Raw genomic sequence first — 115343 nt, forward strand, 5'->3', positions numbered from 1 at the left:
TCTGCACAAAATTCTTGCAAAAGTGACTGAGGTCGTAAAACTTTACATGCAAAAACAGATAGAAGCAGGCATAGATGTTGTACAGATTTTTGACTCATGGGCTGCTGCGATTGAGCCAAACAAATATGATGAGTTTTCCTGGAAATATATGGTAGAAATTGCCGAATATCTAAAAGAAAAATATCCCCATATTCCTGTAATTATGTTTCCCAAAGGCATTCCGGCATTTTTAGATAAAATATACGGCAATTTCGATGTTTTCGGTGTTGACTGGTCCACACCTATGGAACTGGCCAAAGAAAAACTCGGTGACAAATATGTTCTTCAGGGCAATATGGAACCATGCCGTCTGTACTCAAAAGAGGCAACGACTGAGGCGGTAGAAGAGATTCAAAAAACTATGCAGGGAAAACGCCATATATTCAACCTGGGTCACGGAATCCTTCCGGATGTTCCTGTTGAAAATGCAAAGCACTTCATACAAGAGTGCCACCGTGTCAGCAAAAAATAATATTATCTTCGGACCTGTCAACTCACGCCGTTTCGGTATGAGTTTGGGTGTGGATCTTTCACCATCAGCAAAACAGTGCAATTTTGACTGTCTTTACTGCGAACTGGCACCAAGCGCGACAGTGAAAGAACAGACACTTATCGTTTCAGTTGATGAAATTATTACTGAACTACGTAAACACCTTCATGATAAAATAGATGTCATAACACTGACTGCCAATGGAGAACCTACACTCTACCCTCACCTTGACAGACTTATTGATGCTATAAATGAGATAAAAGAAGATACTCAAACATTGATACTGACAAACAGTGCTACGCTTGTTAATGAAAAAGTTTTCAACTCCCTTTTAAAACTTGACCAGGTAAAACTTTCTCTTGATGCTGTAAGCCATGAAATATTTAAAAAGATAGACAGACCCCATCCTTCTATCAAGATAGAAAATGTTGTCCAAAAAGTTATAGATTTTTCTCAAGAATATCGAGGAAAACTTTTTATAGAGATTCTCTTTGTACATGGCTTGAATGATACAAAAGAGGAGATACAAAAACTAAATGAAGTTTTGCATAAAATAAAATGTCAGAGAGTAGATATCGGTACGATAGACAGACCTCCGGCCTACCCTGTGACAGGAATAAGCTACAAAGAGCTGCATACCATAGCCCTTATGTTTGATGCCGATTTACCCATCCATATAGCTTCACGGCTCCATGCAGAGCCAAACAACTCCTATTATACAAAAGAAGATGTACTCAATACTTTAGACAAGCGTCCTTTGACTCCGGAGGATATTGCTCTGCTTTTTGATGAAAAAAGCAGAGAGAACCTGAACAATTTGCTTACATGTAATGCTGTCATGGTTAAAAAGGTCGGAAATTTAGAATTTTATGTTCCCGCCGACAATCTGAAAAGAAAGCGTCAACCTGGCAACGGACACTAGATGGAGCATTATAAGATTTGGATTGAAGCCTTTTCCGGTTTGGGACTTTTCCTCTTCGGAATGCTTTACCTTGAAGAACAAATCAAATCTTCCGCAGGGTATGCTTTTAAGCGATTTGTCCAAAATGCAACAAAAACACATTTTAAAAGCCTGCTTACAGGAATCTTTTCCACAGCTGTATTTCAAAGCTCTTCCGTAGTGACACTTATGGCTCTTTCTCTTGTCGGAGCCCAGCTGATGAGTTTGCAAAGCAGTATAGCCATTATACTCGGAAGCAATATAGGAACAACTGTCACCGCATGGATTGTTGCTGTTATCGGCTTTAACATGGATATAAAACTGCTCTCCTATGCTGTTATAGGAATAGGAGGCATGGGACAGGTCTTAAGTTCTGACACATCCAAATGGAAAAACTATTTTGGTGTTTTGGTTGGTTTTGGTCTTATATTTTTAGGGCTTGAGGGGATGAAAGAGAGTTTTAGTGACAGTGCCCAAAACTTTGATATGACCGCATATCAGTTTTCGACACCCTACTGGTATGCTTTAATAGGACTCGCTTTAACCGCTGTCATACAATCAAGTTCAGCTTCCATAGCCATTGCACAAAGTGCGCTTTACACACATGTAATCGGTTTTGAAGCTGCAGCTGCTTTTGTAATTGGAACAAATATAGGAACAACCGTAACAGCTTTACTTGGCAGTATTGGCGGTATTGCGGATAAAAAAAGAGTGGCACTGGCCCATTTGCTTTTCAATGTCTCAACCGGAGTTATCAGTTTACTCTTTTTATATCAATTGATTAGTTTGGTAAATTTTGCATTTCCGCATACAGACGGCGTTATAAAAATTGCAATTTTTCATACCTTGTTTAACATACTGGGCGTTCTTATCTGGTATCCTTTTATATCATTTTTAACGGCATTTACACAAAAATACTTTCACCAGGCACAGGACAAAGTTACAAAATTTATATGTAATGTATCTACAGAAGTTCCACAAATTGCTATAGAAGCACTCAAAAAAGAGATAGAGCATCTTTTGAAAAAAGTTCAGGAGTTTGCCCTGCTTGCCATCAATGTGCCTCCGTCAAAAGTTCTTGACGAGCATATGGCGATAGATAAAATTTTAGATAAATACACCCACAGTTTTAATGTAGAATTTGAAAAAGTATATGAAAAAATACGTCTTTTGGAAGGTGAAATATACCGTTATGCCTCTGAACTTTCTGCTGTCAATAATGATGAAGAGTACAATGATAAGCTAAACAGACTCATAAAAGAAGTCAATTATCTTGCCACTGCCGCTAAAGTCATAAAAGATATGCTGTATGATTTGGATTATTTTTATAATGCACATACAAAGGAAGAACAGCAGTTTTACAAAAACATACGCTATCAAATACTCAAAAATATTCAGGCTTTTAACAAAGCCATCCAGGGAGATGAAGATTCCATGAAAGAGATGGATGAAATTTACAAAAGAATTGCGGATGCTTACAGAAAAAGCACTCTCATAATAAAAGATATTGCAAGAAACCATAGTATCAAATCTGATGTGACGACTATGGCAATCAATGACATGCACTCAGTAAAGAGTTTTTCAAAGTCTATGTACAATATACTGAAATTAAACGAATTCTAAAATTTAAAAAACCAATCTAATTTTATTTCTTCAAATAAAAGCATACTTATAGATTCCTTTTTTTATATATACTGCGTGCAGGGGCATACTGACTGACTTTAGATCCTCTTTTTATATGAATGATTATCATAATTATTTAAATTCTTATAATATAATAAAATCTGATATATAATTATTTATAATCTCCGGTTTATTTTACTGTAGTTAAATAATTAAATATTATTTAAGAAAAGATTTTCAGTCTTATTTGATAAGATTTTATACAAGCCATTTGAATCAGAAAGAATAACTTTTTATGATTATTATGTGCTCTTGACAATTAAGGAGAAGAGATGCCTAAATCAGCATTATCAATAGCTACAATTCAGTTGCCGAATTCAAGGTATGGAGAGATAAGTGTTGCTCATATTGAACAACCGTATGGTGACTTCAGCAGTCCCGTCGTTAGTATAGGAATTTCACTTGAAGGGGATGACGACCATGACTGGAAAGTACATTTGCCTTATGAAAAACTCGATGAAGTTATCAAAGCACTTGAAGAAGCCCGTGATATGAGTGATACTATGCCCCGAAATGACAAACATTATCTTGACCTGCATGCCGAAATTGGTGGTGGAGCGTAAGTACGCTTCACGGTTCAATACTCGCATATCCTGTTTCCGGTCTGATAGTTATAGTAACATTTTCATCACTGCCGTTTGCAAGTGTAAGATTACAATCAACGGTTAAAAGTGCACCATTATTACCCGTTGCAGTATATGCAGCCGTTGTTGCGGCAAGACTTCCGACAAGCGGTCTGCCTAAATGATCGAAACTGATTATAGACTGATTGGCACAGCCGCCAGAAGTTGTAACTGAAGTTACCCCTTTTAAAACTACACTACTTATATCAGTGTCAGTTTGCGGATCTTTTGCAAATCTTGTGTTATTATCACTCACTATGGAAAACCTGTTGCCATTCAAAACAATTTGCCACCGGTCTTTGTACCAAGTATTACTTTGGGTAAACTTGTCATCTATGATTGCCAAATGCTGTGTATATCTGATTTGTGAAAGTAAATGAACAGCTGCTTCGGCAACCGGGTTTGTCTTTACTCTGGGGAGAATAACAGCAGCCAATATCCCAATCACAACTATTACAAATACCAGTTCCAGTAATGTAAATGCTTTTTTCATTAATACTCTCTCTCTTTTAGTCTGCCTGTAGATTCTATTTTTTTTATTATATCAAAATAGTTGTGTTTAAGCACAACCACATCCACTGCCGCAGCTGCCGCCATTGGACTTCTGTGTTGATTCAAGAGACCAGTCATCGGTAGATTCACAGCCAACATCACAACTCACACCTGTGCTGCAACCAGAAACCGCGGTAGCATTCAAAGCCACTCTTATTACAAACATATCGCCTTCGGCCAGCTGTGCATCAAAAGTGTGTTTCCCGCAGAACTCTTCATTCATAAGTTCAGCTACTATATTTGCATACTTATATGCTTCTTGCTGTGTTTGAAATGTAACATTGTTTTCGTATTCACTTTTTTTAAAACACTCACACTCTTCTTCCATTTGTACCGTATACATAAAATATTCCTTTGAACTATTAATTATCTCAGTATAGTATTTATTAGCAAAATAAGCATACTTTATAAAAAGTAATTTTTCTTTATAAAAGTTTTTTTATTTTTTCGGATAATCAATAAATAGCAACTTGGCATTGTCACTATCTATATCTTTCCATTGTTTACATGTAAAAGCAATACTGACAATGCCGCAGGTTGGCAAATTTTCTGTATAACCGGCATAATGCTCTGCTAATTCATTCAGCCCCGGATTATGTCCTACCAAAAACACGGTATTGTATTTGTCGTCAATATCCATAAGTATATCTTCCAACGTACTCACGTCAGCTTCATAAATATTTTGGTCATAAACAATTTTCTTTTTATTATAGTGAACCTTCTTTGCAATACTCTCTGCCGTCATCTTCGCTCGTTTTGCAGGACTCGACAAAATAAGATCAGGCATACTCTTTTTTTTGCGAAGTCTTTCGCCCATCATTGGAGCATCATGCCTGCCTCTTTTGTTTAAAGGCCTGTAAAAATCATCCAAATCCATATTTTTCCAACTCGATTTAGCATGTCTTATTATATAAAGTGTTTTCATAATTATGATCCTTTGTTCTGTGTTATGCTAGCAGAAATTGATAAAAAACAGGCAAATACCGATGAGTCTTGAAAAAAATACTGTGAGTAAATAAATTTGTTGGAAACTTTGTATATAAGGGGTTATAATTGATGTGGCTCCGGATACTGGATTCGAACCAGTGACCAAGTGATTAACAGTCACCTACTCTACCGCTGAGCTAATCCGGAATGTGTAAAATTATCTTAAAAATGGTGTCAGAGGGGGGACTTGAACCCCGACCCCCGGCTTATGAGACCAGTGCTCTAACCAGCTGAGCTACCCTGACATCGTTTAAGAGGGTGGAATTATACATATATTAAACTTTATTTTTACTAAAACAGGCTTTTAATTGAGTAATTTGGACACATACAGCAACTTTTCAAAAAACTTTATATGTAAGAATAAGATAAGCTTAGTCAATATGACTAAAGGTATTGACATTTTTACTTTTTTCTTGTAATATTCTTCTCATAAATTAATCATATTTGTAAGGAGATATAATGAATTTTACACCTTTAGGAAAAAGAGTATTGGTTAAACGTGTTGAAGAGGCTAATACTACGAGTTCAGGTATTATTATTCCTGATAATGCAAAAGAGAAGCCTTCTCGCGGGGAAATTGTAGCAGTAAGTTCAGAGGTGAGTGAGCTAAAAAAAGGTGATGAAGTTATTTTTGGTAAATACTCCGGAAATGAGGTTACACTTGATGGTGATTTATATATAGTAATAGATGTTGATGATATTTTCGGAATCATTGGTTAAGTAAAAAAAATTAAAAAATATAAGGAGTTTAACAAATGGCAAAAGAGATAATATTTTCAGATAACGCAAGAAACAAACTGGCACGCGGAGTTGAAAAACTCACAGATGCGGTAAAAGTGACAATGGGACCTCGCGGTCGTAATGTTTTGATACAAAAAAGCTATGGTGCGCCTAGTATCACAAAAGACGGTGTATCTGTTGCCCGTGAAATTGAGCTACAGGACAACCTGGAAAACATGGGAGCACAACTTGTAAAAGAAGTTGCTTCAAACACTGCGGATGAAGCCGGAGACGGAACAACAACGGCAACAGTGCTTGCAAATGCGATTTTCAGCGAAGGGCTTAGAAACATCACTGCAGGTGCAAACCCTGTTGAAGTAAAACGCGGAATGGACAAAGCATGTGATTCAATTTTGGAGCACCTAAAAGCCGCATCGAAATCTATTAAAGACAAAAATGAAATTGCACAGGTTGCAACTATTTCTGCAAACTCCGATGCAAAAATAGGAAACATGATAGCAGAAGCTATGGAAAAAGTCGGTCAGGACGGTGTAATTACTGTTGAAGAGGCAAAAGGTATCGTAGATGAGCTTGATGTTGTTGAAGGTATGCAGTTTGACCGTGGATATTTAAGCCCGTATTTCATTACAAATACTGAAAAAATGACAGCAGAAATCGAGAATCCTTATATCTTACTGGTTGACAGTAAAATTGCATCACTCAAAGATCTGCTGCCGGTTTTAGAACAGGTACAAAAGACAAACCGTCCTTTACTTATTATCGCTGAAGATGTAGAGGGTGAAGCACTTTCAACTCTTGTTGTGAACAAACTTCGCGGTGTACTCAACATTTCCGCTGTAAAAGCACCAGGCTTTGGAGACAGAAGAAAAGCAATGCTGCAAGATATTGCAACATTGACAGGCGGTACTGTAATTTCTGAAGAAACCGGTTATACTTTGGAGGGTGCAGAAATTTCTATGCTTGGCCAGGCATCACGTGTTGTCATAGACAAAGACAATACAGTCATCGTTGACGGTGCAGGAAGTGAAGAAGCTGTCAAAGCCCGTATATCTGAAATAAAAACACAGATTGAAGCAACTTCCAGCGAGTATGATAAAGAAAAACTGCAAGAACGTCTTGCAAAACTCAGCGGTGGTGTAGCCGTCATCAAAGTCGGTGCTGCAACTGAGACTGAAATGAAAGAGAAAAAAGACCGTGTTGATGATGCGCTTTCGGCTACAAAAGCAGCTGTTGAAGAAGGTATAGTCATCGGTGGTGGAGCGGCACTGGTTCATGCTGCTGCAAAAGTAAATATTGATAACCTTGAAGGCGATCAAAAAATCGGTGCTGAGATTATATTACGTGCCGTGAAAGCTCCTATAAAACAGATTGCACAAAATGCAGGATTTGACACAGGTGTTGTTGTCAATGCAATTCAAAATGCAGAAAATGAAAATATTGGTTTCAATGCGGCAACAGGTGAATATGTAGATATGTTTGAAGCGGGTATTATCGATCCGTTTAAAGTTGAACGTGTTGCGCTTACAAATGCGACTTCCGTTTCAAGCCTGCTCCTCACTACAGAAGCGGCAATTTTTGAAATTCCAAAAGAAGAAGCTCCTGCAGCAGATATGGGAGGAGGAATGCCTCCGCAAATGGGAATGCCGGGAATGATGTAAGAAGCAGTGAGTAAAAAAACTGTCTCCTTGGTTCTTGGAAGCGGTGGTGCCCGTGGTCTAGCCCACATTGGCATCATCAGATACCTCGAAGAAAACGATTACGAAATAAAATCTGTTTCAGGATGTTCTATCGGTGCACTCGTCGGTGGATTTTATGCAGCCGGAGTGCTGCATATTTATGAAGAGTGGCTCAAGCAGATAGATACTCTTGAAATGCTAAAACTGCTTGACTTTAAAGGTTCAGGCGGTCTTGTATCAGGACAGAAACTGATGCAAAAGCTTGAAAACCTTGTCGGCGACTGCCTCATCGAATCTTTAGATATAAAATTTACAGCTGTCTGTACAGATATAGAAGCTGAGAAAGAAGTATGGATTAACAGTGGTTCTTTATTAAGTGCCATTAGAGCATCCATCTCTCTGCCTCTTTTTTTCACTCCTTTTATCACATCATCAGGAAAAAAACTTGTTGACGGCGGGGTACTCAATCCGGTACCTATTGCGCCGACATTTCATGATGATACAGACCTTACTATTTCGGTAAACCTGGGTGCTGAAGCTGCTCCTGATATGCCAATAAAAAAACGTAAAAAAACTGACACTCCAATACGGCAAAAACTGCAACACTATCTGAAGACTCTCTCATTACCCGATACATTTGTCAAAGAAGACAATATGTACAGCATTGCAAACAAATCTTTTGAAACACTCCAGGGAGCACTCGCCCGTATGAAACTTGCAGCTTATCCTTCTGATATAGAAATAGATATACCCAGAAACCTGTGCAACACTTTTGACTTCGACAAAGCAGAAGAATTGATTGCCTATGGTTACAATTTATGCAAAAAAAGAGCTGATTTATAATTTATTGTCTTATAATGACTACACTTATACATAACGAAAGGAAAACAGATGAGTAATAAAATTTTCATAATAACAGTCTTTATAGGAAATATTGCATTTGGTGGTGTTTTACCAAAAATAGATCTGCAGGGAACCATTCACACAAAAAGCACAAACAGTTTTAGAGCAAAAGTCAGCAAAAAACTTTTTGAACATGGTCTTGACAAAAAAATCGCAAAAGCCAACGTTGACAATGTACTTCTTCATGATGATGCTCTTAATGAGTTGATGACACAAAACATTCTCAAAAACATCCCTTTGCTCAAAGATGAAAATATATTAAACTTTATCACACACTCTGCCTTACGAAAAAAAACAGTCGATTTGAGTTCCTATGCCACACTGGTTTCTTTGGTGCAAAAACACGCAGCCGCTTTCATAGATAAAGACTTAATCTCACAAATAGAACAGACAAGCATTGAAAATGAAAAATTAAAATCGATGAAGGTTTTTGTTTAGATGAAGATTGAAAACCCGTTTGAGTCTGGGCATATAAAAAACTATATTTTACTTTATGCAAGTGTTGTCATAATAATGATTTTATTTTTCTTCGCTTCAACACTCTTTCAAGAAGATGCAAAAAAAATAGAAAAAAAGAGTTTTAATACAAAAGCACCTGAATTAAAAAAGCCACAGGCTGCAAACAAAAAAACATCTGTAAAAGAAAAAAAGTTTAAACTGCTGCAGACAAATTACTAAAGGGCACCTCTGAATGTAAAACTACTCTTTCGTAACTATATACAACTGTTCGTGTCCCAGTTTCTTTAAAATATCCATCACATTTACAAAGTCCTGAAACTTGGACTCTTTGTCACTTCGAAGCACTACCGTCTGGTCTTTGGAAACAGCAGAAAGTTTTTGTTGTAACTCTTTAAGGTTTACTTTCTCTTTGTCAAAAAATATCTCACTTTTTGCATTCACATAAACCGTCACCTCTTTTTTCGTATCTTCTTTTTCTGTTGCTTTTGCTTCTGGCAAATTCACGGGAATAACGCCCTGCTTTATAAAAGTAGCTGTTGTCAGCACCATGACAAGCAGAACAAGCATAATATCTATAAAAGGAATGACATTGATCTGGTCAAACTTTTTAAACTGTTTTTTACACTTCATGGGCCACATCAAACTTTGTTAAAATTCTTTCAACTTTACGAAGAAGAATTGTATAGGCTACAATAGCCGGCATAGCCACAACAAGTCCCATCGCCGTAGCTTTGAGTGCAAGAGCGAGTCCTATCATGATTTTTTTTGCATCTACTGCACCCAAATCACCCAAAGTATAAAAAGTGATCATAATACCGATGACTGTTCCAAGCAGACCCACATAGGGTGCATTTGTTCCTATTGCACTGATGACATTGATATTGTCCGTTAAGTCAAGTTCTAAATTGTCTCTGTGTTTATAATCTTCTATACGTACACTCTTGTAAAACATCATTCTCTCAATAAAAAGCCACAAAGTGACAATACTCATAAGAATCAAGGTTCCCATAACACCATAATCAAGGGCCTGTTCTGCATATGTCATTATATCATTTGTTATTTGCATTCATATTCCTGTTTAAATTTTAATTCTACTGTTGTTCCAATATTTTTTGATGACTGCAACAGTAATTCTATATTGTTTCTTTCGCAAAATCTTTTGACAAGATTTAATCCTATGCCAAAACCCTGCATATTTTTATTTGACTGGTAATAGTTGTCAAAAATACGAACAAGTTCAACCTCATCCATCCCTATTCCGTAATCTTTTATTTTTATACTGTTGTTTTTTACCTCAATATCTATATTTCTTGAAGTGCCTGAGTATTTTACCCCATTATCAATAATATTGTCAATTACTTTTCCCAAACCTTTTTGATCGCTCAATACAGGCATTTTTTCCAACACAAGATTAAATTTCATTTGAGGATATATTTTTTTTACAAAGCCAACTCTCTGTTTGACTAACTCATCAACAAAAAACTCCTCTTTTATCTTTTGATTTGTCTGCATCTTAATCAGATAATCCAATTCATTATAACGCTCTTTAAGCATCATACAGGCTGTATTTATACGTCCAATGCGTTTGAGTATTTTCTCATCATGGCAATTTTTACCTAAAAGCTGTGTCGTTGTTGTAATGGTGCTGATAGGCAGATTAAGCTCATGGAGGGTCTCTTTTGAAAGGTTTTGCAACTCTTGAACATACTCAGCCAAGGGATCAACTGCAAGTTTGGATATAAATACTCCTGAAAGTATAACAATACAAAGAACAATAAAAGCAAACATATAAAGATTCTCTACATGTAATACGTTAAGAAAGTAGTATCCGAGCAGTAAAAAACCTGCTACAGTAAAAAAGTAATAAATAAAGATAATTATTCGAAGATTACGAAACAAGTTTGTATCCGATGCCGCGAATATTTTCTATGCACATAGTAGGCAGTAATTGTTTGAGTCTGTTTATATAGACGCGTATAGCGCCATCACTTCCTCCTCCGTCAGCCGTTGTCCACAACTCTTCATATATCAGCTCTTTTGGTACAGGAGAGTTGACATGATTCATCAGCAATGCTAAAAGTTCATACTCTTTTTTTGAAAGTTCCAAAACCGTTTTATTATAATAAATACATTTATGCAGCTTGTCATGACACAGTTCACCTATACATTCCGCTTCTTTTATCTTGGTTCTTTTTATAAGCGCCTGTATGCGAAATAAAAGTTCTGCATTGTCAAAAGGTTTTGTTAAAAAGTCATCACAACCGCTTACAAAACCACGATGAAGCATCTCTTTTTCTTTATGCGAAGTTAGAAAAATGGCAGGTGTTTCATCCTGGGCAGAGCGTAAATCACCGAGCAGAGAAATACCGTCTATAAGAGGCACATTGATATCCAAAAGATAAATATCAAACTTTGTATCATAGGTGGCATCAAGAGCATCCTGCCCGTTTGGATAATGAAGCACTTCATACCCCTCTTCCTCGAGTAAGTCCACCAGGGTCTCCCCAAAAAGAAGGTCATCTTCAAGCAGCAGTATTTTAATCGACACTCTCTATAGCCCATCCTATCGTTTCACCCGCATACATAGGCACAACTCCTGCATAGTTCTGGGGAACTACAAAGGGTCTTTTTTCAAGCGTCACTTCTTTAAACTCAGGACAGATTCCGTAAATATTTTGTGCATTGTCACTGACAAATGCCTGTAAATTATCCAACTTGTCAAACTGATCAAATATTTCTGTCAGAAGCTGTAGTGAAATCGGTGCGGTAAAAATACCCGCCGCACAGCCACAGGACTCTTTTTTATGCTGAGGATGCGGCGCAGAATCTGATCCGAACATTACTTTTGGATGCGCTTCAAGCGCTACACTTAAAAGTGCATCCAAATCTTCCGGTCTTTTGGCAATCGGTTTGCAAAAAAGGTGCGGCCGCATCAATCCGCCGATGACATCATCCAGCGTTAACAGCAGGTGATGTACAGTAATCGTCGCATACAAATTCGGATATTTGTCCAGCATGGCAACTGCTTCTTTGGTTGTAATATGCTCCATTATAATTTTCAAATCAGGAAAATTCTGTGCCAAAAGCTCATAAATACTCATAAACTCCGCTTCTCTGTCCATCACAAAACCATCCGTCTCACCGTGCACGCATAAAGGAATACCCAAACTGCTCATCGTCTCCAAAGTAGTACGCATCTCTTCTATATCAAAAGAGCTGACACCGCCCTCTGAATTTGTAGTAATTCCCGCAGGATAGAGTTTAATCGCTGTTATTTCATCTACTATGCTTTCTAAAAAAGCTTTATCATAATTTTTATAAAACAGTGTCATGTAGGGTTCAAAATAATCATTTGGCACAGCCGCCATAATCCGCTCTCTGTACGCCAAAAGATCTTCTCTTGTCTCAACAGGAGGCACAAGATTGGGCATCACTATGGCCCCGCTGTAACTGTATGCCGTCAAGGGCGCTACATTTTCAAGCATTACACCGTCACGAAGGTGCAGGTGCATATCCAGAGGCATCAAAAGTGTATGAGTTTTCATAAAAATTTCCTTAAGTTTATCAATGAAAACATTATAACAAATTCGTTGTTAAATGCCCCATAAATATATATCGGCAAACCAAAGAAGCATGCCTATAGGTGCCAAAAACCTATATAAATGACTGAGCTTTACAAAAGGTTTTCCTTCTATAAAAACACCTACCTGGACAGCAGAAACCATGAGTGAAGCGAGAATAAGAAAAAGATAAGCAGCAAGTAAAACTGTGTACCATGTTTTATGGGTAAAACCATACACAAGCAAAGCCACGATAGCAATAAAAACAAGAGTGTTTTGAATATTCATATTGAGATTGGATTTTTCTTCTTTTTTGTAAACGCGGGCAATTTTAAAGTAAAGAAAAGCAAGAAAAAGCATTGTATAGTAAAGCATTGGCAAAACTCCGTATTTTTTACAGGAATTCTACCTAATTAAGATTAACTAATCTTTATTATACATATAAATTATAAACTTTCTTTTGCCTGGGCTATTAAATCATTGATTGCATTTTCATAGCGTTTGGCTTCCTCTTTGTCTGTTGATTCAAATCGCGTCACTAAAACCGGTGTTGTGTTACTCGCCCGTACAAGCCCCCAGCCTTTTTCAAAGTTGATGCGTACACCGTCCACGTCTATCATATCTTTTATAACAGGAAAATCGGCAGGCGGATTTTTAAGCAGTTCTTTTACTTTTTCTATGATTTTAAATTTCTGTGCTTCTGTTGTTTCTACTTTAATTTCTTCGGTAGAATAGACTTGCGGGAGTTTGGCAAGTTCTGCATCTAAATCTATCCCCTCATGTACCAGTTCCAACATTCTGAGTGTTGCATAAATCGCATCATCATAGCCGAAATAACGGTTTTTAAAAAAAACATGCCCGCTCACCTCACATGCCAAATCAGCATTGATTTCTTTCATTTTTACTTTGAGATTTGAATGTCCTGTTTTATACATCACAGCCTTGGCACCACGACGCTCCAACTCATCATACATCACCTGTGAGCATTTCACTTCTCCTACAACGGTCGGCTTGTCCATCTTCATGGCATATAAAAGTGCCATCATATCGCCTTTGATGTTGTTCTTATGCGTAAGCACCGCTATACGGTCTGCATCCCCGTCATACGCAAAAGCAATATCCCCCTCTTTTTCAAGCAGGGCTTTGACATCTTTGAGATTTTCCTCTACCGAAGGATCAGGATGATGGTTTGGAAAAGTTCCGTCAGGCTCTACATATATTCCCTTTACATGTAATGCGAGTTTTTCAAAGATTTCAGGCAGCACAACACCTGCTACACCATTGCCGCAATCATAAACAATCTTTGTTTGCAACCCTTTAAGGTGTTGAAATTCATTGACCATAAAATCTATATAACGCTCTTTCGCCTTGATTTTACTCACATCTCTTGGTACTTTTGGCGGCATTTGCATCGTCTCGCACTCACGCCCAAGCGCATAAATATCTTCCCCAAAAAAAGGCGCTTTGTCTACCGTAATCTTAAAACCGTTGTATTCACTCGGATTATGCGAACCTGTTATCATAACAGAAGCCGAAGGCACAATGCCATCCCACTCCTGATAATTTGTAAAGTAGTTTACCGGTGTCGGCACAAGCCCCATGTCAAGCACTTTTTTCCCGCCTGCATTGAGCCCTGCCACCAGATACTCAAAAAGAATCGGCGAGTGGTTTCTGGCATCATAACCCACTGCCACATATTCGCCCTCTATTTTAGATGCAAGCCCATAGCCTATTTTTGTGACACTCTCTTTATTTAGCTCTTTTTTGTATATTCCTCGTATGTCGTACTCTCTGTAGATGCTCATATATAAACCTTGTAAAATAATTAGGTTAATTTTACACAAATCTTAATTAAATATTGCTTTTTTTTGTTTAAATCTTTAGATCAAGTTGTTTGTAACCCGTTTTTTCAAACATCTCCTTCAGCATTTTTTCACCACCCTCTTTTGACAACGCAGCTATTGATTTTTTACCGTCATAGCCCACACTTTGCAAAAAGCTTTGAAAATCCTGAAAATTGGAAATCAGTTTATTTATTGTCTCATCTGTACCGTTGGTCTGCTTGTTTGCTTCGTTTACATGTAAAGCAATTTGTTTCATATTTTGCGCTATCTCTTTTTTAATTGCTTTGACATCATCAGCAGAGAGTTTTTTTGTGTATAAATTTTTAATTGCACTGTTTGAAGATATGTCCATAAATATTGCCTTCTCAATGATTTTTTTCGGAATCGGTACTTTAGTGCCGACTGGTTGTTATAGAACTTTATGTATTACTATCGGTTTTATGCACAAAATCTTAACTTCTACAAAGAATTTATTTAAATTTACATATTTTCTTGGTTATTTAAAAAAAAACTGATATACTGTTGCCAAGTGAAAGATGAGGCGTGAATTCATCTTTAGTGTGTTTTTTGATCTATGTGTTAAAACCTCCTAAAGACTCTCCCAATTTTTTGACAAAATAAATATACAAGGCTAGACAATGGCAGAATTACAAGACGGTAAAGTTAAATGGTTTAACGACGAAAAAGGTTATGGTTTCATAGAGCAAGACAATGGTGGAAAAGATGTATTCGTACATTTCCGTCAAGTGAACAACAACGGTGGTGGACGTGTTTCACTTGAAGAAGGTCAAAGAGTAACTTTCGAAGTTGGTGAAGGTCAAAAAGGCCCACAGGCTGAGAACGTAACTCCTCTTTAGTAGTTAACCTCACACCCCTTTTATGCAGGCTTTTATGCCTGTATGATTTTTCTATCTTTTTAAAACTTCCAAACACTCGTTTACTATTTGCAACTCTTCATCTGTTTTTATCACTAATGATTTTATATTTTTAAGTATTTTATTATTCATAACCGCTTCTCGAACATATGCAGAATTTTCGCCTATACCGCCGCTGAATATTATGGCATCCACATCCTCAAGCAACACCATATACGCACCTATATACTTTTGAATCCGTCGCACCATAATGTCGAGTGCCAGTTTTGCCGCATCATCTTTGCGGTTTTGTATCTTTCGTACATCATTTTCGCCGCACAAACCAAGCAGTCCTGACTTTTTATTGAGCATTTCATCTATTTCATTCGGCTTTACATGTAAAGACTCTTGCAGATATAAAACAATAGCCGGGTCAATGTCACCGCTCCTTGTTCCCATCACAAGCCCTTCAAGCGGAGTAAATCCCATAGAAGTATCGCAGCTTTTCCCGTTTTTAACAGCACAGGCACTTGCTCCGTTTCCAAGATGCAAGCTTATAATGTTTGTATCTTCTGCTTTTTTTCCAAGCAATAATGCCGCTTGTTGCAGTAAATAGGCATGAGACGTCCCGTGAAAACCATAACGGCGGATTTGATGTTTTTCATACAGCTCATGGGGAAGTGCATATAAAAATGCCTCTTTTTTCAGTGTTGCATGAAAAGCCGTATCAAAAACAGCTATTTGAGGGATGTTTGGCGCATAGTGACGAACGACTTTTATACCTTCAAGATTTGCCGGATTATGCAAAGGTGCCAAAGGAATTAAATCACTTATAGCCTGCATAACCTCATCATCTATAAGAACAGAAGCTCTAAACTGCTCACCGCCGTGAACTACTCTGTGCCCTACTGCATCAATCTCTGCAAAGTTTACATGTAAAGACTCTATCGCCTCAAAATGGTTTGCTACAGGCGAATTTGGCTCGCCTATATGTTCTACAAGCTCGCTTTGCAAAATTTTTGCACCCGGCATTGCAAAAAGTTTGAATTTTAAAGAAGAACTTCCGGCATTGATTACTGCAACTCTCATTGGTTTTCCCCCGCTTGAATAGCCGTAATAGCTACGGTATTGACAATATCCTCCACCAGACAGCCTCGGCTCAAATCATTTACCGGCTTGTTGAGTCCCTGCAATACGGGTCCTATAGCAATGGCTCCGCTTGAGCGTTGTACGGCTTTATAGGTATTGTTGCCTGTGTTTAAATCAGGAAATACAAATACCGTCGCCTTCCCTGCCACTTTTGAGTTCGGCAGTTTGATTTTTGCCACCTCTTTGTCAATTGCCGCATCATACTGAATAGGCCCTTCTACAAGTAAATCCGGTCGCTTTTGGCGTACAATTTTTGTGGCAGTTCTTACTTTGTCAACATCCGAGCCGTGCCCGCTCTCTCCCGTCGAGTATGAAAGCATGGCAATTTTTGGCTCAATACCGAACATTTTTGCACTTTGCGCCGATGCAATGGCGATTTCTGCGAGCGTTTGCGCGTCCGGATCCTGATTGATTGCACAGTCACCGTACACAAGCACCTTTGTTTTAAGACACATAAAAAAGACACTTGAAACAACAGAAAATTCCGGTTTTGTTTTTATAATCTGCAAAGCGGGACGAATGGTATCTGCCGTTGCATGAATAGCACCACTGACCATACCGTCGGCATAACCGAGTTGTACCATCATTGTGGCAAAATAGTTCACATGCAACATTGCATCTTTGGCTGCCTCTTTTGTGATACCTTTGTGTTTTCTCAGCTCGTAAAAAACATCCGTAAACTTTTCTATCAATGGGGATGAGAGATGATTGACTACAGTTGCCGCGGATAAATCAAGCCCCAAACGCAGATAACGCCCTTTGAGTTCTTCTTCATCACCTATAAAAATAATCTCTGCGACCCCTCTTCTTAAAATTATTTCTGCTGCCCTTAAAATGCGTTCATCACTTGATTCGGGCAACACGATTCTTTTTTTATTTTGCGACGCCATGTAAAAAAGTTTGTATTCAAACATCTGCGGTGTCATAATATCACTGTAGGCTGTTGCTATCTTTTCTTCTATGCTTTTTATATCCACACTGCTGTTAAAAAGTCCCAAAGCAAGTGCGATTTTTCTCTCAGAATGAGCACGCAGTCTTGAGTGCACTTTCATGACATCTCTTGCTGTTTCAAAAGTATCGGTATCGACACAGAGTATAGGCACTTTGAAGCTGTTTAGCCCTTCTATGAGCTTTTGAATATTTTTATTAAGCTTCATACTGAAAGGAAAAATAATCGCAGCAATATTCGGATAACCTGAAGAGTGCAAAGCCCCAAAAAGCCCTAAAATAATATCAGATCTGTCAGCGGGAACAATGACCAAATCTTCTTCTTCAATATGTTCTAAAAAATTATCGAGTGTCAATGCTGCAACTTTGACATTTCTTATCACTCTGGTATGGTCATAGCTCTCAAGCAGTATCTTTTTTGCGCCAAGCGTCTCTATCACATCCTCAATAGTAGGCAAGTTCAATTCCTCTACCTCTTTTAAAAGATAAATTGTATAAGGCACTTTTTCAAACATTTTTTGCAACTGCTTGTACTTTTCATCATTGACACGGTTCACAAAAGTGGCAAAATGGGTACATCCCTCAGAAGTCAGATACTCATTTTCAATCAAAACATTTTCATATATCTCTTTTGTTGTGGCACTGTCGACTTTAATGACGCTTATCACGGGTGCGGCAAAATTTTGGGCGATTTTGACATTTAAATCATAACTGATGGTCGAGGTTAAAAAAGAACGCCGAATCCCTTCACACAATACAAAATCATACTCACGTTCAAGCTTTTTGAATTTGTCTATAAGACGGGTTATCAGAAGATTGTCCTCTTTTTTAGAAATCATCTCTTCGACTTCTTTAATGTCAAAACCATAACATGCTGCATAGTCTATATCGAGATTATAACGCTGCAAAATAAAGTCTATATCACCGTCACGTATGTTTTTGTCAAAGATTATCGGGCGAAAAAAAGCGACACGATGCAGTTTACGCTTGAGTATTTCCATCATGCCCATAGAGACAAAAAGTGTCCCTGCATTTTTTTCCTGTGCGGCAATATAGAGTGATTTTATTTTCATGTTTTTACCTTTTTGCTTACGAACAAGATTATAAGCTTTCAGTCTGGGTTCCGTTGTGTCTCGGAATCGGTACTTTAGTGCCGACTCTCAAGGCTATAAAAGTCTGAGTTCTGAAATGGTTCAATATACAGTATAATTCTATCTAAAAAACGGAACCTTATGACACCAAAAGAGTTAATGATAAGCAGATATGAGGCATTTGTAAAAAAAGACTGGGAATATTTGGCACACACTTCTGTTTCACAGACAGTTGAAGATTTGCGACATACGCCTGCATTAGAGTGGCTGAGGCTTGATGTGTTACATGTAACGGCAGATACGGTCGAGTTTAAAGCCTATTACAAAGAAAACGATACCTTACATGTACTGCATGAAAAAAGTTTTTTTGTGCAGAAAGATGGCCAATGGAAATATAAAGACGGAACACTTTACAACTCCAAAATAGAGCGAAATATCAGCTGTCCCTGCGGAAGCGGCAAAAAATACAAAAAGTGCTGTGGCTGAATATTTGTTTGTTATGCAGGTTTTACACAGTTAAGACACAAAGTCGGCACTGCAGAAAAAAATTTAGTTTTTTTCACAAGTCATGCTTTAGCATAGAAAGTACCGATTCCGAAATACAAAGGGACCCATCCTTCAGGGTGGGCTGAGAGTGGCAGGAAAGCAACAACAGTTTTTTTTGGAACCCGTACTTCAGTGCGGGCGAGCATGGCAGGAAAGCAACAAACAGTCGGCACTGCAGAAAAAAACCAAATTTTTACACTTGAATAACATTTTTTCCTTGCCATTTGAAGGAGAGTACAAGTTTTTCGCAGGCGGCAGTTTTGGCATAATCCTGCAGATACTCCAGCATCATTTTAGCATAACCTTTTTCACGATATTTTTCATCCGTGACCAAATCAAAAACATAAAGATGTCTTTTATGGCAGAGGCTTGTCTGCACCGCTGCACCTCCGTAGCATACCAGTTCACCGCGTTCCAAAATACCGAACATCTTATATTCCATATGTCGCATATCGTATATAAGGTCTTCAAATTCATCGTAGCTCAGCTCTGTGTAAAGCTGTTTTACCAGGTCATACACGGGATAAAGTTCTTTGAATGTCATTTCTCTTATTTGCATAATGTTATTGTAGCACATAATAAGAAGCTAAAGAAACCCGTACTTTTAATGCTCAAATGTGTATTTAAGAAAGTACAAAAGTTTTCTGTTCTATAATGAAAAGAAAACGGGAAGAATATGAAATTTATACAGCTTTTTTTACTCTTTGGGATATTTTTATACGCTTCGGTAAAAACACCTTCTGATGTCTATTCTCAGTCTATTGTGCTCAAACAGATGGTTGAAGAACTGCGCAAAGAAAACGGCATCACAAAACCACTTAAAGAGGTTGAACAGCAACATAACAAACTGCCGCGGCATGTTATTCAAAAAACACTTGAAGTGTTGACAAAAGTAAACAAATACAGAGAAATACACAACTTTGGTCCTATTGCCATTCCGCCTGTTCCTCCAAGAAAAATTACCCCGCAGGATGTATATAACAATGTCATACGACTAAAAGAAGAGATTCACTACCTGCTCAAAAACCAAAAAAAGTACTTTGCTTACAAACAGTACAAAGACAAAACACCGAGTGATGTTTACCAGGTACTCTGGACAGTTTCTCTTGGTTTTGATGAGTTGCTGGGACAGGGATTTACCCCAAGTGATGTTTATATCCAGTCACAGCAGATTCTTGAGCGTATTGAATTTTTACGCTCTTCACAAAGAGAGTACAGTGATGTAAAAATGCCGCCAAAACGACCAAACCTTCATCCGAATCATGCACTCTATGCCTCAATAGATTTGATAAAAAAGATAAGTGAAGTTGAAAAAAAACTCTGGATGACGCCCGTACCTGTACCAAAAGCCAAGCACAAAGTCATCTCTCCCACAGAAGTATATGACTCTCTGCAAACCGTCAAAGCAGAGCTTAACAGACTCTCTCGCCGTTTGGGAATAGAAAGAAGCTTTCCACCAAAAAAACTCCAAACAAAAAAGACACCTTCGGATGTCGTCCAAAATCTTGAGTATGCAAAAGCACTTCTGCCTGCTTTTGATTTTTCTCATCCGCTCAATCAGTATCCACAAAAATCACTTACCAAAACACCTAATGAAGTTTATGCACTCAGCGAATATATTTTGCATAAAATTATGCGAATCAAAGAGAGAAGAGGCATCCAGCTCAAAGCGAAAAAAGTACCGTATGTCTATGGACTTGAGCCTATTTATGTCTATGTTAAAGGACTTGAAGATTTGGAAAAAACAGCAAAACTAAAATCACTCGAAGGATTTTACCCCTCACAAATCCCTGATGCACCAAATACAAAAATAACACCAAGTGAGGTATATGAACTCATTTTACGACTTGATGATGAAATCAACCTAGTTTACAATACAAAAAAATATAATTATAATTTTATCTCCTACAGAAACTACCTCGAGAAAAAAATATACCAGGACAAGACACCTTCTGATGTTTATAATCTCTTATGGAAAATATCGTATGAACTTGATACAATTTTAAACCAGGAGTATACTCCGAATGAGACCTATATTCTTGCTGTCAAACTCTACAAAAACATCCAGACTGTCAGTTATCATTTGACGCAAAAACAGATACTTGTTCCTTTGCTGAAGTATGAATCAAAAGCTCCCTCTGATGTCTTTATGCAAAGTCTGCAACTCATGCAGACACTTACAAAAATCAAAAAAAGAGGCAATCTCAACTCAGCAACACTTACTATTCCGCGTGACAAAATCATCACACCAAACTCTGTATATAATGCCTTGCGCCTCATCAGCGGGACTGTTTCAGAACTGCGCGTTTACTATAATATACAAGAGCATACAACTGCGCTCTCACAAAAAACACCAAAGAACAAAACACCTTCAGATGTTTTTAGTGTCTTAGAGGCAACAAACAAACTCGCACAACAAATTCTCAAAGACAGTACCTATGCGTATTAGTCTCTCAACAAAGGTTGCCATCGGCACTTTCATCATTGCCACGGTCGGAATACTTGTGATTGTCTTTTTCTCTTTTTCTCTTATGATGCAGTATTCAAAAGAGAATTCCCTTGAACAACTCAACTTTGAGCTCAAACAAAACAAAGAAAGTATTCACAACGACATCCAACAGGTTGTTTATGATGCAAAAATCCTCTCAAAAAATGAAGATGTTACAGCATATTCGCGGGCATTTTACAATCCTTACAGTTATGATAAAAAAACAAACAGAACTTTAAAAGGAATAGAGTCTTCTCTTGAAAAAAACTTTATCGCTCTTTTATCGCACAACGATGCCTATTTCAACATCCGTCTTTTATATAAAACCGGTTGGGAACTCCTTGTCACATATAAAGACAAAGAGGGTGTACATATTCAGAAAAAGAGTCTTTTACAAGACAAATCAGCAAAAAAATACTTTCAAGAAACAATAAAACTCCATCCTGAAGAGGTTTCTGTCTCAGATATAACACTCAATGAAGAGTATGGACAGCTTTCCTATCCGCTTACGCCGACTATTCGCATCTCTTTACCAATATATATTGACAAAAAACTCTTTGGTATGCTCATCATCAATGCAAATATCAATAAACTTTTTCGGGTGATTAAACAATATGATGACAAAAACAGCCCTAAAAACATCTATCTTGCAGACAAAAACAAATACTATATTTACAATAAGGACCAAAGCAAAACATTCGGATATGTGTTTGGGCACAAAGACTACAGGCTTGATTATGATTTTGATCTGAGTAAACAGAGTTATTATAAAGACGATATATTGTTTACCTATACAACACTTCACTATACAAAAGATAAATTCATATATATTGCACTGACATCTACAAGCAGTTTTTTACAAAAAGACTATAAAAAATTTATTCACTCACTCACACTTTATAGTTTGCTAGTCTCCTTGCTTATTGCTTTGATCTCACTTATACTTGTCCGTTGGCTTATCACACCACTCAGTAAAATCACCCAGGCTGCAAAAGCCATTGCCGATGATACGTCAAAAAACAACATTGACTTCAATACTATTCATACGCATGATGAAATCGAAGAGTTGGCAGACTCTCTGCAGATTATGCTTCAAAAGTTAGAAGAGTCAAAAAAAGATGTCGAGAAAAAAGTCAAAGAACGCACAGAAGAACTTAACAAACTCAATGAAACACTCGAACAACTGGTGAAAGAAAAAACAAATGAAAATATCAAACAGCTTGAAACACTTCAACAGCAGAGTAAACTTGCCTCCATGGGAGAGATGATAGGCGCCATTGCCCATCAGTGGAGGCAACCGCTTAACGAGATAAGCATAGCCGTCCAAAATCTCAAATATGATTATGAAGACGGATTAATTACAAAAGAGTACCTTGATGACTTCATAAAATCAACAAAAAAAGTAATTCAGTTTATGTCCGATACCATTGACGATTTTAGAAATTTCTACCGGGTTGACAAAACACAGGAACGCTTTAGTGTAAAAGAAGCGGTACAAAGAGTTCTCTCTATTCAAACAGCGCAACTGCAAAACAACAACATCAAAGTTACACTCCTTGGTGAAGATTTTGAAACAATCGGGTACAAAAATGAACTGCAGCAGGTTATTTTAAACCTTATAAACAATGCAAAAGATGTTTTGCTTGAAAGAAATATCAGTGACGCTAAAATTACAATTATTTTAAAGAATCATACAGTAATAGTACGTGATAATGGTGGGGGAATCACTCCAGAGGTTATAGACAGGATTTTTGAGCCCTACTTTACGACAAAAGAACAGGGCAAAGGAACAGGAATGGGTCTGTATATGTCTAAAATGATGATTGAAGAAAATATGAACGCAAAACTGAGCGTAAAAAACACCGGCGAAGGTGCAGAATTTAGGATAGACTTTGATGAGTAAGAATGATATTGCTATATTGTATGTGGAAGATGAAGTACATGTAAGAGAGATGCTCTCACGCTTTTTGCAGCGTTTTTGCACTAAGCTTTATATTGCAAAAGATGGAGAAGAGGGGCTGTCTTTGTACAAAAAGCACCATCCGGATATTGTTATTTCAGATATCCGTATGCCAAAAATGAGTGGACTCGAGATGGCTGAAGCCATCAAAAAAATCAATCCTTCCCAACTTATTATGCTCATAACAGCCCACAATGACAGTGAATTTTTACACAAAGCCATTAACCTTGGAATAGACGGCTACATTCTCAAACCGGTAGATTTGGATGCTGTGAATGAAAAATTAAAAACTCTTATACAACGCATACAAAACGAAAGAGCGGCACAGCAGCTCAAAGAGAGCGAAGAGAAACTAAAGCTTCTTTCACAGGCTGTGGAACAGATGCATGAAATGGTACAGATTACAGATGTTGACGGAAAAATCATTTATGTAAATCCTGCGGCAACCGAGAATACGCAATATGAAGAGAATGAACTTGTAGGAAAAAGCAACCGTATACTCAAATCAGGAGAACATTCAAAAAAGTTTTATGATAATCTATGGAAAACTGTTTCAGAGGGAAAAACCTATCAAAATACTTTTATCAACAAAAGAAAAGACGGAAGTCTGTACTATGATGAAAAAATCATCTCTCCCATAAAAGACAAAGATGGAAAGGTGCGCTACTTTGTCTCCACAAGCCGTGATATAACACAACGGATTGCTCTGGAAAAAGAACTTCAAAAACTTGCAACCAAAGATGCGCTTACAGGTCTGTATAATCGCTATAAAATGTCAACACTTATAGAAGATGAAATAAAAAGAACAAAACGCTACGGTGAAGTTTTCAGTCTTCTTATGCTTGACATAGACAAATTTAAGAATGTCAATGACACCTATGGACATGATGTGGGCGATTATGTTTTGCAGGAGTTGAGTCGTATTGTTTTGCAAACCATAAGAAAAACGGACAGTTTCGGGCGATGGGGCGGTGAAGAGTTTATGCTGCTGACCCCCCATACAAATACACAACAGGCTATGGAACTTGCCCAAAAAATACGTAAAGGTGTAGAAGAACATCCTTTTAAACATGTAAAAAAAATCACAGTAAGTATTGGCGTTACAGAGTACATAAACGGAGAAAAGGAAACATCACTCTTAAAACGCGCTGATCAGGCTTTATACGAGGCAAAAGCTTCCGGGCGCAACCGGGTAGTCTTTTTTTAACCATATTTTAGATATAATCGCGAAAAATATTAACTAGGCTAAACAATATGGTAACAGTACAAAACTTAACAATGCGCTTTGGAAACAGAGTGCTTTTTCAAGACATAAACTTAAAACTAGACCGTCACAAAAGATACGGTCTTATCGGAGCAAACGGAGCCGGTAAAACAACATTTTTGAAAATTCTTTCAGGTCAAATCAATGAATATGACGGGGAAGTCATCATTCCAAAACAAAACAAAGTCGGCGTTTTGGGACAAAACCAGTATGCTTATGAAGACTTTACAATTATGGATGCTGTTTTATACGGAAACAGACGCTTGTATGATGCTATCAAAGAAAAAGAAGAAATTTATATGTCCGGTGATTTTGAAGACGATGCTGTCAACAACCGTCTTGCTGAACTTGAAACTATCTGTGTGGAAGAAGACCCGACCTATGAATACGATGTAAACATTGCAAAAATTCTGGAAAATGTCGGAATTGCGGCTGAAAAGCACAATGAACTGATGAGCACACTTGACTCTGCTGACAAATTCAAAGTTCTTTTGGCGCAGGTTTTATATCCAAAGCCTGATGTATTGTTTTTGGATGAACCGACCAACAACCTTGATATTGAAACAATCAGTTGGCTTGAAAACGAACTCAAAAGACATGAGGGAACGATGGTTGTCATCTCGCATGACAGACATTTTCTCAATGCAGTAGTCACAAACATTCTTGATGTTGATTACCAGAAAATCCGAGAGTTTACCGGCACCTATGACGACTGGTATATTGCGGCAAATGTCATGGCAAAACAGATGGAACTCGACAATGCAAAAAAACTCAAAGAAAAAGAGCAGCTAGAAGCTTTTGTTCGTCGATTCAGCGCCAATGCATCAAAAGCAAAACAGGCAACTTCAAGACAAAAACAGCTTGAAAAATTAAATATAGAAGAGATTAAACCGTCATCCCGCCGTGATCCTTCTATCGTTTTCAAACCAAAAAGAGTCATGGGAGACGAAGCCTTAAATGTTGAGCATATCTGTCATTCATACGGAGACAATGAAGTCTTAAAAGATGTTACTTTTAAAGTAAATCCGGGTGAAAAAATCGCCATTATCGGTGGCAACGGTGTAGGAAAAACAACACTTGTAAAAATAATTATGGAAGAGCTCAAACCAAGCTGTGGCGGTACTGTAACCTGGGGAGCAACAATTGAATCTTCCTACTTTCCACAGGATACAGCGGATATTATCAAAGGCGACGGCACACTTTATGACTGGCTGCGTGCCTTTGATCCTAAACGGGAAATATCAGAAATCAGAAACTGTCTCGGAAGAATGCTTTTTAACGGAGAGCAGCAGGAGAAAAATGTCGAAGCGATTTCGGGGGGAGAAAAACACCGAATGATGCTTAGTAAGATGATGCTTGAGGGTGGTAACTTCCTTGTGCTTGATGAACCGACCAACCACCTTGATCTTGAAGCGATTGTTGCCCTTGGTGAAGCACTGCATGAGTTTAAGGGCAATGTTATCTGTGTCTCGCATGACCGTGAACTTCTTGACGCTTTTGCCACACGCATCATAGAACTGCATGATGATCATACCTATACCGACTTTCAGGGAAGCTATGAAGAGTTTGCTGCTGCCAAAGAAGCCGGAACACTCTGAAAATGAAAAAATACGAAGAGTATTTGGGTCTTGGAATCGCCGGCAATTTTGCCCTGCACCTTGCCCAGGCCGGAGAGCTTGAAGAGTTCAGAAATATTGTAACAGAGGATGAGGCCGCGCCAAAAGGGCTTTTTCCTTTCTACCTGCCCTGTGAAAAAAAGAAAGAGACTTCTCGTCCGAGTGAGATACTTTTCACCTATCCGCTTTCTTCTGCACTGATACAACTGCCAAAAGAAGATGTCCATGTCCAGGCAGAACCCGAAGTTGGACTTTTGTGTGAACTGACCTATCAAAACGGACAAATCACGGCTATTGAACCAACATATTTCGGTGCATATAACGACTGCTCTATTCGTGTCAGCGGTGCCAAAAAAATCAGTGACAAAAAAAACTGGGGACAAAACTCCAAGGGATTTGCTTCGCAACTCATTTCAATTGACAAATTTGAAGAGGGCGGCGTAATGGATGACTTCAGCATCTGCAGTTTTTTACGTCGCAATGATGCCTTGCATCCCTATGGCGAAAATGCAACACTAACCGGTTACAGCTACTTTTATGAAAAACTCACACAATGGATATGCAAACAGATAAATACCCAAAAAGATTTTGGACCGCTGGAAGATTTAAAAAGTTATACAGTTACATGTAACTACCCCAAAAAAGCGCTTATCAGCATAGGAGCTACACGATATACGCCCTATGGAGAAACTACTTTTTTACAAAAAGGGGATGAAATATTTGTTGTTCTTTATAATCACAAAACTTACTCCCTGCGCGATGTCACAGATACGCTTCATGATAAGAATTACACACAAGAACAGATGAGTATTTTGGCACAGAGCGTTTGCTGATGAAAACAGGTATTTATGAACACTACAAAGGCAAAAGGTATCAAGTGATTGATACCGTAAGGCACTCTGAAACAGAAGAGCTTATGGTTCTTTATCGCGCCCTGTATGGAGACGAAGGACTCTGGGTACGGCCTTACAGTATGTTTTTTGAAACTGTATCTGTCAATGGCTGTATGCAACCACGATTTCGCTATCTTGGAGAAAAAAATGAGTAGAGGGAAAAAACTCGACATCTTTATCGGTGCGAGTATAGATGATGACAGCTGGGCTGAAGTTCATAATCCCGGCCCTCCAAAAACTTCAAACATTACGGAAGAACCCGCGAAACATTTTTTACTTTTTAAAAAAGAAAAACGCAGAGGCAAAACAGTTACACTGGTTGGAGAATTTCACAGACCAAAAAATGAACTGGCACTCCTCTTAAAATTACTGAAAAAAAAGCTTGGTTGCGGAGGCACTCTTAAAGAAAACTGGATGGAATTTCAGGGAGATATAAAAGAAAAGCTTCGCCCGCTTTTAACTGAAGAAAAATTTCGTTTCAAAAACGGACACTAGGCAATTTTTGCCTTTGAGGCATTGGATGTGATTATATACCTGTCTCTTCCGGCCTCTTTTGCTTCATAAAGCATTTCATCAGACCGTGAAATCAACACATCTTCATCCAGCGCTTCATCTGCTACACAACAAACGACTCCAATAGAGAGTGTAAGATACTCATGTACTTTTGAAGCTTCATGTTTTATTTCAAGGCCTCTTACAGCATTGCAGATTTCCCGGGCAATATTTGCACTGTTTGTCTCACTCGTATCACTCATAAGTACTCCAAACTCTTCACCGCCAAGTCTAAAAACATAGTCTCCCGGTCGTTTGAGTGTCTCTTTTAAAACTTTTGCAACACTTTTAAGTGCTTCATCTCCTGCCAGATGTCCATAAGTGTCATTATATTGTTTAAAATAGTCAATATCAAGCATCATAAATGTAATATAGGCTTTATTTCGTTTTGCACGTTTGACTTCTCTTTCATAAATGAAATTAAAATATCTTCTGTTGTGAAGATTTGTCAAAGAATCTGTATAAGAGGCATTTTCAAGCTTTTTATTGGCAAGTTTAAGTTTCTTCGCTGCAATTTCAAGTCTTGTCTGATCTTTTTGAATACTCTCAAATACATAAAAAAGAATTATCAGCAGTCCCACAATAATAAGTCCGAGTGAAGTACCAATTTTTAGCAAAATTGAATCATAGGTATATAAAAACTTCTTTCTCTCATAATTCGCCATATTGACTTCATAATTGATCAGTTTTTCCAAAACATTATGAATTGTCTCAACTTTTTTTTCAAGTGTTGTTATTGATATATGCGCTAAATTTTTGGAAGCTTGCACGGCTTTTAGAACTTTGGAAAAATAATTATTGGCACGATTAATTTCCAAATCAGCATATTCGAGATAATACAATTCCTCTTCTGTCTTAAAATGAGACTTATAACTTTGCCATTTTTTATTGATATATTTTAAAGATGTGTCTATTTTAAAAGCTGCCTCACTGGGGCTGATTTCATCTCTACGCACCTTGTAAACAGTAGCTGCCAGGTCGTAACTGTATGTTTTGACTATCTCATTCAATTCTGTTACAGGTATCAAAGAACCAAAGTACAAAGAATCCATATTTTTTTTCATTGCATTGACATAGTTTGTCCCTATGAAGCCAAGAGCAAACAGGCCGACAGTAATCAAAAGAAAAAGAAAAAAAAGCTTGCTTCTAAGTTTAAGTGCTTCGATAAACTGCATATATATCCTTCTTTGATACAAATAATTAAGCATATTTTGTACCATAATCTTTATAGATATTGCCATCCCGCACTGAAGTACCGACTGTTTTTTTTCTTGTTCTTCCCCCTCTTATATGTTAAAATTCCAAACAAATTTAAAAACTGACATTTTGTCATAAAAAAAGAGCAATCATGAAAGCCCAGGCAATAAAAACAGACCGATATCTCAACAGACAACAGATAAAAGAGCATTTAAAAAATGTAGAGTACATCATTATGGCGGCACCTGCACCGGATCATTTCAAACAGACACCCATACACTTTACACTCTTTTTAAATACAGAAGAAGCACTGCCAAAAGATATTCAGGATGCCGTACTGGAAAAATTTTTGCAGGAACATAAAATAGGCAAACCTGCAGAACTCATGAGTCAGCTTATGCCAGTGGGTTTTGCACTCAGCAAGGCACAAGACACCCCCATGCCTATGTTACTGGTAAAGCCGGAGGATCAAAAAAGTATTCCCTATACAGTAATGCATGTCATGGATTTCTTGGCAGATTCAGATGCCTTTGATGAAGCAAAAAAAGAGAATCTCACCGGCTGGAGTTACTCTTACGAGTAATTTCCTCTATCTCTTTTGCAATATGTGAAGAGAGATTTTCACAGCCGTTTTTCGTAACTAAAATATTGTCTTCAATTCTTATGCCTGTACCTCTGTACTTTTTAGGAATACTTATATCTGCTGCATCAAGGTAAATACCGGGTTCTATGGTCATAACCATACCGGGTTGCAGCGGAATCTCTTTGCCGTTTGGTTTTTTATAGGGACATTCATCATGCACATCGAGCCCCATCCAGTGTCCGATACCGTGCGGATAATATTTTTTGTGTGCTTTTTCTTTTAGCAGTTTTTTGAGTTCTCCCTGCAATATTCCCAAATCTATCATTCCCTGACACAGCAACTCTTCGGATTTTTTCTGCAGTACACTTTTGAACACGCCAGGGAAAATCATCTTTATAATCTCTTTTTGTACATGTAAAACCATTTCATAGAGTTCTTTTTGTGCTTTTGTATAACTTCCGCTGACAGGAATTGTGCGCGTTATATCACTTGCATAATACCGGTATTCACATCCGGCATCTATGAGTATCAGATCACCTTGCATCAATTTTTTATCGTTGTTTACATAATGCAAAGTATTGGCAGAGTTTCCACAGGCTACAATAGAGGTATAAGCATCGCTGTAGGCACCGTTTTTTTTAAAAATGTACTCTAAATTTGCCTGCAGTTCATACTCATAATGCAGTTTCGCACTCAATTTCATCGCTTTATGATGTGCTTTTTTTGTAATATTGATAGCTTTTTTAATAAGCTTAATTTCAGATTTCGACTTTATGAGACGCATTTTTTCAATATATGTCGCCAGATTCTCATAACTTTGTATGCTTTTTTTAAAGCGTTTTAAGATTTTAACCTTTGCATATTCCAGTTTGAAATCATGATAGATATGTTTTTTATTTTCTGTAAACTCTTTAAGTTTTTCTTCAAACTCATCAATTTCAAAAACATCATCCACCATGAAAAGCTCTTTGGCTTTCTCTTTTCCCAGCCTTTTTCCATGCCAGAGTTCCTGCATTTTGTCTTTTTTGGCAACAAACAAAAAAGTGTGAAATTTTTTTGCATCTTTTACAATAACCAAAGCAGAATTGTCTTCTGTGAAACCGCTCATATAGTAAAAATTACTGTTTTGTCGGTATGGATATTGTGTATCATTGGAACGTGTTTTTTGCTCTGCACTCAACAAGACAGCTACACTCAAAGGCTTCAGTTTACGTCCCAAACGTATTCTTCTTTGTTTGTACTCTTTTTCACTTATCAAGACATACTCCCTGCAGCCATAAACCACACTCTTTTAAAATTTCATCCAAGGCATTGCTGAGTGCAACAACCCCGCCTTTTGCATCATCTGACAAAGTTTTTTGTTTAAAATAAAAAGTTTTTGTCGCTACTGTTTTATGACTCGCTTCATCAACCAGGTTACATGTAATGACAACATTGACAAAAGAATTTTTTTCGTTTTCATCAAAATACTGCATAAAATCTTCTATATTTATTTCCAGTCTGTAGTCGTTTTTTGTTTTTGATTCTGCACTTTGCACACTCTTAAAAAGCTTCAGATCCCGCAAATACTCTGTAACAGCATATGTTAGAGCATCATTTGGCGTCTGCGCCCATCTTGACTGGGCATAAGAGTATTGTGCATATTTTCCCTCTACATAATACATTTTCAAGGACATATAGAGTTTGTCACCAAAAGAGCGCTCTACTTTGAGTGTTTTTTTCCGACATTTGCCTGTCTGTACTTTTACTGCTTTTGGCTGTATATTGAGTCGGTACTGATTCTGCGCCGGTGTCGGCGATGTGCATCCGGTAATTGTTATTACCGCGATACATGTAAGGCATATAATTAATAATCTATTTTTCACCAGGTCCCCTTTTGTATCTTTCTTTTTTATATAAAATATCACTCGGACTGCGGTCATAATGTTCTAACAGCTCATCTAAATTTATCAATGTCTGTTGCATTTGTGTCACAGTGCTGTTAATCAACGGTACGGACTGCACTGTAATATCTTCAACATTATTCTGTACATCAGAAAAAGATTTTGCCATATCATTCATAATATGTCCCATTTCCAGATATGTTTGTTTGATACTCGAAAAAGAGTCATTGATTTTCTTTTCCCATGCAATGCTGTGTGCAACCAATTTATTCATATTGGGAATACTTTTATCAATCTGAGCTGTGATATGTTCCATATTTTTCGCACTTGCCTGCAGGTGTGCAATGGTTTTTTCATCAAGTATTGTATCAATTTTTGCCATAACCATAGCACTCTCGTGTAAAAATCTAGAAAACTGTTCCTGGTTTTTTTCACTCAACAGCTCATTGGTTCTGTCAAGCGTCATAAGCAACAGTTCAGAGACCGAATCCAGCGACTGTTCCACATTTGCGAAAAAAGAAGGAGCTGACTTGATTACAGGATACATTTCTCCTTTTTTTGCTGTAAGCGGCGGTGCATTATTGCTTCCCTCTGTCAGATTTATATAACTCAATCCGGTAATGCCCTGTGCAGTAAGCTTTGCCACCGTATCTTCTTTGACAGGTGTCGTCTTTAGCATACTGACTGTCACCTCCACCTGTTCGGTGTTTTTCGGATTTATACGCAAGCGTATTACTTTGCCTACTTTTATACCCTTGTATTTCACAGGTGCATCAAGATTGAGTCCCAACACCGATTCGTTAAAATATATAATATACTTTTGTGTCGCCTCTGCTTTTTCAGGTTTGAGCATCCAGTAAACAAATCCGAGTATGCTGAGCATTCCCAACAAAACGACAAACCCTATCAATGTATAATTTACTTTATTGTTCATATTGTATCTCTAAAAAAAGTCTGTATAAAATCATTCTTCACAGAAGTAACCTCTTCTAAACTGCCCTCATAAGCAATTTTTTTATTATCAATTATAGCCATTCTATCCAAAGTATTATATATAGAATGTAAATCATGTGTGACAATTACCATAGTAAGTCCCAGCATTGAACGCAACTGCAATATAAGTTCATCGAACTCTCTGGCAGAAATCGGATCAAGTCCGCTTGTAGGTTCATCCAAAAAAAGCAGTTTGGGATCCATCGCCAAAGCTCTGGCAATCCCCGCTTTTTTTCGCATACCTCCGCTTATTTGCGAAGGATATAAAAATGCATCACTTGGTTTCAAACCTACCAGATCAAGTTTAAATGCCACTATTTCTTCTATCATTTTTTGGGAGAGTGTTGCATACTCCCGCAGCGCCAACGCAATATTTTCCGCCAGAGTCAAAGAAGAAAAAAGAGCACCAAACTGGAACAATACACCCCATTTTCGCCTGAGTTCCTGTGCCTGGCTTTCACTGATACTCTCTATTTTCTGTCCCAAAATCTCAATACTTCCTGAGTGAAACTCCTGCAGCATGACCATTTCACGCAGCAGTGTTGTTTTTCCGCAGCCGCTTGGTCCCAAAAGCCCGTAAATTTCACCTTCGTTTACATGTAAATTGAGCCCGTCATGCACCACTTTGTCACCAAAAACTGTTTTGACACCGCATACTTTAATCAGTTCCATTATATCCCCAGATTTGTAAAGGCTATAGAAAAAACCGCATCACATACAATTACGGCAAAAAGTGACTCGACAACACTTTTTGTAGTATTGTAGCCTATACTTTGTGTATCATCTTTGACAATCAACCCTCTGTAAATACCGATAGAAGCAATCAAAAATGCAAAAAACGGTCCTTTGACAAGTCCCACATAAAAATGTTTCATTGCCACTACCTCTTGCAGTCTGTCAATGAAAAGTGCCGGCGGCAGGTCCAGACTCAAATCGGCAACGATAATGCCTCCGAGCATAGCCATAATATCTGCTACAAAAATGAGTATCGGCAGCATAACAACAAGAGCAACTATTCTTGGCAAAACCAAAAAAGTATATGGGTCAAAGCCCATAGTCCGCATAGCATCAATCTCCTGTGTGATTTTCATCGCTCCTATCTGTGCCGTATAGGCTGAACCGCTTCTGCCTGCGATGACTATTGCCGTAATCAAGGGGGCAAGTTCTCTGAATATAGAAATACCCATCATATCCACAATAAAAATATTGCCTCCGTATCGCTGAAGCTGATAAGCAGCCTGATAGGCTGTCACCAAACCAATCAGAAAACTTGTCAATGCTACAATGCCAAGAGCACGCAGTGCACTTTCATTGATTTCAAAAGCTATCTCTTTTATACGGATATTTTTAACACTTTTAAAATAGAGCAAAAAAGAGACAAAAACCTTCCCGATAAACTCCATAAAAGAGATAAATGAAAGGTAGGAGCGATAAAAAGTTTTTCCCATACACTCAAATATATTTTCTTTTAAAGGTTTGTATTTTTTATCGAGCTTTTTTTTATGCTCTTTGGTCAATGCAAGTGTATGCAAAAAGTTTGTATTTGTACACTCTGTGTTTACATTGTACTCTTCTTGCAGGTCAGCTAAAAAAAGAGCAAAGGCGGTATCAAGATAGCGGGCATCTCTTAAATCAACAGTAATTTTTTTAAAATTTGAGAGCTCGATTTTTGCAATGAATTCTTGGGCTTGATGAAGATTGTAGAGTGTCAATTCCCCTGAAAATTCAAGGGAAATACTCTCTTTGTCAATAGTAGTGCGCAGTAGGTTTTCAGGCATGAGACAAAAAGGCTAAAAATCTCTTTCTAAAAGTTTGTTCACTTTTAAAATAGTAATAATTTTATCTGCCTGCTTTCCTACACCGTCTATAATAGTGTCATCACCGTTGACAGTATCAGGCGGCGGTCCCACATTCTCTTTTTTAATGCGAATTGCCATTGTGAGTCTGTCAATCACAAATCCTGCCACATCAGAGCCGTTTCGCATAACAATAAAGCGTGTATCTTCGCTCTGTTTTTTAGGAGGCAGTCCAAATTTTGTACGCAGATCTATAAGCGGAATAACAGAACCGCGAAGATTAAACACACCCAAAACATACTTAGGCACCTGCGGAACTCTTGTCCATGGAAAAGGTTTGATAATCTCCTGAATGGAAAGAATAGGTACTGCATACTCTTCATCCCCTATGACAAATCCGACAAGTTGTACCACATCATCGAGCTGATCAACAACACTGTCATTTTGTTCAGCCTGTTTGTTAATAATATCTTTTAATTTATCACTCATTATAAAAACTCCGGTTTAAAGTTAACATTTCTCTGTACAACACTTGCCAAATAGTCGGCAGAATAAGGTTTCGTGATATACTCAACCATACCTGATTCAACCCCGCGCATACGGTCAGATTTACTTGTTCTTGATGTTACGGCTATAAGCGGAAGGTTTTTATATCTGTTGTATTTTTTAATCTCCGAGGCAAGTGTATATCCGTCCATCCTTGGCATTTCGATATCAATGAGCATTGCATCTATATTGTGATCGCCTGATTTCAAGAGGTTAAGTGCTTCTTGTCCGTCACTCGCTTCAACAAGAGTAATCCCCATAGGTTCCAGTGCTTTTCGCATAATCGTTCTGTCTGTTTTGGAATCATCAACGATCATTACAGTATAGTCACTCGCTTTTGTTTTCTCTTTCACCGCAGATTCATCTGACGAGCTTATCTGCGTGGCTTTTGTCTCTTTGGCCATATCCATAAGCGCCACAACATCAACGATAAGTGTCACTCCTCCGTCTCCGCGGATGGTAGCTCCCGCAATCCCTTCAATACCTTTGAGATACTCACCGAGAGATTTGATAACAATCTCTTCCTGCCCTACCAAAATATCTACAATAAGCCCCAGTTTGCTTGTTCCGAGTCCCAAAACAACAACATAGGCATGTTCACTCGCATCCAAAATACGCTCAACTTCAAAAATATCTCCGATGTGCACCAGTGAAAGAACATCATCACGCAATCGCATTACAGAACGTCCCTCTACTGTATATATTTCATCTTTTGAAATTCTGACCGTTTCAAGAACAGAGGCTAAAGGAATGGCATAATGCTCTTCTTGAACACCCACAAGAAGTGCCTGAATAATTGCCAGAGTCAGTGGAATTTTCAGTTTTATAGAAGTACCCTTGTCTATTTCACTGTCAATATCTATGATACCGTTGAGTTTTTCGATGTTTGTTTTGACAACATCCATCCCGACACCGCGTCCGGATACACTTGTCACGGCAGCAGCTGTTGAAAATCCCGGTTTAAAGATAAGTGTATATGCTTCTTTGTCACTCATCTGCTCTGCTTCTTTTTCAGTGATGATGCCTTTTTCAAGCGACTTTTGCTTAAGCATCTCCGGGTCAAGCCCTTTTCCGTCATCATCTATCTGAATCACAATCTGATTGCCCTCATTATAGGCTTTGAGTGTAATCGTACCCTCTTCCGGTTTTCCTTTCGCAAGACGCTCTTCTGGCGTCTCTATACCATGGTCACAGGAGTTACGGATAATATGCACAAGCGGATCCCCGATCTCTTCCACAATTGATTTGTCAAGCTCTGTATCTTCACCGGAGATAACAAGTTCAATCTTCTTGTTGAGTTCGCGGGAAAGGTCCCGGATCATTCTAGGGAATTTGTTAAAAACTTTTCCTATTGGCAACATACGCGTTTTCATAACCGCAATTTGCAAATCAGTCGTTACAAGAGAAACAATAGAGACAACCTGGTTGAGCTCTTCTAAAAATTCTTCTCCCTCATAACGCTCTTCAACATCATCATTGATTTTAATCAATCTGTTTTTTGCCAAAACAAGTTCACCGATCAGATTCATCAGATGGTCAAGTCTTTTGACATCCACACGAATCGTCTGCTCAACCGTGGCAGGTGCACGTTTTGCCGGTGCTGCCGCCTTTGGATCCTCAGCAGAAGCATTTTGCGATGCTTTTTTATTTTGTGAAACAGGAGCAGGAGTCGGTGCCTTTGGAACTTCTTCTTTTTTCTCTTGTTTTTCTTCTTTTTTCGGCTCTTCTTCATTTGGTTCCGGTGGCATCACAGGCACTTCTTCACCCGCGGCTATTTTTGCTTCTCTTTTGGCTCTGTCTTCGGCCTGGCGCTGTGCCAAAAGTCTTTCTATTTCAGCTTCTATCTCATCAGGGTCCATATTGTCATAGTCCGGTTCTTCTTCCTGAGTCTCTTCTTCAGCTGCCGCAGGCTCTTGTTCTTCTTTTTCCTGTGCTGCTGTTGCATCGGCAAGTCCTGAAAGGTCACCGTTGCTTATTTTGTCAAGTCTTGCGACACAGGCGGCCACATCTATGCCTTCATCACTGCTCGTGTCACGGATTTTTTCCAAAAGTGCTTTCATCAGGTCAATAGACTCCAGAATAACATCCATAACATCCGGAGTGATACTCAACTCTCCATGACGGGCTTTATTGAGCACATCTTCCATATGATGTGTCAAATGTGTCAAGGTGTCAAAATTCAAAAACGATGAAGCCCCTTTCACGGTGTGTGCAACACGAAATATCCCGTTTAGCAATTCCAAATCATCCGGACGGGATTCTAATTCGACCAAATCTTCGTCAAGCTTTTCAACAAGTTCAAACGATTCAACTAAAAAATCTTGCAGTATCTCTTGAAATTCATCCATATTTACACTCCCTATTTCTTCATATGTGCACGTACAATACGTGATACTTCATCAAAAAATGCACCTGCCTTAAACTTAACCAAATAAGCTTCTCCGCCGGCTTCCTCACCTCTTGTTTCACTAAAATGATCACTGATTGAGGAGTTAAAGACTATAGGAATATCACTGAACCTTTCATCTTCTTTGACTTTCGCCGCAAAATGAAAACCGTCCATTCTTGGCATTTCAACATCTGAAATAATTATTTTTAAATTATCTGCCAAATTATCTCCATAAGTTTCATAGAGATCTTTCAGTTTATTAAGACCCTCTTCTCCATCCATCGCTTCTACAACATGAAAGCCCATTTTCATCAATGCATCTTTGACAATTTTACGAGCCGTTGCACTGTCATCAAGCACCATTGCCAGACCTGAAAATGTTTCTATTTTCTCCGGTGCGGAATCTGTTTCAGGTTCATACAGTCCCAAATCCTGAACAACACTTTCAAGGTCCAGGATTAAAAGAACATTATCACCCTCTATCTTTGTTACTCCAGTTATTTTATTGCTCTCAAGTCCTGAGGAACTGCTCATAAAAGTTGCCGGTTCTATATCACTCCAGCTGATTCTTCTGATGCGTTTTGCTTCATGAACTATAAAGCCTATCAGCACATTGTTAAACTCTGTAATAATAACGCGGGCATTTTTCTTTGCATCTTCGGGTTCAGTCACACCCATCCATTTTGCCAGATTGACAACAGGAATGACCACTTCACGCAAATCAAATATTCCCTCTATGAACTCCGGTGTACTTGGCAGCTCTGTCAGTTTTGGCAAACGTATAATTTCTCTGACCTTAGAGACATTGATACCGTAAATACCTTCATAAACCTTGTCTTTTTCCTGTTTAAATATGCGAAAATCAACAAGTTCCATCTCATTGGAACCAACTTTTAAAGACTTTTCATCCATCTTTTATATCTCCCTAGAGTATTTTTTTTCTTCCAACAACTCTATGTCTTGAGCTGATTTTACAATAAAGTATCTTTGATTGCAAGCAAAAGCACCCAGATTTATATAGTAAAAACCGTCTGTGTCAAAAGAAATGTTTTGATGATAATGTCCCTCTATAAAGTAGTCGCAGGTATATTTTTCTGCCAAACGCTTTTGTACAAATTCTCTAAAACCCGTAAATTTCTGACAGTCATTTTTTTTACTCAAATAGCTGTCAAGATTTTTCAAAATCGCATGTTTTGAAAATATATCTATATACTTTAAAACAAAAAGAACAAAAGGGCTTCGTATCAAAGATGTGTAGAGTTTATAGAGTCTCTCCCCGTCAAAGTCTCCATGTGCAAGATAGACTTTTTTCTTTTGATACAATGCTTTTACCGGCTGGTTTTTAATCGAAAAAACCCTGGCCTTTGGAAAAACATTTTTTATATTAAAGTCATGGTTCCCCTCCAGATAGACAACTTCCGTATCTTTGGAAATATCATTTATAAGCGCTATAACCTCTTTGTTCTGCTTACATGTAAAGTCTATAGACCCAAACAGAGCGTCAAAGATATCTCCCATCAGAATAAGCTGGGGTACTGCCATATTTTTACTGTGTATTTCTCGTAAAAAATATAAAAGTTCCGGACGCAGGTGTGAATAGTGCGCATCAGAAACAATAAACGCACCCTCTTGGATAATAACCGGTTTAGGGGACATAGGCTATATCTGGTATCGCCGTCGTCTCATCAATGCCCATCATCAGATTGGCGTTGACAACGGCCTGAGAAGATGCTCCTCTCATCAGGTTGTCTATGCTTGAAGATATAAAAAGTATATTGCCTTTTCTTTGGGCATAGATGTCACAGAAATTTGTTCCGGCAACATTTTTCATGTCCACCGGCACAGAACTCACCCTTACATGTACGTCATTTTTATAAAATTCTTCTACAACATCCAGGGCGTCGAAATCATCACTGACCTGTATATAAATCGAACTTATCATACCCCGCGTCACAGGAACCAGATGCGGTACAAAACTGATTTTGTCAAAAGAGATATTCAGTTTGTCTGCAATTTCGGGAGCATGTCTGTGCAACAAAGGATTGTAGGCAAAAAGATTGTCATTGACATTCACAAAATGTGTCACTTCACTGAGCTTTTTGCCTGCTCCGCTCACTCCTGTTTTTGCATCAATTATAATCGGTGTATCCGTAATACGTTTGTCCATAAACGGAAGCAGTCCCAATATCGCGGATGTAGGGAAACATCCCGGATTTGCAACCAGTTTTGCAGACTTTATCGCTTCACGATTGAGTTCAGGGAGTCCGTAGACAACATGTTCCAGATTTTTTGGGTCTGTATGGGGACAGTAAAATGCCTCATAAATATCCTGCGGCAGTCTGTAGTCAGCTGAGAGGTCAACAACTTTGATACCCTTCTCTAACAACGGCTTGACGTAAGCCATTGCTGTTTTATGCGGCAGTGCCAAAAAAACCAGTTTACATGTAAGCGCCATTGCATCAATATCTGCTTTTTGCACCTCATCTTCGCACACACCGTTTAAAGAAGGATGGAGCTTGTTTATGGTCGTTCCGCCTTCAGAGTTTGCGATGTATGCCAAATGAAAAAAAGGATGTTTTATGAGCATTTTGACAAGTTCCAGCCCTGTGTAGCCTGTTGCCCCGACCACGCCTACATTTATTTTACTCTTGTTTTGCATTACTCTTTACACTCAAAAACAATATCCTGGTATTTCACCTCGTCTATTTCAAACTCTTTTTCACCGCCGGGGAGACGGACTTTGACCTCGTCACCCTCTTCTTTGCCAAGAAGCTGTTTTGCCAGAGGAGAGTTAAAAGAGATGAGCCCTATGTCAGGATTGCTCTCACAGCCGCCAACTATCGTGTAGGTTACCTCTTCGTCTGTGTCCATATTTGTCATGACAACCGTTGAGCCAAAGCTCACCTTGGTGTGCTGCAGATCTTTAGGATCAACAATCTGGGCATTTCCTAAAATCTCCTGAAGCTCTGCAAGGCGGTTGTCTATACTTTTTTGCTGCTCTTTTGCCGCATGATACTCTGCATTTTCTTTTAAATCGCCGTGTTCAAGCGCTTCTTCAATCGCTTTGACAACACCCGGTCGTTTTACCTCTTTTAAATCTTTCACTTCGGCCTGTAACTTCTCGTAGCCAAAAAGTGTCATCGGTTCTATGTTGTTTTGCATAATCTATTCTCTTTATTAAATTTTTTTAGTTGTATGATTATATCAAAACTTTACACTTTGTTAAATTTATTTTTTTCTATTTCGCTCAAGGCTTTAAGAGACATCTCTTTAACATCCCTTGCCACCTCATTGACTTCAGCCGCAGTCTGTGCATTAAGCTCTGTCATAGCATTTACCTCATCAACTGCTTTGTTAATAGAATTCGCACTCTCGCTCTGTTCGGAAATATTGGCCTCAACATCGGTAATGGACTGCGTCAGGATACTCACTGTTGTATTGATTTCAGCCAGTGATTTTTGTGTTCCCTCTGCAAGCTTTCTTACCTCATCGGCAACAACGGCAAATCCGCGTCCATGCTCACCCGCACGTGCTGCTTCAATGGCCGCGTTAAGTGCCAGCAGATTTGTCTGATCCGCTATATCACTGATAACCTGCATCACATTTTTAATATCCTGTGACTGGCTGACAACTTCATTTGCTTTTTGGGATGTCTCTTCTATGGTCTGAGCTATAGTATTGACCGCCTGCGTTGTCACACTCAGCTCTTTTGCCTGTGAAGCCGTAGAACTGTTTAATTCCTGCATTTTTGACTCAAGCATATCTGCCCGCTCAAGCAGTGCATTTGCATTGTTATAGGAATCGTTCAAAAGTTTTATGATGGCATCGCCAAGATTGTTGACTCTCTCTACAACCGCTTTTGTCTCTCCTGTAATTTTTGCATCAAGAACAATCTTATCCAGGTAGTTATAGTTTGCATACTTTTCAAGACCTTCGAGTATATCGTCCATCACTTTTTCCTGGGTATCGAGCATTTTATTGATTGTGTTTGCCAAAGTCTGGATTTGCGAGTTTGTTGCCTCGGAGTTGACTCTGCATTTAAAAGAACCCTGCTGTACCTTATTGAGAGTAAGAATTGACTCTCCGACACAGAGCATATCATTCTCTATTCCTTCATTTATTGTATCTGTCTGTTCGTTGACCATTTTTGCAACACGGGCGAGTTCATCACTGCCAGACAAATCAATCTTTTCGATTACATTGTGTTTTCTGTTTAAAAACTCCAAAAACTGTTCCATCCCTTTGCTTATTTTTGAAACGGAGTGTGTGATATTTTTGCTGATTAGCCACGAAAGCACTGCTGTAAACAAAATAATAAAAAGCATTACAAAAAGATACAGATAGAGCGCATTTTTTTCATTCTCATATTTTTCATGTGCCAACCGGGTAAGATTTTGGCTCAGGCGGTCATCCACTTTCTTCAAAAGATTGATTTTTTGCGTGATGGTATCAAACCAGTAAGAAGCATCCACACCAAATCCGCCTATGGTATTGGCCTCAAGCGCAATTTTTCGCATCTTTTCAACCTCCTGCACTGCCTGTATAGCCATCTGCTTTGTATAATATGCCACCAGATAGGAAGGGGCTACAGAGCGAAATACTCTCAAAAAACTTTTTTGTTCTGTTATGAGTTTTACAAATTTCTCTTTCATACCCGGCAGAAATTTATTTCTGGCAAAAGCATTTGAGAGCACTGCCCGCTCTATGCCTGCTCTCTCTTTTGCCATTAAAAAACTGTAATAGGCAATGAGCTTTCTTCCGCTTTTTATATCTGTTGCCAAATGTGTCATATAGGCAATCGTATCAAGCATAGATGTATTTGCGGCAGTATAAGTATTTAGAGCACTTTTTACATCAATATCCAGTGATGTCACACGCTTTCTTACACCCTGTAATTCTTGAATTTTTTGCAAAAACTGATTTACGCGTTTTTGTAATTCATGCGGATAGTTTTGAAAATGAAAACTTTTGATATCACCTTTAAGCCTTGCCAGTTTTTTATCACTTGCGGCTCTCTGTGCCGGAAGTCTGGTAACGAATTTTTTGGCATTTGAGCCTATATACCCTGCTGTAGCACCTCTCTCTTTTTGTGTTTCATGTACAAAGTTTGCGATGTCTATGGCAAGCTGAAAGAGTTCTTTGCTTCTTTTGTCACTGCCGTTCAATCCTTTTTCTATTTTTTCCTGCACTTTTTTGAGTCTGTTTATTTTTTTTGTAATCGTATCAAACCAGTAGGTGGCATCCACACCAAAACCGCCAATTTCTTTGGCACTCAGCAAAATGGTTTCCATCCGTTTGACTTCTTCAATCACCTTACCCTGCAGAATCTCTCTCTTGTATGCAATATCTTTTTTTGAGGCAAGGGTCTCAAAGCTGCTCATAAATGCCTCTTGTTCAGAGATCAGTCCTGCCAGTTTTGTTTTTGCCCCTTTGATAAACTTGTCATTTGCGAAAGTGGCACTTCCGACTGCACGCTCTATGCCGGCTCTCTCTTTGGACTGTAAAAAATCATAATACGCCAGGGTCTCGGCACTGAGCTGTGCATCCGCTGCCTGCAAAGAAGCTTTTGCTATAAAATTTAAAAACTTTGCATTCATTTGTGTATAGTAGGCAATCGCCTCCTTTGCTCCCATACTCTGTGCCGTCACCTGAGAACGAATGGTATTTATCCTTGAGAGATCCTGTAATGCTTTTTCAAGGTATTCTTTGACATCTTTATCCAACAGACTGATGACATTCCCGTTTTGCAGATACTCTTGCAGTTCTTGAATTTTTTTGTCAGTCTCTTCTTTTTGCGAGACAAGTTTTTGTGCAAACTTTTTCCCTTTTGAACCCAAAAATCCGGCAGTTGCACCCCGCTCTTTTTGTGTCTCATGCACAACTTTGGAAATTTTTTGATCCAGATCGACGATGATGCTGTATGTTTCATACTGCTGACTGTTTTGCAAATGACTGTAAATTGCACTTATGGCTATGATGACAATGACCGCAAGAGGCACTGCAACATTGAGCAGCATCTTGTTTCTTACTGAAATCTTTGTTAAAAAATTAACCATTGTGGCGCTCCTTTGCTCTCATCTCTTTATAAATTTTTTCATATTTCTCTTTTTCCATTTCTGAAACTGTTCTTCTGCAGGAGATATAACCCGGTTGCCCGTCACAGGAGGTAAAGGGGTAAACCGTGGCAAAAACCCAATAGTAGTCACCGTTTTTTGCCTTGTTTTTTACAAAGCCCCGCCATCGCTTCCCGCTTTTTATCGTATCCCACAAATCTTTAAAAGCGGCACGCGGCATATCTGGGTGACGGACAATATTATGCGGTTTGCCAACAAGTTCATCAACACTGTATCCGGCATAATGACAAAACTCATCATTGGCAAAACGGATAATCCCTTTCGTATCTGTTTCTGAGACCAAAAAAGCTTTGGTATCCAAATGTATTTCAGCCATTCAAAATCCTTAAGTATATTTTAAAAGTTAGATATAGTACTTTTAGAAAGCTTTGCTTTTAGTTAAAGGTTCTAAAAATTCTCTTTTTTACACTTTCTTTTCACTCTTGTTTTACACTGCCGACATCTTTCATAGGAGGAAAATATGAAAACAACTTTAAAAATAAAGCTTCTTGGACTGGCAGGTCTCGTCTGTGCTTCACAAATTGAGGCGGCCGACTGGCTCAAGCTGCAAGGGTATCAACCGGAGTTTTTTGCACCAAAAGGGGTAATCGTTCCATATCGCAGTCACAAACCGAAAGTCTGGGGATTCATTCAGGCAAATTACAAAAAAGACGAGGGAAAAGTTTTGATTGCTCCTGACGGTAAAAACAAAACACCTTTTTCTCTTTTAAACCCTGACCTGGAATCGCAATCCGGTATGAGTCTTTTTCGGGCACGTTTGGCGATGAGAGGGATGGCTGACAATGACAACCTTGTCAACTACTTTTTTATGACAGAGTTTGGAAACAACGGTGTCAACAATCTTGCCGGACATAGAAATGTCGGTACTTATTTTACAGATGCTTCTGTAACACTCAAACATATAAAAGGGGCGAAAATCAGAGCCGGTATGTTCAAATATCCGGGAAGTGAAGAGGGCTTGCAGGCTGTCTTTGTCTCTCCTTACATCGAGTTTACTTCTATGACATTTCAACAGCTTTTAGAACGACAGGTAACAAAAGTAGGAGCAGCACAGACAGGTGCAGCAGCAGGCGGTGCACAGACAGTTCACTATACCAGCACAGAAATCAACAGACCAATCGGCGCTTTTAGAGATACGGGTGTGCAGATTTTCGACACCTTGCCGCTGGTAGATTCATGGAACATCTCTTATGCTTACATGTACGGAAACGGAAACGGTATCAGTATGAGCAGTTCAAATGCACAGGCAACCCACTACGGATATCTTGCACTGGAGAAAATTTTTGCAAATCCCGGCAAAGGATACTATACAAATTCACTCAAAATGTTTGTCTGGGGACAAAGCGGAAAAAGAAAACTTCTCTCCAACAACGGAACAGCAACAACCCAAATTGATGCAGACCGCAAACGATACGGTTTAGGCTTTACCTACCATAAAGACGGCATCAGAGTCGAAGGAGAATATATGAGAGCTTCTGGGATGATTTATACCGGTGCAAAAGATACAGATCCTGATCCGCAGACTGAAAACTGGCAGTTTCAATTCGCTGCAGGCAGTGAAAACAAAGCGGATGGCGGATATGTGAATCTTCAGTATGAAATCGTTCAGAGAAAGTTTGAAGTATTTGGCAGATATGACTACTTAAACCGTCTGACCAATGACACCAAAGGCGAACGTGACTTTAAAACCCTAACGCTTGGTGCCTCATACAGATTCAAAGGAGCAACAAGAGTCGATCTGAACTACATGATACGGGATGCAAAAGCTCCGGGTAATGCAAATGCACAAAAAGTTTTAGACAATATGGGGAACCGTATTGCTATTCAAATAACAGCAGCTTTTTAAAGGATTGACAATGAAATTATTCAAAAAACTCTCAACAGTGGCATTACTTATGTTGCTCGGAACAGGTCTCTATGCGCAAAACAGTGACGCAGAAGAAGAAAATGATGTAGTCAAAATAGTCTATCAGTGTGATTTTCCCGATATTCAACGTATACACCTGATGCTCAATACTATTAATAACGCAGCCAGCTATTTTGACAAACATCTTATTCCGTATGAGATAAATGTTGTCGCTTTTGGTCCATGTCTTCAATACATGATGAAAGATTTTAAGGGCACAGGTTTTGTTAAAATGCCTTACTGTGAGCACGGAGGCCCGACAGGTGCCGGAACAGTTTCACGTTTTAAATCTTTAAAACAGCTTGGCGGAGACAACATCAACTTTTTTGCCTGTGGCAACACTATGAAGAAAAAACATGTCAAAGATGAGCAACTGCAGGATTATGTGAAAAAAACACCTGCGGGCATCATTAAAATCGTTAATTTGCAAAGACAGGGATGTGCATACGTCAAAATTAAGTAATTTAACGCCAAGATTTGTGTATTATTATAAAAAATAATACACATTCTTTATGTATGAAGTAAAAAGAACATGAAACTCTATCAGAAATATCTCGCTGTAATATTGTTAATGCTGGTAATTTTTATAGGCTACTTCTATACACAAAACAAGCAGGAGTTTACTGACAGAGTGCATACTGTTTTACTCAATATTTTAAACAAACAGATAGAAAATGAAAAGGCACGGGCTTTTAATTTTGCCTTTGCCCTCTCTCAAAACGAAACACTCCAGCGTGCGCTTAAAAACAATGATGCAAAAAAAGCCTATGAAATTCTCCAGACACATATGAAGGCACTTGAAACTTTCAGCGGTTCAAAAATCCGTATTCAGATTCTTTCAAAAGACATTACTATATTTGCACGCAGCTGGGATAACAGTGATGCGGGTGTCAATGTCAAAGCCTACCGTCCTGACTTGGTAGAGATGAAAAAAACACTCAGCCCGCATCTCTCCTATGAAGCGGCAAGACGGCTTGTGCTTATCGCTTCTATTCCTATTGTAGAGAACAAAAAGTGTCTCGGGTTTGTGGAAGTTATTCAACGTTTTGCTTCCCTTGAAAAATATTTTGCCCAGTACGATATAGATATGATTGCACTCCTCGATGACAAATACCAAAACCAGTCCGTACTGCTAAAAAACAATCCTCGGATTGCCAATATGATAGTGGCAAACAACGGAGCAAACATCAATCACATTCAAAATCTCCGCAGACTGGACTTGAATAAACTTGAAAGTCTGGGTTCTGTGCAGACCGAAGAGTATCTCTACATATCAAAAGTCATTCTCAACTCCAAAGCAGAACGTATAGGTTACTTTATACTTATACTTTCACAAGAAAAACTCAAACTTTTCAGCAGTTTTGAGAATGAACTTGAAAGCTTTTTCAGCTACTCAAGAAAAGATCTTTATTCTACTATTGTCAATAAAGACAAAGCTTTTGACCCTTATACCGACTTAACAGCAAAAGAGCTTGTTTCACTGAAAAAATGCACAACACAAAAAGACAGGGCCTGTTTGGAGAAAAATTTACGTAACAAACTCAACAGATACACAAAAGAAGAGTTAATATCCCTCTTGCTGGATGCCAACTCTCAAAAAATTTCAAGAGGAAAGATAAAATGAAAATACTTTTGCTCGAAGATGAGACAATTTTAAAAGAGAGCATTGAAGAATTTCTCAGCTCAAAAGACTATACAGTAGACAGTTTTGAGAACAGCAGTGATGCTTTTGATGCCATTTTTTGCAAAGAGTATGACTTGCTCCTTCTGGATGTCAATGTCCCCGGAGAATTTGACGGATTTTCTTTAAGAAAAGAACTCGGAGATGAGGGAAAGAACATTCCTACAATTTTTGTCACTTCCATGTCAAGTGCCGATGCAATGCTGCAGGGGTATGCAAACGGCTGTTGTGACTATATTAAAAAGCCTTTTGATTTAATCGAATTACAGTTAAGAGTACAACATGCCCTAAAATCCAACTGTTTTAAAACCGACAGTGATATGCTCCAACTTCCCTGTGACTACCGGTATGATGTTAACAACCGAAAACTTATCGGTATATCGGGAGAGATTCAACTGAGCAAAACAGAAAATGATATTCTTACTCTGTTCATCAAACACAGAAACCAGATTGTCACTTTTGAAATGCTGTATGAAGAGATCTGGGAGAACAATGTTGAAGCTGCCAATGCGAGAGTGCAGATAAACAACTTAAGAAGAAAGCTGCCAAAGGATGTCATTGAGAATATTTACGGCATAGGATACCGGCTTGATTGTCAATGAAGAAAAATTTGTAAAAAAATACAGTCTTATTTATACACTGATTGTCTCTTTTATACTCCTGACGCCTTTGTCATTGTATATCAATCATAAAATAAACCTGCAGGAAGTGCAAACAGAAGTGGAACTCAAATCCATCCAGGCGCACATCATAAAAGCCATGGACAACTTTGGAAACCATCCTCAGGAGATCTTTGAGTTTCCCAGGTTTGCCTCTTTTGCCTCAGGTCTTTACAAAAAAGATTTTACTCCGGTCTATACACAAATAGACGAACCCCTCCCCTCCTATATGCCAGGATACCATTCCAAAGGTTCTCATAGATACCTCATCACAGAACTCCCGGATAAAAAATACTTTTTTGCAAACTATTTGGTCACAAAAACAGAAATCTCTTTCGCTCCTGTTTTTTTTGAAGCCAGCCTCATTGCCTTTGGAATCATTACGCTCATCTTGCTGCTCTCTTTTTATTTTTTAAAAAGCTTTTCAAAACCCTTCAGAAGAGTCAATGAAAAGCTCGATGATTTTATCAAAGAGTCTATGCATGAAATCAACACCCCTTTGAGCATCATCAATGTAAATGTTGACCTTTTTGATGCGCTTTACGGCAAAAACAAATATTTCAACCGCATAAAATCAGCAACACGCTCTCTTGCCACCATTTACAATGACATGGATTATCTCATAAAACAAAACAGAGTTGAATACAAAAATGAGCCCATTAACCTTTACGACTTTTTACAGGAGCGTGTCTCTTATTTTGAACTTATCTGCCAGTTAAAAGAGATAAAACTTCTCTTTACATGTAAGGTAGGACAACCTGTACTGTTTTTCAGCACAACTAAACTGCAAAGAGTCGTTGACAACACACTTTCCAATGCCATAAAGTTTTCATTTGCAAAAAGTAAAATAGAGATAAAGCTTTTCCATGACAATGAACTGAATATATGTCTGAGTATCCAAGATTATGGAAAAGGCATCCAAAACCCGCAAAAAATTCTCGAACGCTACTACAGGGAAAATGAATATAAAAACGGGTTTGGCATAGGTATGAGCATCGTCAAATCAATCATAGATGAAGCCGATATACATCTTGATATAAAATCCGAACCGGGAAAAGGAAGCATATTTACCTATACCTTTAAAAAGTCTATGTTCCAATCAGTTCCTGTTTGATTGCTCTGTAGAACTCTTTGTATGTTGCACGGTTGAAAATATACTCTTTGGTTTTAAAAAGTGTATCAAATACTATTTTCCACAAAGCAGAAAAATTTTTATCATCTCGCAGTGCACATAGTTTTTCCTGCATTTTAAGTTCCAATTTTGCCAATTCCCGGGCATGTTTTACATACTCTTTTATCAACTCATAATCAACCCCGACTTCCCTGCAGTTCTCTATCAAATTCACTATACAAGCTTCTTTTTGAGTATAATCATTCTCCCCTATTGGCATTAAAACACCATCAGCAAGCAACCTTTCCAGGAGTTCCTCATCAATATCAAAATGCTCTGTAAACTCTTTTTTGCTGTAGTGCTCGCTGTGAATCTCAATACCGCTTAAAGTATTCATGAGCGGTGCCAGCATTGTGTAAGAACTTGAAAATGAATTGTTTTTTTTCTCTAAAACCAGTTTCACCTGTTCGTTACTGCTACCCATCTCCTCTTTCATATACTTGATATATTTGATGAGCTCTATATGCTCATCATTGTATTTATGAACATTTGCCTTTACTTTTACAGGATTTGGCAAGAGTCCCTCTTTTATATAGTAAAGTATAGTCGATTTTGGAACACCTGTTTTTGCCACAAGTTCAGACATTTTATAATCCATTTTTCATCCTAATTAATAACTGATTAAGAATTATATCATATAATTTAAATTGTAAAGTGTAGCTTTACACTATTTATTTAAAATGGAGTTTATATGCCTAGACAGATACCTTGGTGGGTTGGCGGAATTGCAATGAGTTTACTTTTTTATTTTAGTTTTTCAACTTTTGGAGCGAATCGTCCTATCGGTGCTTCAACCGGAATGGCGTACCTTGCAACTGTTTTATTTGGACTGGATGCAGATAGTTATGCTTATACAGCAGAGATAGAACAATCCGGAGCATGGGAAGGTGTCATGCTGATCGGTCTGTTCTTTGGCGGACTTTTTATGTCAATTTTTGTAACAAAGTCTTTTCATTTGAGTCTTATCCCCACACTCTGGAAAGAGAGAAAAAACAGATCAGTCAAATCTCGTATGCTTTGGAGTTTTATTGCCGGATTTCTGCTTGTATTTGGTGCCAGACTAGCAGGCGGATGCAATGCCGGGCATATTTTGTCCGGTGGCAGTCAATTGGCACTCAGTGGTGTAATCTTTGCCGTTTTTGCGCTGGGAACAGGTGTGATAACAGGAAGATTTTTTTACAAAAAAAAGGTTTGCAAAAATGACAGATAGAATTGTACATATGTTTGATATAGTGGCAAGGCAAGGACATGGTTCTGTTTGGACGGTACTGTTTACAGGCTTTGTTTTTGGTGCCGTTATTTTATACTCAAGATTGGATAAATTTGAAAAAATGGCTGGTTTTATGCTTTTTGAAGATACCCTTGTTCCTCGTATGGCGATGACAACCGTTGCACTTTCAAGCCTGGGATTTTATATTTTGGTACAGACTGGTTATGCTTCTTATTCTGTAAAACCTGTTTTACTTGCAGGACTTATCACGGGGGCAATACTTTTTGGTATCGGCTTGGTTATTTTAGGAAAATGTCCCTCTGCTTTTTTTGTTTCGGTATCTGAGGGCCGAATAGATGCCCTTGTCGGCGTTTTGGGAGGAATGGTCGGTGGAGCGGTTTTTACGCTTTTTTACCCTCAGATAAAAAACTTCATGGGTCCGGATTTGGGAAAAGTGCAAATATTTCATTATTTTGAAGATCACGCTTTACTTGTTGTAGTAATTTTTAGTACTATTTTACTGATTACTGCATATCTGCTGCCGACAATAGAATATAAAGACCCTGCAGATTTCAAAAAAAATTAGATACAAAGGAAAAAATATGGCATATATACAACTACCGGAATTTGAAGAAATGAGCCCTGCAATTCAGGACAAAGCAAGACCTATTTTAGAAAAAACAGGAAAACTCGGAGAGATATTCAAACTCTTGGCTCTTGATGAAAAAGTTTACTTTGCAACAGACACAATGATACAAAAATACCTTTTGGATGAAACAACACTCTCATACGATATAAAAGAGTCTATCGCTTTGCTTATATCTTTGGAAAATGGCTGTAAAATGTGTGTAGATGTCCATAAAAGTATCGCAAAAATGTTAGGTATGAGTGAGGAGAGAATCGAAGAAGTTTTACAGGGTGTCGATGATTTGGATGCTGATGAAGCAGAAAAAGCACTTTTAAACTTCTGTATACGCGCATCCAAAAAAGACAACTACAAAGTTACAAAAGAAGAGATAGACAACTTGAAAAAACTCGGCTGGAGTGATATCCAAATAGTCGAAGCAGTTGCTATTACCGGTTACTTTAACTACATTAACACACTTTCAAATGTTTTTGGCTTAGAGTAAGAATATGAAAAATGTTTTTTTAATTCTCAGCCTTTTTAGTGTACTTGTCAATGCCAGAGAGTATAAAGTTGTCTTTGACTGCAGTTCGGCTGATGCATCTTATATAAAAAGCCGTATGTGGCTTGTCGGAAAAACTATAGATATGATTGAAGAACAGGGAGATACTGCAAAAGTAGCACTGACACTTCACGGCTCCTGCGTTGCAATGGTGGCAAAAGATTACGACATGACAGTACCGGATGAAGATGTCCAAGATATAAAACAATCCCAGCAATACCTCAAGAAACTTGCAAAAAGAAAAAATGTCACCATCACTGCCTGCGCTATGTCTCTGGCACATAATGCTATTGAAAAAGAAGATGTTCTGCCTTTTGTAAAGATTTCAAAAAACAGTTTCTTAGATACCATCAGATACCAAAATGACGGGTATGCGCTCATGAGTTTCAAATAAAAAGGTTTGGCAATGCAAAAAATTTTTATACTGCTTTTTGTTTTGTTCTCCTGTGCACAGGCACAAAACAGCGTTACAGATACAACGCAAGAGTTACAATGGCTTGATACAAAGGATATGCAGAAGTTTAACGGTATATGGAAACTGGCAAACAGTTACTGTAAAGCATTACATGCAGCGCAAAAAGATGACTGGCGACTGCCGACAAAAAAGGAACTGCAACACCTGGGAGAGTCAAAAAAACTCAAAGCAAAATTCAGGCACCTTGATACTGCGCTGTACTGGAGTAAAGATATAGACAAAAGCAGTGACGGATTTAATGCTTATACCGTCTATACAGGAAACGGTTTCATCTCATCAACGGATAAATGCAATACAAACAAACTGGTATGTGTCAGAAAACTACAGTGATGAAAGATCAAACTCTCTGGTTTGATCTGAACACTCTATTGTAATAATACAGGCAGATTTACTGATTTTTTGAACATTTCCCACATTATCCAGGAGTATCATAGACTTTTTTGTCACGGGGTCAAAGGTTTTCAGTTTTTCATCTTGAACATAAAAAATACGTCCGCCTCCGCAGCCGTCACCGACAATCCCCTCACAAACAAGATCAGAACTCAAATCAAAACCATGAATCATCCAGACACTCCTCTTTTGCATCTTTTACAAACTCTTTATACTCCGTACTGTTTTTGTCCAGATTTTTATACTCATCATAGGTATACTCTTTGAAAGTGGCATCATCCAGACATTTGCAAAGCTTCGTAGAGTTTTCGTCACCGCTGCAGTGCGAAAGCATCTCTTTTTTCTGTTCCTCTTCCCAACCGATGTAGGAGTTATAGTACGGATAAAGCGCCCATATTGCAAAAGCTATTGTCAGGACAATATTGATAATATATTCTCTCTTTTTTGTCTCAAAATATTTTTTTACATCATAAGAGATTAAAATTATAAAAACAACCTCAAGCCCTATATTAAACCAGTCGCTCTCTAAAAAATCAAACAAATCCTATTTTTCCTCTCTTAGCTTTTTGATTGCTTCGGCACACATGGTCAGACCGAAAGTTGCCGTGACACCCATAAAGCTGCCTTTTTCTTTTATGACTGCTTCCTCGCTTGAAAAAATCACTTTATATTTTTTGTTAAAACCGCGTTTTTTCAATTCATACCGAATTTTTGCACCGAATTTATCGCCGTAACTTTTCCAGATATCACCCACCTGAACCTTTGTCGGATCAAGCCTTTTGGCACTTCCAAAAGAAGAGATGAGTTTTTTATGGCATTTTTGTGCGATTGCGAGTTTTGCATTTCTGTCATCTATTGCATCAAGTACCAAGTCATACGGTTCAAAATCAAACTCCTGCACCCACGCTTCGTCTATGCGTCTGTTGATTACATGTAACTCCGGATAGTGCTCTTTTAAGGCGTCTACCTTTGTCTCACCTTCATGCAGTTCCGACCACATCTGACGATTTTGGTTTGATTTGTCATAGGTATCAAAATCTACAATCGTGATATCTTTCACACCGCTTCTGTATAAACAGTCCAGGCAGAAGCTGCCGACACCGCCGACACCCAGCAGTAATATTTTAGCATCTTCGAGTTTAGAAAAATCATCCTTTAACACAAGTTTTATGCGGTCATATTTTTGCATCAGTCCAACCATTCTTCTAATGTTTTCATGCTTTTGTACGCACTCAAATCAAGCATAATCGGAGTCACAGATATAAATCCGTCACGTATTGCTTCATAATCGCTCACACCTTTGACACCTTCTCTTGCTCGAAAATTCAGAGGATGCAGCCCAAGCCAGTAGTGTTTCTCGCCTCGTGGATTACTGTGCACATCGGCTTCATTCGAGTAGATCCTGTACCCTGCATAGGTTATCTTCATCTGTGCCTCTTCAACTGCCGGAGGAATGTTGATATTTAAAAATTCTCTCTCAGGCAGAGGGAACTTTTCATTTCGTATTTTTGTCACTATCTTTTTGATTGTTTTTTGAGCGAGCGTAAAATCTCCCTTGGGATTGGTAAAATCCATTACCTGCGAAATCGCAACAGAGGGAATATTGTGCAAAACACCTTCCATAGCACCTGCAGCGGTTCCGCTGTAGGTAATGTCTTCACCCATGTTGGAACCTCTGTTTATCCCGCTGACAACAAGGTCTGGTTTGTCTCCCTGAAAAATTGCATTCAAAGAGAGGTACACGCAGTCAGTGGGTGTTCCGTCTTCGAGTTTAAAAAAGTTCTCTTCAATGCCTACAAAACGCAAAGGTCTTGTCAGGGTCAAAGAGTGTCCGCAGGCAGACTTTTCATTTGCCGGAGCCACAACAGTCACCTCCACATCTGGGAGCTCACGTAAAGCTTCCACCAGACACAGCAGTCCTTTCGCCTCATATCCGTCATCATTTGTTACTAAAATTTTATACTTGTTCTTCATAATGTAATTGTATAGAAAACATCATTTACATTTGATAATTTTTCATTATTACCGATATAGATTAAAAGTAAAAAAGAGAAGAAAAGAAAAATGAACACATCTTATGCAGCAAACAGTTACTACCGCCATGATTTGAACATTACCATGAAAACCTCAAGCGGAGACGTTATAACAATGGACTTTGCAAACGAGAAGTCTGCCTCTGCAAATTATGAGACAGATGGCAGTTCACGCAAAACATCAATGAGCTTTTCCTCAATGTCCTCATTTAAGTTCTCCATAGATACAAACGGCATCGATGCTCAGGACCAAAAAGAGATAGAAGCTTTCATGAAAACGGCTCAGCCTTATATAGACAAATTTATACAGGAGTTAAGCGAAGATGCCCCAAAATCACCGGTAACAAAGCTTGCAAAAAAAATAGCCGCACTGTTTCAACCCAATGAAAACAACAGTGAGGCACGCAACAATACTATCAAAACAAATATTGTAGAAATGTTTGACAGATCACTGCAAAAAGTACAGGAACCTTTCAATATTTTCAAAGAAACACAGAAGCTTCTGGAAAAAACACTCAAAGAGTTTGATACCTTTAACAAAGAACTTTACGCCTAAAAATGCAAAAACTTGACAATAGCGTCAGAGTTATTGTAAAATTCCAGCAACAAGACAGATACACAAGGTATCTTTGAATCTTTCCTACAATTTCAATCCTAATCAATTAAGGCAGTCATACATATGAGTGAACATGAATCTTCCACACAATCGCGTAAAAACACTAAAAACAATCATAAAAACAATTCAAAATCCAGAACACACACTCCTGTAAAAGGCTCAAGTGTCGAAGAACTTCGTACAAAAAGCATTCAAGAGCTTGTTGATATAGCGACACAGCTTGGTGTTGAACAGCCAAATGAACTCAAACGCCAGGATGTAATCTTTGAAATACTCAAAGCGCAGACTGCACAGGGCGGCTATATTCTTTTCAGCGGTATTTTGGAAATCATGCAAGACGGTTACGGTTTTATCCGTTCAATCGATCAGAGTTTTAATGAAAGTATCAATGATGCCTATGTATCAAACACACAAATCAAACGCTTTGCTCTGCGAAACGGAGATGTTGTAACGGGTCAGGTTCGTCCTCCCAAAGATCAGGAACGCTACTACGCGCTTATAAAGATAGAAGCAGTCAACTCCCTTCCTCCGGAAGAGAGTAAGAAAAGACCTCTTTTTGAAAACCTCACACCACTTTATCCGACAGAACAGCTCAAACTCGAATACCGTGAAAAAGGCTTGACAGGCCGTATGATGGATCTTTTTTGCCCTATCGGAAAGGGACAGCGCGGTTTGATAGTTGCGCCTCCAAGAAGCGGGAAAACAGAGCTTTTAAAAGAGATTGCACACGGTATTACGACAAATCATGCTGAAGTTGATTTGATGGTACTTCTTGTGGACGAACGCCCAGAAGAGGTAACAGACATGGAGAGAAGCGTCAAAGGAGAAGTCTACAGTTCTACCTTTGATATGCCTGCAAAAAACCATGTAAAAGTTGCCGAGATGGTCATAGAAAAAGCAAAACGTAGAGTAGAGCTTGGTCGTGATGTCGTTATTCTCCTGGATTCTATCACTCGTCTTGCACGTGCCTACAACACAGTTACCCCTTCAAGCGGAAAAGTGCTCTCGGGTGGTGTGGATGCAAATGCCCTGCATAAGCCAAAACGTTTCTTCGGAGCGGCGAGAAACATTGAAAACGGCGGCAGTTTGACTATTATTGCCACAGCTTTGGTTGATACGGGAAGCCGAATGGATGAAGTTATCTTTGAAGAGTTCAAAGGGACAGGAAATATGGAAGTCGTCCTTGACAGAAAAATTGCAGACAGACGTATCTACCCTGCTATTGACATTCTCAAATCAGGAACACGTAAAGATGAACTCCTTATCGGTCCAGAAGTATTGCAGAAGGTATTTATTCTTCGTCAGATGCTGCATAAACAGGATAACGAAGTCGAAGCACTCAAATTTATCTACAACACTATGGGCAAAAAATCTACGAATGAAGAGTTTCTTGAAAGTATGAACACAAACAGCTAGTGTTCATGTTTTTAGGAACCCGTACTTCAGTGCGGGCTAAGAGTGACAAGAGTATTACAACAGCCGGCACTGAAGTACCGGTTTCGAAATTGAGATTAAGTCCTTAACACTCTTTCAAAATCACATCTATCATATCATCGGCAAGAGTAATCCCTGTTCTGTAAAAAAGCTGTTTCTCTGCCTCTTTAAATATCAAAGTAGTCGGCACTTCTTCAACAAAATACCGCTGTGTCAGATACTCCGACTTTCCGCTGTCAATGCTCAAAACAGAGACATTCGCAAGCCTGTCACACAACTCCTCAAGCTCCATGTCCATAATCTGGCATGCATCACAGTAGTAAGAACCAAACTTTAAAACGACAAATTTTTCTTTTTCAAATTCTCTTGCCAAAACAACATCAAAATTATCTTCATCCACATCTATAAACGCCATTGTCTATCCTTTTAATTGCTTAACTGCTCTTTTAAACTCATCCCCACGCTCTGCAAAGTTTTTATATTCGTTAAAACTCGAAGCAGCAGGAGAGAACAACACGGTTTTTCTTGCTATATTATAGGCTTTTTTGACACTCTCTTGCAAGTTTTTTTGCAAAAACAAATTTTTTTGTTTCACTTTTACATGTAAAGCATCATAAATTTTTTTCCCTGTATCTGAAAAAAGTATGATGTTTGCGACATCACTTGCAAGCAAAAAATCTATCAGCACTTCATAATGCACACCTCTGTCATTCCCCCCGATTATAAGCGTATCAACATTTTTTAAAATTTTCACAGCCTCTATGGTAGCCTGAGGGATTGTTGCTATTGAGTCATTTATATAAGACACACCCTTGACTTCTTTGACAAATTCCAGCCTGTGAGGAAGCGTTTGAAAAGTGTTAAGTGTTTGCATATATGCCTCATCACCGAGTGCCAAAATTTCTTTGAGTTTTTCAAGTATCTGCAAAGTAGATTGATGAATAAACCCGTTTTGCAGACTGAAATCCACACTGTATTTGAGTTCATTTTCATATACATTATATCCGCAGTCCAATTTTTGCGCCAGATTATAGATAAAAACATCCTTTTTGCTCTGATACCTGTATATATTGAACTTGGCTGCATAGTATTCCTGTACATCTTTGTAATAATCCAAATGTTCTTCAAACAGATTGGTCAAAATCGCAATATGAGGGGAGTGCGTTACATGTAAGAGCTGATGAGAGGAGAGTTCCATCACTATTTTTGTCTCAGCACTGATCTCTTCGAGCATATCAAAAGCGGGTATACCGATATTGCCACATAAAATACTCTTTTTTTCTGCATTTTTCAACAAACTGTCTATAAGTGTTACAAGGGTACTTTTGCCTTTTGTTCCCGTTACTCCGATAATCTGATGTTTAAAATGCTTGAGCAACAGTGCAGTTGTAGAAGAAAAATGAAAAGAGTGATAATCAATGTCCAAATTATACAAAGAGATACCGGGTGATTTGATAATCAGTTCTGCTTCATGGAGCCTGTCCAAATAATTCTCATCACAAGAAGGATGATTTTTATCTATAATAACAAGTTCAGTACCCGGTAAATATTTTTGTGCAAAATTATAAAAAGACTTCCCTTCTACACCAAAACCGAAAATCCCGATACTTTTATACTGTTTTAAATCAGAAACTAAGTTTTTCAACATGGCTTTTAAGGTTCTTTTTAAATTTTTGCGGCAGATTGTTTTGCCCGTCATAGTTTACATGTAAAGGATATTCCATATTTTTTGGTTTGTAGGTTTTCAACAGGGACGGCAATTCTTGTTGAGAACACGAATAATATTTTTTGCTTAATGCGTAATTGACCTCATCATAGGTCCCCACACACTCAAAAGGTTTGACGGCATCACTTTGGGAAAGTCCGTCAAAAAGTTCTTGCAGTGCCAAATCGTCAAGCATATCTTTGCCAAATATTTTTTGCAGTGCAGCGTCCTCTATATAATTGCACAGCATGATATAGGTAAATAGGCATTTTGGGCATTTGCCACACCATTCATTGCGCTTGCTGCCAACATTACAGCTGCGAAACGTAAAAAAGTGTTCTTTTGCAAAGCTGGCAAAAAGCTTGGCAATGTGTATCTCGTCCAAAGGACGCAAAAAACTGAAATACTCTACATCCTCCGTTATAAAACTAAAAACATACTCCCGAAAATCATTTTCAAACTCTATAGATTTTGAGTACTGATGGTTGATTTTCTGTCCGTTGTAGATGATGTTTTCTTCATTGGCACTTGATTCGTTTGAAAGGACGATGTACTTCGTTTTATACAGCAGACCAAGCCAAATGGAGATAAAGCCGACAATGGAGGAAAAAGGGATATGTCCGTTTAAGTAGCCACGCGCATTAAAATCCAGAATTTTCTCCAGGTCAAGCTCTCTTTTTAGTTCTATCGCATGTTTTGGATGCTGCTTCAGTATCTCTTGTGAAGCAACAATAGGGTTCATAGAAAACATCAATGCATCAGGAAACTCCTTTTTTAAAAGCTCATAACTTACAAGAGAGTCTTTTCCTCCGCCAATCGGTATGATGATGTTTTGCTGTGTGCATAAAGCTGTTTTGTCAAATGTCTTGCCTTTACATGTAAAGCGAACAAGATCTTCTTGCTTTACCTCGATGCCATTGAGATAAATATACTCCCCCAGCCCATTAAAATAAAGCTTTTCAAACCATTTTTTCTGCATTTCGTTTATTGTTCCGCATTCTATGACAAACTCTTGCGGCAGAGCGATTTTGTAGTAACTGATGGCTTCTGCAAGGCCGATATGAAAAACAATATTTTGCATAGAAAAATCTGTAGATATTTTTTCATTTTTTTTAATGCTGAGACGATGAAGAAAGTCAGTCGTTTTTCCTTCTTCATCAAGTTGATAGTGAAAGTGCAGAGCTATTTTATCTTCATCTTCTTGAATTTCATAGCTTTTGTATATAAATTTATTTGCTTTTTTACGCAACTCTTTAAATTTTTTCATGAGAACCATTTGATATTTTTAAAAGATTATATAATCTTTTAACTCTATATCAACTAAAAGTTCCCATTAGTTAAAATACTCAAACAGTTTGTTTTTATCGATTTTCACCAAATCAAGCGCCACATTCTTTTTCAAAACAGCCTTTGTTTCCTGGCTGAGTTTATCAAGCAGTTCGGCATTGTTCTCCTGTGGAAATGCTAAAAACAGAGATTTTGGCTGTATCTGCTGTACAATCATATCTATATCTTCTGCCACCTCAGTAAGTGTTCTTTTTGCAATCGTCTCTTCAACACTGTGTTCTTCAATTGTTGCGTGTCCTTTTCTGCCATTGGCATCACTTTTGAGTTCATGGAGTTTTTTTCTGCCCTCAATAAAATCCTCAGCATTCACCAATTCCAAAGAGTAGTTAATTTTCAATTCATTGTTATAAATATCTTCATGTTTTACTGTTTTATATGCTTTTAATTCCCCTAAGTCTGCCACGATTATAACTGTATTGTCTAATTTCATAATTCATCCTTGTAAAAAAATTTAAAAACATCATCAAAACAAAAGATGCTTTACATTATGATATGGAAAGAATACTTTATTGCAGATAAATTTCAGACAAAAGGAGCAAATATGAGTACAAACCGTGAACTCATTCAAAGCATGCAAAATTCTGGCGTTTTAAAAACACCACAAATCATAGAAGCTTTTGAAAAAATTGACAGAAAATATTTTGTGCCCGAAGGTTTTGAAGAAGCAATTTACAGAGATGCTCCCCTGCCCATCGGCGAAGGACAGACAATCTCTCAGCCTTCAACAGTTGCTTTTATGCTTGAACTGCTTCAACCACACCAAGGAGACTCTGTTTTGGATATAGGGTCAGGTTCCGCCTGGACTACATCACTCCTGTGCGCCATTGTAGGTGAAACCGGTCATGTTACGGGCATGGAACGTGTTGAGAGGCTTGTCAGTATTGGACAAAAAAACCTTTCGCAGTTTGGTTTTGGGCAGTGCCGTATCGAAAAAGCAGGCAAAGAGTTAGGAAAACCGGGAGAACAGTTTGACAAGATACTGGTCTCTGCCAGTGCACCGGAAATTCCTTTTTCACTTTTTGAACAACTCAAACCCAACGGTGTACTTGTCATACCGGTAGGCAATTCCATCTTTAAGTTTAAAAAACTTCAAGATGGCAGAATACAGCAAGAGGAATATGCAGGTTTTGTATTTGTACCTTTGATTTACCAGGAAAAACAGTTTCATTAAATCATCTTTTAATCCACTCTCTGCTAAAATCTATTTACCTGAATTTGGAGTATGAATTTGAAAGAAGCGCATGAAGTTTTAGCCAGAAAATATCGTCCGTCAAACTTTGATGAACTTATCGGTCAAGAGACGATAGCACAGACTCTCTCACTTGCACTTGATTCAAACAGACTCTCTCATGCCTATCTGTTTTCAGGGCTGCGCGGGAGCGGAAAAACTTCAACTGCCCGTATCTTTGCCAAAGCACTCATTTGCGAAGAAGGAATGAGCCATAAACCTTGTGACAAATGTTCCAACTGTGTGATGGCAAAAGAGAATCGTCATATGGACATCATAGAGATGGACGGGGCAAGCAGCCGTAAAATCGACGATATTCGTGACCTTATAGAACAGACAAAATACAAACCGGCCGTTGCCAGATATAAAATCTTCATTATTGATGAAGTACATATGCTCACAAAAGAGGCTTTTAATGCCCTGCTTAAAACACTTGAAGAACCACCAGAATATGTCAAGTTCGTCCTTGCAACCACTGACCCGCTCAAACTTCCTGCAACAATTTTAAGCAGAACACAGCATTTTCGATTTAAAAGTATTGCCACAAACAAGGTCGTTGATCATCTTGCCCATATTTTGCAACTTGAGGGGATAGAGTATGAAACAGAGGCGCTTGAAATTCTCGCAAGAAGCGGGAGCGGAAGTCTTCGTGATACGCTGACATTGCTTGATCAGGCAATAATCTACTCAAAAAACCATGTTGATGTTCGTACCGTTACAGATATGCTCGGGCTGGTTGACCCAAAGTTTATCAGTAAACTTTTCGATACTGTTTTTGCAAAAGATTATGCACGGCTGGTAGAGTATACAAAAGAACTGGAAGATTACGAAAGTGAAATGGTTGTAGACGAACTCATCGCTTATCTCAAAGATAAAATGTATAATCAGGATGCTCTTTTTTCTACACTGGTACTTGACAGGTTTTTTAGAATACTGAGTGAATCAAAATATCTTTTCAGTATTAATGCCGATGGTTCCTTTGTGCTTTCGATGATATTTTTCAAGATGACAGAAGCGCTTAAAATACGGGAAATCGACCAGATGATAGAATCTTTTGAAAAAGATGTGAAACGTCCTGAAATTATTGTATCACAGGAAGAGAAAAAAGAGGTGCAAAGCTCCTCTCCTGTAAAAATAAAAATGCAGGAAACTACCCCTGAGATGAACGGCAAAGTCGCAAAAGAAACCTCTGCAGAAAATACGCAGGAAATACCGCCCAATGAGCATCTTCTCACTTTTCAAACGCTCATAGAAAGAATCACAGACAGAAACTATGCACTTGGTGAGTGTTTTACAAAAAATATTCGCTTTGTTTCCTATGAAAAAAACATACTTACTTGGGAGAGTTGTGCGGACGAAGAGTGTAAAAAAGTGCTCAAACACGGATATGCGGTCATTAAACAGCTTGTTCGTGAAACCTTTAGTTTTGAGACAAAAATAAAAGGAGTTGCCTGCACGAAGATAGAAACAGAAGAGGAACCACAGACACAGGCATCACAACCCGTCGAACAACAGCCCGAAATGCAAAGCGGCTCTACCGTCGAGGACATTGAAGCAGGCGGTGCTGCAAGCTGTGTGACAAACTGTGACGAGCCTTCTGTGCAAGATGAAACAAACGGCACAGACATCACAAAAGAGCCGATGATCCAAAAGGCGATAGAGATGTTTGAGGCAAAAAAGGTCACCGTTCAGTCAAAAATCTAATCAAAAAACAGCATAGTTTTGATTTTACAACTCCCCTCTAAATGCCTGGTCTAAGATGGAAGCCTTTAATGCTACCAGACTTTGCATTTTTTCTTTTTGAACCTGTTTTAGCTTCTCTACATGTAAAGAGATTTCATCTAAATAGGTTACTGTTTTTTGTTGGATGTTTAATGGTGGTAATGGCAATAAAACTTCTGCTAATCTTCTAATAGCTAATTTAGGTTGAGCAACAGTTTTTGTAGCTAACCCTATTCTATTTTTGAATTGACTTGAATTAGTCATAAAATATATATATTTGTTATCGATATTTTGAGTTATGTACACTAATTTAACTGCATTTTCTGTTAAATTAGCTCCATCAAGTTTTTGAGGAATAATTCCAGTTTTACCAATTGTCCCTGCAATGCTTATATATAAATCCTTAGATGTTATTGTATAGTTTTTGATTGCTTCATATATATCATTTGTAATAAACTGAATCTTTTTTAGATTAATAGTTCCAGTATTTAAAAAATCTGCTACTCTTATATATGGATGTTGAGTAGGTTGTTCTTGAAGTTTTTTACCTTTAGGTAATCTTTTACCACCTTTGATTTTAGCAATATCTTCAATTTTCACAATATTATACTTATCTTCCAACTCTCCAAAAACCTCATTCAAAACACTTCCCATAAAAACATCAACTTCATCCATATTTTTTTGATGCAGGGCTATTGATTTATCTATCATTTCAAAAAGAGTATCTAGTTTTACAACTATTCTTTTTTGTTCTTGGAGTGGAGGCAGAGGAATTTGAAACTTTTTTAAACTTGTTTTACTAACTTCTTTGAATGTTGTAGAATTTGATAATGAAGTAATTTCAGGTGTAAATCTACTTAAAATATATGCTAAATATCGATTATTTAAATTTTCATTGCATATAAAATTTGTAAAGCCTTGATTTGTAGATACTTCAATTGTGTTAATTGCTATTTTCCCAATAGTCGCTCTGCTACTGTAAAGGACAGTTCCGACTGGTAAAAGTTTTGCTGAACTTTTATCTAATCCTTGTTGAGTAATTTTATCTTTGGAATCAGAAATATAAATTATATCTCCTATTTTTCCCAAATCTGTTGGAGATAACCATACAATATTCCCATTATCCCAATATTCATTCATGTTTCTTTTCGGTGTTCCACCACCAATTAATTTAGATATATCATCTAACTGTTTCCACTCCCAGCCCGCAGGAAGCTCATATAACTCACTCATTATTCACCCTCTTTGCAAATGCACACACTTCATCATCAAAATAGCTTAGTATCTCATATATCTCACTCTCTATGTTTACAAACTCATCTTTTATAATATTTTCATGATGAAAAACCCTATTTCTAAACTTTCTGATGTTGTTTAACTTTGCAGATATTTTTTTTCTATCTATTAACTCTCTGTTTTTTGGTGGTAAGTTTGGAAATATCTGTTTAAGATAGGCTGTTCTCATCTTATCGTTATAAGCAGATTGAAAAAGTGCAGTCCAAAAACCAAATGAAAGTTCAGATATTAATTTATCCTGAGTAATTTCTTCACGATTCTTTCTTATTTTATCTTTTGCAGATTCTATTTTTTCTATCTCTTTGTGTTTTAAGAATTGTGCTTCATTTACAATCCATCCAGCACCATAAAACCTTTCAAATAAGCTATTTATGCTATTTCGTAAACTAACCTCTAAAACAGAAAGGGGAATATATGATTGTTTTGCCTTTTTTAGATTACTATCATAAAGTTCTAAAGTATCATAAATGGCAAATCGTTTTGATGTAATATATTTATTTATTAGAATATCATTCATTTGACTTTAGACTCCATTTTTTGTATAATACAAACGAAATTCCCTCGTAAGCCTATATACTTAGAGATATAGCCGAGGGTTCTGAACTTATTCAATATCTTTTCCCATTAAAATCGTTTCTATTGTCTTCATTAAAGTGTTTATCTCTTCATTATTGCTTTTTATATTTTCAACTAACTCTATCGGTGATTTATGCTCGATAACTTCAATGTTGTTAGGATTTTTAGCACTGATGTCAAACTCTTTAATGTCATTTATATTAACTATCCAAGAGTTATCTGTAAGAGTTCTGTCTTCCCACACCTCTAAAAATTCTTTGAAGTGTTCATACTGAATAGGTTTGTTTTTTGTAAGTTTATACGGCGGGTTAACTTCGTAGTAAAATATATCTGAGGTACTTCCGTTTCTGTCAAAGAAGAGTACATTTGTTTTCACACCACTGTAAGGCAAAAATATTCCTGCTGGAAGACTAAGGATAGTATGCACATTAAATCGTTCTAAAAGTTCTTTTTTGACTGCACCAAATGCCTTGTTTGTTTGAAACAGCACACCTTCAGGAATAACCACACCACACTTTCCACCAAGTTTTAAGTAGTTCATCATATGTTGTAAAAACAGCAACTCAGTAGCATTAGACTTTATAGGAAAATTTTGCTGGATGGAATCATTCTCTTTTCCGCCAAAAGGAGGATTTGCCAAAATACAATCAAACCTGTCTTTTTCTTCCAGCCCTCTGATGTCTTTTGTAAGCGTGTTTGTTTTTGCAATGTTTGGAGATTCTATACCGTGCAAAATCATATTCATCACACCCATTACATAAGAGAGTGGAGTTTTTTCATTTCCAAAAAAAGTATCTTCATTTAAAAACTTTAGCTGTTCGGTGGAGAGTTCTCTTTGTTCGTTTTTTGCAACATCGGTGTATCTCATGTGATTATATGCTTCTATGAGAAACCCGCATGAACCGACTGCCGGATCATACACAGTTTGCCCGACTTGTGGGTTAACAACATCAGCAATAACTTTGATAAGCGGACGAGGAGTATAAAACTCCCCACTGTTACCGCCATCACTCCCCATATCTTTAAGCAGTTTTTCATAAATAAGTGAGAGTTGAAACAAATCAGCCTGATTGTGAAAGTCCATAGCATCAATGATGTCTAAAACCTCACGAAGCGTATGCCCATTAGCGATGCGATTATCTAAAAATTCAAAGATAGCACCGATTTTGTATTTTATAGATTTTGGGTCTTGGGTAATAGATTTAAACCCTTTAAGGTAGACAAAAAGTTCCTTATTTACAAACTCTAAAAGGTCTTCCCCGCTTTTGGCATTGATAAGGTCAATCTTGCCATCTTTTTTAGGACAAGCCCAAGAACTCCACTTGTATTTATCATCAAGTATATAAGTATAATCTTGCCCGTTTAAAAGTGCTTCATCAGCCTTAGAATCTTCTAAATCATTTAAAAATTTTAAAAAAAGTATCCACGATATCTGTTCTGTGTACATCATAGCACCGCTGATTCCATCATCCCTACGGAGTATGTCTGTTATTCTGTTTATTTTGTTTTCCAAATTTTACCTTTCTTTTAGCGCAAAGCTATGTTGTGATTTCTTAGTTTTTTCAACATAGTTTTAAAGCTATGTTAACTTTTTTTGATTTTTTTAACATAGGTCTTAAGCTATGTTAATATTTTTCACTTCTTTTAACATAGTGTTATATTCCTTTTTTCAACCTGTTAAACAGCTTATTGTTAATATAAAATTTACTATTTTGAATTTGTATATTTGTTACTATGCCTATCTCTTCTAAACGGATTAAATACTTAGATGCTGTTTGTCTTGTGATACCCAGACCATCTACCAAAAACTCTATTTTCGTGTAAGGATGCATAAATAAAATCTCAACCAAATCTTTAGAGTAGATTTTTGGCAACTCCTCACGGATTTTAATTTTACTCTCATTTATGAGTTTATCTATATCTTCTATGAGAATGATTGTGGCTTGTGAAGTCTTTTCTACTCCGTCCAACATGTAAAGTATCCATTCTTCCATCTTCTCCTCAGTTCTCACCTCTTGCAGTAGTCTATAGTAGTCTGCTTTATTTTGAATGATATAAGAACTCAAATACAAAATAGGCACATCAAGCAAGCCTTTGAGCATAAGATACAAGATATTTATAATCCTGCCAGTACGACCATTGCCATCATAAAAGGGATGGATACTCTCAAACTGATAATGAATAATCGCCATATTTACAAGTGGGTCAATCTCATTTTCTTCATTGATATACTTCTCAAGATTGTCTAAAAGTTTTTGTATAGTCTCATACTCTTGAGGTGGTTCAAACACCACCTCTCCGGTAGATTGGTTTTTCAGTACTGTTCCACTCTGTTTTCTAACCCCTGCATCATTTTGTTCTAAAATTCCTTGAATTCGCACTATATCACGTTTGAGCAGCAAACCACTCTCTTTTACAATCGCATACCCCTTTAAAAGTGCCTCTCTATAGTGTTGCACCTCTTTTGTAGCATGTGTAACCGACTCTACATCAAGCCCGGCACGAAACAACTCATCATGCGTGGTAATGATGTTTTCTATCTCCGAACTATCCTTAGCCTCTTGTAAAACCAAAGCATTTATAAGAATGTTTTGATTTGGAATGATTTTAGCCGTACCGTTTAGCTTTGCCAAAGCACGGTTAGCCGAAATGGCTTTTTTTAGGACTGTTTGGGTTTCTGGGTTGGTTTTTAGGGGTAGGTTAATTGGATTCATTTTCAAATTGTATTTTAACCCACTCAAAAATTTTTTCCCACTTTTCAATAGTATCCTGACTAATATTTTCTTTTTTTATCTTTTCCCCATTAACTTTCTGTAAAAATGTTTTTGCAAAAATAATTTTTCTCGCATTTCCAATTTTTTTCACCTTATCATCTTCTTCATTGCATTGTATCTTTTCATCTATTAGCAATAAATCATCACATGAAAATATATTTTCAATTCCATTAATATCTTCAAGTATATGAACTTTTTTTGCTGTGTCTTCTCCGTTATCATTAAATATATTTTTTTTCAATTCTTTTTTAATCTCTTGTGGATGTGTACCATCATCCATTATTAAAACCCAATCTAATCCATACCCTAAACAAAAAGAAATTAAATGGTAAATTTTTCCATTTTTTATACCAATACCTGGTACAAATTTATAAAGATTTTCTTTATTTAAAATTTTACTCATAGCTTGAAAATAATAAAAGTCAGACAATCCCTCAAGGAGTATGTTTTTTTCTCCCAATACACCTACATCTATATCTAACCCCATTGCCTCCGCAATAGGCTGCAAAGCATCTTTTTTATAACTTGTATTGATTTTAGATGTTGTCAACCCTTCTACCAAAGTACCTTTGCTTTTAGTATTAATAACGAGTCCTATGTTATATAACTTATCTATATCTATTAACGATGGAGAATGAGTAGAATAGATAATTTGATGTTCTTTTTTTTCTGTTAAATATTTAAATAAATTAAGCATATCTTTTTGTGCTTTGACATGTAAATATAAACCTGGTTCATCAAATAAAATAATTAGTTTTCCATCATTTTCTTTTGATTTCAATGACAGCCATGCAGACAAAAACCATATCATTCCTTTACTTCTTTTCCTTGGTTCTAAAGGTACATTATCTTGCGTTTCAATATAAAAAAATACAGTTTTAACTGCTTTACTAGCTACATTATCATTTTCAATACTAAAACTAATTCTTACATCATTATTGCCATATATTTTTTGCTGCCAATCTTGTGTAAATGTAACCGATACAGCATTTATGATTTTTGATGTTGTAGCTTTCTTTTGGGCATTATTTAAATTTGATATTTCTAAAAAAGTTTTATTACCCATAATGCTTTCTAATTTACGAACAGCTCCATAACCTTTAGCATCTTTGTTTGCACTTTCTAAATCTGAAATTAAAATTTTATCAGGCAATAAATCACTAAAGTCACTAAATAATATTATGTTAGGAGTTAAACGCCAAAATTCAACAGCAATTTCATCTTTTTTATTATCTACATCTATAATAAACTCTTTAATTTCTATTTCTTCTCCACTCTCATTTGTATTTGTTACAACAGAAGACAATACAGCACCTTTTAATAACCCAATTATTCCTCCATTCAGTTTAATAGTTAAAGTGTCACTATTATGATCATATTCTTTTGTAATTGTAAATTCTTTAATTTTTTTAATTTTTTCTACATCTAAAAAATCTTCTTCTTTTATTACAAACTTTTCTTTTAATTCACTTATTAAGTCTTTTATAAATTTTTCTGAATCTATAATTTTATAAGTACAAGAAACTGATTGTATATAATTTTCTTCTTGCTCTTCTTCAAAATTCAGCGTATCTCTATCAAATGTTTCTTCCTCGTAGGACTTTAAAGCTTCTAAAACAGAACTTTTCCCTGATTCATTTTGACCTGCTAGAACAAATAAGTCATCTGTAAATACAATATCTCCCGAATCCTTAATGCTTCTATAGTTTTTAATTCTTACTTTGCTAAGTTTCATAAATTTATTATTCCTTTATACATACATGTGATATTTAAATATTTTTGTCTCTTTTTCTTTATTGTAACATTCTTTAATAATTATTTGCATTAAATCTCCAAAACATCCCTCTCCAACTCAGCCTTTAACTCTTCTTCTGTAGGAAAATACATCTGATACTTGGAGACAAAAAGTTGTTCGTTGTCTTTGAGGCTGGAATATTTGACGACAGTATTGTCTTTGTCAGCACAAAGAATTATACCTATGGTTGGATTATCTTCAGGCGCTTTTTCTAATTCGTCGAACATATTAACATACATATCCATTTGTCCTATATCTTGGTGAGTGAGCTTGCCTCGCTTTAGGTCTAAAATGACAAAACACTTCAAGATATAGTTATAAAACACCAAATCTATGTAAAAATCACTAAGCTCTGTCTGAACCCTCTTTTGTCGTGCTACAAAGGCAAATCCACGCCCAAGCTCTAATAGAAACTCTCTTATTTTAGCTATGAGCTCTGCCTCTAGATCGTTTTCCCTAAAAGATGGATTGTCCTCTAGTTCTAAAAGTTCCAACACATACGGATCTTTAATGATGTCTTTGGCTACAAGCTTCATAGACTTTGTCTTCTCTTGTGCCTCTTTTGTTCTACCGGGGCTTTCTCTCTGCTGGAGAGTAGGCATTCGTAGTAGTGTGAGTGTATCTGTCTTTCCATTGCTCTTACACTCCAGTTAGATTTGGTAGACTCTTGCATATACCATTCTCTAGCATCTCTCTTTTCAATTCTTAGAAGAAGTACATAGTGGCTCCATGTCAATTGTGCAGACAGTGTCTGCAAATTTAAAAATGACAAATAGAATTTTTTCATATTATAAATATTTCTTTTACTAAACCCTTTACCAAAATCTTCTGTAAGCTTATGAGATAGCTCTTTTATGAGTGCCTTACCATACTCTGCCCTCTCTTTGCCTCGTTGTTCTTCTTCAACTATCTGTTGCCCTATATGCCAATAGGCTTCAACCATGATAAAGTTTACTGACCTATAGGCATTATCTCTAGCATTTTGAAGTATATTTTTAATACTATTATAAAAGTTATTGTCTGCAATTTCCATTTTATCTATCATCTATAAATCTCCCTCTGCAACTCAAAATATTCATTTCTCATTTCAGCAATTCCGCCAAAGTTATTTGCAACTTCTCTTACACTGCCAAGCCCACTTAAATCAACTAACTTTGCTAGTTTGTCTTCATCAAGCTCTTTCACACCATCTTTTTTGTATCGCTCAAGTATGAACTCTATGAACTCTTTGGCTTTTTCATTGTGATGTTTTTCTATAAACTCTGAGTGTTCTACTGCAAAGACTCTTTCACTTCTTGTCTTAATATTAAGATTAAAAGAGAGGTGGGCGAGTACGTCATATATGTCGCTATTTTCTGCATCAAAGATTATTTTGAGGTCATTTAACTGTGCTTCATCGATGTTCATCTCTTTTAGTTTATTGAGCAGGTCTTTTCTATTTGTTGGGTTACTCCAAATACTACGGAGTCCATCTTCATCATTGTAAAACTTGCCAAGTACTCCTATGAGAAGTTCTAAATAGTCCTCTGTTTTTAAAGGGATTCCGTCCATACCGACATAAGTGGTCTCTATGTTGATAACTTTGAGTTTTTTACCCTGTATATCTATGGTTACTTTTTCATTTTTTGGCGACTCACCTTCAGGTGGTTCTGTTGGTTGGGTGTCATCATTTTCACCGTTTTTCTTATCTTTTTGTGTTCTTGGCGTTCTTTCTTCTTGTACATTTTCTCCATCCCACGCAGGGTCATAAAAAAGATTGGTCGCTCCGACAAAATCCATAATGGTAAAAAAATCTTTGCCCTCATAAACTCTCGTTCCTCGACCTATTATCTGTTTAAATTCTGTCATTGATTTTATAGGAGCAGTTAAAACTACATTTCTCACATTTTTGGCATCCACACCTGTTGTAAGCATTTTTGAACTGGTGAGTAGTGTAGGTATATCTCTGTCGTTGTTTTGAAACATCTCTAAAAAGTTACGACCGATGTCACCCTCATCTGAGGTTACTCTCACGCAGTAGTTATTGTCTTTAACAGTTTTGAACTTGTCTATTGCAATTTTCATATCAAGCGCATGTTTTTGGTTCACACAAAAAATTATAGATTTATCCATAGGGTTCATATTTTGCAGGATGGTTTTTGCGATGAGTTCAGTCCGTTTTGGAATGACTACTTGTTTTTCAAACTGCTCTAGTTCTACTATCTGCTTCTCTAACTCACCTATTATGATGTCATTAGGGTCAAATCTGTACTCGTCTATATTGGTTTGAATTCTCTTTACCTTGTAAGGTGTTAAAAAACCATCGTTTATGCCATCTTTGAGAGAATATTCATAGATAGGTTCTCCAAAGTATTTGTAAGTATCTCCGTTATCATCTCTTTTTGGTGTCGCTGTTAAACCTAAGTGAACAGCACTGCCAAAATGATTGAGTATATCTCTCCAAGAACTTTCATCATTTGCACTGCCACGATGACACTCATCTATGATGATAAGGTCAAAAAAGTTAGCTGGATACTGTTTATAGTAGGCGTACACATCGTCCTCTTGCTCTTCCTCACTCATATCTGCAACTCTGTTTTTATTTTCTGCGATAGATTGATAGATGGCAAAAAATATGTTACCAGCGGTAGGCACTCTACCACCTCTTTTTTTAATAACTTTTCCGTTAATCTCAACACAATCTTTCTCAAGTGGATTGAATGTATTCATAGATTGGTCTTTGAGTACATTTCTATCGCTCAAGAAAAGTATCTTGGGCCTTCTATCGCTTCCGTCTTTATTCCACTTCGATTGAAATAATCTGTATGCTATTTGAAAAGCGATGTAAGTTTTGCCTGTTCCGGTTGCGAGAGTCAACAAAATTCTTCTCTTTTCATTGGCAATAGCTTCTATACTCTTTTGCACAGCAATTTGTTGATAAAAACGAGGTCTCATCGTCCCTTCAATGTAAAAAGGATAAGTGATTACATCTTTTTCTTTAGCAGATTGTTTGCCATATTTTCTAAAAAAAAGTTCATCAGGAGTTGGATAGTTTTGTATAAACTTACCTTTTCCCTCTATAAGAGAGTGTTCATAAATTTTATGTCCGTTTGTTGTATATACAAAGTCTATCTTTAATCGCTGGGCATAATTTATAGATTGTTGCAATCCATCGAGTGGGTCTTTTGATTCGGCTTTTGCTTCGATGATGGCTAGGTTGGTATTTTTATATGTAAGCAGGTAATCAACAAAGTATCTTTTACCGCGTTTGCCGCCTATAAGCTTTCGCCCATCGGTAAAATAATATTCTCTTACTATATTTGATTCTAACCAACCACTCTCCTTTATAGATGGGTCGATTAGTTTTGAACGAGTATCTGATTCTGAGTATGCCATTAAACCCTACTAAAATTATTTAATCTATTTTAGCAAAAATTAACCGCTATGTAGATGAAAGTTTGATGATACTCTCTTTAAAAACTAAAAATCAGATGTTTTTGCGAGAAAAAGAGGAGATATTTGAATCAAAAAAAATTTCACTGCAGCACAAATCTTTTTGATGGCAATACTCTAATATCTCAACAAAAGGAGTAGAGTTCCTTTTTTTGATTGTTGCAAATTTTGATTGGGAAATATTTAGTAAATTTGCCACATCCTTATCATATACTTTCGTATTTGATCCATTCGCAATATGCTCTTTGAAAACTTCTATAATCGTTCGAAAATCTCTCATTCTTACTCCTAAGAGCAACAATATAACCAAGAAAAATCAAGAAAGCTAAAAATATGTCAATTTGTTAACATATTTTATACCCTACTCCGCGAACTGTTTGTATATAGTCTTTTGACTTGTCCGGGTCTATCTTCTCTTTGAGCCTGTTGATGGCAACATTGACAGTCTTGTACTGGTGGTTTTCACTGTCACCCCAAACATTTTCAAGCAGATAATCCCTGTCAAGTACACTGTTTTTATTTAAGATAAATTCACTTAAAAGATCAAATTCAAGCTTTGTCACATCAACAGGTCTTCCGTCTACATGTAATGTTCTGCTGCTTTTGTCAAGCAGTAAATCTCTAAAAAGCAATTTTGAATTATTGTATTTTTTTGAAGTTCTTTTTAACACAGATCGGATGCGAAGGACCAATTCTTTCATATTAAACGGTTTCGTGATGTAATCATCTCCGCCTCGCAAAAAGCCACTCTCAATATCTTCATCTCTGTCTTTTGCACTTAAAAATATAACGGGTATATCAAGCCCCTCATCACGTAGTTTTGCAACAAACTCACTTCCTTCAACACCGGGAAGGTTCCTGTCCATTATAAGTAAATCTATATCTTCTTCATCTAAAATCTGCACAACTGTTTTTGTATTTAAAAAGCCTATTGTTTCAAATCCCTCTTTTTCCAGGGTGTATTCCAACAGTTCGAGCAAATCTTCCTCATCTTCAACTATTACTATATTTGCACTCATAAATATGCCTTAATATTTTTTATAATTATATCAAAGATTCTATGGTATAATAAATCAATTGCGGAAATTTTGAAGAGGAAAAAAAGATGTTTGTTTCATCATACAATACATATATACCAAACAAGCACACATCAAAAATAGATAAAAATACGCAAAATGAAAGAGACAATTTCTCTCAAGAGCAAGAAAAAGTATTCTCAAAAAGCCTTGAAAAAGTTGTTGCTTCTTCTGTAAAAATACCACTCAATTATATTTCAAACTATAAGTCATTACACAACCAGCAGTTACTGCAACAGCAAAATACACCCAAAAAAGAGTATGCCAAAACAAAATTTGAAAAAATAAAAAAAATCAGCAGTGCCCAGAATGCCTACAGTGAAAATTCTCACTATTTTTCTCTTGCGCAAAAACCCAAAACAGCGTTAACACAAGAGGTCAAACAGCCTGAAAACATACAACGCAACACTCTTTTAAAACAGAAATTTATCAATACCTATATTGCAAATGACAACTACTACAGAGTAACTGCCGCCTAATCCAGCCATGCCTCGGTTTTAATCACTCTGCTGTCATCAAAAATTTTCAGTTTATATGCTTCACTGCATTTGCCGTCATTGATTTGCATGACAGCCATCTGCAGAATTTTTTTACACTTTTTTGGAATATCAAAATGCCCTTTTAGACCTGTCAAAAACTGTTTTACAGGAACATCCTTGTCCATGCCTATAATATTGTCACGGCATCCTGTAAGCCCTATATCACTCATATATGCCGTACCGTTTACAATTTGAAAATCATCAGTGCCTACATGAGTATGTGTCCCGATAATTCCGCTTACTTTTCCCTGAAGCATCATCATCAGTGCGCGTTTTTCACTTGTAGCCTCAGCATGAAAATCAACAAAAATATTTTTTATCTCCTGCGTGTGCAGCTCCTCAACCGTATTTTTTGCACAGCGAAAGGCATTGTCGGTATAGGGCATTGCATAGTGCCCCATTATATTAAGGACAGCAAGTTTTTCACCCTTTATATCATAAACACGCAGACCGGTTCCCGGTACTTCCTCAGGATAATTATGGGGCCGCAGCAGTTCATGCGTATCTAAAAGAGGAATAATCTCTTTTTTATCCCAGGTATGATTGCCTCCGCTCATAACATCGATGCCGTAGGAGAAGAGTTCATTTGCATTTTTGAGTGTCAACCCAAAACCGTGAGAAGCATTTTCATAATTTGCAATGACAAAATCTATTTTGTGTTCTTCTTTTATTTTCTTCAGATAATCCCGCAACATAATACGTCCGGGCTGACCTAGTATATCGCCTATAAATGCTATTTTCAATGTATAATTCTTTTCGTTTGTTTTTTAGAATTATAGCCAAATCTTTTCCCTGTTTTTCTTTAAAAAACAGTATAATTACAGTATGAATCATTTTATGCAACCACCTGTACGTATCAACGCTTCAAATGAGCTTCGAAAAGTCGGCTTTGAACTTGAATACAGTGCCATTGAGTTACAAAAAAGTGCAGAATTACTTATTGAAACTTTAGAATCCGGCAGTATGGAAAAAATAAATCCTTATCATTACAAAATCAGAGATACCTGCTGTGGCGACTTTAATCTTATCCTTGATTTTCAGTTTCTTATTTCACAGGGTTTGCAAAAATGGCTGCAGAATATAGGACTTGACCAGTTTATCGAAACAGAAATCGCACTGGCTTTGGAAGAGTTCATAGCCACCCTTTCTCAAACTATCGTGCCTTATGAAATCACAACACCGCCGCTTCCTTTGGATAAAATTGCAATTATAGAGAAGATAAAAGAGACGTTTCGAATAAACGGAGCACTTGGAACTGATGCCAATCCTCTCTATGCCTTTGGCTTTCATATCAATCCTCAGGCCTTCTCTTTTGAAGTAAAAGAAATTATTGATACACTCAGGGCCTTTTTCATTCTTTATGAGACGCTTGTGCTATGGCTGCAACCTGATATTGTACGCAGAATCAGCCCCTATATCAAACCTTTTGAAGAGGAGTATATACAAAAAGTACTCAAAGCCTCTTACAAACCGGATATGAACCGGTTTATCTGTGACTATCTGCAATATAACCCTACCCGTAATCGCGCACTGGACCTCTTGCCTCTGCTTGCCTGGATAGATTCCAATCAGGTTTTCAAGACACTTCCCGAAGAAAAAATTTCACCACGTCCTGCCTATCATTATCGCCTTCCAAACTCCAAGGTTGACAAAAAAGAGTGGCACACTTACGATGCCTGGAACAGCTGGGTCATCATTGAAAAACTCGCTCAAGACAAAGAGATGCTTGCACAACTTGCCGGCGAATACAGCAAATACCTCACTGACCCTTTTTCGTTTTTGAAAAAAGAGAAGTGGTTGCAGCAGGTAAATGTATGGCTGAAAAAACAAATATAATCATAACAGGCTCAAGCAAAGGAAGTCGCAGTGCCTGGATGACAAGTCGTGCTTTGCTCACGCTTTTTGGTGTGAATGCAAGGTTTTTGCATCCTGATAATTGGGACAAGAACACCCAAATGGATGGGCTTGTGCTTACAGGAGGTGTGGATATTGATCCGCATACTTTTCATACATCCAGGCACCCCAGTGTAAAAAAAACCGAACCACTGCGTGATGCAATGGAACTCTTTTTACTTGAGCGCGCACTCACACAAAACATTCCCGTTATGGGAATATGCAGAGGCATGCAGCTTATCAATCTCTTTATGGGCGGATCACTTCACCCGCATATACCGGAAATGGATTTGGATTTTAGACATCCGCATTCTCTGCTGCCTCAAAACACCATCAAAATAGAACCAAAAAGCCATCTGCATAAAATTCTCAAAGCCGAAAAATTAAAAGTCAATGCCCTGCATCATCAAACAGTGAGAACACTTGGAAAAGGGCTGAAAGTTGCAGCAAAAGATACAAACGGCCTCATACAGGCCATTGAAACAGACAATGAAGACTTCATTCTGGGTCTGCAGTGGCACCCGGAGTTTATGCCCTATCACTGGAGTACCTACCGCATTTTTGAAGCTTTTTCCAAAGAGATAAAAATCAGATAAAAAAAAGTGCCAACAGTATATAACGAATACCTTTTGCAAACAGAACAAGCAAAAAAAATCTTTTAAAGTTATAATGCAGAGCACCGGCTACAAAAGTAATAGGGTCACCGATGATCGGAGCCCAGGAGAGCAGCAGCACGATGGCACCGTAACGATCAAACATTGATTCGGCTTTTTTATACGCTCTCATTTTTACATATTTTTTCTGTGCCAGATAATCAACCCCTTTTTTGCCCAAAAAGTAGTTCAAACAGGAACCAAGGGTATTGCCGAGTGTAGCAACACCCAGCAGAGCATAAATATTGTAACCGGCGGTAATATCATAAACCAATACAGCTTCACTCACTACCGGCAATAAAGTCGCGGCACCGAAAGCGCTTAAAAAAAGAGTAATATAGACCAACTAGAGCACTTTTGGTTTGCTGTTTCTTAAATAGTACAGTGTTGCTTTAATAATGTCATCATCATCTTTCGAATCTGATTTTATTGTCTCCTTGGACTCATTTAAATAGGTAAATGTGATATTTTGTCCATAGTTTGAAATCGTTTTGATTTTTTTCTCCAGGGACAAAAGTTTAATAACCATCAATTCAAAAAACTGTTTGGTAGGAATGTCCAATTCGCCAAAACGGTCAATTACCTCTTCTTCTATTTCATAGATCTCCACAGCACTTTCACACTGGGCAAGTCTTCTGTAGATATCTAAACGCAACCTGTCTTCTTGTACAATTTCATCACTGATAAAAGCGGATATGCTCAGTTTTACATCTACCTTTGCCCGCTCTCCCTCGGCTGTATTGCTCAACTCTTTTATAGCATCTTCAAGCATTCGAAGATACAGAGAGTAGCCGATATTTTTAATATGTCCGCTTTGTGCATCTCCTACAAGATTCCCGCCGCCGCGAATTTCCAAATCATGATGTGCCAGCACAGAACCCGAACCTAAAAAGGAGTTCGATTCTAATGCCAAAAGGCGTTTTTTGGCTTCATCTGTCAAATTTTCTTTGTTTTGTACAATAAAATAGGCAAAACCCTCATTGTGTCCACGACCTACACGCCCGCGAAGCTGATGCAAATCTGCTATACCAAATCTGTCTGCACCGTCTACAATGATGGTATTGACACGGGGCATATGAATACCGCTCTCAATAATGGAGGTGGCTATCATGACATCATATTCGCCTGCTTCAAATTTCAGCAGCTCTTTTTCTGTTTCCACTGCCGATATTTTAGAATGCAGCATCAGCATTCTCAAGTCAGGTAACAGGGCCTGCAGTTCTCCCAGTTTTATAGGCATATGGTCAATTGAATTGTGCACATAAAAAACCTGACCGCCACGACGAAGTTCTCTCAAAATAACCTCTTTTATCAGCTTTTCATCATACTCTTTTACAAAAGTCCTTACACCCTGGCGCTCACTCGGCGCTGTCAATAGCTGACTCATTGTTTTTATGGAACTGAGTGCCTGATTGAGTGATCGCGGAATCGGTGTTGCACTCATAGAGAGCAGATGCACATTATGGTAGAGCTCTTTGATTTTCTCTTTTTGCTTCACGCCAAACTTGTGTTCTTCATCTATAATAACGACGCCAAGTTTCTTAAATTCCAGTCCAAAAAGCGTATGCGTCCCGACAACACAATCTATTTCACCGCTTGCCAGCCCTTTAATAACTGCATTTTTCTCTTTTGTGGTGACAAATCTGTCAAGTTTTGCATAACGGATACTCAAATCTTTAAACCGCTCATCCAAAGAACGCCAGTGCTGTGCTGAAAGCAGTGTAGTTGGTACAATAAATGCCGACTGATAGCCTGACTTGTAGGCTGCATAAATAGTGTTGAGTGCGATTTCTGTTTTACCAAAACCGACATCTCCGCTTAAAAGTCGGTCCATTATATGCCCTGAACTCATTTGTGAGAGTATCTCCTCAACAGCCTGAGTCTGGTCATCTGTATATTCAAAGCCTGAAAGTGCCTGAAACTGCTCCAGCTCTTTTTTATCCAAAGAAATCTTTGGTGCTTTTATAAGCGCTCTTGCTGCTGCCGTGTTAACAATCTGTCCTGCAATTTCAAGCAGCCTTTTTTTTACCTTTGCCTTGAGTTTGCCAAAGCTTCCTTTTCCCAGCCTGTCCAGTACAGGTGTCGCACCGCCTCCTGCGATGTAACGGTCAATATAGTCGAGGTTTTCTACAGGCAGCAGTATTTTATCATCACCGACATATTTAATGACGATAAAGTCTTTGACTCCGCCGAGTATTTCGGTTTTTTCAATTTTTTCAAAGATACCGACACCATAATCTTCATGAACTACATAATCACCTGCTTTTAAATCATCCAAAAGAATAGAGGTTTTTCTTCTGCGGCGTTTTTTATCGGCTTTGTTCAGTGATATAACCAGCTCATCAGGTGTAATAATATTTAATATATAAGGAGCCTCTACAATGCTTAAACCTGTTGTATCATAAATACCGGCCTGTTTTATTGTCGCATTATTTGCAGCAATGAGCGTTACTTTCTTGTTTGGATGTACTTTTAAAAGCTGGGCGGCATTGACAACAACCAACTCTTTGACGGCATCGTTTTCTTCTAACAATTCAAGATCAAAAGCATCTCTTGGAAGCTGCGGATTGTTTATACCGTAGGCATCTTTGAGTATATTGTCTAAATTTCTGACAAGTTTGACATTTTTGCCTGCTAAAAAATTCTCTGCCAATTCATCAAGATGCCAAAAGCCCAAAGAGGCTACATCTTTGTTGAGTGCATCAAATTCACTCTTTTGTATTTTTTGATGCAAGGCATTGTAGGATGCTTCATCCAGAGCATAAAAAGCACTTCGTATTTCTACACTTTCCAAATCATCGCCGAGGGTTCTTTGTGTTTCAAGGGCAAAGGATTTTATTTGTTCTATTTCATTGTCAAAGAGGGAAATTCTTATCGGATTTTCGGAAGAAGGCACAAAAATATCTATAATATCCCCACGATGAGAAATTTCACCTGCAACCTGTACCATATCAACAAAAGTGTATCCCCAGTAAAGCATCTGCTCTTTAAACTCTTTGAGATTAATCTCTGAGCCAAATTCAAGCCTCATCTCACCGAGCAGCTCTTTTTTTGGCAAATGAAAGAGAAGTGTTTTTAAAGGAGATATTACAAGTGGTTTTTTCGCGCAAAAATAGTATGTTCTTAAAGCAAAACAGAGTTCGTGCAACTCTTCTTTGTAAGAACGCAAATCATCACCGTAACCTGGTCTGAAATCGGGAAAAACAACAACATCCCGTCCAAAAAACTTTGCTACATTTTCAAGTTCATATGCTTCTTTTGCATCTTCACATACCAAAACTTCAAGGGCATCTTTTTGTGCATTGTTTTTAAAATGATTAAATAAAATTGCCTGTGACATTACTTTCCTGTTTCTTTTACTATTGAGTTTCCCTGAAAAATACCTTTGGCCTCTATGACAAGTTCAAGCGAGGTAATTTCGCCATTTACATGTCCTGCCGCTTTTATCTCGACACGGTCTGCATGTATACTCCCCTCAACCAGGCCTTGAACCACGAGACGCTTTGTTGTAATATCGCCTTTTACATGTCCGTTTTTACCCACATTCACCTCTTTGGACGACTTTATAAACCCCTCTAACTCTCCGTCTATATAAAGATTGCATGTAAGTTCTATTTCGCCTTTGATTTTTGCTCCGGCTGTGACAATTGCTGTGTTTGCATCTGTTTTATCACTTTTATCCGTGATGTTGCCATTATTAAAGATTGCCATGGTATCTTTTTCTCCTTTTTAAAAATTTCATCATAATTTTGCTGTGTCCATTTTATAAAATAATACGGATTTAATGCACGGTGAATAAAGCGTATTTCATAATGCAAATGCGGTCCGTTACTGAGCCCGGAATTGCCTGTATAGGCAATTAAATCACCTTTTTTTACAAATTGTCCTGACTTTACCACAATTTTGTTTAAATGTCCAAAGTACGATTTAAAACCATACACATGTTCGAGTATGACAAGTTTTCCAAAACCGCTGCGCCTGTGCAGCCCTGCCCATTCAACAATACCGTCAGCCGTTGCATACACAGGAGTATTGAATTTCGCTTTCATGTCAGAACCACGATGAAACTCTTTTTTATGCAGTGTCGGGTGTATTCTGTAGCCGAATTTGCTTGTAATTCCATGGTATTTTACAGGGGATCCGCTTGGTATAAGTTCCAGCAGTGTTGCTCTGTGCGATGAACTGAGCATTGTCATATTTACTCTTTCGGCCAAAGATTCAGTCGCAAGAGGTTTGAGCCCTATGAGCGTTTCAATCTGAGACAAAGAATCTGAAAGTTCATCAAGCTCTTTTTCTTTTGCCAAAAGGGAATGTGTTGTACTCTTCATCTCTTTTTGCAAGGCTTGATTTTGACGCAGCATCTCTTTATATGCCTGTGCCACTTCATTTTTTTTACTCTGCAGTTTATCTACACTGGCATTTAAATACAAAATAGTTCCTGCGGCAATCAGTACAATACTCAGTAAAAAAAGTCCGGTATACAAAAAAGCTTTTTTTATAAACTTGTGAACATTAAACTGCTTGACACCGTTGTCATCATGAATAGTAACCGTAAAATGATTATCCACCATGCACCTTCAAAAATGTTTCCACAACACTGAAGGAGCCAAAAACAAGATAATTTTTATTTGCATCTATTCCTTGAAAGCTTGTGTGTTTCATCTGCAAATCCTCTATTGCCTTTTTGAGTTTGCTCAATTCTTCTATTCTTTTATCTTCTACCGCTATAATTTCCACATGTTCAATTATCGGCTGTAAAACAGTAAGTATTTCACTGTAATTTTTATCTTTAAAACTATTATAAACCAATATATATTTATTCTCTTTTAAACTTTCATAAATTGAACGTGCTGCAAGCGTGTTGTGTCCCACATCTATCAGTATGTTTGTCTCTAATTGAGAAAGTCTGCCAAATAATTTTGCATGCTTAAAATCTTCTGCTTCGTACGAAATGCCCAGACTCTTTAATGCCGCGATACTTACCATTAAATTTTCTTTTAAATAGCACGCCAACCTGTGATACCTGGCAATTTTTTCAATCTTCGCTTTGTCTTGTGCATCTAAAAGTTCACTGTAATCTGCGACATGGATATTTTTTTCCTGTGCGATTTTTTTGGCAATCTGCATCACTTCTTTATGTGGCTGTTTGGACACAATTACTTTTTTTTGCATAGCATTGAGTTTTGTCGTGGCTATGGACAAAATATCCGAACCCAAAAAAGCTTCATGATCAAAACCAACCGGTGTCACAAGTGTTAAAATATTTTCAAATACCGCTGTTGCATCATGCTCTCCGCCAAGCCCTGCCTCAAGAACAATATAGTCACACTCCTGATACAAAAAAACTGCCAAAAGTGTTGTATATTCAAAGTAGCTTAATGAATCTGCATCCTGGGGATCCAACAGTGATAAAAGCTTTTGATGCGCTTCGTTTAAGAGTATATCACTGACATTTTCTCCGTTGAACCAAATGCGTTCATTGAAAGTCAGTATATGCGGAGAGGTATAATGCCCCGTAGTAAACCCCAAAGAGTACAAGGCTGACGCCAAAAAACGTCCTGTTGTCCCTTTTCCGTTTGTGCCCACAAGATGAATAATTTTTGGCAATTTTAATGAAGCTTTGATTTTTGCGTATACTCTGGGCATACGGGTGTAGTCTATGGTGTCATAATATAATGGTTTGCTGCTAAGAAATTCCTCTAACACGTTTATTTTTTATACTCCACTCTGTTTCTTCCCTCTTTTTTGGCTTTATACAGATACTCATCGGCAGAATTTATCGTCGCGTCAAGCGAAATATGATCACTTCTTTGCGCAACACCGGCACTCACAGTCACTTTAATACGCTTGCCTTTATATACAAAACGAGTCTTTTCAACATGCTTTCTCACCTTTTGGGCAAAAGTCACACCACCTTCCAAATCCGTCTCACTTAAAAGTGCCAAAAATTCTTCGCCTCCAAAACGCCCGACTATATCCACTGTTCTACTCTCTTTTTTGAGTATTTTGGCAAATGCCGCCAAAACCGCATCCCCGGCTTCATGTCCAAAGGTATCATTTACTTTTTTAAAAAAGTCTATATCAAACATAACAATGACAAAATTATGCCCATAACGTTTGTACTCTGCCTCTTTCATCGTTAAAAACTCATCAATCGCGCGCTTGTTATACAACTTCGTTAAAAAGTCCTCTTTTGATTCCTGTTTTGCTTCTTCAAGCTCTTTTTCAAGTGTACGGACTTTTTTGCTCAAAGCTTTGACTTCCTCACTGTGTCCTTGCAAATCTTTACTTAAAAGATGTGTATTTTTCTCTAAGGCAACAGCAATTGTAAAAAGTTTTTTATGTGCAAGTGCAAAGTTTACAGTTGATTCTTCCGTATAAGATTCCAACTCAAGTTTTATTTTTTGTATTTCGGCATTTGAGTTGTCAGAACTCTCTATCATGTCTATAAGACGCAGTGAAAGTTTATCGAGAACTCCGTCAATAGACTCTACCATCTCTTTGACAGTTTCTTTGTCAAGTGCTATGCGCAAAGATATGGCTGACCTGATTTCATTTTCAACACTTTCATGTTCAAGCAGTTCAGGATTTTTCTGGATTTTTTCACTCAAAGCTGCAATCGTATCATTCACACTCGAAGCAATGGAGGGAACAAAAGAAGCTATCAAAAGTTTTGATATTTTCTGTAAATCCACACTTTGGTTTTCTTGTGCACCAACACATTCCAAATGTAAATTTTCAATAGTTTTTTGTAAATCCCGCGTATCTACATCACCGTACTCTTTCAATTTTTGCAAAAAAGCATCATCATAAGTAGTTAAAAAATTGACCCATCGTTGTCGAAACTGGTCCAACTGTTCAGGCTGGGCGCCATGCTCTATAAGTTCCAGAGTTTTTTGTGCAAGCTCACCCGCTTCTTTGTTGTGCAGTACAGTAATAACCTGCAGTACCCTTTTTGTCAGTAATGTTTGGGATTCAAGCAGGTTTGAACACTGCGTAGGGTTGGTTCTGTTGAGTTTTGAAATCAGCAAACGTACAAACTCATGCATCGTTTTTATATTGTATTTTTTGAGCTCTTTTTGTAAGTCTTTGTTGAGCATGGCATTGAACTTGTCAATATGTTGACAATCTTCAACCTGCATATTTGCTTTTTGCGCCTCTTTGCAAAATGCTTCTGCATAAAAGTCAGGAGTCAGTAATTTTCCTTCGAGTTTTAATCTTTTGACAGCTTTACTTATGATTGTTTGTATAGTCATGTAATCTTCTCCTGATTTATAGTTGTGATCCTTCTGCTGAGACCTGTGCAACAAAAGATGCTATAGCCTTGATGGCACTGAATTTTATCGCATCAAATCGTTCCTGATCTGTTATAACAGCATTTGGTACAACCGAAAAGTCATAGGTACCTCTTGCCGTATACGTTTTTTTAATATTTTTTGATTCTCTTGCAATCTTTAAAACAATTTTTGCCCGATATGCAATAATATACCCTTCTGCATTATACTGAATTGGCGAATAACTCGGTGGTGTCAGAGAAAAATTCAACGTTGTATCGGCATGGGATTTGTCTGTTAGAGAGGCATGAAAAATTTCCACAATGGCGCTGTCTACCGCATCTTTTATTAAAACAGTATTTTGGGGATCCAAAGCTGAAATGACAACATGTGTGTATATTTTTGAACCAATGACACTTCTGGCATACTTTGAACTTGGCTTATATCCGCATGCATTCATTGAAACAAGAAGAATCAAAAGAACAAATACCTTCAATGCATGTGAATATTTTCTCATTCTTAGCCCTTTACAACAATATTGACAAGCTTTTTAGGAACAAAAATCTCTTTGACAATCTCTTTGCCTTCAAGCCACTTGGCAATATTTTCTTTTGCTGCTGCAATAATTGTCTCTTTATCAGCATCAGCGGCAACTTCAATTTCCCCTCTTTTTTTCCCGTTGAGAGAAACACCCAAAGAGATGCTCTCTTCTACAAAAACTTCTTCTACTGTTTCTTGCGGAGCCAGGTTGTTCAGTTTGAAATATTGCTCACTGATTTCATGACAGGTATGAGGAATAACAGGTTCCATAATCGAGCTGAGTATCCAGTATCCTTCCGTCCATACATCTGCATTTTTTTGTGCATTGAGCGCATTCATCGCCTCCATGACACCGGCAATCATTGTATTAAATGTGTATCTTTCATTATAAACATCTTCGGCACGTTTGAGTGCTTCATAGACTTTTTTACGGGCAAATTTCTCTTCTTTACTCAAGTCTGCATGATTGATTTCAGGCTTCTCGTTACATGTAAAGACATTTGCACTTCGCTCAAAAAATCTTTTTATAAACTTATAGGCACCTTCAACAGCACTGTCATTCCATTCAAGTTCCTGTGTCGGCGGTGCGGCAAAAAGTATAAACAGACGTGCCGTATCTGCACCGTATTTCTCAATGATGGCATCAGGGTCAACCGTATTGCCCTTTGATTTGCTCATTTTGGCCCCGTCTTTAAGTACCATTCCCTGGGTTAAAAGTTTCTCAAAAGGTTCATCCAAATCAATATAACCCAAATCACGGAACACTTTTGTAAAAAAACGCGCATATAAAAGGTGTAAAATCGCATGTTCTATCCCACCGATGTAATGATCAACACCTTCATGCCCTTTTTGGTGCATCCAGTATTTTATCTGCTCAGGTGAAAATGCCTCTTTTTCCCAGTTTTGAGGCGATGCACAAAAACGCAGGAAATACCAGGAGGATTCTACAAAAGTATCCATCGTATCTGTTTCACGAACAGCATCTTTGCCACACTCCGGACATTTACAGTGTTTCCATGTCGGGTGTTTTTCCAAAGGATTTCCCTCTCCTGTAATCTCTACATCATCCGGCAGAGCCACAGGAAGATTCTCTTTTTTCTCCATAACAAGACCGCACGCCTCACAATGAATAAAAGGAATAGGTGCACCCCAGTATCTTTGACGACTCACACCCCAGTCTTTGAGTTTATAGTTTGTCGTCTTTTTGCCCAAACCTTTTTGTTCAAACACAGCTATGATTTTTTCCTGTGCCTCTTGAGAGTTCATCCCTGTAAATTCGCCGGAATTTATAAGCTCACCGACTTCTGTAAAAGCAGATTTTGAAAAGTCATGTTCTGTTTTAAAAGGCTTGATAACCGGTTTTACAGGCAGGTCATACTTTTTAGCAAAATCATAATCTCTCTCATCATGTGCAGGTACGGCCATAACCGCTCCGCTTCCATAATCCATCAATACAAAATTTGCCACCCAGACAGGAATTTTTTCTCCTGTGAGCGGATGCGTTACATGTAAACCAAGCGAAACACCCGATTTCTCTTTTTGCCGCTCGATTGAAGAGGTGTTTTTCATAGTCTCAATTTGTGCAATAACCGAATCATCAAGCAATTTGTTCTCTATCATATACGAAACAATTTCATGTTCAGGTGCCAAAGCCGTATAACTCACACCGTAAATTGTGTCAGGTCTTGTTGTAAAAACATCAAAACACTCAAATGTATGCGAAAGTTTTGCTTGACTTGCTTCATCAAAGTGTAAATCAAAAGCAAGTCCGTTTGACTTGCCTATCCAGTTTTCCTGCATCGTCAGAACCTGTTTTGGCCAGCCACCTTCAAGTTTTTTCAAATCATTTAAAAGTTCGTCTGCATAGGCAGTAATTTTAAAATAGTACTGATTCATCTCTTTTTTGACAATCGGTGTGTCACATCGCCAGCAACATCCATCCACTACCTGCTCGTTTGCCAAAACAGTCTGATCATGCGGACACCAGTTAAGCATCCCTTTTTCACGGTACAGCAGACCTTTGTTATACATATCTATAATGAAGCCCTGTTCAAACTTCGTATAAAGCTCATCACTTGTGGCAAATTCACGTTTGCGTGAAAAAGAGAAACCCAGAGAATAAAATTCGTTTTTCATATAGTCAATGTTGTCATAGGTCCAGCTTTTAGGATGTGAACCGTTTTTTATAGCAGCATTTTCCGCAGGCATACCAAAGCTGTCAAAGCCAATCGGGTGTAAAACATTTTTGCCCTGCTGTCTGTGGTAACGCGCAAAAGCATCACTGATAGAGTAGTTTCTTACATGTCCCATATGCAGACGTCCGCTTGGAAAAGGAAACATTGAAAGAATGTATTTTTTCTCTTTGGTAAAATCTTCACTCGGCTCAAAACTTTCGTTTTGATTCCAGTATTCCTGCCATTTTTTTTCTATAGTTTTTGCGTTATATTCCAATTTTATTCTTCCTGTTAATATTCTTCGTGTGTTTTACTGCTCTCAATGTAGACAAGTCCCATTGAAAATACATTGGCAATCAATGCACCGATTGCCAGGGCAATTGCCCAGGAATCATTCTGCACAATAACCAAAAAGACAAATGCCGGAATCAGGTGCAGGTCTGCCACCAAAGAAGATGCCAACAGTTCGGCTGAAAGCAGATTACGCACACCGATTTTTAAAATTGTTGAAATCAGATTCACACTTGCGGCTATAAACAATGAAATAGCCGTATTTTCATATAAAAACCCTGCGATCGATGTAAGACTCATTAATGAAAAAAATACGTATACTACTTTACCCCAATCCATTACATAACTCCTGATTCAAACTGTTCGCGCATTCTGTTTTTTTCTGCTTCTCTTTTTGCTTTTTCTGCCAGTTTTGCATGATAGTTTTTCACATCAAAACCAAACAGTATCAACAACGGTGAAGCAACAAAGATGGACGAATATGTTCCTACGATTATACCTACCAAAAGCGTAAATGCAAAGGCATGAATAATCTCTCCGCCAAACATAAACAGTGTAAAAACCACAAAAAAGGTCGTTAAAGAGGTCAGTGTCGTACGGGCAAGCGTTCTTGTGATAGATTCATTGATAATCTCTGTCAAATTCGCTTTTTTGGATTTTGTAATCCCTTCGCGGATACGGTCAAAGACAATAATTGTATCGTTGAGCGAATATCCCAAAAGTGTCAGTATTGCAGCAAGTACATCAAGATTGACATCAATCTGAAAGAGAGCCACCGCACCCATTGCAATCGAAACATCATGCACTAACGCGGCTATAGAAGCCACGGCAAATCGCCATTCAAATCGAAATGCCACATAAACAAGAATCGCGGCTATAGAGAGAAAAAGTGCCATAAGCCCTTTCTCTTTTAACTCTGAACCTACTTTTGGACCTACAATATCAACACGGCGAATCGTAAAATTGCCTGTACCCTGCAGTGCTGCTCTTGCAACATCACCGATGTCTTTTGCTACACTCGCACTCGATGTTTTCATACGAATGACAACTTCATCCGGAGAACCGAACTCACTGATGGAAGCACCGTCAAAAAGTTTGTCTGCCTGCAGTTTTTCCCGCATCGCTTTGATAGGGGCTTTTGTGTCATACTTTACCTGAACAATCGTTCCTCCGGCAAAGTCGATCCCGTAATTGAGTCCTTTTGTCGCCAAAATCGCATATGAAGCCAAGATAAGAATAATTGAAACTGCCATCGCAATTTTTGATTTACCCATAAAATCAATGGGCTGTTTATACTTAAAAAATTCCATAATTATCCTTTAATCCCAAACCAGAAACGGTAATTTTTGCTTTTGCCCATTTTAGGTTCAAGCATCTGATAAATTCCGTGTGTTCCGAGAATTGCAGTGAGCATAGATGCCAAAATACCGATACTCATAGTAATGGCAAACCCTTTTATAGCACCTGTACCATAGACATACAAGACAACAGAAGCAATCAGCGTCGTGATATTTGCATCCAAAATTGCCGTCATTGCGTTTGCGTAGCCTTCTTCTATGGCCTTGTGCATAGATTTTCCCTCATAAATGAGTTCACGGATTCTTTCGGTAATAATGACATTCGCATCCACCGCCATACCGACCGTCAGGACAATACCTGCCATACCCGGCAGCGTCAACGTCGCACCAAAAAGACTCATAACCGCCAAAAGAATCAACAAGTTTGCAATCAGGGCAATATTTGCAATTACCCCTGCCATACGATAATAAACCATCATAAAAACAATAACAAGAATAAAACCGCCTATCAGCGCTATCATAGATGCTTTGATACTGTCAGCACCCAGACTTGGGCCGACAGAACGTTTTTCCATCATATATATTGGCGCCAATAATGCACCCGAACGCAGCGCAATTGCCAAATCTTTTGCCTCAAGCACTGTATAGTTTCCGGAAATCTGTCCGCTGCCTCCGCCGATGCGTTCATTAATATTCGGTGCAGAGTAGACTTTTCCGTCAAGTACGACTGCCAGACGTTTGCCTACGTTTTTGCCGGTAAAATCACCGAAGATGTCAGCACCCTCTGCATTGAGTTTAAAATTAATCACCGGACGGTTGTTTTGGTCAAAACCGACATTTGCACCGGTAAGCATCCCGCCATCCAGAATAGGAATTTCATGCACAAGATATTTGATTTTAGGATTTTTCACATCTTCTAAAATAACATCACCGTATGCCGCCGCATCCGCATCGCTCATATTGTAAACCCGTGCATTTCTGGCTTCATCAACTGCCATCATTTCAAGTTTTGCCGCACGAGAAATCAACTCGCGTGCACGCTGTTCTTCCTGCGGTGTTTTAATCCCCGCAAGCTCTACAAGTATCTTGTCTTTTCCCTGACGTGCGACAACGGGCTCTGAGAGTCCGAACTGGTCAAGTCTGTTTCTGATCGTTTCAATTGCCTGCGAGACTGCCTGCTGTTTTGTTTTTTCTATCTCTTTAGGCGTCAGACTCAAGGTTATGACAGAACCTTTGTGTGTAACTTTCACACCTTCAAGTTTTGATAAAAAATCATCAAAGTTTTTAATCTCGTCACTATCAAGCACTTCAAAAGTTACACTTTTGCTGTCAAAGCTCAATCCGTCTATTAAAATGTCATTACGTTCTGCAAAGTGTTTGATACTTGCCGCTATTGATTTAATACGTGATTTAGTCGCTTCCTCGGTTTTCACACCGAGCAGCATATGCAGTCCACCCTGTAAATCAAGGCCTAAGGTTATTTTTTTGCCGCTTTGGGTCTGTAAAAGTGATGGAAGAGAAAATACAATTCCAAACACTATTGCCAGAGCAAAGATGACTATGCGATAATTAAGCTTCATCCTCGAACTTCTTTGCAATGGAATCTTTTGTAATTTTTACGAGTGTATCATCATTGAGTTTTACTGTCAAAAAGTTCTCTTCAACTTTATGAACAACAACGATAAAACCGCCGTTAGTGATGACTTTGTCACCTTTTTTAAGAGATTCAATCATCTCTTTTTTGGCCTTGGCCTCTTTTTGCTGTGGGCGAATAATTACGAAATACATAATTGCAATTAAAAATACAAACGGTAGTAGTTGGGAGATAATTTCCATATCTTGTGCTTCCTTCTCTTATAAAATTGCAGCGATTATACAAAAAATATACTAATAAGCTCTTAAATTCAGTACAATTTCAAAATGAATTCCTTAACAAAAAATATTTTACTCGCAATTGGCACGGCTGCACTTTTCAGTGCTTTTATCTATTTGGAATATTTTGGCATTGAAAATAAATTTCTCAATACCCTTTTTGGACTTGGAGCAATAGCACTGCTTCTTAGCATTCCTAAAAAAGCGGTTCTTTTTAGCGGTTTTTTTATAGGACTCTTTTGGTTTTACTGGATCGGTTTCAGTTTTAAATACCAGGGTGTCGGCTACATGGAGCCTTTTGTTACTCTCGGCTTCGGCATTCTCTATCTTCTCTTTTTTGCACCGCTTGCCTTTACAGACAAGCCCTATATACGGGCCCTACTGCTTTTTGGGCTCAGCTTTTTTGAACCGCTTGGCTGGAACTGGATGAAAATTGAGCTCTTGTTTGTCAACAGTTATATAGGTGTTTACAAATATCAGTTGGCGGCCGTTTTGCTCGCCCTCTCCCTGCCTTCACTGATAAAAAACAAAAAATACAGATATTTGCCTCTTTTGCTTCTCGTCTTTGCCTATAACTACGGCTATCCAAAACAGTATGATGCGCCCCTGAAAATAAAGCTGGTACAAACAGAAATCCCCCAAAGTGTCAAGTGGGAGAGAAGCAGCCTCTACCCTACCGTTGCCATGATTTTTGAAAAAATCCGTCAGGCACAGGCAGAAGGCTATGATGTTGTCATATTCCCCGAATCTGTCTTCCCTCTTTTTATGAATGAAATGCCGAAACTGATGCAGGAACTTCGTAAGGCTTCTGAAAAAATCACTGTCATAGCCGGTGCACTGATGCGTGAAAACAATCTCAACTACAATGTCACCTATATGTTTGACAAAGGCAGATACAAGGTTGCCAAAAAACTCATTCTGGTTCCTTTTGGCGAGTACATTCCTCTGCCAAAATTTGCACAAAAATTCATCAACGATACTTTTTTTCAAGGATCAAGTGATTTTGTTACGGCAAAAAAACCGACAGACTTTGTCATAAAAGGTATCAGGTTCAGAAATGCCGTCTGTTATGAGGCTACATGTAAAGAGCTCTACAATGGCAATGTAAAATATATGATTGCCATAAGCAACAATGCATGGTTTACCCCTTCTATTGAGCCGACACTGCAGAAGTTGCTTTTAGAGTACTATGCCCGAAAAAACGGTGTGACAATTTACCACGCAGCCAACATGAGCGGCACAGGTGTAATCAAATAGTAATAATTTCTTTGCTATAATAAAGAAAAAACTTACCAAAGAAAGTGAAAATTTTATGATAAACCTTAAAAATCCCAATCTTTATTTAAACCGTGAGCTTTCATGGTTACAGTTTAACACAAGAGTCCTCAAACAGGCACAGGATGAGTCTTTGCCGCTGCTTGAACGTCTCAAATTTCTTGCCATTTACGGAACAAATCTGGATGAGTTCTATATGATTCGCGTGGCAGGACTTAAAAAGCTTTTTGCCGCGGGTATTATCGTTTCAGGGGCCGACAGGCTGACACCTCTGCAGCAGCTTCGTGAAATCAGAAACTATCTGCATCAGGAACAGCAGGTTGTCGAGCACTGCAGAAGTGAAATATTTAAAAAACTTGAGCCTCATGGTATCAGTGTAAAGACATATGATGAAGTGAACAATCAGGACAAACATAAACTCAACCAGTATTTCAATGAAAACATCTATCCGGTAATTATTCCCATTGCCATAGATGCCACACATCCTTTTCCACATCTTAACAACCTGAGTTTCGGGCTTATCGTAAAACTTCGCGATATGGACAACGAAAATATAGAACGCTTTGGAATTATACGTGTTCCCCGTGTTTTAAACAGATTTGTAGAGCTTGGAAACGGAACCTATGTACCGATAGAAAGTGTTGTGGAAAAGCATGTTGATGAACTTTTTCCGGGCTATGAGCTTATCAAATATGCCCCTTTTCGCGTGACAAGAAATGCTGATATTGCCATAGAAGAAGAGGAAGCTGATGACTTTATGGAGATTCTTGAAGAGGGGCTCAAACTTCGCCGTAAAGGAGAAATGGTCCGGCTTGAGGTCGGTTCAAATGCTGATGATGAAATCATTAACTTTTTTAACCGTCATGCACATATATACAAAGATGACATCTACAGATACCATACCTTTTTAAATCTCTCAAGTCTTTGGCAGATAGTATCGAACAAAAACTTTGCACATCTTTTGGCACCGGCATTTCAACCAAAAAATCTGCCGCCTTTTGAAAACAATGAAGATATTTTCTCTATCCTGGAAAAGCAGGATGTCTTGATGTACCATCCTTATCAGAGTTTTGACCCTGTGGTAAATCTCATTCAACATGCGGCAAAAGACCCTGATGTTGTCTCTATAAAAATGACACTCTACCGTTCAGGGACAAAGTCGCCTATCGTCAAATCTTTGATGGATGCCAGTGAATCGGGAAAACAGGTTACCGTTATGGTTGAGCTAAAAGCACGCTTTGACGAGGAGAACAATCTCATTTGGGCAAAAGCGCTTGAAAAATCAGGAGCCCATGTTATTTACGGAATTCAAGGGTTTAAAGTCCATGCAAAAGCGGCTTTGATCACAAGAAGAAAAAACGGAAAACTCAAGCAGTATGCCCATTTAGGCACAGGAAACTATAACCCTTCCACTGCAAAAATATATACTGACATGAGTTATATGACGAGCAAGGACACCATTACCAATGACTTAACACGCTTTTTTCACTTTTTGACAGGCTTTAGCAAAAAAGGAAAACTCAATGAGTTATATATGTCTCCTTCACAAATCAAGCCTAAAGTCCTTTCTCTCATTCACAATGAAACAAGACAGGGAAAAAACGGACATATCATTGCAAAGGTAAACTCACTTGTTGACGATGATGTCATCAGAGCACTCTACAAAGCCTCTATAGCCGGTGTAAAAGTTGAGCTTATTGTACGTGGTATCTGCTGTTTGAAGCCCGGTATCAAAGATGTCAGCGAAAATATAAGAGTTGTTTCCATTTTGGGAAAATACCTCGAGCATGCCCGTACTTTTTATTTTAAAAATGATGCATCAAAAGTCTATATCTCAAGTGCAGACTGGATGCCCCGAAATCTTGTGCGGCGTATAGAGCTTTTAACTGCCATCAAAGATGAAGATGCCAAAAAGAAAATTATACAGATTCTCAAACTGCAATGCTCCGACAATGCCCTTGCACATGAACTGCAAAGTGACGGATCCTATATAAAAATCAAGCCAAAAGAGGGGCAAAAGGTTATCAACAACCACAAACTTCTTGAAGACTATGTCAATCGCATTGCAAAAGCAACCAAAAAAGAGACCTCTACCTATGTGCAGCAGCTGGTTAACCGTCTCTTCATAGAAAGTTAAAGGAGCACGCCTTATGTTACATGTATACAAAAATATAACCCCGACTGTAGGTAGCAGAAGCTGGATAGCGCCTTCTGCAGATGTTATAGGGGATGTCAGCTGCGGAGAGGACTGCTCTGTCTGGTTTGGCTGTGTCGTTCGCGGTGATGTGCATTATATAAAAATCGGCAATCGTGTCAATATTCAGGATTTGAGTATGATACATGTAACGCACTACAAAAAAGAGGACAAAAGTGACGGAAATCCGACAATCATCGAAGATGATGTGACCATAGGACATCGCGTCATGCTGCACGGATGTACCATAGAAAAAGCCTGTCTTATCGGCATGAGCGCTACTATACTGGACGGTGCGGTTATAGGCAAAGAGAGCATAGTCGGAGCAGGTTCGCTTGTGACAAAAAACAAAGTTTTTCCGCCACGCTCACTCATCATGGGAAGCCCTGCAAAAGTTGTCAGAGAATTGAGCGAGGAGGAGATAAAAGAACTTTACGCCTCTGCCTCACGCTATGTGGCGTTTAAAGAGGATTATGTTCTGTAGTCCGCATTTATTTTGACATATTCATACCCGAGATCGCAGCCAAAAGCTGTGAACTTTCCGTCTCCTATTCCCAAATCGCAATAAATGGTAAATGCTTCTCTTTTCATTATCTCACCGGCTTTTTGCTCCATCACTGCATCGAAATACAGTGTTCCCCTGTCATAGACACAGACATCTTCAAAGGCAATACGCAGTTTTTCTTCATCCGCATCAGCACCGCTTGCACCGATTGTTGAAGCGATTCTTCCCCAGTTTGGGTCTTCTCCGTAGAGTGCCGTTTTGACAAGTAAAGAATTGGTCAGCGCTTTGGCCACAATCTCTGCCTCCGCATCATCTTTTGCCCCACTCACTTCATAGGTAACAAGTTTTGTCGCGCCCTCTCCGTCTCTTACCATTTCACGGGCCAAAAAACGCATAATTTTATAAAGAGCTTCTGTGAATGCTCTCCTGTGGTAAACTTTACTTTTTGCATTGCTGAGCAACATGACTGTGTCATTGGTCGAGGTATCTCCGTCAACACTTGCGGCATTAAAAGTTGTTTTTACATTTTCAGTTAAAATATTTTGCATTTCATCTTTGTCAACTTTCGCATCAGTTGTGATAAAACAGAGCATTGTAGCCATAGCGGGATTAATCATACCCGCACCTTTTGCCATTGCACCAATGTGAAAACTGCTGCCGTCTTCAAGTTCGACTCTGTATGCAATCTGTTTTGAAAAAGTATCGGTTGTCATAATCGCTGCCGCCGCCGAACTGCCGTCTCGTTTTTTCAAATCAAAAAGTCTGGCACCGGCTATAATCTTCTCTTTTGGCAGTCGTACACCGATAACACCTGTTGAGCTCATTACAGGATTGTGCACTTCCTCCGGCAAGGTGGCTAAAATTTCTTCTATATCTTCAATACCTGCTTTTCCGGTCATAGCATTGGCATTTTTAGAATTAATAAGTACAAAATTTGTTTGAAACTCACCTTTTGCTTTAAAGTGGCGTATAGGTGCTGCCGTCATTTTGTTTGTTGTAAATGCTGTTGCTATTTCACACAAGGTATCACTGTAAACAAAAGCCATATCTTTTGCTTTGTTCGGTTTTAATCCTGCACTGATACCATCCGCATAAAAACCTTCTGCCGTACAAACCCCACCATCAACTTTTATCAACTTATACAAACTTCAACTCCTTAGGTTTGACTCTTTTTGAAATCAGATCTTTTGTTATTTTAATCCCTTCCTGTGTGCCTATCACTAGAAGTTTCGATTCACTTGTCACCAAGGTATCTCCCTTTGGCATTCCAATAAGCTTTCCGTCTTTTCTGGTAATTCCCACAACTGATGTGTTTGCAATTTCCCGGATATGTGTCTCTTTCAATTTTTTGAGAACTGCCCAACTGTAACGCGGCACTATGATCTCTTGCATATCCAAAGGATTGTCACTTTTATATAAAAATTCTTCAAGCAGATTTTCCATATCGGGACGTGCCGCCATTGCAGAGACTCTTTGGGCTGTGAGTTTTGTCGGAGAAACGACAGTGTCTGCTCCAAGTTTTTTCAGCTTTTCCACATCACTCATTGTTTCTGCTGAGGATATCACATAATAGGGACGAGGCAAAAAATGTTCTTTCTCAAAAAGCCGCACCGAAGCAATCAGCGCAATATTGTCAGCAATGGAACTCGACAAAGTAATCAAACCTTTTGCAGAAGAAAGATGTGCTTTGAGCATTGAAAGCTCAGCATGAGGCTGTGCCTGCAAAAAATGCGGATATTTATGCTCTATTGCCCATTCGTGGATTTCAGCTCTTGGATCAATCACAATAAAAGGAATATGGTTTTTTCGCAACTGTTTTGTTACTTCTATTGTATAGTCATTATGATAGCACACAACAAAATGCTTTTTAAGTCTTGCTATTTTGTACAGCATTCTTCTCTCCTTCATTATGGCAACAATATGCCCCTTGTTCAGTTCTGAAACCAAAATACCTATAGCACTTGAAAATACTGCAAACCCTGCAATAATTAAATTGATAGTAAAAATTCTTCCTGCGTTTGATATTGGAGCAATTTCACCAAACCCAACAGTAGTAAAAGTAATGGCCGTTTGATAAATTGCATCCATTATTGTAAAATTATCTATAAGAACATATCCGGATGTTCCTATTAACATTACAAATACTGTTAAAATTAAAGGGAGACGAAAAGCTTTAAGGTGGGAATAAACTTCAGGAAGAAGCTTGGGATCAGGTTTGGGAGGGCTCTCCCAATTTAGGAACTTGCGAATCCTTGGTAAAAGATTCAAAACTGATTCCTATAGTCTACGAATTTTTCTTAAGTGTGCGTAATTCTCTTGCAGAAATCTTAATCTTCTTCGTTGTACCGTCTTCTAATGTAATACGAACTGTTCTTAGGTTTAATAAAAAACGACGCTTTGTTCTGTTTTTTGCATGAGAAACATTGTTCCCACTCATCGGGCCTTTGCCGCTGATAGCACATCTTCTTGCCATTTGAGTATCCTTGAATGATATTTTAAAGTTGCGAATTATAGCAAACAAAAGCAAAACTGCAACTTAAGCCTGTTTTGTTTTTTTTGAGAATATACTTTCTATACTTTATTTGAATTTTATCTTAATCTCGTTAGAATATATAATATCCAACATAAAGTAGTAAAATTTGATTACATTACAACAGATAGACGCATTTATAGAAAAAATACCGCCATCACCAAAGATTTTAAAACAGACGCTCGCTTTGCTTGATCAGGGTGATCTGGTTCAAGCAGCAAAAGTGGCACAGAATGACCCTGCACTCAATGCCTATTTGAAAGAGTTGGTGAACAAACCTTTGTACGGGTTTAAAAATGAAGTCACAAATGTTTCTCAGATTTTTGGCATACTTGGTGTCTCAAGATCACAGCAGGCGGCTTACAACTATATGATCTCTTTGCTTTCTCCCGCAAAATGGAAACTCTTCAAACTGAACAAATCTTCTTTTTATGATTTACAGGCCGGACTCTCTGTTGACTGGCACAAAATTACCGCTTATTTGCAGATAGAAGATAAAGACCTTCAGAGTGCTGTTGCTCTGCTCCCCGCTAGTATCATAGTATCCGAAGCACTCTTTTGTGAAAAAATTGAAGATGTAAAGCTTCTTAGAAGTGTAGATGAGATTGATCTCAACACCATATTGCAGAGACTCTGCAATATGGACCTGTTTGATATATGCGAAAGAATTTCCCAAAAATGGGAAATGCCCAAAAATATTGCCGATATCATTCAGGCATCTTCCGGCATTAAACCGTCTCAGGATGAAACAAACAACAAACTTGGAAAATGGATGCATCTGCTACTCTTTTACACCCTGTCAAAACCTGTTTTTATTGAAGCCGGATTGAATGATTTTATTGACTTTCAAATTGATTTTGTCAGCGACATCTATGATGACTTTTCAAAACTGATGGAGATTTCATGAGAGCGGTAATTAGAGAAGGAATCGGCGTATTTCACCCTCAGGGATTCCTTGACGGTTCGTCAGGAAGTTCCTTTCTGAGCATAGAAGATATAGATGCCACACTCAAAAGCAATGCTTCGATGATTCTTGTTTCACTAAAAAAAGTTATTTTCTTCAACAGAAACGGTTTGGACACTTTTGTAAAAATGTTTCAAAAAGTCAGAAGCAAAAACCATATAATCGTCGGTTTTTGTGATTATGACAAAAAGAAATATGATGCTTTTAAAAAATTTTATGATGGCGATTTAAGTTTTTCACTCTTTAAAACTCAGCAAATCGCTTCTCTGTTTGCAGACGGGTTCAAAGAAAAAAATAAAAATATACTGCTTTACAGTGAAGACAAGTCACAAAGAGCCGCTCTGGCAATAGAGTTGCACAACAATGGCCACAACCCGATAGTTGCACAGACAAAAGAAGAGTTTTTGCAAAAAGCAAAAGTAGAAAATGCCTATGATGTCATCATAGAAGACACATATCTCGGGCAAATGGGACAAAAAGTTGCAACAAGAGTCACAGGCAATGCCATCATATACACTGTTTCTTCATTTTTGGATGCGGAAATAGGCAATACTTTTAATATAGCCTATCACAACAACTCCCTGCATGTCGGTTTTAGACTTTTTATCTTTGATGCCTACAAAGTTGTCAGTATGAACATTCATGCTCTTAATTTTTTCTCAAAGCTTGCATCATCTTCTGCCGAATACAATGCCACCATATGTTTTGTAGGCATGTCTTTTGACAAAACACCTCTTTCTTTCAAAGAGACACTTGAAGATGCCGGCATCATGTTTTTTGAACAGATGGATGATATTTTGCAAAACAAAGAACTTTTGGACGAACTTGGTGCCAGCAGTGCAGCTGCGACAAAGAACAAACGTGCACTTAACAAAGTACTGGTGACAGAACTGCCAAGATTTATTGATGCAACTGTAGCCACTATAGAGATGATGACCAATTCAAAAGCCATCAAAGATGCGGCAAAAGTAGACAAAATTGAAATTACTGACAAAGATGGAAAAATAGCGAGCTCTATCGGTTTTTACGGAGACATTGACGGCATGGTTATGCTTGTTTTTCCGCTGGGCATTGCGAAAAAAGCCTGCGAACTGCTTATTGGGGAGAGTACTGACGACAAAGAGATGATACTTGATACTCTGGCTGAACTTGTCAACATTGTCGGAGGAAAAGTAAAAACACTTTTGGCAGACGAACACATCAGTGTGGATATTACCCTTCCTAGAACCTACCATAATGTTGAAGGACTGCTAGAAGTTGCCAAAGGAAAAAAAGGTGTTCAGGTTGATTTATCCTTTGATAATGACAAGTTTTTGTTTTTCTTAACAAGGTAAAAGCTATTATAGTTTATAATTCCACAATAATTTAAAAGGAAGAATATGCAAGTAGCCCCTAGCGTTCTCTCGGCAGACTTTGGAAATTTGGCACGGGATGTACAGGAAATATGTGAAGCGGAATGTGATCTGGTACATGTAGATGTCATGGACGGGCATTTTGTACCCAATCTGACGATAGGGCCGGTTGTGGTTTCGGCTATAGCCAAAGCTGCCACAAAACCCCTGGATATTCATCTTATGGTCGAGAACAACACCTTTTTTGTAGAGCTTTTCGCACCTCTGCAGCCAAAATATATCTCTTTTCATATAGAAGAAGAAAAACACCCGCATAGGCTCATACAAAAAATCCGCTCTCTTGGTATCAAACCCTCTATAGTGCTCAATCCCAACACAATTCCCGAAGAATTGGAATACCTTCTTGGTGATTTGGATATGGTTTTGCTTATGAGTGTGAATCCTGGTTTTGGAGGGCAATCTTTCATAGATTCCGTACTTCCAAAAGCAAAAAAACTTGATGCTATGAGGAAAAGACTCAATCCCGAATGTCTTATCCAGGTAGACGGCGGGGTAAGTGACAAAAATATCCATGCACTCAAAGAAGCCGGCGTTGATGTTGTTGTTGCCGGCAGCTATGTTTTCAAGCACGAAGACAGAGCCAAAGCGATAAAGAGCTTACAAATATAATGCGTACAAAAATCTGCGGTATTACCTCTTATGAGGATGCTATGACGGCAATAGATGCCGGAGCTGATGCACTTGGATTTGTATTTTATGAAAAATCTCCACGCTGCTTAACACCTGCTGAGGCAAAAAAAATTATTCAAAAACTTCCTCCTTTTGTTGAGAAAGTAGCCCTCTTTGTCAACGTCGATGCACAGACAGTCAATGCTACATGTAAAGAGGTTGGTGCGACACTTGCCCAGATTCATTTTGAAGCAGACGAAGCATTTTATGAAGCACTGAAAATCCCTCATATCAAAGTTATAAGAGCACAAAAAAAAGAAGATGTCCTCCAATATGCTGATGAGTACAGACTTGTTGATGCCTACTGTGAAGCATATGGCGGTGCAGGAAAACAACTTAATGCAGAATGGTTTGAGGGCGTTGAGTGTTCCAAAATAATTCTTGCCGGCGGCTTAACTCCCGACAACATTCAGGCTCTGAAAAAGTACAGTTTTTATGCTTTTGATGTCAGCAGCGGTGTAGAAATATCACACGGGAAAAAAGATGCAGCTAAAGTAAGAGAGTTTATACACAATGCTCACTGATAATTTCAATCTTGATGCCAAGAGCATTTCACGACTCTCTTCACGCGGGCTCTCTTTAAAAACACTCAAAGAGCAACTGAGCGAAGAACTTGAACTTTCCATAGAACTCTGGAAAGCACAGGGTTTACATGTAATCAGACACCAGGGATATTACTATTTCGATACAAAATTTATTCCTATCCATCAGGCAGAATTCTGTATCGTTGATATCGAAACAAACGGTTCAAAAATAGAAAAACACCAGATCATTGAAATTGCTGCTGTAAAAGTAAAAAATGGAATAATCATAGACAGATTTGAATCTTTGGTCCATACCAAAGAAATTAATCCTCATATCACGGAGATTACAGGCATAACTGTCGATGATACAACAAATGCGCCTCAACTCAAAGATGTTCTGCAACGATTTAAACTCTTCTTGGGTAATGCCGTGTTTGTTGCCCATGATGTCAAATTTGATTACAGCTTTATATCCAAAAGCCTGCAAAAAATCGGCTTGGAACCCCTGCTAAACAGGAGTCTCTGTTCTCTTGCCTTGGCTGAAAGAACTATTGTCTCTTACAGATATGCACTTTCCTATCTGAATGAAACACTGCGATTAAATCCGGAAGCCAGGCATCACAGAGCCATGAGCGATGTCATTACAACCTATGGACTGTTTTTGTTAAGTCTGGAGAATTTGGATGAAGATATAAAAACGGTAGAAGATTTAATTAAGTTTTCAAAAGAGGCGCCAAGGCTGAAACGCCCAAAATTTGATCCTCTTTTAGAGATAAAAAAAGAGGAAAAAGAGCAGTAGAGTTACTCCTTGAAAGCACCCGGTTTTGTGAGTTTTGCATAGCGTGCATTCATTCTCTCTTCTTCACTCATAGCTTTTAATTCGTCCACTTTTTGTAAAAAATACTCCTTAAGAACCTGTGCTGCTTTTTCTTTTTCTCTGTGTGCTCCGATTAAAGGCTCATCTATAATATCGTCAATCAAATCAAGCTCTTTTAAATCTGCACTGGTGATTTTAAGTGCGTTTGTAGCAGTTTCTACTTTTTTAGGATCATTCCAAAGAATTGCAGCACATCCCTCAGGCGAGATAACACTGAAGATAGAATAACGCATCATTGCAAATTTATCGGCAACGCCGATGGCAAGAGCACCGCCGGAACCGCCCTCTCCTATAACAATAGAAACCGTAGGAATTTTCAGTTCTGCCAGTTCAAGCAGATTTCTCGCAATAGCCTCGCTCTGGTTTCTCTCTTCTGCCCCTATACCAGGATAGGCACCCGGTGTGTCTACAAGCATAAGAAGCGGAATATTGAATTTTTCTGCTAATTTAGCGGCACGGAGTGCTTTTCTGTAGCCTTCAGGATGCGGCATACCAAAATTTCGCTTCAACTTGTTTTTTGTTCCACGCCCTTTTTGCTCGCCGATAACCATAACTTTTTGATTGTCAATATACCCAATATAACAAAGAATAGCGGCATCATCACGGAAATGTCTGTCTCCGTGTATTTCATACTTGTCTCTCATTATAAGATTAATATAATCCAGTGCATAAGGACGATCAAGATGGCGTGCCAGTTGAAGCTTTTGAAAGTCAGAAAGATTTTTATAAATCTTTGTAACTTCCTTATCTAATTTCTTTTTCAACTCTTCAACTGCGCCTTGATCATGGCGAACCTGTGCAGAGATTATATCTTCTTGAATAGCTTTTATTTTATATTCAAAGTCTAAGTATGTAGCCAAATTAAATCCTTGTCAATTAGATTTTTTTGAATATAAGAACGCCGTTTGTTCCGCCAAAACCAAATGAGTTACTCATAACAATGTTTAGATCTGCTTTTCTCGCACCTTCAGTAACATAATCCAAGTCACAGTTTTCATCAGGTGTTTCATAGTTGATTGTCGGAGGAATGATACCGTCCCGCATCGCCATCAAACATGTAACAGCCTCTATACCGCCTGCTGCACCGAGACAGTGACCGATCTGTCCTTTGATAGAGCTCATCGGAGGACAGTTTTCTTTTCCGCCCAAAAGATCTTTCAGCGCTGCTGTTTCATTTTTATCATTTACCGGTGTACTGGTTCCATGTGCGTTGACATAATCAAGTTTCGGTTCACCTGCCATTTTATAGGCAGCTTTCATCGCACGGGCAGGACCGTCCAATGATGGTGTTGTAATATGATTCGCATCACCGCTTTCACCAAAACCGATAATTTCACCGTATATTTTTGCACCACGCGCAACTGCATCTTCGTATGTTTCCAAAACAAGAGCCGCAGCCCCCTCTCCCATAACAAAACCGTCACGATTTGCGTCAAAAGGACGAGAGGCATGCTTGGGATCATCATTTCTTGTAGAGAGTGCTTTCATCGCGGCAAATCCGCCGACTCCCACACCTGTTATAGCAGACTCTGCCGAGACAACCAGCATTTTATCGGCTCCGCCGCATATAATGGTTTTTACCGCTTCACTGATTGCATGTGTTCCTGCGGCACAGGCTGTTACACTTGAAAGGTTTGGTCCTTTTGTTCCGTGTTCTATAGAAACGAATCCTCCCAGCATATTTACAAGAGCACCCGGAATAAAAAACGGAGAAATTCTTCTTGGTCCGCGAGTCTCTAAAATAACAGAACTTTTCTCAATGGAAGGGAGTCCGCCGATTCCTGAACCTGCACTGATTCCGAATCGCTCCATATCTGTATCTTCAGGAAGTGCCGCATCTTCCATCGCTTCTTTGGCAGCTTTGAGTCCAAGGTGGATAAATCTGTCTGCTTTTTTTACTTCTTTGGGAGGCATAACCGTAGCAGGATCAAAGTCTTTGACTTCTCCGGCTATTTTTACACTGAATTTTTCAGGGTCAAATATAGTGATGATGTCTATTCCGCATTCACCGTCACATATAGCTTTAAAAGAACTCTCTTTATCGTGACCTACTGAATTTATCATTCCCAGACCTGTAACTACCACTCTTTTCATTGAATATTCTCCATAAAATAATAAAATACTTTTAAAAATCAATACAAAAATTAACTATTAAAAATATTTGCTTTCAAAGAGATGACTAACCTCTTTGAAAAATTAAAAAACTGACTACTTGTTTTCGATATAGTTTACAACATCTTGAACAGTTTGAATTTTTTCAGCTTCATCATCAGGAATTTCGATGTCGAATTTTTCTTCAAGAGCCATTACCAGTTCTACAACATCAAGACTGTCTGCACCTAAATCTTCTACGAATTTTGAATCCGGTTTTACTTCATCTGGGTTAACGCTTAACTGCTCAACTACTACTTCTTTAATATCATCTAAAAGTGCCATTATAGCTCCTGTTTTTTTAAGTTTAAAATCCTGTAATTATAGCATAAATATCTTAGAGGACATTTATGCCATGTTCATTCCGCCGTTAACTTTTAAAGTTTCTCCCGTAATGTAACTTGCATAGTCCGAAAGTAAAAAAGCTGTTGCGTTTGCCACCTCTTTTGCATCACCGAAACGGTTCATAGGAATCTTGTCTGTAAAACTTTTTTTCACCTCATCACTCAGCACTTCTGTCATTTCAGTTGCAATAAATCCCGGTGTGATAGTGTTGTATCGTATACCGCTTGTCGCAGCTTCAATTGCAAAGCTTTTTGTCATTGCGATAACCCCGCCTTTGCTCGCTGCATAGTTTGTCTGTCCGCCGTTTCCTGTTTCGCCTACAATCGAAGCAATATTGACAACCGAACCGAATTTTTTCTTTCGCATAACTTTCATAGATTCGCGACATCCGATAAAAGCAGAGGTAAGATTAGCGTTAATAACAGCCATAAAATCTTCTGTTTTCATACGCAATGCCAGCTTGTCTTTTGTAATGCCTGCATTGTTTACAAGATAGGAAAGCTCACCGTCCGCATCCACTATTGTCTTTATCCCGTCAATAAAAGCTGCCTCATCGGTTACATCAAACCCGATAACCGCCGCACTGCCTCCCTCTGCTTCGATTGCCTCTTTTACCGCATCCGCTTCTTTTGCGCCGCTTCTGTAGTTTATCCACACCTTTAGACCAAATCCCGCCAAAGTTTTGGCGATTTCTGCACCTATTCCACGGCTTGCGCCTGTTACTAAAACATTTTTTCCGCTAAATTTCATTATACCTTCCTTTAATTTTTTTGTAAAACACCCAGGCCTGCACTGAAGTACGGGTTCCTGAAAAATTATACATTTTCGGAATCGGCACTTTTTATGCTAAAGCATGAGTTGTGAGAAAACTGAATTTTTTTCTGTAGTGTCGGCTATACTTCTACCAAAGCTCCATCCATCTCTTTTGGAATCGGAAGTTCCATCAGCTTTAAAACCGTCGGGGCTATGTTGTTGAGCCCGCCCGGTTTTACTTTTTCAACACCCTGTGCATCCACAAAGCACCATACTTTTCCGACCGTATGGTTTGTCAGCACATTGCCGTTTTCGTCCCGCATCTCTTCACAGTTTCCATGATCGCTTGTCAACACAAATGCATACTCTTTTTCTTTTGCTTTGGCATATATTTTTCCCAACTCTTCGTCAACAGCCTCGACAGCTTTCTTTGCCGCTTCAAAATCACCGGTATGTCCGACCATATCTCCGTTGGCAAAATTTACCACTATAAAGTCATACTCCCCGTCCATTGCCTTACGAACAGCCTCACCAACCTCTTTTGCACTCATTTCCGGTTTCATATCATATGTTTTCACATTTGGCGAGGGAATCAAAACCCGTGTTTCATTTTCATACGGTTCATCAATTCCGCCGTTAAAGAAAAAGGTCACATGTGCGTATTTTTCCGTCTCTGCGGTATGTAACTGACGAAGCCCTGCGCTGGCAATCACTTCAGCCAAAGTATTTTTTGGCACATCTTTTCTAAACATCACAGGATAGGGAAAATTTTTGTCATATTCGGTAATTGTTGCAAGGTTTACATGCTGTACTTTTCTTTCAAATTTTGTAAAATTTTCATCAGCCAGTGCCGTTACCATTTCTCGCATTCTGTCACTTCTGAAATTTACAGTAAGGACACTGTCTCCCTCTTTCATCCCCTCATATCCTGCAAATGCAGTCGGCTCGACAAACTCATCGGTTTCTCCAAGTGAATAAGAGTGCCCTATATAGACTTCAGGCGTCATGTCTGTTTGCGGTTGTGCAGATACAATAGCATCATAGGCACGCTTGATCCGTTCCCAGCGGTTATCTCTGTCCATTGCATAAAAACGCCCGGATATGGAAGCAATTGTTACATTTTCATTCAAATGCTTTTTTACTTCTTCTAAATATTTTTGTGCCGATGTTGGAGAGACATCTCTTCCGTCTGTAATAAGATGCAAAAAGACTTTTTTGCCGTTTTTTGCCGCAATATCAGCTATACCCATAAAATGATCTATATGCGAGTGCACTCCGCCGTCACTCATCAATCCAATTAAATGCAGCCTGTCCGATTTTTGAAAAAGCTCTTGCAAAACTTCATTCTGTTCCAAAGAACCGTCTTTAAGTGCCAATGATATTTTGACCAGATCCTGATACAGAACACGTCCGCTGCCTATACTCATATGCCCAACTTCAGAGTTGCCCATCTGACCCTCGGGAAGTCCGACACTCAAACCAAAGGTTTCTATAAGAGCGTGCGGCACTTCATTAAAAAATTTGTCATACGCAGGTTTATTTGCATTATAAAATGCATTATGCTCTGTTTTTTCACAGTAGCCAATACCGTCTGTTATGACTAAAATTGCTTTTTTACTCAATTTTATTCCTATTAATAATTTTCTTGCGTGATTATACTCATATAATGTCACTTTCAAATAACAAACAAGACTCTAATCAGGACAAATATTTGCTATATTTTATACATCAGTTTCTCGACATAAATATTTTAGGCTATATTACTATTCGTGCCGGAATCGCTTTTTTTATTGCCCTCACTCTTACATTGTACTTAATGCCAAAATTTATACGCTGGGCCCAAAAAACATCCAGTGTGCAGCCTATTAACGAATGGGCACCGCAAAGACATCAGGAAAAAGTCTCGACGCCTACAATGGGAGGCATCGTCTTTATAGGTGCTACCATTATTGCCACACTTCTGACAGTCCGTCTTGACAATGCGTATGCTTTGGCCGGACTGCTTACCCTTGTGCTTTTTTCACTCATAGGCTTTTGGGATGATTTTGCAAAAATCAAAAAAAATGAAAATCTTGCAGGCTTTAAAGCAAGAACAAAACTGCTGCTTCAAATCATTTCAGCCCTTGCTGTTTCGTGTTTTTTATGTTACTTTGCTGATTTTAACACCGATTTGTATGTGCCTTTTTTAAAAACACCTCTTCTTGACATGGGTGCATTTGCCGTTCTTTTATGGGTTTTGGTCATTATTTCCACTTCCAATGCAGTCAACCTGACAGACGGACTCGACGGTCTTGCAACAGTGCCTTCCATCGTTGCCCTTGCCACTTTCAGTATTATCATCTATATTATAGGCAATGTCAAAATCAGTGCTTACCTGCTCATGCCTCATTTTGAGGTCAGTGAAGTAGCCATTATTGCCAGTGCCCTCATAGGTGCGCTTACAGGATTTTTGTGGTACAACTGCCATCCTGCAGAAGTATTTATGGGAGACAGCGGTTCTTTGACCATAGGCGCATTTTTGGGATATCTGGCAATTATCAGTAAAAGCGAAATACTTCTGCTCCTGATTGGTTCCATCTTCGTTATAGAGACGCTTTCTGTTATTCTTCAGGTAGGCAGCTTCAAGCTCCGTAAAAAACGGGTCTTTTTAATGGCGCCGATTCACCATCATTTTGAAATGAAAAAATGGGCGGAAAACAAAATTATCGTCCGTTTTTGGATTATTGCTATTCTTTCGAATATTTTGGCACTCATCACACTCAAAATCAGGTAGAAAACATGAAGAACATAGCTATACTTTCATCGCATAACGGAAGCGGTCTCGATGCCATCTTTGAAGCTGTCAATGCAGGAATTTTATCGCTCAACATTGCCTTGGTTATTTCAAACAACACAGATGCCAAGGTTTTGCAAAAAGCAAAAAAATATGGGCTTACATGTAAACTTGTCAATGCAAAGACAGATACGGATCCTGATAAAACTATTTACCGGCTGCTGAAAGAGTATCAATGCGAATATGTTTTTTTATCAGGTTACATGAAAAAGCTCTCTCCTTCGCTGACATCCAGTTTTACAATAATCAATTCGCATCCCTCTCTACTGCCAAAATATGGCGGTGCCGGCATGTATGGACGCTTTGTACATGAAGCTGTCATAAAAAACAGAGAAAAAACAAGCGGTGTCACTATTCATGAAGTCAATGAAAATTATGATGAGGGAAAAATCATCTTGCAAAAATCATTACAAATACTCCCTGAAGAGACGGTTGATTCACTTGAGAAAAAAATCAAAACCCTGGAAAAAAAAGCAATAGTTGAAGGGCTTGCTCTGTGTTTGAAATAGCAGAGTACATAGGCATTATCGCTTTTTCAATGAGTGGCTTTTTTGTGGCAACCAGAAACAGGCTTGATCTGCTCGGTGTATTAGTCGCTACATTTCTAACGGCTCTTGGCGGCGGGATCATGAGAGATGTTACCGTAGCAAAAATTCCTTTTACTTTTTCGCATAACTATCCGGCACTGATTGTCATCTCTGTTTTGCTGCTTCTTATCATTTTTAAATTTCATCACCGCAACTCTATCGAGAACAAAGCTCTTTTTATTTTAAGTGACTCTATCGGTCTGGTCTCATTCAGTATCTCGGGGGCACTGATCGCCATAGAGAGCAGTTTCAATCTCACAGGCATTATTGCCATGTCCTTTCTGACCGCAGTAGGGGAGGAATTGCACGTGATGTCATCATCAACGAAGTACCTTTTGTTTTAAAAACAGGTTTTTACGGAACAGTTTCTATTCTTATTGCCGTTATTTTATATGCACTGCATACTTTACATGTAACCACGTATACAAATATTTCTATCCTCTTTTTTGCTGCACTGACCCTTAGGCTTATTGCCTACTATGCCAAATGGTCTATCCCTTTACGATAACATTTATCATTAAGCTAAAAAAGAGTACCATTTACCTGATTTTAAAATAAAAACAGGGTTAGATATGAAAAACAGCTGGCATGCTCTTCATCAAAAAAAGATATTGGAAACCTTAAGCTCGGATTTGAATAAAGGACTTCAAGAAGATGAGGCAATAAAAAGGTACAAACAATATGGTCCGAATCTTTTAAGTGTCAAAAAAACAAAATCTGCACTCCTTCGTTTTTTAAGTCAATTCAATCAGGCACTGGTCTATATTTTGCTGGCGGCTATTGTCATAAAAATATATCTGGGTGCCTACGTTGATGCCAGTGTGATCTTTGGTGTTGTTTTGCTCAATGCCATCATAGGATTCATCCAGGAGAACAAAGCACTCAATGCACTGGCCGCTTTGTCAGAGTCTTTAGTTACAGTAAGCACTGTGTTGCGTGGCGGAAAAAAACAGCAGATTGATGCAAAAAAACTTGTGGTTGGAGATATTGTGTTGCTGCAGTCAGGAGACAAAGTCCCTGCTGATATGCGGCTTCTCTCATCCCGTGAACTGCAGATAGACGAATCCGCCCTTACAGGAGAATCAACCCCTGTTTCAAAAACAAATACAATACTTCCCGAAGATGTTTCTCTTGCGGATCGTACCAATATGCTCTATTCGTCAACTTTTGTCACATACGGTACAGGCACAGGCGTTGTTGTTGCAACAGGCGATGAGACAGAAATAGGTCATATTTCAAAACTGCTTAATGATGCAACCGTATTGGATACTCCTTTGACTCGTAAAATATCCAAATTCAGTCATCTCTTGTTATTGGTAATTCTCTTTTTGGCAACAGTCACATTTGCTGTAGGGCTATGGCACGGTAAATCCTGGGAAGAGTTGTTTATGGCATCCATTGCACTGAGTGTTGCCATGATACCCGAAGGTCTGCCTGCTGTTATGACAATTATCTTGGCTATCGGTGTCGCACGCATGGCAAAACGAAATACAATCATTCGCCATCTTCCGGCTGTAGAAACCCTGGGAAGCACCACAATAATCTGTTCAGACAAAACAGGGACATTGACACGCAATGAAATGACCGTCCAGGAACTCTACTGCGCAAATGAGAAATTTGAGATAAGCGGAGTCGGGTATTCACCCGATGGAGAGATCCTCCAAGAAAACAAAAATTATGACAGCGGCAAGAACCGGACCCTTTTGGAACTCTTCAAAGCAGGAGTTTTATGCAATGATTCCAGACTCAAAAAGAGTGAAAAGGCATGGAGCATAGAAGGAGATCCTACGGAGGGAGCATTGCTGGTCTGTGCAAAAAAAGCGGCAATAGACACTGACGCATTAAGAGCTGACATGCCAAGGATAGATGCGATCCCCTTTGAATCGCAATATCAGTATATGGCAACTCTGCATTTTGACAAAAAAACAAACAAATATATCATTTATGTAAAAGGTTCTGCAGAGAGTATTACCCAGCGATGCAGTACTGTTTTGGATATAAACGGTGAGCCTGTCCCTCTCGATGAGAATGACATTTTTATGCAGGTGGAGTCTATGGCAAAAAAAGGCTTAAGGGTCTTGGCCTTTGCCAGACTTGTCATAGAGCACAAAATAACCCTCGAACATGAACATATCTCTCACAATTTGGAGTTTATCGGTCTTCAGGGTATGATAGATCCGCCAAGAGAAGAGGCAATAATTTCGATTGAAGCATGCAAAACGGCAGGCATAGATGTAAAAATGATTACAGGGGACCATGCCATAACAGCCACAGCAATTGCCAGGAAGATGGGATTAATCCATTCTGCGCAAAAAGATGAAAGCAGTGTCGTCATTACAGGAAATGCACTGAATAATTTACAAGAAAAAGAAATGCTCGAAGCTTCAAAAAATGCTTCGGTATTTGCCAGAGTAACACCGGAACAAAAACTGCGTATCGTCGAAGCCCTCCAAAGGAACAATGAAATTATTGCAATGACAGGAGACGGTGTCAATGATGCCCCTGCGCTTCGCAGAGCCGATATCGGAATTGCTATGGGGATCACAGGGACAGAAGTTGCCAAGGAAGCGGCAGATATGGTACTGACTGATGATAATTTTGCTTCTATAGAGGCAGCTGTCGAAGAGGGACGGGCTGTACTGGAAAATATTATCAAGTTTATCGGTTTCATATTGGCAACAAATCTTGGAGAGGGGCTTGTCATCATGGTTGCTATTTTAGCAAATGTCACACTCCCGATTCTTCCTGTTCAGGCCTTGTGGATCAACATGACAGCTGCAGTTTTTCTCGGACTGGCTCTGGCATTTGAACCGCAGGAACCAGGTTTGATGCAAAAACCGCCGCATCCGCCATCTGCTCCGATACTAAGAAAAGAGATGCTGATTCGTATCTTTTTGGTGGGTACTATGCTCCTTGGCGGCTCTTTTGGCTTATTTGAACTGGCACTCATGCACGGAAACAGTTTGGAAGAGGCCCGAACAATAGCAGTCAATGTATTTGCCGTTGGAGAATCTTTTTATTTGCTCAATTCCCGTTCACTGCGTTTTTCCATATTTAAGCTGGGACTCTTCAGCAATCTCTGGATATGGATCGGTATTTTTTGCATGATAGGCGCTTCTGTTGCCCTGACATATCTGCCAATTATGAATAAAATGTTTCATACTGCACCGATCAGTTTGCATGACTGGCTCAATATATTTGCCGTTGGAGTGCTGATTTATGTTACAGTTGCCATTGAAAAAATAGTTCGGCAGCGGTATTCAAGCATATAAAGCAGTTTTGTATGGCATAATTTAGATTTAGGGGCAAAAAACAACATGACAAACGAAGAAATTTTTAGTAATGTTTTCAAGCAGCTCAAAAGTATTGCATCAAAAGATAAAAAAAATATTTTTTATCTTCTGTACTATTCTGTTATTGAAGCAATTTTACTGCTTGTGAGTCCGTTGACCTCAGCATTTATTATTAACAGCGTACTGGCGCATGCTTCTATCTCCATCACTGTCTTAAGCATTGTCGTAATTGTCATTTTTTCACTTATTGCAATTTTGCAAGTCATAAAAGAGTACATCATAGAAAAATTTGAACAAAAAATATTTGTAAAAAATGCCATTAAAGTCTCTGAACTTGCGATCAACAATAAAAACAACCTTCAAAACAAAGATAAAATCGACAAATATATGAACTACTTTTTTGATGTTGTACACATACAGAAACTTTTTCCGATTTTGCTCCTCAATGGTTCCAGCCTTATTATCAAGGTTGTCATAAGCCTGCTGCTTCTTCTTCTGTTTGATGTTTCCTTCTTTGTACTGGGCGTGGTTTTTATAATTATATTTGCGATTATGATTTTATTTTTAGGAAGAAAAAGCCCAAAAAATGCAGTCGCACGGTCTGATGCAAAACATAATGCCATATACTTTTTGCAAAGTATTCCCTTCTTAAACGATACAAGCCAAAGCATATCATCCAGACTGGATGGATATCTGACAAAATACATTTCAAAAAGACAGCAAATGTTTGCAATAATCATCAAACAGGTTGCGCTTACTTTTGTTACAGAAGGATTTATTTTGGCATCCTTCTTCATTTTGGGCGGTTATCTTGTTTTTGAAGGCATTGTCCCTATTGGAGAGTTCGTTGCAGCTGAGATCCTCATTATCTCTGTTGTCGGTGCCCTAAAAGAGTTTATTGAAAAAATAGATTATATTTATGACATGATTGAGGGTTTTTACAAAATCGACAAACTCTCTAAAGTCTTTGAAAGTGAAGAAACGTGAAAAAATACAAATCATTGGAACTCGTCGAACCACATAAGTTTATAAAACACTGGATGCTTATTACCTTCTCTATTATATCAATTTTCATAGTTTTGCTTTTTTTGCCATGGCAACAAACTGTTTTCGGTATAGGAAAAGTAATCGCATTAAACCCTACTGAACGGGAGTACAACATAGTTGCAACCGTTGATGGCGTAATAGAGAAGTTTTATGTGCAAGAAAATCAGGAAGTCAAAAAAGGGGAACTTCTTTTTTCAATGAGAGATTTGGACAAAGATTATCTGCAAAGGCTCCAGGATATCCAACAGCAGACACAAAACCAGATAAGCAATCTTACAATTAAACTTGAAAATCTAAAAAACAACCTCACCAATCAAAAAGAAAACCTTGAAAACAAAATGAAAGCTTTTACTACAAAAATATCACAGCAAAGAAACAAAATCCTTGCTCTGCAGGAGAAAAAAACCGCACTGACCAACCAGGAAAAAATTGCCTTTATCAACTTTAAAAGAACGCAAAAACTTTTTCAAGACGGTATAGAATCAAAAAGAGCACTGGAGGTACAAAACAATGCGTACATATCAACCAAAGCAGAACTTTCAATAATAAACACAAAAATAGAAAATGCCTACAAAGAGATATCAGTACTCCAAAATGAAAAAGATGCGATTTTCAATACACTGACACAAAAGATAAACACCATAAAAAACAGATTGCTGGAAACAAAGAACAGCATAAATACACTTAAAAAGAATCTGCAAAACGAAAGTGTAAAACTTCTGCGCTATGAGAATAAAGACATTAAAGCCAAATCGGATGGTTATGTGGTCAGAATCTATCAAAATGACACAAACAAACTTCTCAAAAAAGGGGAGAAGATTCTCTTTTTTGTTCCAAAAGTAACAACAAGGGCCATCCGCCTTGAAGTCTCCAACTTCAATATGCCGCTTATTAAAAAAGGACTTGAAGCCCGTATAATATTTTACGGATGGCCCGCTCTGCAGATTTCCGGATGGCCAAAAATCTCTCACGGAACATACGGCGGAAAAATTGCCACAACAGAACAAACGGCATATGATCAGAATAACTACTATGCACTTGTTGTAGAAAATGAAAAAGACAGCAAATGGCCTCCGTCACATCTTTTAAGAAACGGAACACAGGCAAAGATATGGGTACGGCTCTCAACGGTTCCTATCTGGTATGAAATATGGAGACTCATATCGGCACAACCGCCAAAAATGGTCCATGTAAAAATAGATGAATCGAGTTTTTAAATGCAGATAAAAAGCTTGCTTATCGTTCTTTTATGCAGTTACGGTTTTGCCCAGGAAGTATTTATCCAAAAAGACATCATAAACTATTTTAATGAAAAAAACCCTTTTTACTACGAAAAAGTGGGTGATATTTACATTAAAGAATACAATGAAATTTTCTACAAGGGTGCTTTTGATATAAAACTTGATGCAAACTATGAAAAAAAAGAGTACCCGCTCTCTACAGCAGAGTTTACAAAAGCAGGACTCAGGCAGTCTCTTGGAAACGGAGTGGAATTTTCAGCCGCATACAGAAAAGCAACAGGAACACAAGAGTACAACAACATAAAAACATCCAAAGAGGGAGAAGCCATTGTCAACCTGCATCTTCCAGTTTTCAATATCATTAACAGCATCAGCAAAAACCAAAAGAATCTCTCTCTTGCCCAACAAAAGACAAAAATAGCAAAACTGCAATCACAGGACAAAATCATCAAATTTTATCTTGATGTATCAAAGCTCTATTATAAACTTTTACTTCACAAAGAACTGCTCCAAGCAAACAGAGAACTTCTCAACAAAGCATATATTAATTTTGCGTTTATTGACAAAAGTATTCAAACCGGAAAATTGCCGCAAATAGCATTAACAGAGATAGAAAGTGAAATTATCAACAGAAAACAGAGAGTTGTACTGACAAATATGCAGTTTCAAAAAGTTTTTTACTCTTTTTTGCAATATCTCAATATTAGCAAAAAAGATTTTGATGCCAAGTATACACTTCCGGAATTGCCAAAGCAAAGTTCTTTGGAGCTGCTGCAGGATCAAGCAGTTCAAACAGCCTTTAAAAACAGTTTGCTTCTCAAAGCGTTACATGTAAAGGAAAAAGAAATAACAATTAAACAAAAGTACAATGAAGTCAAAAAGTACCCAAAACTGGATGTCAATTTTTATGGTGTCTATGATTTGCAATACAAAGAAGGGTACAAAGCTACTTTTGATTTCAATCTTCCTTTACAGCGAAGTTCCTACAAAGGACAAAAAGGTGCCTATACAAAAGAAACGCTTTTGCTGCAAAACAGGATAGCACTCCAAAAGAGCAAACTAAGAACGGCCATCATTACAGTACTGCAGGAGATAAAAACAAAAAAAGAGATTATAAATCTTGCAAAAAAAGAGGTGACTCTTAAACAGAAAGTTGAAGATGCGCAAAGAAGACGCTACAAGCTTGGCATAGGAAACCTGCTTACGCTCAACCAAAGAGAGATCATAACACTTCAGGCAAAACAAAAACTCCTCAGTGAATACTATAAACTTATAGAAAAAGAGCTGGAATTAAAATACATTCTAAGGGAGCCGCTGTGAATCTTTTTAAAATATTGAGAAAAAAGTGTACAATGTTATTATACAAGGTGGTCATACTATGAAAAATATTCAGATTGGAACCCGTTTTCTCTTTGTTCTTTCCAAAAGAATGTTTTTATTTTTTATTATTTGGATAATACTGGCAGACGGCGACATCTCTTCTCTTTGGATTGGCGTTCCTGCTGTATTGCTCTCATCCATAATCAGTCTTATCCTTGTTCCTCCTGTCTTTTGGAACTTTACTGCATTCCTGAAATTTATTCCGTTTTATCTTATACGCTCTCTTTTGGGAGGATTTGATGTCATGTTGCGTGTTTTTCATCCGGCTCTTCCGATAAACCCTGGTTTGCTAAAGTATCAGCTGCATCTTCCAAAAGGAGTACAGCAGGATATGATTGTCAATGTATTAAACCTGCTTCCGGGTACACTTTCAGTAGAAATTGAAAATAATTTGTTGTTGATTCATGTTTTGGATATTGGCAAAAATATCAAACAAGAGGTCCTGCTCATTGAAGATTATATCAATGAGATATTTTCCAAAAAGACCAACACTCAAGGTAGTTCAAATGAAAAGATTTAAAAACATACTCTGCATTATTGAAGATACACAAGCGAGCCAAAGCATTTTGCAACGCGCTGTCAAGTTGGCAACAGACAATCAGGCAAAACTGACAGTTGCGAGTGTTATTAGCAACTCAAAAGCCAGTTTTGGTATTTTGAAAAACTTTTTGGATATGGATGTAAAAACTCTTTTAAAAAAAGAAAAAACAAAAGAGCTTAAAGATTTGACACAGACTGTTTCAAACCAGTCAGATATTAAAATTAAAGTATTTTTCGGAACACCTTTTTATGAGATAATCTATCATGTTTTGCTAGACAATTATGATCTGGTCATCAAAATGCCGGAAAATGCAAGTTGGATGCATCGATTGTTCGGGAGCAATGATATGCATCTTTTACGAAAATGTCCATGTCCGGTTTGGTTTATCAAAAAAAACAGCCCTGAATCTTTCAATCATATCATGGCTGCTGTCGATGTAAATATTGACACTGAAACGGAAGAAGAACCAGATACACAGGAAAAGCTAAACCATCAAATTCTTCAAATAGCAAGCTCTCTTGCTGTCAGCGAGTTAGCCCAATTACATGTACTGCATGTATGGGATGCTCCAGAAACAGCACTCATGCAGGGTGCAT

General features: G+C 38.1%; 119 protein-coding genes, 2 tRNA genes and 3 pseudogenes (2 of these 124 running past the window's edge). 53 read left to right on the forward strand and 71 right to left on the reverse strand.

All coding sequences use genetic code 11. The annotated features are described in order from the left end of the window. From hemE to ETP70_RS08750, 4 genes are all read left to right on the forward strand, one after another. Positions 1 to 511, forward strand: partial view of a uroporphyrinogen decarboxylase gene (gene hemE / locus ETP70_RS08735; protein ID WP_151900823.1) — the 3' end only. It extends 530 nt beyond the left edge of the window; only the last 511 of its 1041 coding nucleotides appear in the window; the start codon falls outside the window, past its left edge; it ends in the stop codon at positions 509 to 511. After that, the gene (locus ETP70_RS08740; protein WP_230973250.1) at positions 495 to 1451 is read left to right on the forward strand and encodes a radical SAM protein; all 957 of its coding nucleotides are present in this window, start codon (positions 495 to 497) and stop codon (positions 1449 to 1451) included. The genes hemE and ETP70_RS08740 overlap by 17 nt, the downstream gene beginning before the upstream one ends. Continuing rightward, a complete protein-coding gene (locus tag ETP70_RS08745; protein ID WP_151900824.1) occupies positions 1452 to 3092 on the forward strand; it encodes a Na/Pi cotransporter family protein in 1641 nt (546 codons plus the stop codon). Between the two features lie 332 nt (positions 3093 to 3424). Then, complete coding sequence (locus tag ETP70_RS08750) at positions 3425 to 3715, forward strand: hypothetical protein (protein ID WP_151900825.1); 291 nt, start codon at positions 3425 to 3427, stop codon at positions 3713 to 3715. A gap of 7 nt (positions 3716 to 3722) precedes the next feature. Here ETP70_RS08750 and ETP70_RS08755 read toward each other — a convergent pair whose 3' ends face one another. The 5 genes from ETP70_RS08755 to ETP70_RS08775 form a co-directional block, all read right to left on the reverse strand. Further along, the gene (locus ETP70_RS08755; RefSeq protein WP_151900826.1) at positions 3723 to 4268 is read right to left on the reverse strand and encodes a type II secretion system protein; all 546 of its coding nucleotides are present in this window, start codon (positions 4266 to 4268) and stop codon (positions 3723 to 3725) included. Positions 4269 to 4334: 66 nt separating this feature from the next. Beyond that, a complete protein-coding gene (locus tag ETP70_RS08760) occupies positions 4335 to 4670 on the reverse strand; it encodes a hypothetical protein (RefSeq protein ID WP_151900827.1) in 336 nt (111 codons plus the stop codon). Positions 4671 to 4766: 96 nt separating this feature from the next. Continuing rightward, positions 4767 to 5252 (reverse strand): SixA phosphatase family protein, encoded by a 486-nt coding sequence (locus ETP70_RS08765; protein WP_151900828.1) that lies wholly within the window; start codon positions 5250 to 5252, stop codon positions 4767 to 4769. Positions 5253 to 5386: 134 nt separating this feature from the next. After that, positions 5387 to 5461, reverse strand: a tRNA-Asn gene (locus tag ETP70_RS08770). A gap of 22 nt (positions 5462 to 5483) precedes the next feature. Then, positions 5484 to 5559: transfer RNA gene (locus ETP70_RS08775), tRNA-Met, on the reverse strand. A 214-nt stretch (positions 5560 to 5773) separates the two neighbouring features. Here ETP70_RS08775 and groES point away from each other — a divergent pair. The 5 genes from groES to ETP70_RS08800 are packed head-to-tail and all read left to right on the forward strand — an operon-like array spanning position 5774 to position 9312. Then, a complete protein-coding gene (gene groES / locus ETP70_RS08780; RefSeq protein ID WP_151900829.1) occupies positions 5774 to 6034 on the forward strand; it encodes a co-chaperone GroES in 261 nt (86 codons plus the stop codon). Positions 6035 to 6069: 35 nt separating this feature from the next. After that, the gene (groL, locus tag ETP70_RS08785; protein ID WP_151900830.1) at positions 6070 to 7713 is read left to right on the forward strand and encodes a chaperonin GroEL; all 1644 of its coding nucleotides are present in this window, start codon (positions 6070 to 6072) and stop codon (positions 7711 to 7713) included. A 6-nt stretch (positions 7714 to 7719) separates the two neighbouring features. Beyond that, positions 7720 to 8574, forward strand: a complete 855-nt coding sequence (locus ETP70_RS08790) for a patatin-like phospholipase family protein (RefSeq protein ID WP_151900831.1) — start codon at positions 7720 to 7722, stop codon at positions 8572 to 8574. 48 nt (positions 8575 to 8622) lie between these two features. Beyond that, positions 8623 to 9072 (forward strand): hypothetical protein, encoded by a 450-nt coding sequence (locus tag ETP70_RS08795; protein ID WP_151900832.1) that lies wholly within the window; start codon positions 8623 to 8625, stop codon positions 9070 to 9072. Next, entirely contained in the window at positions 9073 to 9312 is a 240-nt protein-coding gene (locus ETP70_RS08800) for a hypothetical protein (protein ID WP_151900833.1), read from the forward strand. Positions 9313 to 9333: 21 nt separating this feature from the next. Here ETP70_RS08800 and exbD read toward each other — a convergent pair whose 3' ends face one another. The 8 genes from exbD to ETP70_RS08840 all read right to left on the reverse strand — a co-directional run bounded on the left by exbD (position 9334) and on the right by ETP70_RS08840 (position 14849). Next, the gene (gene exbD / locus ETP70_RS08805) at positions 9334 to 9723 is read right to left on the reverse strand and encodes a TonB system transport protein ExbD (RefSeq protein WP_151900834.1); all 390 of its coding nucleotides are present in this window, start codon (positions 9721 to 9723) and stop codon (positions 9334 to 9336) included. After that, the gene (gene exbB, locus ETP70_RS08810) at positions 9713 to 10159 is read right to left on the reverse strand and encodes a TonB-system energizer ExbB (RefSeq protein WP_188109973.1); all 447 of its coding nucleotides are present in this window, start codon (positions 10157 to 10159) and stop codon (positions 9713 to 9715) included. Before exbB ends, exbD begins: the two co-directional genes overlap by 11 nt. Next, on the reverse strand, positions 10150 to 10881 hold the full coding sequence (locus ETP70_RS08815) for a sensor histidine kinase (RefSeq protein WP_230973251.1): 732 nt from the start codon (positions 10879 to 10881) through the stop codon (positions 10150 to 10152). The genes exbB and ETP70_RS08815 overlap by 10 nt, the downstream gene beginning before the upstream one ends. Before the next feature lie 100 nt (positions 10882 to 10981). Further along, positions 10982 to 11641 carry a response regulator transcription factor gene (locus ETP70_RS08820; protein ID WP_151900836.1) on the reverse strand — a complete coding sequence of 220 codons (660 nt, stop codon included), beginning with the start codon at positions 11639 to 11641 and terminating at the stop codon, positions 10982 to 10984. After that, complete coding sequence (pyrC, locus tag ETP70_RS08825; RefSeq protein ID WP_151900837.1) at positions 11631 to 12638, reverse strand: dihydroorotase; 1008 nt, start codon at positions 12636 to 12638, stop codon at positions 11631 to 11633. The genes ETP70_RS08820 and pyrC overlap by 11 nt, the downstream gene beginning before the upstream one ends. A gap of 48 nt (positions 12639 to 12686) precedes the next feature. Continuing rightward, complete coding sequence (locus tag ETP70_RS08830) at positions 12687 to 13028, reverse strand: hypothetical protein (RefSeq protein WP_151900838.1); 342 nt, start codon at positions 13026 to 13028, stop codon at positions 12687 to 12689. Between the two features lie 71 nt (positions 13029 to 13099). Beyond that, a complete protein-coding gene (locus ETP70_RS08835; RefSeq protein WP_151900839.1) occupies positions 13100 to 14458 on the reverse strand; it encodes a phosphomannomutase/phosphoglucomutase in 1359 nt (452 codons plus the stop codon). 67 nt (positions 14459 to 14525) lie between these two features. Next, positions 14526 to 14849 carry a hypothetical protein gene (locus tag ETP70_RS08840; RefSeq protein WP_151900840.1) on the reverse strand — a complete coding sequence of 108 codons (324 nt, stop codon included), beginning with the start codon at positions 14847 to 14849 and terminating at the stop codon, positions 14526 to 14528. A gap of 286 nt (positions 14850 to 15135) precedes the next feature. On the opposite strand from ETP70_RS08840, the gene ETP70_RS08845 reads away from it, so the two are divergent. Next, on the forward strand, positions 15136 to 15354 hold the full coding sequence (locus tag ETP70_RS08845; RefSeq protein ID WP_151900841.1) for a cold-shock protein: 219 nt from the start codon (positions 15136 to 15138) through the stop codon (positions 15352 to 15354). A gap of 51 nt (positions 15355 to 15405) precedes the next feature. Here the strand turns inward: ETP70_RS08845 and ETP70_RS08850 are convergent, their stop codons facing one another. Both ETP70_RS08850 and pta read right to left on the reverse strand, forming a co-directional pair. Further along, positions 15406 to 16440 (reverse strand): acetate/propionate family kinase, encoded by a 1035-nt coding sequence (locus ETP70_RS08850; RefSeq protein ID WP_151900842.1) that lies wholly within the window; start codon positions 16438 to 16440, stop codon positions 15406 to 15408. After that, positions 16437 to 18521 (reverse strand): phosphate acetyltransferase, encoded by a 2085-nt coding sequence (gene pta / locus ETP70_RS08855; protein WP_151900843.1) that lies wholly within the window; start codon positions 18519 to 18521, stop codon positions 16437 to 16439. The genes ETP70_RS08850 and pta overlap by 4 nt, the downstream gene beginning before the upstream one ends. A 159-nt stretch (positions 18522 to 18680) precedes the next feature. Between pta and ETP70_RS08860 the strand changes: the two genes are divergently transcribed. Beyond that, positions 18681 to 19025, forward strand: coding sequence for a YchJ family protein (locus tag ETP70_RS08860; protein ID WP_151900844.1), 345 nt, complete (start codon positions 18681 to 18683; stop codon positions 19023 to 19025). 253 nt (positions 19026 to 19278) lie between these two features. On the opposite strand, the gene ETP70_RS08865 is transcribed toward ETP70_RS08860, so the two are convergent. Then, positions 19279 to 19644 carry a GNAT family N-acetyltransferase gene (locus tag ETP70_RS08865; protein WP_151900845.1) on the reverse strand — a complete coding sequence of 122 codons (366 nt, stop codon included), beginning with the start codon at positions 19642 to 19644 and terminating at the stop codon, positions 19279 to 19281. A 117-nt stretch (positions 19645 to 19761) separates the two neighbouring features. On the opposite strand from ETP70_RS08865, the gene ETP70_RS08870 reads away from it, so the two are divergent. Genes ETP70_RS08870 through ETP70_RS08900 form a run of 7 tightly spaced genes read left to right on the forward strand, consistent with a single transcriptional unit; the run spans position 19762 to position 27801 of the window. Next, a complete protein-coding gene (locus ETP70_RS08870) occupies positions 19762 to 21534 on the forward strand; it encodes a hypothetical protein (protein ID WP_151900846.1) in 1773 nt (590 codons plus the stop codon). Further along, positions 21524 to 23476: a sensor histidine kinase gene (locus tag ETP70_RS08875; protein WP_151900847.1), complete on the forward strand. Its 1953-nt coding sequence runs from the start codon at positions 21524 to 21526 to the stop codon at positions 23474 to 23476. Before ETP70_RS08870 ends, ETP70_RS08875 begins: the two co-directional genes overlap by 11 nt. After that, positions 23469 to 24740: a GGDEF domain-containing response regulator gene (locus tag ETP70_RS08880; protein ID WP_151900848.1), complete on the forward strand. Its 1272-nt coding sequence runs from the start codon at positions 23469 to 23471 to the stop codon at positions 24738 to 24740. The genes ETP70_RS08875 and ETP70_RS08880 overlap by 8 nt, the downstream gene beginning before the upstream one ends. A gap of 47 nt (positions 24741 to 24787) precedes the next feature. Next, positions 24788 to 26395: an ABC-F family ATP-binding cassette domain-containing protein gene (locus ETP70_RS08885; protein ID WP_151900849.1), complete on the forward strand. Its 1608-nt coding sequence runs from the start codon at positions 24788 to 24790 to the stop codon at positions 26393 to 26395. Between the two features lie 2 nt (positions 26396 to 26397). After that, a complete protein-coding gene (locus tag ETP70_RS08890; protein ID WP_151900850.1) occupies positions 26398 to 27246 on the forward strand; it encodes a DUF5718 family protein in 849 nt (282 codons plus the stop codon). Further along, positions 27246 to 27461 carry a DUF1653 domain-containing protein gene (locus ETP70_RS08895; protein WP_151900851.1) on the forward strand — a complete coding sequence of 72 codons (216 nt, stop codon included), beginning with the start codon at positions 27246 to 27248 and terminating at the stop codon, positions 27459 to 27461. Before ETP70_RS08890 ends, ETP70_RS08895 begins: the two co-directional genes overlap by 1 nt. Then, complete coding sequence (locus ETP70_RS08900; RefSeq protein WP_151900852.1) at positions 27454 to 27801, forward strand: translation initiation factor; 348 nt, start codon at positions 27454 to 27456, stop codon at positions 27799 to 27801. The genes ETP70_RS08895 and ETP70_RS08900 overlap by 8 nt, the downstream gene beginning before the upstream one ends. Here the strand turns inward: ETP70_RS08900 and ETP70_RS08905 are convergent. Further along, positions 27798 to 29033, reverse strand: coding sequence for a diguanylate cyclase (locus ETP70_RS08905; RefSeq protein WP_151900853.1), 1236 nt, complete (start codon positions 29031 to 29033; stop codon positions 27798 to 27800). The genes ETP70_RS08900 and ETP70_RS08905 overlap by 4 nt on opposite strands. Before the next feature lie 173 nt (positions 29034 to 29206). Between ETP70_RS08905 and ETP70_RS08910 the strand changes: the two genes are divergently transcribed. Further along, on the forward strand, positions 29207 to 29638 hold the full coding sequence (locus ETP70_RS08910; RefSeq protein ID WP_151900854.1) for a hypothetical protein: 432 nt from the start codon (positions 29207 to 29209) through the stop codon (positions 29636 to 29638). Here ETP70_RS08910 and ETP70_RS08915 read toward each other — a convergent pair. From ETP70_RS08915 to ETP70_RS08975, 14 genes and pseudogenes are all read right to left on the reverse strand, one after another. Continuing rightward, entirely contained in the window at positions 29610 to 30896 is a 1287-nt protein-coding gene (locus ETP70_RS08915; protein ID WP_151900855.1) for an aminopeptidase P N-terminal domain-containing protein, read from the reverse strand. The genes ETP70_RS08910 and ETP70_RS08915 overlap by 29 nt on opposite strands. Then, positions 30886 to 31503, reverse strand: coding sequence for an ABC-type transport auxiliary lipoprotein family protein (locus ETP70_RS08920; RefSeq protein WP_188109974.1), 618 nt, complete (start codon positions 31501 to 31503; stop codon positions 30886 to 30888). Before ETP70_RS08920 ends, ETP70_RS08915 begins: the two co-directional genes overlap by 11 nt. Next, on the reverse strand, positions 31493 to 32455 hold the full coding sequence (locus tag ETP70_RS08925; protein WP_188109975.1) for an MlaD family protein: 963 nt from the start codon (positions 32453 to 32455) through the stop codon (positions 31493 to 31495). Before ETP70_RS08925 ends, ETP70_RS08920 begins: the two co-directional genes overlap by 11 nt. Beyond that, positions 32452 to 33186 (reverse strand): ABC transporter ATP-binding protein, encoded by a 735-nt coding sequence (locus tag ETP70_RS08930; RefSeq protein ID WP_188109976.1) that lies wholly within the window; start codon positions 33184 to 33186, stop codon positions 32452 to 32454. Before ETP70_RS08930 ends, ETP70_RS08925 begins: the two co-directional genes overlap by 4 nt. Further along, positions 33186 to 34292 carry an MlaE family ABC transporter permease gene (locus tag ETP70_RS08935; protein WP_151900858.1) on the reverse strand — a complete coding sequence of 369 codons (1107 nt, stop codon included), beginning with the start codon at positions 34290 to 34292 and terminating at the stop codon, positions 33186 to 33188. Before ETP70_RS08935 ends, ETP70_RS08930 begins: the two co-directional genes overlap by 1 nt. A gap of 12 nt (positions 34293 to 34304) precedes the next feature. Then, positions 34305 to 34799 carry a chemotaxis protein CheW gene (locus ETP70_RS08940; RefSeq protein ID WP_151900859.1) on the reverse strand — a complete coding sequence of 165 codons (495 nt, stop codon included), beginning with the start codon at positions 34797 to 34799 and terminating at the stop codon, positions 34305 to 34307. Next, positions 34799 to 37204, reverse strand: coding sequence for a hybrid sensor histidine kinase/response regulator (locus ETP70_RS08945; protein WP_151900860.1), 2406 nt, complete (start codon positions 37202 to 37204; stop codon positions 34799 to 34801). The genes ETP70_RS08940 and ETP70_RS08945 overlap by 1 nt, the downstream gene beginning before the upstream one ends. Before the next feature lie 11 nt (positions 37205 to 37215). Next, positions 37216 to 38157, reverse strand: coding sequence for a chemotaxis protein CheV (locus tag ETP70_RS08950; protein ID WP_151900861.1), 942 nt, complete (start codon positions 38155 to 38157; stop codon positions 37216 to 37218). Between the two features lie 3 nt (positions 38158 to 38160). Continuing rightward, on the reverse strand, positions 38161 to 38901 hold the full coding sequence (locus tag ETP70_RS08955) for a UDP-2,3-diacylglucosamine diphosphatase (RefSeq protein ID WP_151900862.1): 741 nt from the start codon (positions 38899 to 38901) through the stop codon (positions 38161 to 38163). Beyond that, the gene (gene argC / locus ETP70_RS08960; RefSeq protein ID WP_151900863.1) at positions 38891 to 39904 is read right to left on the reverse strand and encodes an N-acetyl-gamma-glutamyl-phosphate reductase; all 1014 of its coding nucleotides are present in this window, start codon (positions 39902 to 39904) and stop codon (positions 38891 to 38893) included. The genes ETP70_RS08955 and argC overlap by 11 nt, the downstream gene beginning before the upstream one ends. Then, on the reverse strand, positions 39904 to 40407 hold the full coding sequence (gene greA / locus ETP70_RS08965; protein WP_151900864.1) for a transcription elongation factor GreA: 504 nt from the start codon (positions 40405 to 40407) through the stop codon (positions 39904 to 39906). Before greA ends, argC begins: the two co-directional genes overlap by 1 nt. 50 nt (positions 40408 to 40457) lie before the next feature. Continuing rightward, positions 40458 to 40856 (reverse strand): annotated as a pseudogene (locus ETP70_RS12820) (methyl-accepting chemotaxis protein); the annotation flags it as partial. Between the two features lie 837 nt (positions 40857 to 41693). After that, a pseudogene (locus tag ETP70_RS12825) lies at positions 41694 to 43301 on the reverse strand (nitrate- and nitrite sensing domain-containing protein); the annotation flags it as partial. Then, complete coding sequence (locus ETP70_RS08975; protein ID WP_151900866.1) at positions 43294 to 43695, reverse strand: PAS domain-containing protein; 402 nt, start codon at positions 43693 to 43695, stop codon at positions 43294 to 43296. The gene ETP70_RS08975 and the pseudogene ETP70_RS12825, both read right to left, overlap by 8 nt. Before the next feature lie 144 nt (positions 43696 to 43839). On the opposite strand from ETP70_RS08975, the gene ETP70_RS08980 reads away from it, so the two are divergent. From ETP70_RS08980 to ETP70_RS09000, 5 genes are all read left to right on the forward strand, one after another. Next, positions 43840 to 45225 carry a porin family protein gene (locus tag ETP70_RS08980; RefSeq protein ID WP_151900867.1) on the forward strand — a complete coding sequence of 462 codons (1386 nt, stop codon included), beginning with the start codon at positions 43840 to 43842 and terminating at the stop codon, positions 45223 to 45225. Positions 45226 to 45235: 10 nt separating this feature from the next. After that, positions 45236 to 45748, forward strand: coding sequence for a DsrE family protein (locus tag ETP70_RS08985; RefSeq protein ID WP_151900868.1), 513 nt, complete (start codon positions 45236 to 45238; stop codon positions 45746 to 45748). Between the two features lie 69 nt (positions 45749 to 45817). Beyond that, entirely contained in the window at positions 45818 to 46909 is a 1092-nt protein-coding gene (locus tag ETP70_RS08990; protein WP_151900869.1) for a cache domain-containing protein, read from the forward strand. After that, complete coding sequence (locus ETP70_RS08995) at positions 46906 to 47568, forward strand: response regulator transcription factor (protein WP_151900870.1); 663 nt, start codon at positions 46906 to 46908, stop codon at positions 47566 to 47568. Before ETP70_RS08990 ends, ETP70_RS08995 begins: the two co-directional genes overlap by 4 nt. Beyond that, the gene (locus ETP70_RS09000) at positions 47555 to 48739 is read left to right on the forward strand and encodes a sensor histidine kinase (RefSeq protein WP_151900871.1); all 1185 of its coding nucleotides are present in this window, start codon (positions 47555 to 47557) and stop codon (positions 48737 to 48739) included. The genes ETP70_RS08995 and ETP70_RS09000 overlap by 14 nt, the downstream gene beginning before the upstream one ends. Here ETP70_RS09000 and ETP70_RS09005 read toward each other — a convergent pair. After that, positions 48714 to 49394, reverse strand: a complete 681-nt coding sequence (locus tag ETP70_RS09005; RefSeq protein ID WP_151900872.1) for a MerR family transcriptional regulator — start codon at positions 49392 to 49394, stop codon at positions 48714 to 48716. The two genes, ETP70_RS09000 and ETP70_RS09005, sit on opposite strands and share 26 nt — an antisense overlap. 93 nt (positions 49395 to 49487) lie before the next feature. Here ETP70_RS09005 and ETP70_RS09010 point away from each other — a divergent pair, with 93 nt between their 5' ends. The 5 genes from ETP70_RS09010 to ETP70_RS09030 are packed head-to-tail and all read left to right on the forward strand — an operon-like array spanning position 49488 to position 51998. Continuing rightward, positions 49488 to 50006, forward strand: coding sequence for a YeeE/YedE thiosulfate transporter family protein (locus tag ETP70_RS09010; RefSeq protein WP_151900873.1), 519 nt, complete (start codon positions 49488 to 49490; stop codon positions 50004 to 50006). Then, on the forward strand, positions 49996 to 50592 hold the full coding sequence (locus ETP70_RS09015; RefSeq protein ID WP_151900874.1) for a YeeE/YedE thiosulfate transporter family protein: 597 nt from the start codon (positions 49996 to 49998) through the stop codon (positions 50590 to 50592). Before ETP70_RS09010 ends, ETP70_RS09015 begins: the two co-directional genes overlap by 11 nt. A gap of 16 nt (positions 50593 to 50608) precedes the next feature. Next, positions 50609 to 51136 carry a carboxymuconolactone decarboxylase family protein gene (locus ETP70_RS09020; protein ID WP_151900875.1) on the forward strand — a complete coding sequence of 176 codons (528 nt, stop codon included), beginning with the start codon at positions 50609 to 50611 and terminating at the stop codon, positions 51134 to 51136. Between the two features lie 4 nt (positions 51137 to 51140). After that, positions 51141 to 51587, forward strand: a complete 447-nt coding sequence (locus tag ETP70_RS09025) for a DsrE family protein (protein WP_151900876.1) — start codon at positions 51141 to 51143, stop codon at positions 51585 to 51587. 12 nt (positions 51588 to 51599) lie between these two features. After that, a complete protein-coding gene (locus ETP70_RS09030) occupies positions 51600 to 51998 on the forward strand; it encodes an Lcl C-terminal domain-containing protein (RefSeq protein WP_151900877.1) in 399 nt (132 codons plus the stop codon). On the opposite strand, the gene ETP70_RS09035 is transcribed toward ETP70_RS09030, so the two are convergent. From ETP70_RS09035 to surE, 4 genes are read right to left on the reverse strand one after another with little or no spacing between them, the layout of a single operon-like run. Continuing rightward, complete coding sequence (locus ETP70_RS09035; RefSeq protein ID WP_151900878.1) at positions 51990 to 52232, reverse strand: thiamine biosynthesis protein ThiF; 243 nt, start codon at positions 52230 to 52232, stop codon at positions 51990 to 51992. The two genes, ETP70_RS09030 and ETP70_RS09035, sit on opposite strands and share 9 nt — an antisense overlap. After that, a complete protein-coding gene (locus tag ETP70_RS09040; RefSeq protein WP_151900879.1) occupies positions 52216 to 52599 on the reverse strand; it encodes a hypothetical protein in 384 nt (127 codons plus the stop codon). The genes ETP70_RS09035 and ETP70_RS09040 overlap by 17 nt, the downstream gene beginning before the upstream one ends. A gap of 3 nt (positions 52600 to 52602) precedes the next feature. Then, a complete protein-coding gene (locus ETP70_RS09045) occupies positions 52603 to 53247 on the reverse strand; it encodes a ThiF family adenylyltransferase (protein WP_151900880.1) in 645 nt (214 codons plus the stop codon). After that, positions 53247 to 54032: a 5'/3'-nucleotidase SurE gene (gene surE / locus ETP70_RS09050; protein ID WP_151900881.1), complete on the reverse strand. Its 786-nt coding sequence runs from the start codon at positions 54030 to 54032 to the stop codon at positions 53247 to 53249. Before surE ends, ETP70_RS09045 begins: the two co-directional genes overlap by 1 nt. Positions 54033 to 54122: 90 nt before the next feature. Here surE and ETP70_RS09055 point away from each other — a divergent pair, with 90 nt between their 5' ends. Continuing rightward, on the forward strand, positions 54123 to 54647 hold the full coding sequence (locus tag ETP70_RS09055) for a hypothetical protein (protein WP_151900882.1): 525 nt from the start codon (positions 54123 to 54125) through the stop codon (positions 54645 to 54647). A 123-nt stretch (positions 54648 to 54770) separates the two neighbouring features. Next, positions 54771 to 56123 (forward strand): transcription termination factor Rho, encoded by a 1353-nt coding sequence (rho, locus tag ETP70_RS09060; protein ID WP_151900883.1) that lies wholly within the window; start codon positions 54771 to 54773, stop codon positions 56121 to 56123. A gap of 103 nt (positions 56124 to 56226) precedes the next feature. Here the strand turns inward: rho and ETP70_RS09065 are convergent, their stop codons facing one another. From ETP70_RS09065 to ETP70_RS09080, 4 genes are all read right to left on the reverse strand, one after another. Beyond that, positions 56227 to 56556: a thioredoxin family protein gene (locus ETP70_RS09065; RefSeq protein WP_151900884.1), complete on the reverse strand. Its 330-nt coding sequence runs from the start codon at positions 56554 to 56556 to the stop codon at positions 56227 to 56229. Positions 56557 to 56559: 3 nt separating this feature from the next. Continuing rightward, entirely contained in the window at positions 56560 to 57786 is a 1227-nt protein-coding gene (locus tag ETP70_RS09070) for a Mur ligase family protein (RefSeq protein WP_188109977.1), read from the reverse strand. Beyond that, positions 57767 to 59113 (reverse strand): MurL-like N-terminal domain-containing, encoded by a 1347-nt coding sequence (locus ETP70_RS09075; RefSeq protein ID WP_151900886.1) that lies wholly within the window; start codon positions 59111 to 59113, stop codon positions 57767 to 57769. The genes ETP70_RS09070 and ETP70_RS09075 overlap by 20 nt, the downstream gene beginning before the upstream one ends. A 66-nt stretch (positions 59114 to 59179) precedes the next feature. Continuing rightward, a complete protein-coding gene (locus ETP70_RS09080) occupies positions 59180 to 59623 on the reverse strand; it encodes a host attachment protein (RefSeq protein ID WP_151900887.1) in 444 nt (147 codons plus the stop codon). A gap of 111 nt (positions 59624 to 59734) precedes the next feature. Between ETP70_RS09080 and pcm the strand changes: the two genes are divergently transcribed. Next, positions 59735 to 60364 (forward strand): protein-L-isoaspartate O-methyltransferase, encoded by a 630-nt coding sequence (gene pcm, locus ETP70_RS09085; protein WP_151900888.1) that lies wholly within the window; start codon positions 59735 to 59737, stop codon positions 60362 to 60364. Between the two features lie 57 nt (positions 60365 to 60421). Further along, positions 60422 to 62125 carry a DNA polymerase III subunit gamma/tau gene (locus ETP70_RS09090; RefSeq protein ID WP_151901541.1) on the forward strand — a complete coding sequence of 568 codons (1704 nt, stop codon included), beginning with the start codon at positions 60422 to 60424 and terminating at the stop codon, positions 62123 to 62125. 24 nt (positions 62126 to 62149) lie between these two features. On the opposite strand, the gene ETP70_RS09095 is transcribed toward ETP70_RS09090, so the two are convergent. From ETP70_RS09095 to ETP70_RS09135, 10 genes are all read right to left on the reverse strand, one after another. Continuing rightward, a complete protein-coding gene (locus ETP70_RS09095; RefSeq protein ID WP_151900889.1) occupies positions 62150 to 63376 on the reverse strand; it encodes a restriction endonuclease subunit S in 1227 nt (408 codons plus the stop codon). Continuing rightward, entirely contained in the window at positions 63369 to 63956 is a 588-nt protein-coding gene (locus ETP70_RS09100) for an Abi family protein (protein WP_151900890.1), read from the reverse strand. Before ETP70_RS09100 ends, ETP70_RS09095 begins: the two co-directional genes overlap by 8 nt. A gap of 87 nt (positions 63957 to 64043) precedes the next feature. Then, the gene (locus ETP70_RS09105) at positions 64044 to 65528 is read right to left on the reverse strand and encodes a class I SAM-dependent DNA methyltransferase (protein ID WP_151900891.1); all 1485 of its coding nucleotides are present in this window, start codon (positions 65526 to 65528) and stop codon (positions 64044 to 64046) included. Between the two features lie 142 nt (positions 65529 to 65670). Further along, a complete protein-coding gene (locus tag ETP70_RS09110; RefSeq protein WP_151900892.1) occupies positions 65671 to 66729 on the reverse strand; it encodes a Fic family protein in 1059 nt (352 codons plus the stop codon). After that, a complete protein-coding gene (locus ETP70_RS09115; protein WP_151900893.1) occupies positions 66716 to 68524 on the reverse strand; it encodes an ATP-dependent nuclease in 1809 nt (602 codons plus the stop codon). Before ETP70_RS09115 ends, ETP70_RS09110 begins: the two co-directional genes overlap by 14 nt. Positions 68525 to 68613: 89 nt before the next feature. After that, positions 68614 to 69120 (reverse strand): PDDEXK nuclease domain-containing protein, encoded by a 507-nt coding sequence (locus ETP70_RS12580; protein WP_230973253.1) that lies wholly within the window; start codon positions 69118 to 69120, stop codon positions 68614 to 68616. Beyond that, entirely contained in the window at positions 69117 to 69629 is a 513-nt protein-coding gene (locus ETP70_RS12585; protein ID WP_230973254.1) for a DUF1016 N-terminal domain-containing protein, read from the reverse strand. Before ETP70_RS12585 ends, ETP70_RS12580 begins: the two co-directional genes overlap by 4 nt. Then, the gene (gene hsdR, locus ETP70_RS09125; protein WP_151900894.1) at positions 69626 to 71959 is read right to left on the reverse strand and encodes an EcoAI/FtnUII family type I restriction enzme subunit R; all 2334 of its coding nucleotides are present in this window, start codon (positions 71957 to 71959) and stop codon (positions 69626 to 69628) included. Before hsdR ends, ETP70_RS12585 begins: the two co-directional genes overlap by 4 nt. A 91-nt stretch (positions 71960 to 72050) precedes the next feature. Then, the gene (locus ETP70_RS09130) at positions 72051 to 72296 is read right to left on the reverse strand and encodes a hypothetical protein (protein ID WP_151900895.1); all 246 of its coding nucleotides are present in this window, start codon (positions 72294 to 72296) and stop codon (positions 72051 to 72053) included. A gap of 64 nt (positions 72297 to 72360) precedes the next feature. Then, a complete protein-coding gene (locus ETP70_RS09135; protein WP_151900896.1) occupies positions 72361 to 73035 on the reverse strand; it encodes a response regulator transcription factor in 675 nt (224 codons plus the stop codon). A gap of 86 nt (positions 73036 to 73121) precedes the next feature. On the opposite strand from ETP70_RS09135, the gene ETP70_RS09140 reads away from it, so the two are divergent. After that, entirely contained in the window at positions 73122 to 73571 is a 450-nt protein-coding gene (locus tag ETP70_RS09140; RefSeq protein WP_151900897.1) for a hypothetical protein, read from the forward strand. Here ETP70_RS09140 and ETP70_RS09145 read toward each other — a convergent pair. After that, positions 73568 to 74374, reverse strand: coding sequence for a TIGR00282 family metallophosphoesterase (locus ETP70_RS09145; protein ID WP_151900898.1), 807 nt, complete (start codon positions 74372 to 74374; stop codon positions 73568 to 73570). The genes ETP70_RS09140 and ETP70_RS09145 overlap by 4 nt on opposite strands. 82 nt (positions 74375 to 74456) lie before the next feature. Here ETP70_RS09145 and ETP70_RS09150 point away from each other — a divergent pair, with 82 nt between their 5' ends. Both ETP70_RS09150 and ETP70_RS09155 read left to right on the forward strand, forming a co-directional pair. Next, positions 74457 to 75467 carry an amidoligase family protein gene (locus ETP70_RS09150; protein ID WP_151900899.1) on the forward strand — a complete coding sequence of 337 codons (1011 nt, stop codon included), beginning with the start codon at positions 74457 to 74459 and terminating at the stop codon, positions 75465 to 75467. Further along, positions 75446 to 76120, forward strand: coding sequence for a gamma-glutamyl-gamma-aminobutyrate hydrolase family protein (locus tag ETP70_RS09155; RefSeq protein WP_151900900.1), 675 nt, complete (start codon positions 75446 to 75448; stop codon positions 76118 to 76120). The genes ETP70_RS09150 and ETP70_RS09155 overlap by 22 nt, the downstream gene beginning before the upstream one ends. On the opposite strand, the gene ETP70_RS09160 is transcribed toward ETP70_RS09155, so the two are convergent. Genes ETP70_RS09160 through yajC form a run of 12 tightly spaced genes read right to left on the reverse strand, consistent with a single transcriptional unit; the run spans position 76113 to position 89590 of the window. Then, a complete protein-coding gene (locus tag ETP70_RS09160) occupies positions 76113 to 76523 on the reverse strand; it encodes a YqaA family protein (RefSeq protein WP_151900901.1) in 411 nt (136 codons plus the stop codon). The two genes, ETP70_RS09155 and ETP70_RS09160, sit on opposite strands and share 8 nt — an antisense overlap. Further along, positions 76524 to 79517: a transcription-repair coupling factor gene (gene mfd / locus ETP70_RS09165; RefSeq protein WP_151900902.1), complete on the reverse strand. Its 2994-nt coding sequence runs from the start codon at positions 79515 to 79517 to the stop codon at positions 76524 to 76526. Further along, positions 79517 to 79888 carry a bactofilin family protein gene (locus ETP70_RS09170; RefSeq protein WP_151900903.1) on the reverse strand — a complete coding sequence of 124 codons (372 nt, stop codon included), beginning with the start codon at positions 79886 to 79888 and terminating at the stop codon, positions 79517 to 79519. Before ETP70_RS09170 ends, mfd begins: the two co-directional genes overlap by 1 nt. Next, on the reverse strand, positions 79789 to 80748 hold the full coding sequence (locus tag ETP70_RS09175; protein WP_230973255.1) for a peptidoglycan DD-metalloendopeptidase family protein: 960 nt from the start codon (positions 80746 to 80748) through the stop codon (positions 79789 to 79791). Before ETP70_RS09175 ends, ETP70_RS09170 begins: the two co-directional genes overlap by 100 nt. Next, the gene (locus tag ETP70_RS09180) at positions 80738 to 81883 is read right to left on the reverse strand and encodes a bifunctional folylpolyglutamate synthase/dihydrofolate synthase (RefSeq protein WP_230973256.1); all 1146 of its coding nucleotides are present in this window, start codon (positions 81881 to 81883) and stop codon (positions 80738 to 80740) included. The genes ETP70_RS09175 and ETP70_RS09180 overlap by 11 nt, the downstream gene beginning before the upstream one ends. A gap of 2 nt (positions 81884 to 81885) precedes the next feature. Beyond that, on the reverse strand, positions 81886 to 83433 hold the full coding sequence (locus ETP70_RS09185; RefSeq protein WP_151900905.1) for a GGDEF domain-containing protein: 1548 nt from the start codon (positions 83431 to 83433) through the stop codon (positions 81886 to 81888). Positions 83434 to 83449: 16 nt separating this feature from the next. Beyond that, positions 83450 to 83968, reverse strand: a complete 519-nt coding sequence (gene lptE, locus ETP70_RS09190; protein WP_188109978.1) for an LPS assembly lipoprotein LptE — start codon at positions 83966 to 83968, stop codon at positions 83450 to 83452. A 2-nt stretch (positions 83969 to 83970) separates the two neighbouring features. Further along, positions 83971 to 86442: a leucine--tRNA ligase gene (gene leuS, locus ETP70_RS09195; protein ID WP_151900906.1), complete on the reverse strand. Its 2472-nt coding sequence runs from the start codon at positions 86440 to 86442 to the stop codon at positions 83971 to 83973. Positions 86443 to 86456: 14 nt separating this feature from the next. After that, positions 86457 to 86795 (reverse strand): DUF6394 family protein, encoded by a 339-nt coding sequence (locus ETP70_RS09200; RefSeq protein ID WP_151900907.1) that lies wholly within the window; start codon positions 86793 to 86795, stop codon positions 86457 to 86459. Next, the gene (gene secF, locus ETP70_RS09205) at positions 86795 to 87766 is read right to left on the reverse strand and encodes a protein translocase subunit SecF (protein ID WP_151900908.1); all 972 of its coding nucleotides are present in this window, start codon (positions 87764 to 87766) and stop codon (positions 86795 to 86797) included. Before secF ends, ETP70_RS09200 begins: the two co-directional genes overlap by 1 nt. 2 nt (positions 87767 to 87768) lie before the next feature. Beyond that, positions 87769 to 89334, reverse strand: coding sequence for a protein translocase subunit SecD (gene secD, locus ETP70_RS09210; protein ID WP_151900909.1), 1566 nt, complete (start codon positions 89332 to 89334; stop codon positions 87769 to 87771). Continuing rightward, positions 89324 to 89590, reverse strand: a complete 267-nt coding sequence (gene yajC / locus ETP70_RS09215) for a preprotein translocase subunit YajC (protein WP_151900910.1) — start codon at positions 89588 to 89590, stop codon at positions 89324 to 89326. The genes secD and yajC overlap by 11 nt, the downstream gene beginning before the upstream one ends. A gap of 84 nt (positions 89591 to 89674) precedes the next feature. Between yajC and ETP70_RS09220 the strand changes: the two genes are divergently transcribed. From ETP70_RS09220 to ETP70_RS09230, 3 genes are read left to right on the forward strand one after another with little or no spacing between them, the layout of a single operon-like run. Beyond that, complete coding sequence (locus tag ETP70_RS09220) at positions 89675 to 90883, forward strand: apolipoprotein N-acyltransferase (RefSeq protein WP_151900911.1); 1209 nt, start codon at positions 89675 to 89677, stop codon at positions 90881 to 90883. 55 nt (positions 90884 to 90938) lie between these two features. Next, entirely contained in the window at positions 90939 to 93038 is a 2100-nt protein-coding gene (locus ETP70_RS09225) for an RNA degradosome polyphosphate kinase (RefSeq protein ID WP_151900912.1), read from the forward strand. Between the two features lie 13 nt (positions 93039 to 93051). Next, positions 93052 to 93579 carry a gamma carbonic anhydrase family protein gene (locus ETP70_RS09230; protein ID WP_151900913.1) on the forward strand — a complete coding sequence of 176 codons (528 nt, stop codon included), beginning with the start codon at positions 93052 to 93054 and terminating at the stop codon, positions 93577 to 93579. On the opposite strand, the gene argJ is transcribed toward ETP70_RS09230, so the two are convergent. From argJ to rpmB, 3 genes are read right to left on the reverse strand one after another with little or no spacing between them, the layout of a single operon-like run. Then, a complete protein-coding gene (gene argJ, locus ETP70_RS09235; protein ID WP_151900914.1) occupies positions 93567 to 94745 on the reverse strand; it encodes a bifunctional glutamate N-acetyltransferase/amino-acid acetyltransferase ArgJ in 1179 nt (392 codons plus the stop codon). The two genes, ETP70_RS09230 and argJ, sit on opposite strands and share 13 nt — an antisense overlap. Continuing rightward, the gene (locus tag ETP70_RS09240) at positions 94738 to 95868 is read right to left on the reverse strand and encodes a potassium channel family protein (protein WP_188109979.1); all 1131 of its coding nucleotides are present in this window, start codon (positions 95866 to 95868) and stop codon (positions 94738 to 94740) included. The genes argJ and ETP70_RS09240 overlap by 8 nt, the downstream gene beginning before the upstream one ends. Before the next feature lie 16 nt (positions 95869 to 95884). Then, positions 95885 to 96073 (reverse strand): 50S ribosomal protein L28, encoded by a 189-nt coding sequence (gene rpmB, locus ETP70_RS09245; protein WP_013326380.1) that lies wholly within the window; start codon positions 96071 to 96073, stop codon positions 95885 to 95887. 166 nt (positions 96074 to 96239) lie between these two features. On the opposite strand from rpmB, the gene ETP70_RS09250 reads away from it, so the two are divergent. Genes ETP70_RS09250 through ETP70_RS09270 form a run of 5 tightly spaced genes read left to right on the forward strand, consistent with a single transcriptional unit; the run spans position 96240 to position 100498 of the window. Continuing rightward, positions 96240 to 97037, forward strand: coding sequence for an HDOD domain-containing protein (locus ETP70_RS09250; protein ID WP_151900916.1), 798 nt, complete (start codon positions 96240 to 96242; stop codon positions 97035 to 97037). Further along, positions 97034 to 98428: a chemotaxis protein CheX gene (locus ETP70_RS09255; protein ID WP_151900917.1), complete on the forward strand. Its 1395-nt coding sequence runs from the start codon at positions 97034 to 97036 to the stop codon at positions 98426 to 98428. The genes ETP70_RS09250 and ETP70_RS09255 overlap by 4 nt, the downstream gene beginning before the upstream one ends. Before the next feature lie 45 nt (positions 98429 to 98473). Then, a complete protein-coding gene (gene rpe / locus ETP70_RS09260; RefSeq protein ID WP_151900918.1) occupies positions 98474 to 99115 on the forward strand; it encodes a ribulose-phosphate 3-epimerase in 642 nt (213 codons plus the stop codon). Then, positions 99115 to 99699: a phosphoribosylanthranilate isomerase gene (locus tag ETP70_RS09265; RefSeq protein ID WP_151900919.1), complete on the forward strand. Its 585-nt coding sequence runs from the start codon at positions 99115 to 99117 to the stop codon at positions 99697 to 99699. Before rpe ends, ETP70_RS09265 begins: the two co-directional genes overlap by 1 nt. Then, complete coding sequence (locus ETP70_RS09270; RefSeq protein WP_151900920.1) at positions 99689 to 100498, forward strand: 3'-5' exonuclease; 810 nt, start codon at positions 99689 to 99691, stop codon at positions 100496 to 100498. Before ETP70_RS09265 ends, ETP70_RS09270 begins: the two co-directional genes overlap by 11 nt. A 2-nt stretch (positions 100499 to 100500) precedes the next feature. On the opposite strand, the gene accA is transcribed toward ETP70_RS09270, so the two are convergent. From accA to gpmI, 5 genes are all read right to left on the reverse strand, one after another. Next, entirely contained in the window at positions 100501 to 101436 is a 936-nt protein-coding gene (gene accA, locus ETP70_RS09275; protein WP_151900921.1) for an acetyl-CoA carboxylase carboxyl transferase subunit alpha, read from the reverse strand. A 16-nt stretch (positions 101437 to 101452) separates the two neighbouring features. Next, positions 101453 to 102670 carry a beta-ketoacyl-ACP synthase II gene (locus ETP70_RS09280; protein ID WP_151900922.1) on the reverse strand — a complete coding sequence of 406 codons (1218 nt, stop codon included), beginning with the start codon at positions 102668 to 102670 and terminating at the stop codon, positions 101453 to 101455. Positions 102671 to 102784: 114 nt separating this feature from the next. After that, complete coding sequence (gene acpP, locus ETP70_RS09285; RefSeq protein WP_013326372.1) at positions 102785 to 103012, reverse strand: acyl carrier protein; 228 nt, start codon at positions 103010 to 103012, stop codon at positions 102785 to 102787. Between the two features lie 63 nt (positions 103013 to 103075). After that, positions 103076 to 103822, reverse strand: a complete 747-nt coding sequence (fabG, locus tag ETP70_RS09290) for a 3-oxoacyl-ACP reductase FabG (RefSeq protein ID WP_151900923.1) — start codon at positions 103820 to 103822, stop codon at positions 103076 to 103078. A 143-nt stretch (positions 103823 to 103965) separates the two neighbouring features. Further along, on the reverse strand, positions 103966 to 105447 hold the full coding sequence (gene gpmI / locus ETP70_RS09295; RefSeq protein ID WP_151900924.1) for a 2,3-bisphosphoglycerate-independent phosphoglycerate mutase: 1482 nt from the start codon (positions 105445 to 105447) through the stop codon (positions 103966 to 103968). Between the two features lie 89 nt (positions 105448 to 105536). Here gpmI and mraY point away from each other — a divergent pair, with 89 nt between their 5' ends. From mraY to ETP70_RS09340, 9 genes and pseudogenes are all read left to right on the forward strand, one after another. Continuing rightward, positions 105537 to 106598 carry a phospho-N-acetylmuramoyl-pentapeptide-transferase gene (gene mraY / locus ETP70_RS09300; RefSeq protein WP_151901544.1) on the forward strand — a complete coding sequence of 354 codons (1062 nt, stop codon included), beginning with the start codon at positions 105537 to 105539 and terminating at the stop codon, positions 106596 to 106598. 5 nt (positions 106599 to 106603) lie between these two features. Continuing rightward, positions 106604 to 107167, forward strand: coding sequence for a phosphoribosylglycinamide formyltransferase (gene purN, locus ETP70_RS09305; protein ID WP_151900925.1), 564 nt, complete (start codon positions 106604 to 106606; stop codon positions 107165 to 107167). Positions 107168 to 107196: 29 nt separating this feature from the next. After that, positions 107197 to 107753: pseudogene (locus tag ETP70_RS09310) on the forward strand (trimeric intracellular cation channel family protein). 64 nt (positions 107754 to 107817) lie between these two features. Further along, positions 107818 to 110517, forward strand: coding sequence for a cation-transporting P-type ATPase (locus ETP70_RS09315; RefSeq protein WP_151900926.1), 2700 nt, complete (start codon positions 107818 to 107820; stop codon positions 110515 to 110517). 45 nt (positions 110518 to 110562) lie between these two features. Beyond that, positions 110563 to 111525 (forward strand): ATP-binding cassette domain-containing protein, encoded by a 963-nt coding sequence (locus tag ETP70_RS09320; RefSeq protein WP_151900927.1) that lies wholly within the window; start codon positions 110563 to 110565, stop codon positions 111523 to 111525. Then, entirely contained in the window at positions 111522 to 112802 is a 1281-nt protein-coding gene (locus ETP70_RS09325; RefSeq protein ID WP_151900928.1) for an HlyD family secretion protein, read from the forward strand. Before ETP70_RS09320 ends, ETP70_RS09325 begins: the two co-directional genes overlap by 4 nt. Continuing rightward, positions 112803 to 114146, forward strand: coding sequence for a TolC family protein (locus ETP70_RS09330; protein ID WP_151900929.1), 1344 nt, complete (start codon positions 112803 to 112805; stop codon positions 114144 to 114146). Between the two features lie 58 nt (positions 114147 to 114204). Then, a complete protein-coding gene (locus ETP70_RS09335; protein ID WP_151900930.1) occupies positions 114205 to 114726 on the forward strand; it encodes a Na+/H+ antiporter subunit E in 522 nt (173 codons plus the stop codon). After that, positions 114713 to 115343, forward strand: partial view of a universal stress protein gene (locus ETP70_RS09340; protein ID WP_188109980.1) — the 5' portion only. The gene runs 344 nt beyond the window's last position; the window shows 631 of its 975 coding nt (coding positions 1-631); it begins with the start codon at positions 114713 to 114715; its stop codon lies beyond the right edge, outside the window. Before ETP70_RS09335 ends, ETP70_RS09340 begins: the two co-directional genes overlap by 14 nt.

Origin of the sequence: Sulfurimonas hydrogeniphila, assembly GCF_009068765.1 — a bacterium.
In the GTDB taxonomy this organism is placed as follows: domain Bacteria; phylum Campylobacterota; class Campylobacteria; order Campylobacterales; family Sulfurimonadaceae; genus Sulfurimonas; species Sulfurimonas hydrogeniphila.

Coding starts and splice junctions, on each gene's coding strand:
- ETP70_RS08745 (WP_151900824.1), top strand. CDS start 1,452: ATGGAGCATTATAAGATTTGGATTGAAGCCTTTTCCGGTTTGGGACTT.
- ETP70_RS08750 (WP_151900825.1), top strand. CDS start 3,425: ATGCCTAAATCAGCATTATCAATAGCTACAATTCAGTTGCCGAATTCA.
- ETP70_RS08755 (WP_151900826.1), bottom strand. CDS start 4,268: ATGAAAAAAGCATTTACATTACTGGAACTGGTATTTGTAATAGTTGTG.
- ETP70_RS08760 (WP_151900827.1), bottom strand. CDS start 4,670: ATGTATACGGTACAAATGGAAGAAGAGTGTGAGTGTTTTAAAAAAAGT.
- ETP70_RS08765 (WP_151900828.1), bottom strand. CDS start 5,252: ATGAAAACACTTTATATAATAAGACATGCTAAATCGAGTTGGAAAAAT.
- groES (WP_151900829.1), top strand. CDS start 5,774: ATGAATTTTACACCTTTAGGAAAAAGAGTATTGGTTAAACGTGTTGAA.
- groL (WP_151900830.1), top strand. CDS start 6,070: ATGGCAAAAGAGATAATATTTTCAGATAACGCAAGAAACAAACTGGCA.
- ETP70_RS08795 (WP_151900832.1), top strand. CDS start 8,623: ATGAGTAATAAAATTTTCATAATAACAGTCTTTATAGGAAATATTGCA.
- ETP70_RS08800 (WP_151900833.1), top strand. CDS start 9,073: ATGAAGATTGAAAACCCGTTTGAGTCTGGGCATATAAAAAACTATATT.
- exbD (WP_151900834.1), bottom strand. CDS start 9,723: ATGAAGTGTAAAAAACAGTTTAAAAAGTTTGACCAGATCAATGTCATT.
- exbB (WP_188109973.1), bottom strand. CDS start 10,159: ATGCAAATAACAAATGATATAATGACATATGCAGAACAGGCCCTTGAT.
- ETP70_RS08815 (WP_230973251.1), bottom strand. CDS start 10,881: ATGTTTGCTTTTATTGTTCTTTGTATTGTTATACTTTCAGGAGTATTT.
- pyrC (WP_151900837.1), bottom strand. CDS start 12,638: ATGAAAACTCATACACTTTTGATGCCTCTGGATATGCACCTGCACCTT.
- ETP70_RS08830 (WP_151900838.1), bottom strand. CDS start 13,028: ATGCTTTACTATACAATGCTTTTTCTTGCTTTTCTTTACTTTAAAATT.
- ETP70_RS08835 (WP_151900839.1), bottom strand. CDS start 14,458: ATGAGCATCTACAGAGAGTACGACATACGAGGAATATACAAAAAAGAG.
- ETP70_RS08840 (WP_151900840.1), bottom strand. CDS start 14,849: ATGGACATATCTTCAAACAGTGCAATTAAAAATTTATACACAAAAAAA.
- ETP70_RS08845 (WP_151900841.1), top strand. CDS start 15,136: ATGGCAGAATTACAAGACGGTAAAGTTAAATGGTTTAACGACGAAAAA.
- ETP70_RS08850 (WP_151900842.1), bottom strand. CDS start 16,440: ATGAGAGTTGCAGTAATCAATGCCGGAAGTTCTTCTTTAAAATTCAAA.
- pta (WP_151900843.1), bottom strand. CDS start 18,521: ATGAAAATAAAATCACTCTATATTGCCGCACAGGAAAAAAATGCAGGG.
- ETP70_RS08860 (WP_151900844.1), top strand. CDS start 18,681: ATGACACCAAAAGAGTTAATGATAAGCAGATATGAGGCATTTGTAAAA.
- ETP70_RS08865 (WP_151900845.1), bottom strand. CDS start 19,644: ATGCAAATAAGAGAAATGACATTCAAAGAACTTTATCCCGTGTATGAC.
- ETP70_RS08870 (WP_151900846.1), top strand. CDS start 19,762: ATGAAATTTATACAGCTTTTTTTACTCTTTGGGATATTTTTATACGCT.
- ETP70_RS08875 (WP_151900847.1), top strand. CDS start 21,524: ATGCGTATTAGTCTCTCAACAAAGGTTGCCATCGGCACTTTCATCATT.
- ETP70_RS08880 (WP_151900848.1), top strand. CDS start 23,469: ATGAGTAAGAATGATATTGCTATATTGTATGTGGAAGATGAAGTACAT.
- ETP70_RS08885 (WP_151900849.1), top strand. CDS start 24,788: ATGGTAACAGTACAAAACTTAACAATGCGCTTTGGAAACAGAGTGCTT.
- ETP70_RS08890 (WP_151900850.1), top strand. CDS start 26,398: ATGAAAAAATACGAAGAGTATTTGGGTCTTGGAATCGCCGGCAATTTT.
- ETP70_RS08895 (WP_151900851.1), top strand. CDS start 27,246: ATGAAAACAGGTATTTATGAACACTACAAAGGCAAAAGGTATCAAGTG.
- ETP70_RS08900 (WP_151900852.1), top strand. CDS start 27,454: ATGAGTAGAGGGAAAAAACTCGACATCTTTATCGGTGCGAGTATAGAT.
- ETP70_RS08905 (WP_151900853.1), bottom strand. CDS start 29,033: ATGCAGTTTATCGAAGCACTTAAACTTAGAAGCAAGCTTTTTTTTCTT.
- ETP70_RS08910 (WP_151900854.1), top strand. CDS start 29,207: ATGAAAGCCCAGGCAATAAAAACAGACCGATATCTCAACAGACAACAG.
- ETP70_RS08925 (WP_188109975.1), bottom strand. CDS start 32,455: ATGAACAATAAAGTAAATTATACATTGATAGGGTTTGTCGTTTTGTTG.
- ETP70_RS08930 (WP_188109976.1), bottom strand. CDS start 33,186: ATGGAACTGATTAAAGTATGCGGTGTCAAAACAGTTTTTGGTGACAAA.
- ETP70_RS08935 (WP_151900858.1), bottom strand. CDS start 34,292: ATGCCTGAAAACCTACTGCGCACTACTATTGACAAAGAGAGTATTTCC.
- ETP70_RS08940 (WP_151900859.1), bottom strand. CDS start 34,799: ATGAGTGATAAATTAAAAGATATTATTAACAAACAGGCTGAACAAAAT.
- ETP70_RS08945 (WP_151900860.1), bottom strand. CDS start 37,204: ATGGATGAATTTCAAGAGATACTGCAAGATTTTTTAGTTGAATCGTTT.
- ETP70_RS08950 (WP_151900861.1), bottom strand. CDS start 38,157: ATGGATGAAAAGTCTTTAAAAGTTGGTTCCAATGAGATGGAACTTGTT.
- ETP70_RS08955 (WP_151900862.1), bottom strand. CDS start 38,901: ATGTCCCCTAAACCGGTTATTATCCAAGAGGGTGCGTTTATTGTTTCT.
- argC (WP_151900863.1), bottom strand. CDS start 39,904: ATGCAAAACAAGAGTAAAATAAATGTAGGCGTGGTCGGGGCAACAGGC.
- greA (WP_151900864.1), bottom strand. CDS start 40,407: ATGCAAAACAACATAGAACCGATGACACTTTTTGGCTACGAGAAGTTA.
- ETP70_RS08975 (WP_151900866.1), bottom strand. CDS start 43,695: ATGGCTGAAATACATTTGGATACCAAAGCTTTTTTGGTCTCAGAAACA.
- ETP70_RS08980 (WP_151900867.1), top strand. CDS start 43,840: ATGAAAACAACTTTAAAAATAAAGCTTCTTGGACTGGCAGGTCTCGTC.
- ETP70_RS08985 (WP_151900868.1), top strand. CDS start 45,236: ATGAAATTATTCAAAAAACTCTCAACAGTGGCATTACTTATGTTGCTC.
- ETP70_RS08990 (WP_151900869.1), top strand. CDS start 45,818: ATGAAACTCTATCAGAAATATCTCGCTGTAATATTGTTAATGCTGGTA.
- ETP70_RS08995 (WP_151900870.1), top strand. CDS start 46,906: ATGAAAATACTTTTGCTCGAAGATGAGACAATTTTAAAAGAGAGCATT.
- ETP70_RS09005 (WP_151900872.1), bottom strand. CDS start 49,394: ATGGATTATAAAATGTCTGAACTTGTGGCAAAAACAGGTGTTCCAAAA.
- ETP70_RS09010 (WP_151900873.1), top strand. CDS start 49,488: ATGCCTAGACAGATACCTTGGTGGGTTGGCGGAATTGCAATGAGTTTA.
- ETP70_RS09015 (WP_151900874.1), top strand. CDS start 49,996: ATGACAGATAGAATTGTACATATGTTTGATATAGTGGCAAGGCAAGGA.
- ETP70_RS09020 (WP_151900875.1), top strand. CDS start 50,609: ATGGCATATATACAACTACCGGAATTTGAAGAAATGAGCCCTGCAATT.
- ETP70_RS09025 (WP_151900876.1), top strand. CDS start 51,141: ATGAAAAATGTTTTTTTAATTCTCAGCCTTTTTAGTGTACTTGTCAAT.
- ETP70_RS09030 (WP_151900877.1), top strand. CDS start 51,600: ATGCAAAAAATTTTTATACTGCTTTTTGTTTTGTTCTCCTGTGCACAG.
- ETP70_RS09035 (WP_151900878.1), bottom strand. CDS start 52,232: ATGATTCATGGTTTTGATTTGAGTTCTGATCTTGTTTGTGAGGGGATT.
- ETP70_RS09045 (WP_151900880.1), bottom strand. CDS start 53,247: ATGCAAAAATATGACCGCATAAAACTTGTGTTAAAGGATGATTTTTCT.
- surE (WP_151900881.1), bottom strand. CDS start 54,032: ATGAAGAACAAGTATAAAATTTTAGTAACAAATGATGACGGATATGAG.
- ETP70_RS09055 (WP_151900882.1), top strand. CDS start 54,123: ATGAACACATCTTATGCAGCAAACAGTTACTACCGCCATGATTTGAAC.
- rho (WP_151900883.1), top strand. CDS start 54,771: ATGAGTGAACATGAATCTTCCACACAATCGCGTAAAAACACTAAAAAC.
- ETP70_RS09065 (WP_151900884.1), bottom strand. CDS start 56,556: ATGGCGTTTATAGATGTGGATGAAGATAATTTTGATGTTGTTTTGGCA.
- ETP70_RS09075 (WP_151900886.1), bottom strand. CDS start 59,113: ATGAAAAAATTTAAAGAGTTGCGTAAAAAAGCAAATAAATTTATATAC.
- ETP70_RS09080 (WP_151900887.1), bottom strand. CDS start 59,623: ATGAAATTAGACAATACAGTTATAATCGTGGCAGACTTAGGGGAATTA.
- pcm (WP_151900888.1), top strand. CDS start 59,735: ATGAGTACAAACCGTGAACTCATTCAAAGCATGCAAAATTCTGGCGTT.
- ETP70_RS09095 (WP_151900889.1), bottom strand. CDS start 63,376: ATGAGTGAGTTATATGAGCTTCCTGCGGGCTGGGAGTGGAAACAGTTA.
- ETP70_RS09100 (WP_151900890.1), bottom strand. CDS start 63,956: ATGAATGATATTCTAATAAATAAATATATTACATCAAAACGATTTGCC.
- ETP70_RS09110 (WP_151900892.1), bottom strand. CDS start 66,729: ATGAATCCAATTAACCTACCCCTAAAAACCAACCCAGAAACCCAAACA.
- ETP70_RS09115 (WP_151900893.1), bottom strand. CDS start 68,524: ATGAAACTTAGCAAAGTAAGAATTAAAAACTATAGAAGCATTAAGGAT.
- ETP70_RS12580 (WP_230973253.1), bottom strand. CDS start 69,120: ATGAAGCTTGTAGCCAAAGACATCATTAAAGATCCGTATGTGTTGGAA.
- ETP70_RS12585 (WP_230973254.1), bottom strand. CDS start 69,629: ATGATAGATAAAATGGAAATTGCAGACAATAACTTTTATAATAGTATT.
- hsdR (WP_151900894.1), bottom strand. CDS start 71,959: ATGGCATACTCAGAATCAGATACTCGTTCAAAACTAATCGACCCATCT.
- ETP70_RS09130 (WP_151900895.1), bottom strand. CDS start 72,296: ATGAGAGATTTTCGAACGATTATAGAAGTTTTCAAAGAGCATATTGCG.
- ETP70_RS09135 (WP_151900896.1), bottom strand. CDS start 73,035: ATGAGTGCAAATATAGTAATAGTTGAAGATGAGGAAGATTTGCTCGAA.
- ETP70_RS09140 (WP_151900897.1), top strand. CDS start 73,122: ATGTTTGTTTCATCATACAATACATATATACCAAACAAGCACACATCA.
- ETP70_RS09150 (WP_151900899.1), top strand. CDS start 74,457: ATGAATCATTTTATGCAACCACCTGTACGTATCAACGCTTCAAATGAG.
- ETP70_RS09155 (WP_151900900.1), top strand. CDS start 75,446: ATGGCTGAAAAAACAAATATAATCATAACAGGCTCAAGCAAAGGAAGT.
- mfd (WP_151900902.1), bottom strand. CDS start 79,517: ATGTCACAGGCAATTTTATTTAATCATTTTAAAAACAATGCACAAAAA.
- ETP70_RS09170 (WP_151900903.1), bottom strand. CDS start 79,888: ATGGCAATCTTTAATAATGGCAACATCACGGATAAAAGTGATAAAACA.
- ETP70_RS09175 (WP_230973255.1), bottom strand. CDS start 80,748: ATGGTGGATAATCATTTTACGGTTACTATTCATGATGACAACGGTGTC.
- ETP70_RS09185 (WP_151900905.1), bottom strand. CDS start 83,433: ATGACTATACAAACAATCATAAGTAAAGCTGTCAAAAGATTAAAACTC.
- lptE (WP_188109978.1), bottom strand. CDS start 83,968: ATGAGAAAATATTCACATGCATTGAAGGTATTTGTTCTTTTGATTCTT.
- ETP70_RS09200 (WP_151900907.1), bottom strand. CDS start 86,795: ATGGATTGGGGTAAAGTAGTATACGTATTTTTTTCATTAATGAGTCTT.
- secF (WP_151900908.1), bottom strand. CDS start 87,766: ATGGAATTTTTTAAGTATAAACAGCCCATTGATTTTATGGGTAAATCA.
- secD (WP_151900909.1), bottom strand. CDS start 89,334: ATGAAGCTTAATTATCGCATAGTCATCTTTGCTCTGGCAATAGTGTTT.
- yajC (WP_151900910.1), bottom strand. CDS start 89,590: ATGGAAATTATCTCCCAACTACTACCGTTTGTATTTTTAATTGCAATT.
- ETP70_RS09220 (WP_151900911.1), top strand. CDS start 89,675: ATGAATTCCTTAACAAAAAATATTTTACTCGCAATTGGCACGGCTGCA.
- ETP70_RS09225 (WP_151900912.1), top strand. CDS start 90,939: ATGATAAACCTTAAAAATCCCAATCTTTATTTAAACCGTGAGCTTTCA.
- ETP70_RS09230 (WP_151900913.1), top strand. CDS start 93,052: ATGTTACATGTATACAAAAATATAACCCCGACTGTAGGTAGCAGAAGC.
- rpmB (WP_013326380.1), bottom strand. CDS start 96,073: ATGGCAAGAAGATGTGCTATCAGCGGCAAAGGCCCGATGAGTGGGAAC.
- ETP70_RS09255 (WP_151900917.1), top strand. CDS start 97,034: ATGAGAGCGGTAATTAGAGAAGGAATCGGCGTATTTCACCCTCAGGGA.
- rpe (WP_151900918.1), top strand. CDS start 98,474: ATGCAAGTAGCCCCTAGCGTTCTCTCGGCAGACTTTGGAAATTTGGCA.
- ETP70_RS09265 (WP_151900919.1), top strand. CDS start 99,115: ATGCGTACAAAAATCTGCGGTATTACCTCTTATGAGGATGCTATGACG.
- ETP70_RS09270 (WP_151900920.1), top strand. CDS start 99,689: ATGCTCACTGATAATTTCAATCTTGATGCCAAGAGCATTTCACGACTC.
- ETP70_RS09280 (WP_151900922.1), bottom strand. CDS start 102,670: ATGAAAAGAGTGGTAGTTACAGGTCTGGGAATGATAAATTCAGTAGGT.
- acpP (WP_013326372.1), bottom strand. CDS start 103,012: ATGGCACTTTTAGATGATATTAAAGAAGTAGTAGTTGAGCAGTTAAGC.
- fabG (WP_151900923.1), bottom strand. CDS start 103,822: ATGAAATTTAGCGGAAAAAATGTTTTAGTAACAGGCGCAAGCCGTGGA.
- purN (WP_151900925.1), top strand. CDS start 106,604: ATGAAGAACATAGCTATACTTTCATCGCATAACGGAAGCGGTCTCGAT.
- ETP70_RS09315 (WP_151900926.1), top strand. CDS start 107,818: ATGAAAAACAGCTGGCATGCTCTTCATCAAAAAAAGATATTGGAAACC.
- ETP70_RS09320 (WP_151900927.1), top strand. CDS start 110,563: ATGACAAACGAAGAAATTTTTAGTAATGTTTTCAAGCAGCTCAAAAGT.
- ETP70_RS09330 (WP_151900929.1), top strand. CDS start 112,803: ATGCAGATAAAAAGCTTGCTTATCGTTCTTTTATGCAGTTACGGTTTT.
- ETP70_RS09335 (WP_151900930.1), top strand. CDS start 114,205: ATGAAAAATATTCAGATTGGAACCCGTTTTCTCTTTGTTCTTTCCAAA.